This window comes from Salmonella sp. FC25216, assembly GCF_057751355.1.
The window spans coordinates 1-104959 of sequence record NZ_JBDGON010000015.1 but is presented as its reverse complement, the minus strand read 5'-3'; the positions used below and the strand labels follow the sequence as shown (position 1 = coordinate 104959).

The 104959-nt window shown below is 50.1% G+C and carries 100 protein-coding genes, 3 tRNA genes, 10 pseudogenes, 1 riboswitch and 1 other annotated feature; of the genes and pseudogenes, 63 read left to right on the top strand and 50 right to left on the bottom strand.

The annotated features are described in order from the left end of the window. From AC3G3F_RS22075 to wzzB, 11 genes and pseudogenes are all read left to right on the top strand, one after another. Positions 1–190, top strand: a pseudogene (locus AC3G3F_RS22075) (phosphomannomutase CpsG); the annotation flags it as partial. Beyond that, positions 187–1053 (top strand): alpha-1,2-fucosyltransferase, encoded by an 867-nt coding sequence (locus AC3G3F_RS22070; RefSeq protein WP_220545241.1) that lies wholly within the window; start codon positions 187–189, stop codon positions 1051–1053. The pseudogene AC3G3F_RS22075 and the gene AC3G3F_RS22070, both read left to right, overlap by 4 nt. 11 nt (positions 1054–1064) lie before the next feature. Continuing rightward, positions 1065–2042: an O55 family O-antigen polymerase gene (locus AC3G3F_RS22065; RefSeq protein WP_488395772.1), complete on the top strand. Its 978-nt coding sequence runs from the start codon at positions 1065–1067 to the stop codon at positions 2040–2042. Positions 2043–2062: 20 nt separating this feature from the next. After that, positions 2063–3334 carry an oligosaccharide flippase family protein gene (locus AC3G3F_RS22060; RefSeq protein ID WP_079796739.1) on the top strand — a complete coding sequence of 424 codons (1272 nt, stop codon included), beginning with the start codon at positions 2063–2065 and terminating at the stop codon, positions 3332–3334. Beyond that, entirely contained in the window at positions 3328–4122 is a 795-nt protein-coding gene (locus tag AC3G3F_RS22055; RefSeq protein ID WP_079796740.1) for a glycosyltransferase, read from the top strand. Before AC3G3F_RS22060 ends, AC3G3F_RS22055 begins: the two co-directional genes overlap by 7 nt. A gap of 10 nt (positions 4123–4132) precedes the next feature. Beyond that, positions 4133–4888 carry a glycosyltransferase family 2 protein gene (locus tag AC3G3F_RS22050; protein WP_079796741.1) on the top strand — a complete coding sequence of 252 codons (756 nt, stop codon included), beginning with the start codon at positions 4133–4135 and terminating at the stop codon, positions 4886–4888. Between the two features lie 72 nt (positions 4889–4960). Continuing rightward, the gene (gndA, locus tag AC3G3F_RS22045; protein WP_063390589.1) at positions 4961–6367 is read left to right on the top strand and encodes an NADP-dependent phosphogluconate dehydrogenase; all 1407 of its coding nucleotides are present in this window, start codon (positions 4961–4963) and stop codon (positions 6365–6367) included. Positions 6368–6483: 116 nt separating this feature from the next. Next, the gene (locus AC3G3F_RS22040) at positions 6484–7407 is read left to right on the top strand and encodes an NAD-dependent epimerase/dehydratase family protein (protein ID WP_079796742.1); all 924 of its coding nucleotides are present in this window, start codon (positions 6484–6486) and stop codon (positions 7405–7407) included. Beyond that, positions 7404–8570 carry a DegT/DnrJ/EryC1/StrS aminotransferase family protein gene (locus AC3G3F_RS22035; RefSeq protein ID WP_079796743.1) on the top strand — a complete coding sequence of 389 codons (1167 nt, stop codon included), beginning with the start codon at positions 7404–7406 and terminating at the stop codon, positions 8568–8570. Before AC3G3F_RS22040 ends, AC3G3F_RS22035 begins: the two co-directional genes overlap by 4 nt. 1078 nt (positions 8571–9648) lie before the next feature. Then, positions 9649–10815, top strand: coding sequence for a UDP-glucose 6-dehydrogenase (gene ugd, locus AC3G3F_RS22030; RefSeq protein WP_023245867.1), 1167 nt, complete (start codon positions 9649–9651; stop codon positions 10813–10815). Positions 10816–10960: 145 nt separating this feature from the next. Then, a complete protein-coding gene (gene wzzB / locus AC3G3F_RS22025; RefSeq protein WP_023245866.1) occupies positions 10961–11944 on the top strand; it encodes an LPS O-antigen chain length determinant protein WzzB in 984 nt (327 codons plus the stop codon). Positions 11945–12039: 95 nt separating this feature from the next. Here the strand turns inward: wzzB and hisIE are convergent, their stop codons facing one another. The 9 genes from hisIE to hisL all read right to left on the bottom strand — a co-directional run bounded on the left by hisIE (position 12040) and on the right by hisL (position 19372). Continuing rightward, on the bottom strand, positions 12040–12651 hold the full coding sequence (gene hisIE, locus AC3G3F_RS22020; RefSeq protein ID WP_023245865.1) for a bifunctional phosphoribosyl-AMP cyclohydrolase/phosphoribosyl-ATP diphosphatase HisIE: 612 nt from the start codon (positions 12649–12651) through the stop codon (positions 12040–12042). Continuing rightward, complete coding sequence (gene hisF / locus AC3G3F_RS22015; protein WP_023245864.1) at positions 12645–13421, bottom strand: imidazole glycerol phosphate synthase subunit HisF; 777 nt, start codon at positions 13419–13421, stop codon at positions 12645–12647. Before hisF ends, hisIE begins: the two co-directional genes overlap by 7 nt. Next, positions 13403–14140, bottom strand: a complete 738-nt coding sequence (gene hisA, locus AC3G3F_RS22010) for a 1-(5-phosphoribosyl)-5-[(5-phosphoribosylamino)methylideneamino]imidazole-4-carboxamide isomerase (protein WP_023245863.1) — start codon at positions 14138–14140, stop codon at positions 13403–13405. The genes hisF and hisA overlap by 19 nt, the downstream gene beginning before the upstream one ends. After that, a complete protein-coding gene (hisH, locus tag AC3G3F_RS22005) occupies positions 14140–14730 on the bottom strand; it encodes an imidazole glycerol phosphate synthase subunit HisH (protein WP_023245862.1) in 591 nt (196 codons plus the stop codon). Before hisH ends, hisA begins: the two co-directional genes overlap by 1 nt. Further along, positions 14730–15797 (bottom strand): bifunctional histidinol-phosphatase/imidazoleglycerol-phosphate dehydratase HisB, encoded by a 1068-nt coding sequence (hisB, locus tag AC3G3F_RS22000; protein WP_023245861.1) that lies wholly within the window; start codon positions 15795–15797, stop codon positions 14730–14732. Before hisB ends, hisH begins: the two co-directional genes overlap by 1 nt. Beyond that, positions 15794–16873 (bottom strand): histidinol-phosphate transaminase, encoded by a 1080-nt coding sequence (hisC, locus tag AC3G3F_RS21995; protein WP_053528885.1) that lies wholly within the window; start codon positions 16871–16873, stop codon positions 15794–15796. Before hisC ends, hisB begins: the two co-directional genes overlap by 4 nt. Further along, on the bottom strand, positions 16870–18174 hold the full coding sequence (gene hisD / locus AC3G3F_RS21990) for a histidinol dehydrogenase (RefSeq protein WP_053528886.1): 1305 nt from the start codon (positions 18172–18174) through the stop codon (positions 16870–16872). The genes hisC and hisD overlap by 4 nt, the downstream gene beginning before the upstream one ends. A 102-nt stretch (positions 18175–18276) precedes the next feature. Further along, on the bottom strand, positions 18277–19176 hold the full coding sequence (gene hisG, locus AC3G3F_RS21985) for an ATP phosphoribosyltransferase (RefSeq protein ID WP_000886600.1): 900 nt from the start codon (positions 19174–19176) through the stop codon (positions 18277–18279). A gap of 46 nt (positions 19177–19222) precedes the next feature. Then, positions 19223–19346, bottom strand: a sequence feature (His leader region). Continuing rightward, complete coding sequence (hisL, locus tag AC3G3F_RS21980) at positions 19322–19372, bottom strand: his operon leader peptide (RefSeq protein ID WP_001364200.1); 51 nt, start codon at positions 19370–19372, stop codon at positions 19322–19324. Its footprint overlaps the feature before it by 25 nt. Positions 19373–19534: 162 nt before the next feature. On the opposite strand from hisL, the gene AC3G3F_RS21975 reads away from it, so the two are divergent. The 4 genes from AC3G3F_RS21975 (at position 19535) to plaP (ending at position 22963) form a co-directional block, all read left to right on the top strand. Next, positions 19535–20359: an SDR family oxidoreductase gene (locus AC3G3F_RS21975; protein ID WP_053510325.1), complete on the top strand. Its 825-nt coding sequence runs from the start codon at positions 19535–19537 to the stop codon at positions 20357–20359. A 45-nt stretch (positions 20360–20404) separates the two neighbouring features. Then, positions 20405–21319: a LysR family transcriptional regulator gene (locus AC3G3F_RS21970; protein WP_023245857.1), complete on the top strand. Its 915-nt coding sequence runs from the start codon at positions 20405–20407 to the stop codon at positions 21317–21319. Positions 21320–21552: 233 nt separating this feature from the next. After that, positions 21553–21615 carry a membrane protein YoeI gene (gene yoeI, locus AC3G3F_RS21965; protein ID WP_096335044.1) on the top strand — a complete coding sequence of 21 codons (63 nt, stop codon included), beginning with the start codon at positions 21553–21555 and terminating at the stop codon, positions 21613–21615. After that, a complete protein-coding gene (plaP, locus tag AC3G3F_RS21960) occupies positions 21605–22963 on the top strand; it encodes a putrescine/proton symporter PlaP (protein ID WP_023245856.1) in 1359 nt (452 codons plus the stop codon). The genes yoeI and plaP overlap by 11 nt, the downstream gene beginning before the upstream one ends. A 139-nt stretch (positions 22964–23102) precedes the next feature. On the opposite strand, the gene sbcB is transcribed toward plaP, so the two are convergent. Beyond that, positions 23103–24527: an exodeoxyribonuclease I gene (gene sbcB, locus AC3G3F_RS21955; protein ID WP_023245855.1), complete on the bottom strand. Its 1425-nt coding sequence runs from the start codon at positions 24525–24527 to the stop codon at positions 23103–23105. Between the two features lie 401 nt (positions 24528–24928). On the opposite strand from sbcB, the gene phsA reads away from it, so the two are divergent. The 7 genes from phsA to AC3G3F_RS21920 all read left to right on the top strand — a co-directional run bounded on the left by phsA (position 24929) and on the right by AC3G3F_RS21920 (position 32224). After that, positions 24929–27205, top strand: a complete 2277-nt coding sequence (gene phsA / locus AC3G3F_RS21950; RefSeq protein WP_079836491.1) for a thiosulfate reductase PhsA — start codon at positions 24929–24931, stop codon at positions 27203–27205. Between the two features lie 14 nt (positions 27206–27219). After that, entirely contained in the window at positions 27220–27798 is a 579-nt protein-coding gene (gene phsB, locus AC3G3F_RS21945) for a thiosulfate reductase electron transport protein PhsB (protein WP_053528888.1), read from the top strand. Continuing rightward, positions 27795–28559 carry a thiosulfate reductase cytochrome B subunit gene (phsC, locus tag AC3G3F_RS21940; RefSeq protein ID WP_023245852.1) on the top strand — a complete coding sequence of 255 codons (765 nt, stop codon included), beginning with the start codon at positions 27795–27797 and terminating at the stop codon, positions 28557–28559. The genes phsB and phsC overlap by 4 nt, the downstream gene beginning before the upstream one ends. A gap of 123 nt (positions 28560–28682) precedes the next feature. Then, positions 28683–29855 carry a serine-type D-Ala-D-Ala carboxypeptidase DacD gene (dacD, locus tag AC3G3F_RS21935; RefSeq protein ID WP_053510317.1) on the top strand — a complete coding sequence of 391 codons (1173 nt, stop codon included), beginning with the start codon at positions 28683–28685 and terminating at the stop codon, positions 29853–29855. A 144-nt stretch (positions 29856–29999) separates the two neighbouring features. After that, complete coding sequence (gene sbmC, locus AC3G3F_RS21930; protein ID WP_044135986.1) at positions 30000–30467, top strand: DNA gyrase inhibitor SbmC; 468 nt, start codon at positions 30000–30002, stop codon at positions 30465–30467. A gap of 118 nt (positions 30468–30585) precedes the next feature. Further along, positions 30586–31644 carry an FUSC family protein gene (locus tag AC3G3F_RS21925; protein ID WP_023245849.1) on the top strand — a complete coding sequence of 353 codons (1059 nt, stop codon included), beginning with the start codon at positions 30586–30588 and terminating at the stop codon, positions 31642–31644. A 244-nt stretch (positions 31645–31888) separates the two neighbouring features. Next, positions 31889–32224 (top strand): DUF496 family protein, encoded by a 336-nt coding sequence (locus tag AC3G3F_RS21920; protein ID WP_000450405.1) that lies wholly within the window; start codon positions 31889–31891, stop codon positions 32222–32224. A 33-nt stretch (positions 32225–32257) separates the two neighbouring features. Here the strand turns inward: AC3G3F_RS21920 and pduX are convergent, their stop codons facing one another. The 21 genes from pduX to pduA form a co-directional block, all read right to left on the bottom strand. Continuing rightward, the gene (gene pduX, locus AC3G3F_RS21915) at positions 32258–33124 is read right to left on the bottom strand and encodes an L-threonine kinase PduX (protein WP_134949926.1); all 867 of its coding nucleotides are present in this window, start codon (positions 33122–33124) and stop codon (positions 32258–32260) included. 93 nt (positions 33125–33217) lie between these two features. Next, positions 33218–34432 carry a propanediol utilization propionate kinase PduW gene (gene pduW / locus AC3G3F_RS21910; RefSeq protein WP_088733865.1) on the bottom strand — a complete coding sequence of 405 codons (1215 nt, stop codon included), beginning with the start codon at positions 34430–34432 and terminating at the stop codon, positions 33218–33220. After that, positions 34429–34869 carry a EutP/PduV family microcompartment system protein gene (gene pduV, locus AC3G3F_RS21905; RefSeq protein WP_088733866.1) on the bottom strand — a complete coding sequence of 147 codons (441 nt, stop codon included), beginning with the start codon at positions 34867–34869 and terminating at the stop codon, positions 34429–34431. Before pduV ends, pduW begins: the two co-directional genes overlap by 4 nt. 4 nt (positions 34870–34873) lie before the next feature. Next, positions 34874–35224, bottom strand: coding sequence for a propanediol utilization microcompartment protein PduU (pduU, locus tag AC3G3F_RS21900; RefSeq protein ID WP_000402456.1), 351 nt, complete (start codon positions 35222–35224; stop codon positions 34874–34876). After that, entirely contained in the window at positions 35224–35778 is a 555-nt protein-coding gene (gene pduT / locus AC3G3F_RS21895; protein WP_088733867.1) for a propanediol utilization microcompartment protein PduT, read from the bottom strand. Before pduT ends, pduU begins: the two co-directional genes overlap by 1 nt. 2 nt (positions 35779–35780) lie before the next feature. Continuing rightward, a complete protein-coding gene (locus AC3G3F_RS21890; protein WP_053528892.1) occupies positions 35781–37136 on the bottom strand; it encodes a 4Fe-4S dicluster domain-containing protein in 1356 nt (451 codons plus the stop codon). Continuing rightward, complete coding sequence (locus AC3G3F_RS21885; protein WP_070803862.1) at positions 37133–38245, bottom strand: 1-propanol dehydrogenase PduQ; 1113 nt, start codon at positions 38243–38245, stop codon at positions 37133–37135. Before AC3G3F_RS21885 ends, AC3G3F_RS21890 begins: the two co-directional genes overlap by 4 nt. Before the next feature lie 10 nt (positions 38246–38255). Further along, the gene (gene pduP / locus AC3G3F_RS21880; RefSeq protein WP_023245841.1) at positions 38256–39641 is read right to left on the bottom strand and encodes a CoA-acylating propionaldehyde dehydrogenase PduP; all 1386 of its coding nucleotides are present in this window, start codon (positions 39639–39641) and stop codon (positions 38256–38258) included. Then, the gene (gene pduO / locus AC3G3F_RS21875; RefSeq protein WP_063390582.1) at positions 39638–40645 is read right to left on the bottom strand and encodes a two-domain cob(I)yrinic acid a,c-diamide adenosyltransferase PduO; all 1008 of its coding nucleotides are present in this window, start codon (positions 40643–40645) and stop codon (positions 39638–39640) included. The genes pduP and pduO overlap by 4 nt, the downstream gene beginning before the upstream one ends. Positions 40646–40653: 8 nt before the next feature. Next, entirely contained in the window at positions 40654–40929 is a 276-nt protein-coding gene (locus tag AC3G3F_RS21870) for a EutN/CcmL family microcompartment protein (protein WP_023179480.1), read from the bottom strand. Positions 40930–40932: 3 nt separating this feature from the next. Next, entirely contained in the window at positions 40933–41424 is a 492-nt protein-coding gene (gene pduM, locus AC3G3F_RS21865) for a microcompartment protein PduM (RefSeq protein WP_053528896.1), read from the bottom strand. Then, on the bottom strand, positions 41421–42053 hold the full coding sequence (locus tag AC3G3F_RS21860; protein ID WP_053528897.1) for a phosphate propanoyltransferase: 633 nt from the start codon (positions 42051–42053) through the stop codon (positions 41421–41423). The genes pduM and AC3G3F_RS21860 overlap by 4 nt, the downstream gene beginning before the upstream one ends. Further along, positions 42053–42520 (bottom strand): BMC domain-containing protein, encoded by a 468-nt coding sequence (locus AC3G3F_RS21855; protein ID WP_264165436.1) that lies wholly within the window; start codon positions 42518–42520, stop codon positions 42053–42055. The genes AC3G3F_RS21860 and AC3G3F_RS21855 overlap by 1 nt, the downstream gene beginning before the upstream one ends. After that, positions 42521–42796, bottom strand: a complete 276-nt coding sequence (pduJ, locus tag AC3G3F_RS21850; RefSeq protein ID WP_001057756.1) for a propanediol utilization microcompartment protein PduJ — start codon at positions 42794–42796, stop codon at positions 42521–42523. It lies immediately after the preceding gene. Continuing rightward, positions 42789–43166, bottom strand: a complete 378-nt coding sequence (locus tag AC3G3F_RS21845) for a glycerol dehydratase reactivase beta/small subunit family protein (RefSeq protein ID WP_023179472.1) — start codon at positions 43164–43166, stop codon at positions 42789–42791. Before AC3G3F_RS21845 ends, pduJ begins: the two co-directional genes overlap by 8 nt. Then, positions 43156–44988, bottom strand: coding sequence for a diol dehydratase reactivase subunit alpha (locus AC3G3F_RS21840; protein WP_053510295.1), 1833 nt, complete (start codon positions 44986–44988; stop codon positions 43156–43158). Before AC3G3F_RS21840 ends, AC3G3F_RS21845 begins: the two co-directional genes overlap by 11 nt. 14 nt (positions 44989–45002) lie before the next feature. After that, positions 45003–45521, bottom strand: a complete 519-nt coding sequence (gene pduE / locus AC3G3F_RS21835; protein WP_053510294.1) for a propanediol dehydratase small subunit PduE — start codon at positions 45519–45521, stop codon at positions 45003–45005. A gap of 14 nt (positions 45522–45535) precedes the next feature. Continuing rightward, a complete protein-coding gene (gene pduD / locus AC3G3F_RS21830) occupies positions 45536–46210 on the bottom strand; it encodes a propanediol dehydratase medium subunit PduD (RefSeq protein WP_000405056.1) in 675 nt (224 codons plus the stop codon). A 10-nt stretch (positions 46211–46220) separates the two neighbouring features. Beyond that, positions 46221–47885: a propanediol dehydratase large subunit PduC gene (gene pduC / locus AC3G3F_RS21825; RefSeq protein WP_488395761.1), complete on the bottom strand. Its 1665-nt coding sequence runs from the start codon at positions 47883–47885 to the stop codon at positions 46221–46223. 18 nt (positions 47886–47903) lie between these two features. After that, a complete protein-coding gene (pduB, locus tag AC3G3F_RS21820; protein ID WP_023245833.1) occupies positions 47904–48716 on the bottom strand; it encodes a propanediol utilization microcompartment protein PduB in 813 nt (270 codons plus the stop codon). Next, complete coding sequence (gene pduA / locus AC3G3F_RS21815; protein ID WP_001183617.1) at positions 48713–48997, bottom strand: propanediol utilization microcompartment protein PduA; 285 nt, start codon at positions 48995–48997, stop codon at positions 48713–48715. The genes pduB and pduA overlap by 4 nt, the downstream gene beginning before the upstream one ends. 524 nt (positions 48998–49521) lie before the next feature. Here pduA and pduF point away from each other — a divergent pair. The 25 genes and pseudogenes from pduF to AC3G3F_RS21690 form a co-directional block, all read left to right on the top strand. After that, positions 49522–50355, top strand: coding sequence for a propanediol diffusion facilitator PduF (pduF, locus tag AC3G3F_RS21810; protein WP_023245832.1), 834 nt, complete (start codon positions 49522–49524; stop codon positions 50353–50355). 177 nt (positions 50356–50532) lie between these two features. Continuing rightward, positions 50533–51444, top strand: a complete 912-nt coding sequence (pocR, locus tag AC3G3F_RS21805) for a transcriptional regulator PocR (protein ID WP_023245831.1) — start codon at positions 50533–50535, stop codon at positions 51442–51444. Positions 51445–51769: 325 nt separating this feature from the next. Beyond that, positions 51770–51944, top strand: a riboswitch (cobalamin riboswitch). Between the two features lie 97 nt (positions 51945–52041). Next, complete coding sequence (locus AC3G3F_RS21800) at positions 52042–53421, top strand: cobyrinic acid a,c-diamide synthase CobB (RefSeq protein ID WP_070803865.1); 1380 nt, start codon at positions 52042–52044, stop codon at positions 53419–53421. Further along, positions 53418–54377, top strand: a complete 960-nt coding sequence (gene cbiB, locus AC3G3F_RS21795; RefSeq protein WP_023245829.1) for an adenosylcobinamide-phosphate synthase CbiB — start codon at positions 53418–53420, stop codon at positions 54375–54377. Before AC3G3F_RS21800 ends, cbiB begins: the two co-directional genes overlap by 4 nt. A 10-nt stretch (positions 54378–54387) precedes the next feature. Further along, the gene (locus AC3G3F_RS21790) at positions 54388–55020 is read left to right on the top strand and encodes a cobalt-precorrin-8 methylmutase (protein ID WP_053510292.1); all 633 of its coding nucleotides are present in this window, start codon (positions 54388–54390) and stop codon (positions 55018–55020) included. Further along, positions 55020–56159 (top strand): cobalt-precorrin-5B (C(1))-methyltransferase CbiD, encoded by a 1140-nt coding sequence (gene cbiD / locus AC3G3F_RS21785; RefSeq protein ID WP_488395757.1) that lies wholly within the window; start codon positions 55020–55022, stop codon positions 56157–56159. The genes AC3G3F_RS21790 and cbiD overlap by 1 nt, the downstream gene beginning before the upstream one ends. Further along, positions 56153–56758 carry a cobalt-precorrin-7 (C(5))-methyltransferase gene (locus AC3G3F_RS21780; protein WP_053510288.1) on the top strand — a complete coding sequence of 202 codons (606 nt, stop codon included), beginning with the start codon at positions 56153–56155 and terminating at the stop codon, positions 56756–56758. The genes cbiD and AC3G3F_RS21780 overlap by 7 nt, the downstream gene beginning before the upstream one ends. Beyond that, complete coding sequence (locus AC3G3F_RS21775; protein ID WP_053510286.1) at positions 56748–57317, top strand: decarboxylating cobalt-precorrin-6B (C(15))-methyltransferase; 570 nt, start codon at positions 56748–56750, stop codon at positions 57315–57317. The genes AC3G3F_RS21780 and AC3G3F_RS21775 overlap by 11 nt, the downstream gene beginning before the upstream one ends. Next, positions 57310–58083, top strand: coding sequence for a cobalt-precorrin-4 methyltransferase (locus AC3G3F_RS21770; protein WP_070789790.1), 774 nt, complete (start codon positions 57310–57312; stop codon positions 58081–58083). The genes AC3G3F_RS21775 and AC3G3F_RS21770 overlap by 8 nt, the downstream gene beginning before the upstream one ends. Further along, positions 58064–59119, top strand: a complete 1056-nt coding sequence (gene cbiG / locus AC3G3F_RS21765; RefSeq protein WP_053528901.1) for a cobalt-precorrin 5A hydrolase — start codon at positions 58064–58066, stop codon at positions 59117–59119. Before AC3G3F_RS21770 ends, cbiG begins: the two co-directional genes overlap by 20 nt. After that, positions 59119–59844, top strand: a complete 726-nt coding sequence (locus tag AC3G3F_RS21760) for a precorrin-3B C(17)-methyltransferase (protein WP_023249083.1) — start codon at positions 59119–59121, stop codon at positions 59842–59844. The genes cbiG and AC3G3F_RS21760 overlap by 1 nt, the downstream gene beginning before the upstream one ends. After that, complete coding sequence (locus tag AC3G3F_RS21755; protein WP_023249082.1) at positions 59841–60632, top strand: cobalt-precorrin-6A reductase; 792 nt, start codon at positions 59841–59843, stop codon at positions 60630–60632. Before AC3G3F_RS21760 ends, AC3G3F_RS21755 begins: the two co-directional genes overlap by 4 nt. Before the next feature lie 2 nt (positions 60633–60634). Then, a complete protein-coding gene (cbiK, locus tag AC3G3F_RS21750) occupies positions 60635–61429 on the top strand; it encodes a sirohydrochlorin cobaltochelatase (RefSeq protein ID WP_023249081.1) in 795 nt (264 codons plus the stop codon). Next, positions 61426–62139: a cobalt-factor II C(20)-methyltransferase gene (locus AC3G3F_RS21745; protein ID WP_023249080.1), complete on the top strand. Its 714-nt coding sequence runs from the start codon at positions 61426–61428 to the stop codon at positions 62137–62139. Before cbiK ends, AC3G3F_RS21745 begins: the two co-directional genes overlap by 4 nt. Beyond that, positions 62136–62873, top strand: a complete 738-nt coding sequence (cbiM, locus tag AC3G3F_RS21740; protein ID WP_053510279.1) for a cobalt ECF transporter S component CbiM — start codon at positions 62136–62138, stop codon at positions 62871–62873. The genes AC3G3F_RS21745 and cbiM overlap by 4 nt, the downstream gene beginning before the upstream one ends. 1 nt (position 62874) lies before the next feature. Beyond that, the gene (locus tag AC3G3F_RS21735; protein ID WP_023249078.1) at positions 62875–63156 is read left to right on the top strand and encodes an energy-coupling factor ABC transporter substrate-binding protein; all 282 of its coding nucleotides are present in this window, start codon (positions 62875–62877) and stop codon (positions 63154–63156) included. Beyond that, positions 63143–63820, top strand: a complete 678-nt coding sequence (locus AC3G3F_RS21730) for an energy-coupling factor ABC transporter transmembrane protein (protein WP_220531547.1) — start codon at positions 63143–63145, stop codon at positions 63818–63820. The genes AC3G3F_RS21735 and AC3G3F_RS21730 overlap by 14 nt, the downstream gene beginning before the upstream one ends. A gap of 8 nt (positions 63821–63828) precedes the next feature. Then, positions 63829–64644, top strand: coding sequence for an energy-coupling factor ABC transporter ATP-binding protein (locus AC3G3F_RS21725; RefSeq protein ID WP_023249076.1), 816 nt, complete (start codon positions 63829–63831; stop codon positions 64642–64644). After that, entirely contained in the window at positions 64641–66161 is a 1521-nt protein-coding gene (locus AC3G3F_RS21720) for a cobyric acid synthase (protein WP_111764231.1), read from the top strand. Before AC3G3F_RS21725 ends, AC3G3F_RS21720 begins: the two co-directional genes overlap by 4 nt. Beyond that, positions 66158–66703 carry a bifunctional adenosylcobinamide kinase/adenosylcobinamide-phosphate guanylyltransferase gene (cobU, locus tag AC3G3F_RS21715; RefSeq protein WP_023249074.1) on the top strand — a complete coding sequence of 182 codons (546 nt, stop codon included), beginning with the start codon at positions 66158–66160 and terminating at the stop codon, positions 66701–66703. Before AC3G3F_RS21720 ends, cobU begins: the two co-directional genes overlap by 4 nt. After that, the gene (gene cobS, locus AC3G3F_RS21710) at positions 66700–67443 is read left to right on the top strand and encodes an adenosylcobinamide-GDP ribazoletransferase (protein WP_053510273.1); all 744 of its coding nucleotides are present in this window, start codon (positions 66700–66702) and stop codon (positions 67441–67443) included. The genes cobU and cobS overlap by 4 nt, the downstream gene beginning before the upstream one ends. Positions 67444–67469: 26 nt before the next feature. After that, positions 67470–68540 carry a nicotinate-nucleotide--dimethylbenzimidazole phosphoribosyltransferase gene (gene cobT / locus AC3G3F_RS21705; RefSeq protein WP_023249072.1) on the top strand — a complete coding sequence of 357 codons (1071 nt, stop codon included), beginning with the start codon at positions 67470–67472 and terminating at the stop codon, positions 68538–68540. 77 nt (positions 68541–68617) lie between these two features. Further along, positions 68618–69547, top strand: coding sequence for a L,D-transpeptidase (gene ldtA, locus AC3G3F_RS21700; RefSeq protein ID WP_079814078.1), 930 nt, complete (start codon positions 68618–68620; stop codon positions 69545–69547). Positions 69548–70175: 628 nt separating this feature from the next. Continuing rightward, positions 70176–71174, top strand: a pseudogene (locus tag AC3G3F_RS21695) (RHS repeat domain-containing protein); the annotation flags it as partial. A 1222-nt stretch (positions 71175–72396) separates the two neighbouring features. Further along, a pseudogene (locus AC3G3F_RS21690) lies at positions 72397–73308 on the top strand (IS630 family transposase); the annotation flags it as partial. Here the strand turns inward: AC3G3F_RS21690 and AC3G3F_RS21685 are convergent. Beyond that, a pseudogene (locus AC3G3F_RS21685) lies at positions 73307–73719 on the bottom strand (transposase); the annotation flags it as partial. The pseudogenes AC3G3F_RS21690 and AC3G3F_RS21685 overlap by 2 nt on opposite strands. A 161-nt stretch (positions 73720–73880) precedes the next feature. On the opposite strand from AC3G3F_RS21685, the pseudogene AC3G3F_RS21680 reads away from it, so the two are divergent. From AC3G3F_RS21680 to AC3G3F_RS21665, 4 genes and pseudogenes are all read left to right on the top strand, one after another. Then, a pseudogene (locus AC3G3F_RS21680) lies at positions 73881–73961 on the top strand (hypothetical protein); the annotation flags it as partial. Positions 73962–74575: 614 nt separating this feature from the next. Further along, the gene (locus tag AC3G3F_RS21675; RefSeq protein WP_079836989.1) at positions 74576–76573 is read left to right on the top strand and encodes a hypothetical protein; all 1998 of its coding nucleotides are present in this window, start codon (positions 74576–74578) and stop codon (positions 76571–76573) included. Positions 76574–76630: 57 nt separating this feature from the next. After that, positions 76631–77860, top strand: coding sequence for a hypothetical protein (locus AC3G3F_RS21670; protein WP_488395751.1), 1230 nt, complete (start codon positions 76631–76633; stop codon positions 77858–77860). A gap of 83 nt (positions 77861–77943) precedes the next feature. Then, positions 77944–78083, top strand: a pseudogene (locus tag AC3G3F_RS21665) (IS630 family transposase); the annotation flags it as partial. A 69-nt stretch (positions 78084–78152) separates the two neighbouring features. Here AC3G3F_RS21665 and AC3G3F_RS21660 read toward each other — a convergent pair. The 5 genes and pseudogenes from AC3G3F_RS21660 to AC3G3F_RS21640 form a co-directional block, all read right to left on the bottom strand. Further along, positions 78153–79289 (bottom strand): IS5 family transposase, encoded by a 1137-nt coding sequence (locus AC3G3F_RS21660; protein WP_488395749.1) that lies wholly within the window; start codon positions 79287–79289, stop codon positions 78153–78155. A gap of 63 nt (positions 79290–79352) precedes the next feature. After that, the gene (locus tag AC3G3F_RS21655; RefSeq protein WP_488395747.1) at positions 79353–79766 is read right to left on the bottom strand and encodes an IS3 family transposase; all 414 of its coding nucleotides are present in this window, start codon (positions 79764–79766) and stop codon (positions 79353–79355) included. Further along, positions 79727–79993 (bottom strand): transposase, encoded by a 267-nt coding sequence (locus AC3G3F_RS21650; protein ID WP_053508161.1) that lies wholly within the window; start codon positions 79991–79993, stop codon positions 79727–79729. Before AC3G3F_RS21650 ends, AC3G3F_RS21655 begins: the two co-directional genes overlap by 40 nt. Positions 79994–80062: 69 nt before the next feature. Beyond that, positions 80063–80164 (bottom strand): annotated as a pseudogene (locus AC3G3F_RS21645) (IS630 family transposase); the annotation flags it as partial. Positions 80165–80401: 237 nt separating this feature from the next. After that, a complete protein-coding gene (locus tag AC3G3F_RS21640) occupies positions 80402–81187 on the bottom strand; it encodes a hypothetical protein (RefSeq protein WP_488395745.1) in 786 nt (261 codons plus the stop codon). A gap of 469 nt (positions 81188–81656) precedes the next feature. Between AC3G3F_RS21640 and AC3G3F_RS21635 the strand changes: the two genes are divergently transcribed. Then, a complete protein-coding gene (locus tag AC3G3F_RS21635; RefSeq protein WP_488395743.1) occupies positions 81657–82523 on the top strand; it encodes a hypothetical protein in 867 nt (288 codons plus the stop codon). A gap of 546 nt (positions 82524–83069) precedes the next feature. On the opposite strand, the gene AC3G3F_RS21630 is transcribed toward AC3G3F_RS21635, so the two are convergent. The 3 genes from AC3G3F_RS21630 to AC3G3F_RS21620 all read right to left on the bottom strand — a co-directional run bounded on the left by AC3G3F_RS21630 (position 83070) and on the right by AC3G3F_RS21620 (position 84200). Further along, positions 83070–83143, bottom strand: a tRNA-OTHER gene (locus AC3G3F_RS21630). A gap of 189 nt (positions 83144–83332) precedes the next feature. Next, complete coding sequence (locus AC3G3F_RS21625) at positions 83333–83653, bottom strand: hypothetical protein (protein WP_024149594.1); 321 nt, start codon at positions 83651–83653, stop codon at positions 83333–83335. 301 nt (positions 83654–83954) lie between these two features. Beyond that, on the bottom strand, positions 83955–84200 hold the full coding sequence (locus AC3G3F_RS21620; RefSeq protein WP_488395741.1) for a hypothetical protein: 246 nt from the start codon (positions 84198–84200) through the stop codon (positions 83955–83957). 324 nt (positions 84201–84524) lie between these two features. On the opposite strand from AC3G3F_RS21620, the gene AC3G3F_RS21615 reads away from it, so the two are divergent. Both AC3G3F_RS21615 and AC3G3F_RS21610 read left to right on the top strand, forming a co-directional pair. Beyond that, positions 84525–84914 (top strand): fimbrial protein, encoded by a 390-nt coding sequence (locus tag AC3G3F_RS21615; protein ID WP_023247145.1) that lies wholly within the window; start codon positions 84525–84527, stop codon positions 84912–84914. Continuing rightward, the gene (locus tag AC3G3F_RS21610) at positions 84850–85299 is read left to right on the top strand and encodes a fimbrial protein (protein ID WP_071790756.1); all 450 of its coding nucleotides are present in this window, start codon (positions 84850–84852) and stop codon (positions 85297–85299) included. The genes AC3G3F_RS21615 and AC3G3F_RS21610 overlap by 65 nt, the downstream gene beginning before the upstream one ends. Here AC3G3F_RS21610 and AC3G3F_RS21605 read toward each other — a convergent pair. From AC3G3F_RS21605 to AC3G3F_RS21590, 4 genes and pseudogenes are all read right to left on the bottom strand, one after another. Continuing rightward, a pseudogene (locus tag AC3G3F_RS21605) lies at positions 85183–85797 on the bottom strand (phage integrase N-terminal domain-containing protein); the annotation flags it as partial. The gene AC3G3F_RS21610 and the pseudogene AC3G3F_RS21605 overlap by 117 nt on opposite strands. 733 nt (positions 85798–86530) lie before the next feature. After that, a pseudogene (locus AC3G3F_RS21600) lies at positions 86531–86733 on the bottom strand (hypothetical protein). Between the two features lie 12 nt (positions 86734–86745). Then, complete coding sequence (locus AC3G3F_RS21595; protein ID WP_488395739.1) at positions 86746–86874, bottom strand: hypothetical protein; 129 nt, start codon at positions 86872–86874, stop codon at positions 86746–86748. A gap of 181 nt (positions 86875–87055) precedes the next feature. Further along, positions 87056–87433: a hypothetical protein gene (locus AC3G3F_RS21590; RefSeq protein ID WP_488395737.1), complete on the bottom strand. Its 378-nt coding sequence runs from the start codon at positions 87431–87433 to the stop codon at positions 87056–87058. Between the two features lie 907 nt (positions 87434–88340). Between AC3G3F_RS21590 and AC3G3F_RS21585 the strand changes: the two genes are divergently transcribed. The 6 genes from AC3G3F_RS21585 to AC3G3F_RS21560 are packed head-to-tail and all read left to right on the top strand — an operon-like array spanning position 88341 to position 94936. After that, a complete protein-coding gene (locus AC3G3F_RS21585; protein ID WP_223232403.1) occupies positions 88341–89564 on the top strand; it encodes a multidrug effflux MFS transporter in 1224 nt (407 codons plus the stop codon). Beyond that, entirely contained in the window at positions 89557–90498 is a 942-nt protein-coding gene (locus AC3G3F_RS21580) for a beta/alpha barrel domain-containing protein (RefSeq protein ID WP_053528919.1), read from the top strand. The genes AC3G3F_RS21585 and AC3G3F_RS21580 overlap by 8 nt, the downstream gene beginning before the upstream one ends. Continuing rightward, a complete protein-coding gene (locus AC3G3F_RS21575; RefSeq protein WP_088733882.1) occupies positions 90495–91211 on the top strand; it encodes a hypothetical protein in 717 nt (238 codons plus the stop codon). Before AC3G3F_RS21580 ends, AC3G3F_RS21575 begins: the two co-directional genes overlap by 4 nt. Continuing rightward, positions 91208–93370, top strand: a complete 2163-nt coding sequence (locus AC3G3F_RS21570) for an isocitrate/isopropylmalate dehydrogenase family protein (RefSeq protein WP_023246899.1) — start codon at positions 91208–91210, stop codon at positions 93368–93370. Before AC3G3F_RS21575 ends, AC3G3F_RS21570 begins: the two co-directional genes overlap by 4 nt. A 7-nt stretch (positions 93371–93377) precedes the next feature. After that, a complete protein-coding gene (locus tag AC3G3F_RS21565) occupies positions 93378–94046 on the top strand; it encodes an RraA family protein (RefSeq protein ID WP_053510725.1) in 669 nt (222 codons plus the stop codon). After that, positions 94043–94936: a DUF6282 family protein gene (locus tag AC3G3F_RS21560; RefSeq protein ID WP_023246901.1), complete on the top strand. Its 894-nt coding sequence runs from the start codon at positions 94043–94045 to the stop codon at positions 94934–94936. Before AC3G3F_RS21565 ends, AC3G3F_RS21560 begins: the two co-directional genes overlap by 4 nt. Here the strand turns inward: AC3G3F_RS21560 and AC3G3F_RS21555 are convergent. From AC3G3F_RS21555 to AC3G3F_RS21540, 4 genes are all read right to left on the bottom strand, one after another. Further along, positions 94902–95795: a LysR family transcriptional regulator gene (locus AC3G3F_RS21555; protein WP_023246902.1), complete on the bottom strand. Its 894-nt coding sequence runs from the start codon at positions 95793–95795 to the stop codon at positions 94902–94904. The two genes, AC3G3F_RS21560 and AC3G3F_RS21555, sit on opposite strands and share 35 nt — an antisense overlap. A gap of 162 nt (positions 95796–95957) precedes the next feature. After that, the gene (locus AC3G3F_RS21550; protein WP_488395733.1) at positions 95958–97220 is read right to left on the bottom strand and encodes a tyrosine-type recombinase/integrase; all 1263 of its coding nucleotides are present in this window, start codon (positions 97218–97220) and stop codon (positions 95958–95960) included. Positions 97221–97386: 166 nt separating this feature from the next. Then, positions 97387–97462 (bottom strand) — tRNA-Asn (locus AC3G3F_RS21545). Positions 97463–97584: 122 nt separating this feature from the next. Further along, entirely contained in the window at positions 97585–99048 is a 1464-nt protein-coding gene (locus tag AC3G3F_RS21540; RefSeq protein WP_023247436.1) for an EmmdR/YeeO family multidrug/toxin efflux MATE transporter, read from the bottom strand. A 159-nt stretch (positions 99049–99207) separates the two neighbouring features. Between AC3G3F_RS21540 and AC3G3F_RS21535 the strand changes: the two genes are divergently transcribed. From AC3G3F_RS21535 to AC3G3F_RS21525, 3 genes are all read left to right on the top strand, one after another. Next, positions 99208–99283, top strand: a tRNA-Asn gene (locus AC3G3F_RS21535). Positions 99284–100010: 727 nt separating this feature from the next. Continuing rightward, entirely contained in the window at positions 100011–102608 is a 2598-nt protein-coding gene (locus tag AC3G3F_RS21530) for a hypothetical protein (RefSeq protein WP_488395731.1), read from the top strand. 177 nt (positions 102609–102785) lie between these two features. Then, the gene (locus AC3G3F_RS21525) at positions 102786–104240 is read left to right on the top strand and encodes an AMP nucleosidase (RefSeq protein ID WP_023247434.1); all 1455 of its coding nucleotides are present in this window, start codon (positions 102786–102788) and stop codon (positions 104238–104240) included. 111 nt (positions 104241–104351) lie between these two features. Here AC3G3F_RS21525 and AC3G3F_RS21520 read toward each other — a convergent pair whose 3' ends face one another. Beyond that, positions 104352–104636 carry an aldo/keto reductase gene (locus AC3G3F_RS21520; protein WP_157719778.1) on the bottom strand — a complete coding sequence of 95 codons (285 nt, stop codon included), beginning with the start codon at positions 104634–104636 and terminating at the stop codon, positions 104352–104354. Then, a pseudogene (locus AC3G3F_RS21515) lies at positions 104597–104788 on the bottom strand (integrase); the annotation flags it as partial. The gene AC3G3F_RS21520 and the pseudogene AC3G3F_RS21515, both read right to left, overlap by 40 nt. Positions 104789–104959 lie beyond the last annotated feature (171 nt).

Genomic DNA, 104959 nt, shown 5'->3' with positions numbered 1-104959 from the left:
GGATGAGGCGCAGGCGGTGGATCGTACTGACGGCATCAGTATGTCGTTTGCCGACTGGCGTTTCAACCTGCGCTCGTCGAACACCGAACCGGTGGTGCGCCTGAATGTGGAGTCTAAAGGTAAACAAGAAATTATGAAAAAAATGGCTTGTATAATTATAGATATAATGAAAAAGGAAAAGGAAGAATGAAAATAGTTGTGATAAGGTTGACTGGAGGGTTAGGCAATCAACTTTTCCAATACGCTATGGGTTATGCTGAAGCAAAAGAGCAAAATTGTCAGCTGAAAATAGATCTGCGTGGCTATAAAAAATATCACTTACATGGTGGCTATCGTTTAAATAATTTAAAAATTAAACCTGCAATGCTTACAAAAAGAGAGATGTTATATTTTCCGAATATACTAGTTCGCGCTATAAATAGATATCCTAGATTATCTTTATATCTAAAGAGGTTTGAGTCAGAATATTTTCCAGTAAAAAATAAAGAACATAGTAAGTCAATCGAATTTATTGGCTTTTGGCAAAATGAACAATATTTTAAAAGATATAAAAATGAGTTGCGTAAAATATTTACTCCTGTGAATCTAAGTTCAGATGTTTTGAAACTTAAAGAAAGAATACAAGGACAAAATTCTATTGCTCTCCATATTAGGCGAGGCGATTATATATCTAATCATGAGGCAATGAATACTCATGGGGTTTGCTCCTTGAATTATTATATTTCCAGTGTGTCTTATGTTAAGAGAATGGTTGCTAACATTTCTTTTTTTGTATTCAGTGACGATATACAATGGTGCAAGGAAAATGCAAGAGAAATATTTAATAGTGATGATGAAGTCAACTATGTTGAAGGCAATAGTCAAGAGGTAGATATGTGGCTAATGTCAGCAGCGAAGCACCATATCATAGCAAATAGCTCTTTTAGTTGGTGGGGAGCATGGCTTGCTAGGGATGCAAATAATATGACAATTGCACCAATTCCATGGTTTGATAAAAAAGAACTTTCAGGATTTGATCCGTGTCCAGAAAGTTGGATAAGAATTAAAAAATAAGAGTTCTTGTAATGTTCAAAAAGAAAAGTATATTTGTTTTTTTAGGGCTTCTTTGCTCTATACTTCTTGCGTTACCTTTAGCTATGCAAGGCGGTTTTGATGATTCCTTAGTTTACTATTCACAAGCTGATTATATATGGAGTTACGGTTTATATGATGGACTAAGAGCTATTTATATACAAACAAATAAATTTGAGCCCGCTATGGGGCTACTATTTTTTATAGAAGGGTTTATTGTTACCGAAAAATTCTATTTTTTATTACTTAATTTAACACTAGTAAATTTTATTACAGTTTTGATATATATAAAAATTAATGAACAATCAAATACAAGTATAAGTTTTATATATGCAATACTATTGCTCTCTACATATTATATTTTTTCTAATAATATTTACGTGTGGAGGACAATCATTTCTTTATACTTTTTTATTTTGTTTGTTTTTTCTAAATCAAAGAGTTGCAAGGTTATTTTTTTCTCATTGGGGTTTTTGTTTCATTACTCATTTTTACTATTTTATTTTTGTTATATAATATGTAAATTTAATAAGTCAAGTTTGAAATTTTTTTTGATATATGCATTTTTATTTTCTTTATTTATTTCTAATGTATTAAATTTTTTAAGTTATTTTTCTTTTTTTGTTTCAGGGGGGGAACTAACGATCTTCTTGGATAAAAGTAGTGATAGTATTAAGAGGATTATTATTGGAGTATCATTCCTTATTATATTGATCATGGTTAAGGTTGATAAGAAAAGTTATAGTTGGAGTCTTTATAAATTATCCTTGTTTTTCTGTATATTATCGATTGCGCTTTATCAAAACTGGCAGTTATCCTGGAGGGTATTTGTTCCCGCAGCTACTTTAGGGAGTGCTATAGTTTTAGCGAATATAAGAAAGGATAATATAATCCCTTTTTTGGGGGTGGTTTTATCAACTATCCCCACAATGAGAATAATTTACAATTTATTATATCTAGGACATCCATAATCTAATGAGATATTCATAATATGTTTAAGAACAAAAAAAAAGCAGAGATGATAAAAAATGGAATATCTAATTATGTTTGCGTAGCATGGATGGGTGGAATTAGTATTCTGATTTTACCCTATTATCTGCATATACTTGGTGCCACCCAGTGGGGAATAGTAGCTATTTGCATTACTATACAGGCGTTAATGTTATTAGCTGATATGGGCATGGCTCAAATAATGCCAAGAGATATAGCCAAGCATAGTTTTGATAAAAACAAATTATATGCTATATATAATGGCTTTTATAAGGTATATATATATCTTGCTTTTTTTATATCAACGACAATTATTATATTAAGTTATTATATTGTCTATCATTGGCTCAATGTAACAATTAAATATGACACTTTGGTTTGTATTATATTGTTAGCTATTCAATTTTTATTCCAATTCCCTAATAATGCAAATATAGGTTTCTGGAATGGAACATTGCAACAACATAAGTCGAATATCAGACAATGTTTTTTCTTTACGTTAAGACATATTATCGCTTTTACTCTTGTTTATAACTGGCCATCGGCGATATCATATCAAATCGGTTTTTGTTTAGTTGCTATATGCGAATCTTTAATAAACTCTTATAATATTTATTCTGAATTGAAAAGCTACAATTGTAAAAAAGAACATTTGTTTAGTATAAAAAAAATATTTTCCGAAAGCGGTGCTTTATCTGCTGCTGTACTTATTGGATTACTGGTAACCCAACTAGACAGAATAATCCTTAGCCGAACGCTTGATTTAACCATCTACGGGTATTATATATTAGGAGCAACGCTGGCTCAATATTTTCTTCAGCTACAGTACCCACTACTTAGAGTTTTTTTTCCGCGTTTAGCTATTAACTTAAATAAAAAGACAATTTTTGCATTGTTAAAATGCATGTGTCTTTTCTGCGTACTTCCATGTATTATTATGATAATAATAGCCCCATACTTTTTGAAGTATTGGTTGAATAATTATCAAGCAGCAATGGTAGCTTTATGGCCTCTTAGGTTAATTCTTGGTGCAATAGCAATTAATTCTCTTTATAATATTATTTATCAAGTTCTTTTAATCAAAGAAGAAACTAAATTGATACTTTCTATAAATATAATTTCGCTTGTGGCTGTATCGGTTGTTGTTTCCGCTTTGGCTGAAAGATTGAGTGTAATAGCTGGTGGTATTGGGTGGGTAGTTTGTGCTTTCATACAATTGATAATTTCAATAATTTGGTTTTTTAAAAAAAGGGATAGTATATTATCATGTTAACAGAAGTCAGACCTGTTTCTACTACTAAACCGCTAGTATCAGTTATTTTACCTGTAAATAAATTTAATCCTTATTTAGATAGGGCAATTCATAGTATTTTATCACAATCTTATCCTTCAATTGAATTGATTATAATAGCAAATAATTGCACAAATGATTTTTTTGATGCTTTAAAGAAAAGAGAATGTGAAACTATAAAGGTGCTTAGAACAAATATCGCATATTTACCATATTGTTTAAATAAGGGGCTTGATCTTTGTAATGGTGATTTTGTTGCCCGCATGGATTCTGATGATATATCACATCCTGAAAGGATTGATCGACAAGTTGACTTTTTAATAAATAATCCGGATATAGATGTCGTTGGCACCAATGCAGTATATATTGATGAGGACGATATTGAACTTGAGAAAAGTAATTTGCCTGAAAATAACAATGCCATAAGAAAAATGCTACCCTACAAATGCTGTTTAGTACATCCTTCAGTAATGTTTAGAAAAAATGTGGTAATAACCTCTGGTGGGTATATGTTTGCAAATTATTCTGAAGATTATGAGTTATGGAATAGATTGGCAGTGGAGGGAAGGAATTTTTATAATTTATCTGAATATTTGCTTTATTATCGACTTCATAATAATCAAAGTACATCAAAGAATAACTTATTTATGGTTATGGTCAATGATGTGGCAATTAAAGTCAAATATTTTTTGTTGACTAAAAAAGTAAGTTATCTTTTGGGAATTATTAGGACTGTTTTTTCTGTTTTTTATTGTAAATATATAAAGTGAGGCATTTTCTTTGAAAACAGTTAGCGTTGTTATTCCGTGTTTTAACAGTATTGGTACTATTGATCAAGCGCTAAATTCAGTTTATAAGCAAACCTATAATATTTTGGAAATTATATGTATAGATGATTGTTCAATTGATAACACATATGAATATATAAAAAACAATCATCCTACAGTGAAGCTTTTTAAGAATAAAAATAATATGGGGCCAGCTGCCAGCAGAAATATCGGTGCCTCATATTGCTCTGGAGAATTTATAGCATTTTTAGATGCTGATGATACTTGGTTTTCAGATAAAACAAAACTGCAAATGGCTTTAATTGAAAGGTATGGGCTTGATTTTATTGGATCATCATTTGTAGTAGATAAAAGTGAAACCGAAACGAATACATCAACATGTCGCATAATCACTACTAGAGAGTTAGCATTCAAAAATTATTTCCCAACACCGTCAGTTATCCTTCGAAAGGATTTAGTTCGTTTCGATGAATCGATGGGGTTCGCTGAAGACTATGATTTATGGTTGAGGCTATCAATAGCAAACTGTGTTATGGGATTTATAGATCAGCCACTGGTTTCTCTTGGGAAACCTAGTTTTGGTTACTCAGGATTAAGTTCAAATCTATTTAGAATGCAATGCGGTGAATTAAAATCTTTATCAAACTCTCTAAAAAAGGATTTAGTTTATTATTTTGCTATAATGTGGTCAATTCTAAAATTTTTACGTAGATTAGTTATTGTTTCATTTAGGCGCATCCTAAGTTAATATATGTATTGATATGACTGAACTCTACATACAATATCAAGCATATCGAATCACACCTGACAGGAGTATGTAATGTCCAAGCAACAGATCGGCGTCGTCGGTATGGCAGTGATGGGGCGCAACCTCGCACTCAACATCGAAAGCCGTGGTTATACCGTCTCCGTTTTCAACCGCTCCCGTGAAAAGACCGAAGAAGTGATTGCCGAGAATCCCGGCAAAAAGCTGGTGCCTTATTACACGGTGAAAGAGTTTGTTGAATCCCTTGAAACGCCTCGTCGTATCCTGTTAATGGTGAAAGCGGGCGCAGGTACTGACGCAGCCATCGATTCGCTGAAACCGTATCTGGAAAAAGGCGATATCATTATTGACGGCGGCAACACTTTCTTCCAGGACACGATCCGTCGCAATCGTGAGCTGTCTGCGGAAGGTTTTAACTTTATCGGTACCGGTGTTTCCGGTGGCGAAGAGGGCGCGCTGAAAGGGCCATCCATTATGCCTGGCGGTCAGAAAGACGCCTATGAACTGGTGGCGCCGATCCTGACGAAGATTGCTGCCGTGGCAGAAGATGGCGAACCGTGCGTGACCTATATCGGTGCCGATGGTGCAGGTCACTACGTCAAGATGGTCCACAATGGTATTGAATATGGCGATATGCAGCTTATTGCCGAAGCGTATTCGTTGCTGAAAGGAGGCCTGAACCTCAGCAATGAAGAGTTGGCGAGCACCTTTACTGAGTGGAATAACGGCGAGCTGAGCAGTTATCTGATCGACATCACCAAAGACATCTTCACTAAAAAAGATGAAGACGGAAATTACCTGGTGGATGTCATTCTGGATGAAGCTGCCAACAAAGGGACCGGTAAATGGACCAGCCAGAGCGCGCTGGATCTTGGCGAACCGCTGTCGCTGATTACCGAATCCGTCTTTGCGCGTTACATCTCTTCGCTGAAAGCGCAACGTGTTGCCGCATCTAAAGTGCTCTCTGGGCCGAAAGCGCAGCCGGCGGGTGACAAAGCGGAATTTATCGAGAAAGTGCGTCGCGCGCTGTATCTTGGCAAGATCGTCTCCTATGCGCAGGGCTTCTCGCAGCTACGCGCCGCGTCTGATGAATATCACTGGGACCTCAACTACGGCGAGATCGCTAAAATTTTCCGTGCGGGCTGTATCATTCGCGCTCAATTCCTGCAAAAGATCACCGATGCTTACGCAGAAAACGCCGGTATTGCCAATCTGCTGTTAGCGCCTTACTTCAAGAAAATTGCTGACGAGTACCAGCAGGCGCTGCGCGATGTCGTGGCTTACGCGGTGCAGAACGGCATTCCGGTGCCGACATTCTCTGCAGCGGTGGCCTACTATGACAGCTATCGCGCCGCAGTACTGCCAGCTAACCTGATTCAGGCGCAGCGTGACTACTTTGGTGCGCACACCTATAAACGTACTGATAAAGAAGGCATTTTCCATACCGAATGGTTGGAATAACGATGCTATAACATTAAAAATTGCGATCTGAGTGATAAAGTTGATATCACAGATCGCAATTTTGTTATTTTTTCTAAAAGTTAGATATATCTATTAGGTAATACGCTAGAGGTGATATGAAAATTCTGTTGACGGGTTCAACCGGAATGGTCGGACGTAACATTGTTGATAATAGTAATTCAAGTAATTATGAGTTACTATGCCCAACTAGCACTGAGTTAAATTTGCTTGATAATAAAGCTGTCTATAACTATATCTCATGCTATTCTCCTGATTTAATTATTCATGCTGCAGGTTTAGTTGGTGGAATACAAGCAAATATAAAACACCCAGTTGATTTTCTAGTGTCAAACCTAATGATGGGGATTAACATTGTAAATGAGGCTAAAAATTGTGGTGTTAAGCATTTTATAAATTTAGGAAGTTCTTGCATGTATCCTAAAGATATTGATACAGCAATTTCTGAAGATGCTTTGCTTACAGGTAAGTTAGAGGATACTAATGAAGGATATGCAATTGCCAAAATCACTGTAGCAAAACTGTGCGAATATATAACTAGAGAAAATAAAGAGTATCATTATAAAACCATCATACCATGTAATCTATATGGAAAATATGATAAATTTGATGAAAATTCCTCACATATGATTCCTGCTGTTATAAATAGAATACATAATGCAAAGATTAATAATATTAAAGTAATTGACATTTGGGGGGATGGTGAGTCCCGCCGTGAATTTATGTATGCAGAAGATTTGGCTAATTTTATTTACCAGGTAATTCCAAACATCCAACGACTGCCAAATATGCTGAATGTTGGATTAGGTCATGATTTTACGATTAATGATTATTACAGAATCATAGCTGAAGAAATAGGGTATACAGGTGGTTTTACTCATGATTTAACAAAGCCTGTCGGTATGAGAAGGAAGCTAGTTGATATCAGTTTGTTGAAAGAATTTGACTGGAAATATCAGTTTGAATTGAAAGATGGTATAAAAGAAACTTATAAATACTATTTGGAGAATATATATAAATGATTAACTATCCATTAGCAAGTAGCACTTGGGATGATTTAGAATATAAAGCAATTCAATCGGTTATAGACTCTAAAATGTTTACGATGGGGGAATGTGTAAAAAAATACGAAACTCAATTCGCAGAGACATTTGGAAGCAAATATGCCGTGATGGTTAGCTCAGGTTCTACAGCTAATTTATTAATGATTGCTGCCTTGTTCTTGACGAAAACTCCGAAATTAAAAAAAGGTGATGAAATAATAGTTCCGGCTGTTTCTTGGTCAACTACTTATTATCCGTTGCAGCAATATGGTCTGAAAGTAAAATTTGTTGATATCGATATAAATACTTTGAATATTGACATCGAGAGCTTAAATGAAGCTGTTACAGATAATACCAAAGCAATACTTACGGTAAACTTATTAGGTAATCCTAATAATTTCGATGAGATTAGGAAGATAATTGGTGGCAGAGATATTATCTTATTGGAAGACAACTGTGAGTCTATGGGGGCAATGTTTAATAGTAAATGTGCAGGTACCTTCGGTTTGATGGGGACATTTAGTTCATTTTATTCTCATCACATTGCTACGATGGAAGGTGGGTGTATTGTTACTGATGACGAAGAAATTTATCATATATTATTATGCATTAGAGCTCACGGCTGGACGCGAAACTTACCAAAAAATAATAGAGTTACTGGTATGAAGAGTGATGATCAATTTGAAGAGTCATTCAAATTTGTTTTGCCAGGTTATAATGTTAGACCACTAGAAATGAGCGGTGCAATAGGTATAGAACAATTAAAAAAATTGCCAGGATTTATTTCAGTGAGAAGGAAAAATGCTGAGTATTTTCTCGAAAAATTTAAAGACCATCCATATTTGGACGTGCAACAAGAAACTGGCGAGAGTAGTTGGTTCGGTTTCTCATTTATCATAAGGAAAGGTTCTGGTGTTATCAGGAAAGAGCTTGTTGAAAAATTGAATTCGGCAAGGATTGAGTGTAGACCTATCGTTACTGGTAATTTCCTGAAAAATAAAGATGTTCTTAAGTACTTCGACTATACCGTTCATAACAACGTAGTTAACGCTGAGTATTTAGACAAGAATGGTCTTTTTGTTGGTAACCATCAGATAGAATTATTTAATGAAATTGATTATCTCAGAAAAATATTGAAATAATTAAAAAGTGGATAAATTCTTGATTCGAATGCTCATAGGAAATTTTTTAATAAATGTTTCGAACAGGATGGGGCTACCTTGAGAGTCTTTCTCTATATGATAGTTGTTACAAGTAGTAATGTTCTAACTTACAGTTAAGTTACTAAGGTTTTTATATGAATTTTTATATTTATATATATCACCTATACAAAATTGCTGATACTTACGCCAATAAAAGTCAGTGCCAGTTTTCTCTAGCCGTTGCGTATAATATATCTGCCTTACAGGCAGCTTGTCCGATTACTTGATTTAGTAATGGCTTGATTATTCGCATTTATGTATTCCAATATGTCTGCGAAGATGTCGGGGTTGATACGGCATTGCCGGATTAAACTGATTTAGCCCAGCAGTAAATCTAGACCCGGAGCGCTCCTTGACTGCACCCCAAAAGTTGGCCCCCCAACTGAGTAAGGTGCAGTTTTTTATGGCAAAGCCCAGGTATTCACTCAAAACCAGACTGGCAGTAATCAGACACTACCTCTTCGGTAATAATGGGACACACCGAACCGCAGAACGATTTGGTGTCGAAAGAGCATCTGTTTGTCGCCGGGTCAGAGCATGGCAACTACACGATATTGATGGCATAAGCTGGAAAAATGACCGCCACTCCCCGGAGTTCATAGCTGCTGTTGTTCGGACGGTGCTCAATGGAGAACTTTCGAAGCGAGAAGCCGCTGCACGGTTTAATATCTCAAATGAAATCATTGTCCGACACTGGGTAAATGTCTACAAAGATGCTGGATCAAATCAAAGGGCCTGATTCTTGTAGAATACCGAATTCAGGCTCTGAAGGCAGCTTTACATGAACTGTCCAGGTTTATGGGACAGTTCAAATACCGGGCTTTTTTTATCTCTATTCTTATTGATTTATCGTGTTTGCTTAATATTAACTTAATAATCTGTGTTTATCGTAATGAAGATAATCTGAATTGTTTTCGTCTGCGTTGCAGTTTATTTACTCAGGCGTTAAAACTTTACTATCTTATCAGGATGCGAAATACATCATGATTCATAATTAAGTTAATTCTGAGAGTAAATAATGAAAATCACGATATCCGGGACGGGTTATGTTGGCTTGTCTAATGGTTTGCTTATTGCACAACACCATGATGTGGTGGCGTTAGACATTGTTCCTTCCCGTGTTGAACTATTAAATAATCGGATATCTCCGATAGTTGATAAAGAAATTCAGCAATTTTTAAAAGAAGATAACATCAGATTCAGGGCAACGCTGGATAAGTTTGATGCGTACCAGAATGCGGATTATGTCATTATTGCTACACCTACGGATTACGATCCAAAAACCAACTATTTTAATACGTCCAGTGTGGAATTGGTCATTCAGGATGTGATAAGCATCAACCCCGCAGCCGTTATGGTTATTAAGTCTACGGTGCCGGTAGGCTTCACTGCGGCAATGCGTCAGAAGTTTGCGACAGAAAATATCATTTTCTCCCCAGAGTTTTTACGTGAAGGCAAAGCGCTTTACGATAACCTTTATCCTTCGCGTATCGTTATTGGTGAACAGTCTGATCGCGCCAGAGAGTTTGCCGCGTTACTCCAGGAAGGCGCTATTAAGCAGGAGATTCCAACGCTGTTTACGGACTCCACTGAAGCGGAAGCCATTAAACTTTTTGCCAATACTTACCTCGCCATGCGAGTCGCTTATTTTAATGAATTAGACAGTTATGCTGAAACGTTAGGATTAAATACCCGACAAATTATTGAAGGGGTGTGCCTCGATCCGCGTATTGGCAACCATTATAATAATCCCTCTTTTGGTTATGGCGGATATTGTTTGCCAAAAGATACCAAACAGTTGCTGGCTAACTATAAGTCGGTGCCTAATAATATTATTTCCGCTATCGTTGAAGCAAATCGTACACGTAAAGATTTTATTGCCGACGCTATCCTCGCCCGAAAACCTAAGGTGGTGGGAATTTATCGCCTGATCATGAAGAGTGGCTCCGATAACTTCCGCGCCTCATCGATTCAGGGGATTATGAAGCGCATTAAAGCGAAAGGCGTAGAGGTCATTATCTATGAACCGGTAATGAAAGAAGACGCTTTTTTCAACTCTCGCCTTGAGCGTGATTTGCGCTGCTTTAAACAACAGGCGGACGTTATTATTTCTAACAGGATGGCTGCAGAGCTTTCGGATGTCGCTGAAAAAGTGTATACCCGCGATCTTTTCGGTAGCGACTAATAAAACTTCGGGGCTTGATGAATCCCGATGATTTATTGACCAAATAAATGGAAAAAAATGTCTGTTTTTATCATTAATCCTATAGCATATATTTGCTTTACGACTAAACTGTTCCCAGCTTCATCCTTTTTTAGTTAGGGTATCTATGACAGTGGATAGTAATACGTCTTCCGGGCGTGGGAACGATCCGGAACAGATTGATTTGATTGATTTATTGCTACAGTTATGGCGTGGGAAGATGACCATTATTGTAGCTGTTATTATCGCCATTTTACTGGCTGTAGGCTATCTGATGATAGCCAAAGAAAAATGGACATCTACGGCGATTATTACTCAACCCGATGCCGCGCAGGTTGCCACCTATACCAATGCGTTAAATGTCTTGTATGGTGGAAATGCGCCTAAAATTTCTGAAGTCCAGTCCGGTTTTATTAGCCGCTTTAGCGCTGCGTTTTCCGCATTGGCGGAAGCGCTGGATAATCAGAAAGAACCGGAAAAGCTCACCATTGAACAGTCGGTAAAAGGGCAAGCGCTGCCGCTCTCGGTTACTTATGTGAGTACTACCGCTGAAGGGGCGCAGCGTCGACTGGCGGAATATATCCAACAGGTGGATGAAGAGGTCGCTAAGGAACTGGAAGTTGACCTGGAAGATAACATTACGCTACAAACCAAAACGTTGCAGGAGTCCCTTGAGACACAGGAAGTTGTGGCGCAGGATCAAAAAGATCTGCGCATAAAGCAAATCGAAGAAGCGTTGCGCTATGCGGATGAGGCCAAAATCACGCAGCCGCAGATTCAACAAACCCAGGATGTCACCCAGGACACTATGTTCCTGCTGGGGAGCGATGCGCTAAAATCGATGATACAGAACGAAGCGACGCGTCCACTGGTCTTTTCTCCGGCCTATTACCAGACGAAGCAGACACTGCTGGATATTAAAAATCTAAAAGTGACTGCCGATACGGTGCACGTCTATCGTTATGTGATGAAGCCGACGTTACCGGTTCGTCGCGATAGCCCGAAAAAGGCCATTACCCTCGTGCTGGCTGTGCTGCTGGGCGGGATGATCGGCGCCGGGATTGTGCTGGGACGCAATGCGCTACGTAGCTATAAGCCAAAAGCCTTATAGGCGTCTTTGCCGGATGGCGGCATAAGTGCCTTATCCATTCTGCGGAACGCAATATTCTTCAGCAAAAAACCGGGCGTTGCCCGGTTTTTTTACGCTTATTGATGGCGCTTACGGAGGTTGTCAATCACGGTGGTGAGGTTGAGATCTTGATCCTGCAACAGCACCAGCAGATGGTACATCAAATCAGACGCTTCATTGGTCAGCTCAACGCGATCGTTAACGGTTGCTGCCAGCGCGGTTTCTACACCTTCTTCGCCAACCTTTTGCGCAATACGCTTGGTACCGCTGGCGTATAGTTTCGCCGTGTAAGAACTGGCTGGATCGGCGGTTTTGCGCTCTGCCAGCAGTTGTTCCAGTTGATACAGGAATAACCACTGATGGCTGGCGTCGCCAAAGCAGCTACTGGTACCTTTGTGGCAGGTCGGCCCGACAGGGTTTGCCAACACCAGCAGTGTGTCGTTGTCGCAATCCGGCGCAATGCTGACGACATTCAACACATGGCCCGAGGTTTCGCCTTTGGTCCATAAACGCTGTTTCGTGCGTGAGAAGAAAGTGACGTGGCCGGACTCAATGGTCTTGTCCAGCGCTTGTGGGTTCATATAACCCAGCATTAATACTTCGCCGGATACCGCATGTTGCACGATGGCTGGCATCAGGCCATTGGTTTTTCCCCAGTCCAGGTCGCGGCGTTGTTGCTCTGTTAACATATCCTGATCTCCACGCCCTGGCCTGCCAGGTACGCTTTTAATTCGCCAATATTGATGATTTGCTTGTGAAAAACGGAGGCGGCAAGCGCGCCGTCGACATCGGCATCACGGAACGCCTCAAGAAAGTGTTCCATCGTGCCCGCGCCGCCGGAGGCGATCAGCGGCACGCGGCAAACGCCACGGACTTTTTTCAACTGCGTCAGATCGTAACCGTTACGCACGCCATCCTGGTTCATCATATTCAGGACAATTTCTCCTGCGCCACGCTGTTGTACCTCTTGCACCCAGTCCAGCGTCTCCCACTGCGTCACGCGGGTACGGTTCTCATCGCCAGTATACTGGTTAACATGATATTTCCCCGTGGCGTCGTCAAACCAGGTATCAATTCCAACGACAATGCACTGTACGCCAAAGCGCTCAGCCAGACGGGTAATCAGCGTTGGGTCAGCCAACGCCGGGGAGTTGACAGAGATCTTATCCGCTCCGAAAGAGAGAATTTTAGCGGCGTCGTCAATTGACCGAATACCGCCCGCTACGCAAAACGGAATGTCGATCACCTCGGCGACACGCGCCACCCAGCTTTTATCCACTACGCGGCCATCGCTGGAGGCGGTAATATCATAGAACACCAGTTCGTCCGCGCCTTCGTCGGCATAGCGTTTGGCCAGCGGAACGATATCGCCAATGATCTCATGGTTGCGAAACTGTACACCTTTTACCACCTGACCATCACGAACGTCCAGACACGGAATTATACGTTTTGCCAGCATTGGATGGCCTCCTTAACGGTAAATTTCCCTTCCAGCAGCGCGCGTCCGACAATCACGCCGCGTACGCCGGTGCCGCGCAGGGCGGCAATATCATCGATATCGCCAATACCGCCGGAGGATTGAAAGGCGATCTGCGGATATCTGGCGCATACCTCTTCGTACAGCGAAACATTAGAGCCTGCCAGCGTGCCGTCGCGCGAAATATCGGTACACAGCACATGTTTCAGGCCGACGGGGAGATAAGTTTCCACCAGTTGCTCCAGCGAGACGCCGGAATTTTCCTGCCAGCCGCTAACCGCTACCTGCTTGTTGCCGTGTTCGTCTATGCGAACGTCCAGCGCCAGTACCAGCGCCTGCGCGCCGAAACGTTCAAACCAGCCTTTCACCACATCAGGGGATTTTACTGCCGTTGAACCCACGACCACACGGGCAACGCCAGCCTTCAGTAATGCCGCAACGTCTTCTTCGGTACGCACGCCGCCGCCGACCTGTACGGGAATATTTACACCCGTGACCAGCGTTTTGATCAGCGATATCTGTCGTTTAGCCGGATCTTTAGCACCGGTGAGATCGACCAGATGCAGCACCTCGGCGCCCTGGGCGGCGTAATCCTGCAAACGGGGCAGGGGATTGTTACCGTAATCCCGCTGCCGGGCATAGTCGCCCTGATGGAGACGCACCACGACGCCGTCGATTAAATCTAATGCCGGAATAATCATTACATCTCCAGGAAGTTTTTCAGCAACTGCGCGCCCGCCGCGCCCGAACGTTCCGGGTGGAACTGTACGCCGAAGAAATTGTCTTTCTGTACTGCGGCGGTGAACGGCTCGCCGTAATTACACTGGGCGATAGTCCACGGATTGACCGGCATCGCATAGCTGTGAACAAAGTAAAAATAGGTGCCATCTTCAATGCCCTGAAACAGCCGATTGCCCGCCTGCGGATACACGCGATTCCAGCCCATGTGCGGCAGCGGCAGGCCAAAATCGGTCATTTTCGGCACATCTTGTTCGATGATGTTCAGCAGATCCACGCCGCGCGTCTCTTCGCTGCGACGCCCCAGCAGTTGCATACCCAGGCAGATACCCAGTACCGGCTGAGTACACGCTTTAATTAAGTCGATGAGTTCACGTTCGCGTAGTTGATCCATAGCGGCTTGCGCCGTGCCGACGCCCGGTAGCAAGAGTTTGTCAGCACGTAGCACCACTTCCGGTTCGCGACTGACCACTGGGGGGTAACCGTGGCGTGCCACGGCGGATTTTACCGAGCTTAAATTGGCGCAGCCGGTGTCAAGGATGACGACGTTCATCACAGCACTCCTTTCGAGGACGGCAATGTATCGCCCTCCACGCGAATAGCCTGACGTAGTGTACGACCAAAGGCTTTAAACAAACTTTCAACGCGGTGGTGATCGTTCTTACCCTTAGTCTTGAGATGCAGAGTGATGCCCATCGTGTAAGAGAGCGAGCGGAAAAAGTGTTCAATCATCTCTGTACTCAAATCGCCCACACGCTGGTAGGTAAATTCAGCTTTATATTCCAGATGTGGACGACCGGAAATATCCAGCGCGCAGCGTGCCAGGCATTCATCCATCGGCAGTACAAAGCCAAAACGGCAGATACCACGTTTGTCGCCGAGCGCCAGTTTTAACGCCTCGCCGAGCGCCAGCCCGGTATCTTCTACCGTGTGATGATCGTCGATATAGAGATCGCCCTTAACGGTAATCTCCATGCGAAAGCCGCCGTGGGTGGCGATTTGATCGAGCATATGATCAAAGAAGCCGACGCCGGTATTAATCTTGCTGTTGCCTTCGCGATCCAGCCAGACGCTGACATCAATTTGTGTCTCTTTGGTGTTGCGGACCACATGCGCATAACGATCGCGTTTCGTTAGCTGTTCGCCAATCATCGTCCAGTTCAGAGTTTCACGGTGATAGCGTAAACCAGTAATGCCCATGTTCTCAGCGAGCTGGATATCGGTCGCACGATCGCCAATCACATAGCTGTTGGCGCTATCCATCGCTTGTTCCGCAAGATAGCGCTCCACCAGCTTCACTTTAGGCTTGCGGCAGTCGCAATCGTCTGCGGGCAGGTGAGGGCAGATAAGCACGTCATCAAAGCGTATGCCCTGAGAGGTGAAAATCTGCATCATCAGGTTGTGCGGTCCGTCGAAGTCCGCCTGCGGGAAGCTTTGCGTGCCAAGTCCATCCTGGTTAGTGATCATCACCAGCTTAAAACCGGCTTTTTGCAGCTTCAGCAATACGGGAATTACCTCTGGCTCAAAGGCCAGTTTATCAAAGTGGTCTACCTGAAAATCGCTCGGCGGTTCGGAAATCAAGGTTCCGTCCCGGTCGATGAAAAGATACTTCTGACTCATACTGGCTCCGCACGTAAGGCGTCAATGACGCGCTGGTTTTCCTGGCGGGTGCCGACCGTAATCCGCAGGCAGCCGCTTAAAGAAGGTTGTTTATTCTGATCGCGTAAGATAATGCCCTGATCCCATAATGATTTAAATACGCTGCTGGAGGCGGTAAACCGCGCCAGAATATAGTTGGTTTCTGAGTCAAAGACGTGTTCTACGCAGGCGGTCTGTTGCAGAGCATTCACCAGATACTGACGCTCCTGCACTGTCTGCGCCACGCGCTCGCGCATTGCGTTTATTCCCTGCGGACTCAGCGCCTGGGCGGCGATATCCGCCACTGGCGTAGAAAGCGGATAAGGGGCTATTACTTTTAACAGCAGGTTGATCACCTCTTCATTGGCCAGCGTAAAGCCGCAGCGTAGACCCGCCAGCGCAAAAGCTTTCGACAATGTGCGCAGGATAACCAGATGAGGATATTCAACCAGCCAGCTTGCCAGCGTGGCCTGCGGGCAAAACTCAATATAAGCTTCGTCGGCGACGACTATCGCTTTACCACGTGTCAACTCCAGCAGCGTGCGCAGATCCTGCGGGTTGATAAGTTGCCCGGTGGGGTTATTGGGGCTACAAACGAACACCACTTTTGCGCCGTCAAGGTTGTCAGAAATCCCCTGTAGATCCAACTGCCAGTTTTCAAGCGCGGAAACCGTCCGGCGCTCTACGCCAATGGTTTCCGCGCTGACGCTGTACATACCGTAAGTGGGCGGGCAGTAGAGAATGGCGTCTTTCCCTGGTTCGCAGAAGGCGCGGATCACCAGTTCGATCCCTTCATCCGCGCCGCGGCTGACCAGCACTTGCTCCGGCTTTACGCCAGCATATTGCGCGTAGTTTTCAATCACGGCCTTTGGCTGGCATTCCGGGTAGCGGTTAAGCGCTTGTTGGGTGAGCTGAAATTCCACCGCTGTCGGGAATTCATTCGCGTTCAGCCAGACATCGCCGTTACCGCCCAGACGGCGGGCGGACTGATACGGTACCAGGTTGCGGACATTTTCACGGGCTAAGTCAGCGACGCTGAGAGTGTTTTCAGTGCTCATGCTTGCTCCTTGAGGGCGTTTACGCGCAGGGTAACGGCATTCTTATGGGCGGTCAGGCGTTCTGCCGCCGCCAATGTTTCAATGGTTGATGCCAGAGCGGAAAAGCCCGCTTTCGACAGTTCCTGCACGGTCATTCGTTTCTGGAAGTCCGCTAACCCAAGACTGGAACAGGTAGCAGTATAGCCATAGGTTGGTAAAACATGGTTGGTTCCGGAAGCGTAATCACCGGCGGATTCCGGTGACCAGTCGCCGAGAAATACCGAGCCTGCGCTGGTTATCGCATCCACTAAATCGCGCGCATTGCGCGTCTGAATGATTAAGTGTTCCGGTCCATACTGATTAGAGATGGCGACGCACTGCGCTAAATCTTTGGTCACAATCAGACGACTGGCGCTCAGGGCCTGACGGGCGGTCTCTGCGCGCGGCAGTTCAGCCAGTTGACGTTCCACCGCCTCCGCTACCTTGCGGGCGATGTCAGCATCTGGCGTCAGCAGGATCACCTGGGAATCCGGGCCGTGTTCTGCCTGCGAGAGCAAGTCAGAAGCGACGAAGTCCGGCGTTGCGCCACTGTCGGCGATGACCAGCACTTCAGACGGCCCGGCTGGCATATCAATAGCCGCGCCGTCGAGACGCTGACTGACCTGACGCTTGGCTTCAGTTACAAAAGCATTGCCGGGGCCAAAAATTTTATCCACTTTCGGTACGGATTCGCTGCCGAAGGCCAGAGCGGCAATCGCCTGTGCGCCGCCGACGTTAAAGATTTCCTGCACGCCACATAGCTGTGCCGCATAGAGGATTTCATCAGCGATGGGCGGCGGCGAGCACAGAACCACGTTCTGACATCCCGCAATGCGCGCCGGCGTTGCCAGCATCAGCACCGTTGAGAAGAGCGGAGCCGAGCCGCCGGGAATATACAGACCAACAGACGCAACGGGACGGGTAACTTGCTGGCAACGCACGCCTGGCTGGGTTTCTACATCTACTGGCGGTAGCGTCTGCGCGGAATGGAACGTTTCAATATTTTTGACGGCGGCGGCCATCGCCTGTTTTAATTCGTCGCTCAGACGCGCGCCGGCGGCGGCGATCTCTTCAGTGGTGACGCGTAGCGCTGTCACTTCGGTTTTATCAAATTTAGCGCTGTATTCACGCAGGGCGTCGTCACCGCGCGTTTTTACATTATCCAGAATATCGCTGACCGTCCGGGTAATACTGTCAGAGGCGGAAATCGCCGGACGCGTCAGCAGCGCACGCTGCTGTTCAGGGCTACAACTATTCCAGTCAATCAGGGTATTGAAGCTCATGGTCTTAACTCCATCACAGGGTTCCGCCTTATCCGGTATACAGAACCCAAAATATCAACGCATTACGTAGGTCTGATAAGCGTAGCGCCATCAGGCTTTAGATCACTCCATCATCTTCTCGATCGGCAGTACCAGAATCGAGCTGGCGCCAAGCGCTTTCAGTTTCTCCATGGTTTCCCAGAACAGAGTTTCGCTGCTGACCATATGCATCGCCACGCGCTGTTGCTCGCCCGCCAGCGGCAGAATCGTTGGCCTTTCGGCGCCTGGCAGCAGGGCGATAACCTCTTCCAGGCGTTCGCTTGGCGCGTGCATCATGATGTATTTCGATTCGCGCGCCTGAATCACGCCCTGAATACGGGTCAGCAATTTATCGATCAGCTGTTGTTTGCTCTGTGCCATTTCACCGTCGCGCTGAATCAGACAGGCTTTAGAGCGGTAGATAACTTCGACTTCACGCAGGCCGTTAGCTTCAAGCGTCGCGCCGGTAGAGACCAAATCGCAGATAGCGTCGGCCAGCCCCGCGCGCGGCGCGACTTCGACAGAGCCATTTAACAGACACGATTTAAAAGAGACGCCTTTCTGGTCGAGGTAACGTTTGAGGAGGTGCGGATAAGAGGTAGCGATACGTTTACCGTCCAGCGCCGCCGGGCCGTCCCAGGCTTCGTCAACTGGCGTCGCCAGCGATAAACGGCAGCCGCCGAAGTCAAGACGGCGCAGGGTAAAATAGCGCGGATCTTCGCCCTGCGCGCGGCGGTTGAGTAGCTCTTCTTCCAGCACGTTTTCGCCGATAATGCCGAGATCGACCACGCCATCCATCACCAGACCCGGAATGTCATCATCACGCACGCGCAGGATATCAATCGGCATGTTTTCCGCCATCGCAATCAGACGCTGAGTGTGTAAATTAATTTTTATGCCGCAGCGGGCCAGCAATTCCCGTGAATCATCGCTTAAACGGCCTGATTTCTGAATAGCTATGCGTAAGCGGGTGTTGTCTAACATTCTGTGTTCCTCTTTATCCTGTCTGAACCGGTCTGTATCGCGCGCCAAAAAAAAGCCCCCGGAAGATGATCTTCCGGGGGCTTTCTCATGCGTTCATGCACCACTGGAAGATCTGAATGTCTTCCAGCACACATCGCCTGAAAGACTAGTCAGGATGATGGTGGTGATGGTGGTGTTTAAATTGAACGCGTGTCATAAAAATTCCGATGAATGCTTATTCATTTGATACCTTTTAACCTAAACCACTTTTACGCCTTAAAGCAAGCGCTTTTTTCATTTCGCATTTATAGTATGAATTGTCAGTCACGGCGGGCTGGCGTAGCCTTATGTATAAGGCGTTAAAGTCAGGAGAAAATGGATGAAAAAGGTCGCAATTGTCGGTTTAGGTTGGTTAGGCATGCCGCTGGCAATGTCGCTGGCAGCGAGAGGCTGGCAGGTTACCGGCAGCAAAACCACCCTTGACGGGGTGGAGGCGGCCCGTATGAGTGGAATTGAAAGCTATCCGCTGCGTCTGGAGCCGGAGCTGGTCTGTGAAGCAGACGATCTTGACGCTCTGTTGGACGTCGATGCGCTGGTGATAACACTGCCCGCGCGCCGTAGCGGTCCGGGAGATGAGTTTTATCTGCAGGCGATGCAGGAGCTGGTCGACAGCGCGCTGGCTTATCGTATCCCGCGTATTATTTTTACCAGTTCGACGTCTGTTTACGGCGATGCGCAAGGCGTAGTGAAAGAGACTACGCCGCGTAATCCGGTCACGGCCAGTGGGCGTACGCTGAAGGAACTGGAAGACTGGCTGCACAATCTGCCTGGCACGTCAGTGGATATTCTGCGGCTGGCGGGGTTGGTCGGCCCGGGACGCCATCCTGGACGTTTCTTTGCCGGAAAAACCGCGCCGGATGGTCAACACGGGGTCAATCTGGTGCATCTTGAAGACGTGGTTGGCGCCATTACCCTCTTGCTACAGGCGCCGAAAGGGGGGCACATCTATAATATATGTGCGCCGGCGCATCCGGCCCGCAACGTGTTCTATCCGCAAATGGCGCGCTTGCTGGGAATGGAACCGCCGCATTTTCGTGACGCGCCGGACAACGGCAAAGGGAAGATTATCGACGGTAGCCGGATTTGTAATGAGCTTGGATTTGAATATCAATATCCCGATCCGCTGGTGATGCCGATGGAATGAGTCGCTGTCCAGCAGGTGGCCGCCATATAGCGCAAGGGGACGAGTATGAAACCACTGCTGGACGTTCTGATTATTCTTGATGCGTTAGAAAAAGAGGGCAGCTTCGCGGCGGCGTCGGCAAAATTATTTAAAACGCCGTCCGCCCTCAGTTATACCGTTCATAAGCTGGAAAACGATCTTAATATCCAACTGCTCGACCGTAGCGGATATCGCGCGCGATTTACGCGAACCGGTAAAATGCTACTGGAAAAAGGCCGTGAAGTGCTGCATACCGTTCGCGAGCTGGAAAAGCAGGCGATTAAACTGCATGAAGGCTGGGAGAACGAACTGGTCATCGGTGTGGATGATACCTTTCCCTTTTCTCTTCTGGCCCCGCTTATCGAGGCTTTTTATCAACGCCACAGCGTGACGCGCCTTAAATTTGTTAATGGCGTTCTCGGCGGCTCATGGGAGACGCTGACGCAGGGAAGGGCGGATATCATCGTTGGCGCCATGCGCGCGCCGCCGCCTGACACCGGCTTTGGCTTTGCAAGACTGGGCGATCTTGAACTGGTGTTTGCTGTCGCCCCTCATCATCCTCTGGTTCATGAAGAGGAACCGCTTAGCCGCCAGACGATCAAACGCTTTCGTGCGATTGTGGTTGGCGATAGCGCCCATTCATCCCGATCAATAGGGTCTGAACTGCTCGACGCTCAGGAAGCGATTACAGTGTTTGATTTTAAAACCAAGCTGGAGCTGCAAATTAGCGGCCTGGGATGCGGCTATTTACCGCGTTATCTGGCGCAGCGATTTTTGGAAAGCGGCGCGCTTATAGAGAAGAAAGTTGTGGCGCAAATTGTCTATGAACCGGTGTGGATTGGCTGGAATGAACAGACCGCCGGGCTGGCCAGCGGCTGGTGGCGGGATGAGATTTTAGCAAATAATGCTATTGCTGGGGTGTATGCAAAATCGCCAGTTTAAAAATCAATCGCTTATGAAAAATAATTTTTTGAACGCGCTCTCATTCTCTTGTCATTTCACTTCAGTTTAGGGCAGAATACGCCGCTTGCAAAAAATGACACTAACCGACGTTTTAATACGCGTCGGTTATTTTTTTGCTTCAAACACATCATTCAATACCAAGAGGCCGGGCTTCGTACCGGATAGATACTTACTTAAAAATCGACAGTTGTTGTCGCTGAGGAATCCAGAAAATGGGGCAATTTTTTGCTTACGCGACGGCATTCGCCGTAAAGGAGAATGACCATGTCGCATAACGTTACTCCAAACACCTCTCGCGTGGAATTACGTAAAACGCTTACGTTAGTTCCGGTTGTAATGATGGGTCTTGCCTATATGCAGCCGATGACGCTGTTCGATACATTTGGTATCGTTTCAGGCCTCACTGACGGTCACGTACCGACGGCGTATGCATTCGCGTTAATCGCGATTCTGTTTACGGCGTTGAGCTACGGGAAACTGGTACGTCGCTACCCTTCCGCGGGTTCGGCGTACACCTATGCCCAGAAATCTATCAGCCCGACCGTTGGCTTTATGGTGGGGTGGTCTTCTCTGCTCGATTATCTGTTCGCGCCGATGATCAACATTCTGTTGGCGAAAATTTATTTTGAAGCTCTGGTGCCCTCCATTCCGTCATGGGTGTTTGTCGTGGCGCTGGTGGCCTTTATGACGGCCTTTAACCTGCGCAGCCTCAAATCGGTCGCTAACTTCAACACCGTGATTGTGGTGCTACAGGTGGTGCTGATTGCGGTCATTCTGGGCATGGTGGTTTATGGCGTATTTGAAGGCGAAGGCGCCGGTACGCTGACGAGCACCCGTCCGTTCTGGTCCGGCGATGCGCACGTTATTCCGATGATTACGGGAGCGACGATCCTGTGCTTCTCCTTTACCGGCTTTGACGGCATCAGTAACCTGTCGGAAGAGACCAAAGATGCTGAACGCGTGATCCCGCGTGCGATTTTCCTGACCGCACTGATTGGCGGCCTGATCTTCATTTTTGCGACCTATTTCCTGCAATTGTACTTCCCGGATATCTCTCGCTTTAAAGATCCGGATGCGTCTCAGCCGGAAATCATGCTGTACGTGGCGGGTAAAACCTTCCAGGTGGGGGCGCTGATCTTCTCTACTATCACCGTACTGGCTTCCGGTATGGCGGCGCACGCAGGCGTAGCGCGCCTGATGTACGTGATGGGACGTGACGGCGTATTCCCGAAAAGCTTCTTTGGTTATGTTCACCCGAAATGGCGTACGCCAGCGATGAACATCATTCTGGTCGGGGCGATCGCGCTGCTGGCGATTAATTTTGACCTGGTGATGGCGACAGCGCTGATTAACTTTGGCGCGTTGGTCGCGTTTACCTTCGTTAACCTGTCCGTAATTTCGCAGTTCTGGATCCGTGAGAAGCGTAATAAAACATTGAAAGATCACTTCCAGTATCTGTTCCTGCCGATGTGCGGCGCGCTGACGGTTGGCGCGTTGTGGGTTAACCTGGAAGAGAGCTCAATGGTACTGGGCCTGATCTGGGCGGGTATCGGGCTGATTTATCTGGCGTGCGTAACCAAAAGCTTCCGCAACCCGGTTCCACAGTACGAAGACGTCGCGTAATCGCGCGTATTATCGACAATAGCAAAACCGGAGGCACTGCCTCCGGTTTTTTCTCTGTCATCCAGCACGTTTGCCGGATGGTGGCGTAAACGCTGGCCCTGTAGGCCTGATAAGCGCAGCGCCATCAGGCATTGGTCAATTACACAATCTCAGTTGCATACTGCCACAGTGATTTCAGTAACCCCAGCTTCGTTTTATCTTCCGCATACTGCTGAGAAAGCATCTGCAATTCGTTGGCATACTGTTGTAAAAACTCCGGCGTCAGCACCTGACGGCGATGCGCCAGCCAGCGCTGCTGCTCTGCGTCATCCAGCGTACCGGGAAAATTGCGCGCGCGGTAATTAAACAGTAGCTTCTCAATGCGCTTATCGACAAAGGTAATATCCAGCGCGGGCAGGTTACGTGGTTCGGTTTCGAGTACGATTTTCATGGCTGCGCGATCGGCATCGCTGAAAAAACCATCATAGAGCTGGGCATCAACATTATCCGAGGCGGCAAAAGGTTCGGCTTCGGCGAAAATAGCCACCACTTTGTCGCGGACCTGCGGGTTTTCACGCAGCACTTTCAGGTTATCCAGGCAGTGCTGGCGATGAATTCCCAGCCGGTCGGCATCCTCCGGGCGCAAGGTATTCGCCGGTGCCAGTACCGGACATTTATTGATATGCACCAGCTTTACCGGCACTGCGGCGTGATCGCCAAGATCGGCTTTGGCCGTATAAAGCCGCTCGCGAAGGGTATCGCTGTCCAGCTCAAGAAGAGGGGAAATATCGCCTGCTAAATCGACCATGATCACCGCGTTACGGTTTTCAGGATGCCACGCCAGCGGCGCGACCCAGCTTGTATTACCGCGCCACGCGCCAAACATGCCGGAGACATGCACCAGCGGCTTCATTTGCGGAACGTCAATCAGCGCCGCCAGTTTATGTTTACTGCGGTGGCTATAAAGATAATCAAACAGCCGCGGCTGGCGTGTTTTCACCCGTTGCGCCATCGCAATAGTGGCGTAGACATCCGCCATCGCATCGTGAGCGTTGCTGTGTTCGATACCGTTCGCCTGGGTTAAATGTTCCAGACGAAAGCTGGGCAGGCCGTCGTCGTTTTCCGGCCAGTTAATTCCCTCCGGGCGCAGCGCATAACAGGCGCGCATGACATCCAATAGATCCCAACGTGAATTATCATGCTGCCAGCTCCAGGCGTAGGGATCGTAAAAGTTGCGATAAAAAATATTGCGTGTGACTTCATCGTCAAAACGCACATTGTTGTAGCCTACAACGCAGGTTTTAGGAACGGTAAACAGCGCATGAATGCGTCTGGCGAAAGCGGCTTCGTTCTCTCCTTTCTCACGCGCTTCCTGCGGTGTGATGCCGGTAATCAGCACCGCGCCGGGCTGCGGCAGATAATCATCGGCGGGTTTGCAGTAAAACACCTCCGGCTCGCCAATAACGTTGAAGTCATTATCCGTACGGAGCGCAGCGAATTGCGCAGGTCTGTCGAGGGCCGGATGCGTACCGAAGGTTTCGTAATCGTGAAATAAAAAGGTAGGTTGCTGCTTATCGTCAGTCATGGGGTGATGATATCCGGTATCAATTTTAGCGCTGTAGTAAGAGTACCAAAAATCGCCATGCTAATCAGCACGGCATGTGAAGATTGCGGGAGTGTATGAAGAATGTCGTCAGTAAAAACGCCACGGGAGAATTACTGGAATTAATCGTCTTTTTTAAAATGTTATTACGTGTTATTGGAGTTGTATCATTCTTATAATTAACAGTAGGTTGTTTGATAATTCTTGTGATTATTTAATTACATTCAATGTGCGTGTTCAGAAAATATAAAATCTTTATAAAACAAAAGGTTTTATGTATTCATATGTTCATTTTAACAACTGTTTCAAATTGTGAGTAAAGCCGAAATTTCATAATACAAATTAAATATAATCTTCAGTTATATCTAATAACAGGAGGTTATATGAGCATTAGTCGTCGTTCTTTTTTGCAGGGGGTAGGCATCGGCTGCTCTGCCTGCGCGCTGGGCGCTTTTCCGCCCGGGGCGCTGGCGCGCAATCCGATTGCCGGTATTAACGGTAAAACCACGCTAACGCCAAGTTTGTGCGAAATGTGTTCTTTTCGTTGCCCTATTCAGGCGCAGGTAGTCAATAACAAGACCGTTTTTATTCAGGGCAATCCTTCTGCGCCGCAGCAGGGGACGCGCGTATGCGCCAGGGGCGGAAGCGGCGTCAGCCTGGTCAATGACCCGCAACGGATTGTGAAACCCATGAAACGCACCGGACCGCGCGGCGGCGGTGAATGGCAGGTGATTAGCTGGCAACAGGCTTACCAGGAAATCGCGACGAAAATGAATGCCATCAAAGCGCAGCATGGCCCCGAGAGCGTGGTTTTCTCTTCCAAATCGGGCTCGCTCTCCAGCCATCTTTTCCATCTGGCTACTGCCTTTGGTTCGCCTAATACCTTTACTCATGCCTCAACATGCCCTGCCGGGAAAGCCATCGCAGCAAAAGTGATGATGGGCGGCGATCTGGCGATGGATATCGCTAACACGCGCTATCTGGTTTCGTTTGGTCACAATTTGTATGAAGGCATTGAAGTTGCGGATACCCATGAATTAATGACCGCGCAGGAGAAGGGGGCCAAAATGGTTAGCTTCGATCCGCGCCTGTCGATATTTTCCAGCAAGGCGGATGAGTGGCACGCTATTCGTCCCGGCGGTGATTTAGCGGTTCTGCTGGCGATGTGCCACGTCATGATTGACGAACAGCTCTACGATACGTCTTTTGTTGAGCGTTATACCAGCGGATTTGAACAGTTAGCACAGGCGGTAAAAGAGGCGACGCCGGAATGGGCTGCCGCACAGGCCGATGTCCCTGCCGACGTCATTGTCCGGGTGACGCGTGAACTGGCCGCCTGCGCGCCTCATGCTATTGTCAGCCCTGGCCATCGCGCGACGTTCTCGCAGGAAGAGATCGATATGCGGCGTATGATTTTTACGCTTAATGTACTGCTCGGTAATATTGAGCGCGAAGGCGGGCTATATCAGAAAAAAGGCGCGTCGGTTTACAACAAACTGGCGGGGGAAAAGGTCGCGCCGACGCTGGCGAAACCCGACGTTAACAATATGCCGAAACCGACGGCGCAACGAATCGATCTGGTCGCACCACAGTTTAAATATATCGTGGCCGGTGGCGGCGTGGTGCAAAGCATTATTGATGCGGCGCTAACCCGGAAGCCTTATCCGATAAAAGCGTGGATTATGTCGCGGCATAATCCCTTCCAGACCGTCACCTGCCGTCCGGACCTGGTAAAAACGGTTGAGCAATTGGATCTGGTGGTCAGTTGCGATGTCTATTTGAGCGAGAGTGCGGCGTATGCTGACTATCTGCTGCCGGAATGCACTTATCTCGAACGGGACGAAGAGATATCGGATATGTCGGGGCTGCACCCGGCTTACGCTCTGCGCCAACAGGTCGTAGATCCGATTGGCGAGGCGCGTCCGAGTTGGCAAATCTGGAAAGAACTTGGCGAGCAGTTAGGATTAGGGCAGTACTATCCCTGGCAGGATATGCAGACGCGCCAACTCTATCAGTTGAACGGCGACCATGCCTTAGCGAAGGAACTGCGACAGACAGGGTATCTCGAATGGGGCGTTCCGCTGCTATTACGCGAACCTGAATCCGTTCGCCAGTTTACGGCGCGTTACCCCGGCGCTATCGCGACGGACAGTGACAACACCTATGGCGAACAGCTTCGCTTCAAATCGCCCTCCGGCAAAATTGAACTTTATTCCGCAACCCTGGAGGAATTGCTCCCAGGCTACGGCGTTCCGCGCGTTCGTGACTTTGCGCTTAAAAAAGAGAATGAGCTTTACTTCATTCAGGGCAAGGTGGCCGTGCATACCAATGGCGCGACGCAGTACGTACCTTTACTCAGCGAGCTAATGTGGGATAACGCGGTCTGGGTCCATCCGCAAACGGCGCAAGAAAAAGGCATTAAGACCGGCGATGAGATCTGGCTGGAAAATGCCACGGGTAAAGAGAAAGGTAAGGCGCTGGTGACGCCCGGCATCCGTCCGGACACGCTATTCGTCTATATGGGATTTGGCGCGAAAGCCGGGGCCAAAACAGCGGCGACGACACACGGCATCCACTGCGGCAATTTACTGCCGCACGTGACGAGCCCGGTATCCGGTACGGTAGTGCATACCGCAGGCGTGACGCTGAGCCGGGCATGAGGGAGGAGGGAACCATGAATCATTTAACGAATCAGTACGTCATGCTGCATGATGAAAAACGTTGTATCGGCTGCCAGGCGTGTACCGTTGCCTGCAAAGTGCTTAATGACGTACCTGAGGGATTTAGCCGCGTACAGGTACAAATTCGCGCCCCTGAACAGGCATCCGACGCACTAACCCATTTTCAATTTGTCCGTGTCTCCTGCCAGCACTGTGACAATGCGCCGTGTGTCAGCGTTTGTCCTACCGGAGCGTCATATCGTGATGAAAACGGGATCGTGCAGGTTGATAAATCGCGCTGTATTGGCTGCGATTATTGTGTTGCCGCGTGTCCTTTCCATGTGCGCTATCTGAATCCGCAAACCGGCGTCGCCGACAAGTGTAACTTCTGTGCCGATACGCGGCTGGCGGCTGGCCAGTCTCCGGCGTGCGTATCCGTTTGCCCAACGGACGCGCTGAAATTCGGCAGACTGGATGAGAGCGAGATCCAGCGCTGGGTCGGTCAGAAAGAGGTCTACCGCCAGCAGGAGGCGCGTAGCGGCGCAGTCAGTCTGTACCGTCGTAAAGAAGTCCATCAGGAGGGTAAAGCATGAATACTATCTGGGGAGCGGAACTACACTATGCACCGGATTATTGGCCGCTGTGGTTAATTTACGCAGGCGTCGTGGTGCTGCTCATGCTTGTCGGGCTGATTATCCATGCGTTATTGCGCCGGATGCTGGCGCCAAAAACGGCGGGCGGCGAAGAGCATCGTGACTATCTCTACTCGCTGGCGATTCGCCGTTGGCATTGGGGAAATGCGTTACTGTTCGTTTTGTTACTGTTAAGCGGTTTATTTGGTCATTTTTCTCTCGGCCCTGTAGCGCTAATGGTACAGGTGCATACCTGGTGTGGTTTTGCCTTACTGGCCTTCTGGGTTGGCTTTGTGCTGATCAACCTCACCACAGGTAACGGGCGTCACTATCGGGTAAATTTTTCCGGACTGGTGACGCGCTGCATACGTCAGACGCGTTTTTACCTTTTTGGCATCATGAAAGGGGAGGCGCATCCGTTTGCCGCAACAGAGCAGAATAAGTTTAATCCACTGCAACAACTGGCATATCTGGCGATTATGTACGCGCTGGTGCCGCTATTAATCATCACAGGTCTATTGTGTCTCTATCCGCAGGTTGCGGGTCTGGGCCCAGTGATGCTGGTGCTGCATATGGCGCTTGCTATCATCGGCTTACTATTTATTTGCGCACATCTCTATCTGTGTACACTAGGCGACACGCCGGGACAAATCTTCCGTAGTATGGTTGACGGCTATCACCGTCATCGTACCGCGCCGCGTGGGGATAAGCCCGCCGTCTGACCGTATTCATAAAATAAATTAAGCAAGAAAATGTGCCTTGTGTCACATTTTCTTGCAATTTATCCATGTTTGTTTAACCGAACTTCCGTAAAAAGAACGGCAAATAGAGACAATCCTGAGGACATGCTGTTGAAACGCCGTTTGTTTATTGCCGCTTCTTTATTTGCGATGCACCTTTCTCCTGCGCTTGCGGCTGATACCGTAAGTTTTGCTCCCCAACCGCCAGCCATTGATGCAGGCGCCTGGGTGTTGATGGACTACACTACGGGACAGGTTCTTACCGCCGGTAATGAACACCAGCAACGCAATCCCGCCAGCCTCACCAAGCTAATGACGGGCTACGTCGTCGATCGCGCCATCGATAGTCATCGTATCAGTCCTGACGATATCGTCACCGTTGGGCGCGACGCCTGGGCGAAGGATAATCCGGTTTTTGTCGGCTCCTCGTTGATGTTTTTAAAAGAAGGGGATCGCGTGTCGGTACGTGATTTAAGCCGTGGCTTAATTGTGGATTCCGGTAACGATGCCTGTGTGGCGCTGGCGGATTATATCGCGGGCGGGCAGCCACAGTTTGTGGCGATGATGAACAGCTATGTGAAAAAACTTAACTTACAGGATACCCATTTTGAAACCGTCCACGGACTGGATGCGCCGGGGCAACATAGTTCCGCGTATGACCTGGCCGTACTCTCCCGGGCGATTATTCACGGCGAACCTGAATTTTATCACATGTACAGCGAGAAGAGCCTGACCTGGAACGGCATCACGCAGCAGAACCGCAACGGCTTGTTGTGGGATAAGACAATGCATATCGATGGGCTTAAAACCGGACACACATCGGGGGCGGGATTTAATCTTATCGCATCGGCGGTGGACGGACAGCGTCGACTCATCGCCGTCGTGATGGGGGCGAAAAGTTCGAAAGGCCGTGAGGAACAGGCGCGAAAACTGTTGCAGTGGGGCCAGCAAAACTTTGCAACGGTGCAGATTTTGCACAGCGGCAAAAAAGTGGGCAGCGAGCGGATCTGGTACGGAGACAAAGAAAAGATTGTGCTGGGTACGGAACAGGACTTCTGGATGGCACTGCCTAAAGCGGAAATTCCGCATATCAAAGCAAAATATGTGCTGGATAGAAAAGAGCTGGAGGCGCCAATCGCCGCTCATCAACAGGTAGGTGAAATAGAGCTCTACGATCGAGATAAACTGGTCGCCCAGTGGCCGCTGGTCACTCTGGAATCGGTGGGCAAAGGCGGTATGTTCTCTCGTCTGAGCGACTATTTTCAGCATAAAGCGTAAGCCGTTGTCACACGCCATGCGCCTCAAACTCCTGCTTGCAAAGGGAGGAGTGCGAGTCTGCTCACATAATAATCACGTTATCCTTGTGGCGTTGAAAGTTAAAAATTACACTGTATATAAATACAGTGTAATGGTGGAGGCAGCATGGATTACGAAATCAGGCAGGAACAAAAACGTAAGATAGCCGGTTTCCATATGGTCGGCCCATGGGAACAAACCATAAAGCAGGGTTTTGAACAACTGATGATGTGGGTAGACGGAAATCAAATCGTCCCGATCGAATGGATAGCCGTTTACTACGATAATCCGGATGAAGTGCCTGCGGAAAAACTCCGCTGCGATACCGTTGTTTCCGTAGCGGAAAATTTTGTCCTGCCGGACAATAGCGAAGGCGCGATCGTGACTGAAATCGAAGGCGGCGAATACGCAACGGCTGTCGCACGTGTCGAAAATGACGACTTTGCGACGCCGTGGTATCAGTTTTTTGACGCGTTGCTACAGGACAACGCTTATCAGATAGCCGCTGCGCCCTGTTTTGAAACCTATCTGAATAACGGCGCCGAAGACGGGTACTGGGATATTGAAATGTATATTCCGGTACGGCGGAAGTGATCGATTTGTTTTCAACCTGAAAATAGCGGACGGATAATTTGTTCCGTCCGCCTGTGCGCTATTTTTGCTATAAAGCAGATACAATGCATTTTTTGCCATTCCCGTAAGGAGTGTAAGAGTGCGTGCCGATAAATCATTAAGCCCCTTTGAAATACGGTTGTACCGTCATTATCGCATCGTGCATGGTATACGTATTGCTCTGGCGTTCATTCTTACCTTTCTGTTGGTTCGTCTGTTTTCTATTCCCGAAGGCACATGGCCGCTTATTACTTTAGTGGTGATTATGGGGCCCATCTCGTTCTGGGGAAATGTAGTGCCTCGCGCTTTTGAGCGCATAGGCGGTACGATTCTGGGCGCTGCGTTGGGGCTGGTGGCGCTACGCCTGGAACTCTTTTCCTTGCCGCTGATGCTGGTGTGGTGTGCGGTAGCGATGTTTTTATGCGGGTGGCTGGCCTTAGGGAAAAAACCGTATCAGGCGCTATTGATAGGTATAACGCTTGCGGTTGTTGTCGGCGCTCCCGCTGGCGATATGGATACGGCATTATGGCGTGGCGGGGATGTGATTTTGGGGTCGCTACTGGCGATGTTGTTTACCGGCATCTGGCCCCAGCGCGCCTTTTTGCACTGGCGCATCCAACTGGCGCATTGCGTCACGGCGTATAATCGGGTGTATCAGGCGGCGCTGTCGCCGAATTTGCTGGAGCGCCCCCGGTTGGATAAACATTTGCAACAGTTGCTGAACGATGTCGTCAAAATGCGTGGGCTGATAACGCCCGCCAGTAAAGAAACCCGGATACAAAAATCTATTTTCGAGGCTATTCAGACCATCAACCGTAATCTGGTTTGTATGCTGGAATTACAAATCAATGCCCACTGGGCGACGCGCGCCAGTCATTTTGTGATGCTTAACGCGCACACATTGCGTGAAACCCAGCAGATGACGCAGCAAACCTTGTTAACGATCGCCCACGCGTTGTATGAAGGCAACCCGCAACCGGTACTGGCAAACACTGGTAAACTGAATGATATTGCTGCCGAGTTGCGGCAGCTAATGAACGAGCAGCAGGGCGACGCGGTGGCTGAAACCCCCATCCACGGCTATGTTTGGCTAAGTATGGAAACGGCCCGACAGTTGGAACTGCTTTCGCATTTGATCTGCCGGGCTTTGCGCAAATAAAAAGCAGATGGGGCGAATGAATTCGTTGCTGCTTCGATTCAGCAAAGATTAAGAGTATGATACTAATATAAGGATAAAATGAGTGTTACTGGCAACGATTTTATCCCCGAACGTTCAGGTTTCCCCAGGCGGCGACGTAACGGTGTTTCCTCTGGCGGCTTGAAGTATGACGGGGATAAACGTAATGTTTATCCACTAGCAGTTGCTTAACGAATCCGAATCTCACATTATCAGGGGTGTAAAAATGGAAACAACCAAGCCTTCTTTCCAGGACGTGCTGGAGTTTGTTCGTCTGTTCCGTCGCAAAAATAAACTGCAGCGTGAAATTCAGGACATTGAGAAGAAGATCCGTGACAACCAGAAGCGTGTGCTGCTGCTGGACAACCTGAGCGACTACATCAAGCCAGGTATGAGCGTTGAGGCGATTCAGGGCATCATCGCCAGTATGAAAAGCGACTATGAAGATCGCGTTGATGACTACATCATTAAAAATGCCGAAATCTCCAAAGAGCGTCGCGACATTTCCAAGAAGCTGAAAGCGATGGGCGAAATGAAACACGCCGATGTAAAAGCCGAATAATGCGCTACGGCAGTGGGAGCGTATATCAGGTTCTCACTGCAGTTTGACCCCGCCAGTTACCATCTTGAGTAAATGTTGTTTTGGCCAGTGTCGGGTAAGTTTTTTCTCTGCCAGCTTACTTTTCAGGCGCGCAATATCATGACGTTTCCGGTCCAGCATCAGACCCACCACGCTACCGCTATGCGCCACATTCAATCCGTATAAATCGCACTCTTCGACCAGCGACAGCAGGGCGGTAAATCCCGGCTTAGGTAGCAGAGTCTGGCTGGCGATAGCGCTAAGCGTAGCCGCCTCACCCAGTCGGAGCGGATTTTGCGTTATACAGGCTTCCTGCACCAGACTCCAGGCCTGCTGCAAGGTTGCTGAACTTGCTAGTAATTTCTGCTGGCGAGGGAGACGGTGATAATCTTGCGTGCGCAGCGTGACCGGGCTTTCCAGCATCAGCAAATCAAGAGGCGGCGGTGGCTCGCAGGCGATTTGCGTGGCCGCATTATTATGATCAAACAGCGTTAACTGATGAAAAACGGTGCTATCGGTAGGTTCTATTGAGACACAAAGCCGTGCAAGGGTAGCTTCATCCAGCGAATGGCCAAGATGATGCGCCGTTGCCACCGCCGTAGCGGCGATATCTGCGGTGCTGCTGGCCATGCCTTTGGCAATGGGAATTGACGAACGCACGTCGACGCGAATCTCGTGACTCCAGTGCGCAGGATACTGCCAGTGCGCCAGAACGCGCTCCACCATCGCCCGCGACAATGGGCGCTCGTTTACCAACGGCGGCGCAGCCGTGACTGCTACGGTGCTGTACCAGTCAACCGGGCAGGAGACCAGTTTCTCACTGCCCAGAATCCATCCCTGGATAAGTTCCCCGCATGAGGCGGGGCATTGCGCAACAGCCACGTTATCACCTTTCAGGTACGAATAGGGTGCGCGCATAGTGTCATGGTAAAGGCGCTATTACCATGACTTGCCGCAATTCGTCGTATAACGCTCTCAGGCTGATACACAAAGCCCTTCCGTGGCCGGTAGCGCAATGCGCATAACGTCTTGTGCGATCATTAACTCTTCGTTGGTGTTGATGACGGCGACTTTCACCAGGGCGTTCTCCGTCTGGATAAATGTCGCATTACACTGATTTTTCTCTTCATCAACGGCTAAGCCTAAAAATTGCAAATTATGGCAAACCGCCGATCTGGCGCGCGCTGAGTTCTCACCAATGCCCCCAGTGAATACCAGCGCATCCAGTCCACCCATTTGCATGATATAACTGCCAATGGTGGCGCGAATGCGTTCGGCAAACAGGGTGAGAGCGAGTTTAGCCTGCCGGTTACCGGTATTGGCTGCCTGTTCGACATCGCGGTAATCAGACGACACGCCAGAAACGCCCAGCAAGCCTGACTCATTATTTAATAACTGATTCAACTGTTGCGGCGTTTTGCTTTCGCGCAGGGCTATCCACGGCAGAATAGAGGGATCAATATCTCCGCTACGGGTGCCCATCATCACGCCTGACTGCGGCGTAAAGCCCATCGACGTATTGACCGAACGCCCGTTTTTGATGGCGCAGACGCTACTACCGTTTCCAAGATGACAACAAATCACCCGTAATGCGCTGAGTGGTACGCCCAGCTTTTCAGCCAGAACGCCGCTGACATACTTATGGCTGGTGCCATGAAAGCCATAACGGCGAATCCCCAGTTCGGCGTAATAACGCCAGGGAAGCGGGTAAATATAGGCGGGTTCATCCAGCGTCTGGTGAAATGCCGTATCAAACACGGCTACGGAAGGGGCATCAGGCAACAGTTGACGAAAAACGTGAATACCCAATGCGTTTACCGGGTTGTGAAGCGGAGCCAGTTCAGCAAGACGTTCGATTTGCGCTAACGTTTCATCCGTGACCAGCGTCGAGTCTTTAAAAAACTCACCGCCGTGCGCCACACGATGGCCCACCCCGTCAATGTCCCGCAGACTGTTAATGATTTGATAACCCAGCAGCTTTTCCAGCAGCAGCGTTACCGCATCGCGATGATCGGCAACGGGGACGGTTTCCTGCCATTTTTGGCTGAGCGTCTTAATTGTCACCTGCGCATCCGCCATTCCAATACGCTCAATCAACCCCTGGCAGCGCATGTCGCCCTGCGGCATCGCCAGTAACTGAAATTTCAGCGATGAGCTGCCCGCGTTAATTGCCATTATGTTGTGCGTCATAAAGATTCCTTAGCATTCAAAAAAGCAGCCATTTCATCAAATCCGGATTTTGTTACCGAGCTGGTGATAAAAAACTGTTGCGCGCCAGCCTGTTCCAGCCAGGTGCGGACACAGGAAATCTGCGGTGGACTGGCTAAATCAGATTTGGTGACGATCCCGATAGTGGGGCGATTCATCGGTGCGGTAAACCCCGGTGAAAAAGGCGACCACGCGGCGTCAGCGTTAAGTACCAGTGCGATAACCTCCGCGTCGCAGGCGCTGGTCAGCAGGGCGCTGTAGAGACAACGGTTTTCCAGATATTCCCCTGGCGTGTCGATGGCGGCGGGGGACCAGATAATCGTCTGCGTTTTTTGATAATGGAGCGTCTCTCCACGCCAGCACTGCGTTAATGAGGTTTTACCGCACTGCGAAGGGCCAATGAGCATGATGCGTTTCATGGCATTACGTCCGCGTAACGGGGCATGAGGTGAAACGCATCATTTCGCTCAGAGTGCGCGTGACTTGTTTAAGCGCATACTCAACGGCTGAAACATCGCCGGTCAGCACCACTGCGCCCGTGAAACGATCCAGAAAACCGATCTCGACGGCGCCTGATTTTGTGGCGATATCGCAGGCAATGATAGACGCTTCGCTGGGCGTAATCGTTAAAATGCCGATGGCGGCAACCGCATCCGGCAGGCCCAGTTTTTTAAATAAATCCTTACCGGGATTGGCGATCAGATGCGCCAGCGTCACTTGTTTACCGGGGACGTATTCCTGAATCATACGTTCGGTCGTGGTGTGTATTTCCATTATCCCTCCACCATCTGTCGCCACATAGCCTCATGCGGACGTGGGATCACAGAACGGTAAACCAATAGCCCTTTCTCCCCGGCGCTTTCGCTGGCTACCGTCACGGCGTTATTAACATCAGAGATATCACCCGCCACGACCATATAGCACTTCCCGCCAATGCCGAAGGCCATGTGGACGCGTACCAATGTCACACTGGAGGCTTTTACCGCCCGATCGGCGGCGCTGATACAGGCAGCCACGCTCCAGGTTTCAACAATACCAATCGCCTGACGCTGCTCCACGGCGTTTAACCCGCTAATGGCGGGTAAGACGCTGGCATGGATGTTCGCCAGCACCAGGCTGTCGAGGAGCATCTCACCTGCCAGAGAGACGCCCGCGGCTATTGCCTGTTGCACTGCGCCGACATCGCCGCCCAGCATCAATAAAAACTTACCCGGACAGATTGTTTTGCTCACCAGGAGCGACACATTGGCGCTTTTTAGCATCGCATCGCCAGCTTCCATTCCTTTGGCGATGCTGGTGAGTTCTAAAATACCTATTGCCTGAGACATAATTAACCTCTTACGACCGTGATGGCCTCATCGGTGATTTCGTGAACGATGCCATCAATACTGGCGTGAATGGGCGCGCCTAATGCGTCTTGCGGGATGTCAGCGATACATTGTCCTCTCACTACGCGATCGCCTTTTTGTACGCAGGGGATCGCGCTGGCGCCGATATGCTGGCGCAGCAGTAATATGACCCTGTCAGGCTGCGGTTCGAACGGGTTGAATGGCGCGTCGTGATACCAGTCGTTTAAACCCAGTTTGGCGATCAGCCGTTTGATGGGAATCAGACGGTACTTCGCCATCTCATCCGCCGGGTGGAGCGGTCCTTCGTAGCGCTGATGCTGCGCCCTGAGTTCGCGCTTAAGCATCCGATTGATGCGAACCGGGGAGATGCCCACCGGGCAGGCGACGCTTTCACAAACGTTACATTCCGAGCAGGTCAGTGCGCTGAGTAAGAGCTGGGGCGTCGCGGCCTGGTGATAATTAACGGCGCGCACCAGCAGATGCGGCGATAGCTCATGACCGATTAAGTGTCTTGGGCAGAGCTCCGTACATAACCGACATTGCTCGCAAACCGTCCTGGCGATCGCGAGAATTGTGCGATCGTCTTGCATCCGACGCGCGATCAAAGGATGCGTTTTTGGCAAGACCAGCAGGCCGCCGGTCGTCCTGGTGACGGGCGCATCCAGAGAAGGGAGCAGATTTCCCATCATCGGACCGCCATTAATAAACCCGGGATTGTCCACCGTTGCGCCACCCGCAAGCGCCAGCACGTCGCGTAACTGCATTCCCAGCGGAACCGTTAATGTCAGCGGCCTTGCGACTGCGCCATTGACCGTTAGCGTTCGGCGAGTAACCGGATACTGCTGTTCAACTGCTCTGGCGATATTCAGTACCGTCTGCACATTGTTCACCACCACGCCAACGCTGACAGGCAGCGCGGCTGGCGGGACGCGACGACCTGTTGCCAGCCATATCGTTAATACTTCATCACCGGCAGGGTAGACATCCGGCAGCATATGCAATCGGATGGCTGGCGTCAGTAACGGCGTCAACGCTTTGATTGCCGTCTGATATTTTTCTTTAAGCGCAATGATGCCCTCACGCGCGCCGGTTGCTCTCATGGCGTACTGTACGCCACGAATCAGCCGTGAAGCTTGTAAGGCCATCAGTTGCTGATCGACTTTGAGCATAGGTTCGCATTCGGCGGCGTTAACCAAAAATGTGTCGACCTGCGCCTGTAATTTTACGTGAGTAGGAAATCCTGCGCCGCCAGCGCCCGTCACGCCAGCGGCGCGCACGCGATCGCGGATAGTTTGCGCGTCGCAATCGGCGAGGTTGACGGTTGAAGCAGTATTCATAACAGCGCCTCCAGTAGCTCGCTAATAGCGATGGCATCGGCAGTACGCGGATTGGTTTGCAGCGTGATATCCGCCAGCGCCGCTTCCGCCATAGCAGGGATACGCGGCGTATAAGCTTGTTTTTTATCTTTCAGCGCTTCAGCAAGCGTTGGGATGGCGCACTGCTTTTTGAGCTGTTCAACGCGCTGTGTTAACGCATTGAGGCAAGTCGTTTCGTTAGCGCTTTCCGGGCATAAACGGCAGGCTTTGGCGAGCCTGGCGTATCGCTTCGCCGCGCGTGAGTCGTGTGCATTAAAGCGGATAACGGAGGTAAGCAATAGAGCGTTGGCAAGCCCGTGCGGCAGATGAAACTGTCCGCCTAACTGGTGGGCGATGGCATGGTTTAAACCAAGTCCGGCCTGGCTGAACGCCATACCGGCCAACGTTGACGCATTGTGCATTTTGCCGCGCGTCGCCAGACAGTCGCCTTTATTGACCGCTACGGGAAGATACTGAAAGACGATTTGCGTCGCTTTTTCCGCCAGGGCATCAGTGAAGTCGTTGGCGCGTAGCGAAACATAGACCTCCAGCGCGTGGGTCAACACATCCATACCCGTATTCGCCGTAATAGTGGCGGGTACGCTGACTACCAGCATCGGATCGAGAATAGCCATATCAGGATAAAGCGAGTTATTAAATAATGGATATTTAATTCCTTTATCAGGATCGCTAATAACACAGGCGCACGTGACTTCAGATCCCGTTCCGCTGGTAGTAGGGATAGCCACGCAGGTTTCAATTTCGATGCCAAATTCTCGGCTGAACCAGACGATAGCTTTTGCAGCATCCAGCGCGGAACCGCCGCCAAAACCAATCACAACATCAGGATTCAGGGACTGCATTTGCGTAATACCCTGTACGACCGTACCGATAGTAGGATCCGGCGTAATGTCGCTAAAAATGCTGAGACGATTATTTGCTGGCAAGGCATTACGCAGCGTATCAAGCAGCGGCGATCGCGCCAGAAAAGCATCACAGATAATCCAGATATGTTTATTCGTAAAACGCTTAAGCGCCTTCAGACTGCCCTGACCGCTATACAGCCTGGTTTGTAGTGAAAAGGTATTCATTACAACCTCGTTAGCGGATAGAAAAGCCGTTAGTGAGTACGCAACGCCGCGAACGGGCGAATGTGCGTGCTGACGTCGTACCTTCTCCGGTCGGCGTGGCGATAGTGAAGGTGGTAAAACCTTCTCCGCCGACGCCGATACCCGCATAAGACGGGCCATTTTTAACGAATATGGAGGTCTGTAAGGTACGCGCCGCCAGATTCAGACGTGACACGTTTTCTGAGTGCATAATCGCGGTATGGTGAAGGCCCGCTTCGACTTTTAGCGCCAACGCCAGCGCGCTATCAAAATCGCTGACTTTCACAATGGGCAGCATGGGCATCAGTTGTTCACACGTGACCCACGGATCTTCGGCATTCACCACCGCGATGAGCAGGCGAGGCGTTTTTGCCGGTGTTGCGATGCCTGATGCTTCCAGTAGCGTCGCCGGGCTCTTACCCACCAGTTTTTTATTCGCATGACCATCCTGTAGACAGACGGTACGTAATTTATCGGTGTCCGACGGGCTGAGAAGCAGCGCGCCAAACGCTTGCATCTGCTGAATCAGGCGTTCTGCAACGCTCTCGACAACAATCAGGCTTTTCTCGGCAATACAGGGCAGATTGTAATCAAAGGCAGCGCCGTTAATGATATCCTCCGCCGCTTTAACCAGATCGGCGGTTTCATCGACGATGCAGGGCGGATTCCCTGCACCAGCGCCAATCACTTTTTTGCCGCTTTTCATGCCCATCGCGACAATACCCGGGCCGCCCGTAATCGCCAGCACGGCGATATCAGGATGCGACATCATCTGCTGTGTCGCTTCAAAGGTAGGTTCTGCCACGGTGACGAGCAGATTACGTATGCCGCAGCAGCGAAAAGCGATCTCTTCGATCATCCCGATCAGCTTGAGCGACACCGATTTTGCGCCGGGATGAGGGCTAAAATAAACGCTGTTTCCCGCCGCCAGCATACTGATACTGTTATTAATAATCGTTTCTGTCGGGTTAGTGCTGGGCGCAACGGAGCCGATAACGCCAAACGGCGAATATTCAAACAGCACCATCCCGCCGTCGCCGGTGAGCGCCGTTGTGGTGAGATCTTCAATACCCGGTGTGTTATCCAGCGCGGCTTTGTTTTTGAGGAGTTTATCTTCTTTATTGCCCATTCCCGTTTCGGCTGCGCTTTCTTCCGCCAGCGAAGCCAGATGCGGCGCCAACTCCGCGCGAATAGCGTGAATAATGGCGCTACGCGTTTTTAGCGGGCATTGTTGGTAGCGTAAGAAAGCCTGATGCGCAGCGCGAATCGCCTCATCAACAGTCTGAAAAATACCGTTTCCTTTAGTTTGCGTTTTTTCCGGCGTTAGCTGTTCGCTTAAAATATTGCGGATCAGCATCTCAAGTTCAGATGTATTCATTGATATGTTCTCACGTCAATCGCCGCAATGGCGGCTTGTGCAATATCCATGTCCTGTTCAACGCTTCCGCCGCTGATACCAAGACCGCCAATCAGTGCGCCGTTACGCCACAATGCAAATCCGCCGCCAAAGGTGACGATTTTCCCCTGCATATGGGTGTCCAGACCATAAAGCGCAGCGCCAGGCTGGACGGCGGAGGCGAGTTCATGGGTGGCGGATTTCATGGCCACGGCGGTCCAGGCTTTTTTGGGTGCCAGTTCGCTGCTGACCAGCAACGCGTCGGGCATCCGCCAGGTCACGGTTGGCGTGCCGTTACCATCGACAATGCTGATAACAACCGGAACATGAAGCTCTTCTGCCCGCGCCACGGCGGAGCGAATTAGCTGATGGAGCTCCTGAAACGAAAGGGACATAGAAGATTCCTTAATGGCTGAGGGATAAGTTGAGGCGAGATAACGCCTGGTCACTTCGTTAATAATGTGGCGCTGGTGAGCGTCATGATCTTCTGCGCGCGCCAGTGCGTACAGACAGTCGGACAGACGGTTGATGTAACGCATGAGTACCTGTCTGACGGCGATATCCGCGCTCAACTCCACCAGGCGTCTTTCGGCTCGACGCGTAAGCGTTCGTGCGAAGTGCAGGCGGCTCGCCGCTTCGCAGCGACCCGGTAAAATAAAACTGTGTACAACGGCAACGCGTGACATTGCCGCGTCTATCGTCGCTTCCAGTACGGCAATTTCTTCGGTGCTGATATAACGCTGGCCTGGGTTAGGTTGCTCACTTTCACTGGCCAGTTCGGCGCTAAACCAGAATATTTGCTGCTGGACGGATTCGAGAAAGCGACGATGCTGTGGATGGTGTGTGGCGCACACGCATAAGCTTAACGCGGCATTGAGCTCATCCAGCGTGCCATACGCTTCGACGCGTGGATGCGTTTTACTGACGCGTTGTCCGCTAAATAAAGCCGTAGTACCTGCATCGCCAGTTCGGGTGTAAATCGTCATAGTTCACCTCAACGTGAAAGCGTGTCGACAATACCGACAACTGCGAGATCGATGGCTTCGTTAGGACCGGAAAAAACATGCCTGGCGCTGGAGCCGCTACTGAGCAGAACCAGTTCGCCAACGCCAGCGCCTACGGAGTCAACGGCAACTTCGTCGCCATTCGCTGGCTGTTGCGGAAGGTGTCCGTCAGCACTGACTCTGCGTACCAGTAAGAGCTTTTTCCCGACCAGAGAGGGGGATTTTTGCGTGGAGACCACTGCGCCTGTGACGCGAGCCAGATGCATGATTTACTCCTGCCTAATCAGTTGAATGTTTCGGACGCTGGCCGCTTCGTGGGCCAGTGCGGTAACGATGCATCGGCGACGAAGTACCAGAATCTGGCGCCTTAGTCGGGCAACATCGGCATAACTCAGGAGCTGACCTGAGTGCAGAATGATGGACTGACCATTTTCATCACAGAAGCTCAACGGCAGACGCGCCAGCTTTTTCACCGGTAAGGACGTCAACAAAGAACGGCATAGCGATATTTGTACATTGATCCCCAGCGCAAGTGCGTAGTGGAGCTTTATGGCAGCAATATCGTTGTCGTTTTGTTCGGCAATTCCCCTGAGCAAAGGCAGATCCGCCAGCAAAATGCGCAGATTGCCATACCGGGAAAACAGCGTGCGTGAATCGGCGTCCCGGAGCTGGGCTGTGCTAAGCGCAATATTGCTTTGCGCCCGTCGCTGCAGACGAAAGACGACCTCTTCAGCAATGCGTTGTACTTTGTCTTCGTTCATCGTCGGGCTACCAAAGAAGCGAAAGTATGAGGATCGTCGGCGCCGGCGGCATTAGCTTCATCCGTGTCGATATGCATCTCCAGACGCATATCCGGCGAGACGCGAATTGCGACATTGTCGAAAATAAGCCTGCGTTCGCTGCCTTCAATGGCGATAGAAACGGTATCGCCATGCGCCACGCGGAAGATCAGCGCATCAAGCGGGGACATATGAATGTGGCGTTGAGCGACGATGACCCCGGACGCTAACTCCAGTTCAGCGAACGGGCTTATCAGACGAATGCCCGGGGTTCCTTGCAAATCACCAGACATACGTAGCGGCGCGGTGATACCTAATGTCCTGGCGTCGGTCCGGGATATTTCAACCTGGCTTATGCTTCGCAGCGGGCCCAGCAGTCGAACCTTTTTTAACTGACCTTTAGGGCCAGCCAGCGTGACGGTCTGTTCCGCCGCGTATTGTCCCGGTTGCAGTAGCGCTTTTTTTTCGCGGATGGCCTGTTCGGGGAAAAGTCGCGCGTAATCTGCGGCGCAGAGATGGATATGCCGATTTGAAACGCCGAGCGGAATGGGGCGATTGCGCAGCTCATCCAGCACTTTATGAACCGTGGATTCAAGAAGCGTTTTATCCATTACGCGTCGCCTCGTTTTCCTGAATGCAGACATTGCGTGCGGGGTTCGCCCTTTTGGCGCTTGCAGGCAGGGTCCAGGCATAAATTGCAGCTAATAAGAGGCGATAAATCTTGCTGTACTTCCGGCAGTTGAGGTTCCTTAATCGGCGTTGCCTGCGCAATGGCGGGAGCGGATTCGGGGATAACGGCTAAAATACCGTCTCCTGGCCTGGCGATCACTTTATGAGCAATCAGACCATGCCGTTGGTCGGCAAAACTTGCGCCGGTGATGATGGCCGCCTGAACGGAGGCCACATCACCGGTGATTTTGATCACCGTCCAGCCTGAGCCGTGAGTTTTTTCGAGGCCCACCAGCGTGATGGAAGCGGCTTTCGCCATGACATCCGCGCAACTGATGGCTAATGCCAGACCACTAACTTCAAGTAATCCCAGTGATTGCTTCACGCTGTGCTCCTTATTTGCTGCCAGTCAGGCGGATTTAGGTAAAATAGCCTCAACGTCGCTATGCGGACGCGGAATAACATGGCAGGATTTCACTTCGCCTACCGCACTTGCCGCGACGCTGCCCGCATCAACGGCTGCTTTCACCGCGCCGACATCGCCGCGAACCATAACGGTGACGAGACCGGAGCCAATTTTTTCATAGCCAACCAGTTGCACATTGGCAGATTTCACCATGGCATCAGCGGCTTCAATGGCGCCGACCAGCCCCTTTGTTTCAACCAGTCCTAGTGCGTTATTCATACTGCTTTTCTCCTGTCGATGATGAGTCACATTCCCTGAAAGGAATGCCTTTAACCAGTCGCGCAGCGTTATTGCCGGTGCATCGCTGAGCGCGGTTGTTTTGGTGATACGTCAGCGTAAAAAGCGGCGCTGATGGGGGAAGATTTTTGTAATGCACTATCAGTTTTTCCCGATCGCAAGCGATGCCGACGAGCAAGGGGGAGCGGCTGGCGGCAAGCCATGCCTGATAGATCACCTCGCCAGCCTCTTGTTCCTGCACAACCCAGGGTATGCCTTCTTCCTCAATACCCAGCAATACGTGTTGCCAGTCGGATATATGGCATCCCAGAGTGGTGATAACGATAGCGGGTAAATTGTGATTACTTTCCATGAGCAAATGCCTTATGCCAGGAGAGAATCAGCCCTGTGGCGACAGCGTTTCTTGGGCCTTCTGTCCCACGAATATTGCCGCGTCCGGCCACCAGACGATAATGCGCCAGCGCGTCGGTAACGAGCTGCGGTACTTCGAAATCAAGCGCCGAACCACCGACCAGGACAACAAACGGAATGTCGCGGATATTGCCCGTTGGGCTGACCTGGCGTAGCGCCCGCAATGCGTTGGTGACAAATACGCGTTCTTTTGCGCTGCGGCGAATAGCGCGCACTTTTTCCAGCGCTATATCTCCCGGAAGCGGCACCAGTTCACCTGGTTTGACGACGCAGACACGAGCGAATACTTCAGGAGGAAGCGGAGCGGGGAAGAACTGAACGCTGCCATCCTCATGGCGAAGGTGAAAAAGACTTTCCACTTTTGCTAACGGGTATTTTTTGATCTCTTCCGCAAGGTAGCGATCGTTAAGTCCCAGCTCACGCGCAATAATCATCGTGACCATATCGCCCGCACCAGCGAGATGCGTGGCGATAATTTCACCTTTGGGATTAATGATGGAAGCATCTGTTGAGCCTGCGCCTAAATCCAGAATAGCCAGTGGGCGCGTTGTGCCGGGCGTGGTTAGTGCGCCCAAAATAGCGGCTTCCGCTTCTGCGCCGCCGACCTGGACGTTAATGCTGAGTTTTTGCTCAATCTCACGTGCAATCATGGCCATCTGGAGACGGTCCGATTTCACCATTGAGGCTATGCCTACTGCCTGCTCCAGGGAAAACTCTCCGGCCAGTCCGCCCGTCACGTTCACCGGAACGGAGGTATCAACAGCCAATAAATCCTGGATAAAGATTTCAGCGCTGGGTTTATTGGTCAGTTCCGCCATGGTTTGACGGACATGTTCCAGCATTCCGCCGATGTTGGTGCCAGTTTCACCCGTGACGTTATCAAGACGAGGGCAGTTGCTCACAGCTTTCATAATGGCATCGGCACCGGCGGCGATGTCAACGCGCTGAGTGCGTCCCTGTGAAAGCAGCTCAATATTGCCAGCGGGGATCGCGCGGGCTTTTACATCCCCTGAGGGTGTTTTCACCACCACCGCCGAGCGGTTGCCAATTAGCGCGCGTGCCATCGGCACAATATTTTTGGTCTCTTCCGAATTAAGATTAAAGACGGTAGCAATGCCGTAAGGATTGGACAGCGTTTCGATCACTTTTCCTGGAACGGCAACTTCTATTGCCGCCAGCATTCCCAGTGGAATTCGGTCGATATAACGAACTTCGTCCACGATAGGCAGCGGTTTTTCCAGCCGGTTGCTGACCAGCACGCCATCATCCTGCTGTAAGATAACGCCGGTTAGCTGATAACCGGCGCGCGCAGCGGCATTGATCATGGTCGCGACGTCAGCAAAGTCAAAGGCGGAAGAGACTACCAGAATGTAAGGTTTATCTGCCGGGCAGGTGAGCAGTTCTTGCGGCGTAATCGTTACGCCAACGCCCAAACCCACGCCGCCGGGGGTCTTGGGGTTATGACCGATCATCGTTGATTCGGTGATGATGGTTTCCGTTATGGTCTCCATCGCCACATCGCCGATAACTGGGGTAGCTTCATTGATGCGAATAAGCGAAATATCGCTGATATTGATGCCTGCGTTTTTTGCGGCAAGCGCAAGCGCCTCCTGAATGCCGAACACATTCCGCAATGTGCCTTTGATTCCGGTGGTTTCGGCCAGCGAGCTGCTTTTTATTATCAGCTCGCCTGAATCACTCAACGCTGCCAGTGCGACTTCCGTTGAGGAGTTACCGATATCTATGCCAGCTATATATTGCATATCCGCTCCCGCGCTTAATCGTCGCCTTTGAGTTTTTTGCGTTCGACATACAGCGTGGCGGCTTCACGAACGAAAGTAGCGCATATCTTTGCCTGATAGCGTGATTCCAGATCGTCCGCGATGGCCATCAGCTCTTCTTTTGTGGAGCGATAGGGACGCAGGGCGTTGTAGATTTCCAGAATGCGATCGTCGGGTACGGCGGTTAACTCTGCCGCGCGTTCGAAGTTCATCGCGAGGCGATCGCGTCCGGCATCTTTAGCGATAGCCGCCTGAATACGCAGTGTTTCTGGCGTAATTCGCATATCCTGGGCGGTGACGTTGTCGCTCAGTACGTTTTCCAGCGTGAAATCATCCAGCGTTTTATTGGTGGCGGTTTTTACCCATTCTGGATGTTTATTTGCCAGCGGATAATCGCTGACTTTCGCCGTGTGCGTTGACGTTCCCGCGGCGGCCGACACAGAGGTTTGCCCCTGCAGGCTATTCATGCGGCTTAACACGTCCCGAACCATAGATTCAATTGCTTCGGTATTCATGGAGGTATCCTTTTTTAAAGCGCCACGCGCAGTTCTTGCGGGTTTTTACCCGTCACAACGTATTTCGTTTCTTTAATGTGCAAAATGGCCGATTTTGCCTGGTACTTCGGACGAGCCATTTGATCGTTCAGCGTTGGGACTGGCTGTGGTGATTCGCGTTTTGCGTAGCGCGCGGCGTTCTTACCAATCTGGCGATAGGTCTCCAGCGTCAGAAGCGGTGCCTGTGGAAACAGCTCCAGGTTAGAAAGCGGCGGCAGGCCTTGCTGATGAATAACGGTTGTACCCTTTGACTGAATGCCGATAGAAATACCAGACCCGCTCAGTCGGTTGCCTTCAACGGCTACAAAGGCGACATCGGAAGATTTAAAACAGCGAATGACACGCGCTTTGATACCTTCTTCTTCAATCCCGGCAATGACTTCACGCAGAATGCTTTTATGCGGTAATCCGACAATATTGACGGTCTGTGACAGGCCAAACGCTGGTCCAACGGCAATGACGACTTCATCCTGCTGCGTTCCCTGTTTCGCTTCGCCAATTTCCGTCAAAAAACATTCTCCGCCAGGTGCAGTGGTTTGTGCAGCGGCGGTTGCTGAAGGGGCGTGAAACGAAACCGGCGTGTCGCTGGTTTGCATTTCTGACAGTACGTCTTCGATTATCTGACGCAGCAGTTTTTCATTAATTTCCATTTTTCACCCCTTAGCCAAGTTCGTTGTGATCGAGTGCGCCAGGGATATTTTTAATCTCTTCCCAGCGTTCGCCTTGCAGGCGATAACCTGTTGCCGGTCCGGCATAATCATTAACGTCGTTCACCGCCGAGAGCACTTGTCCACTGCCGACGATAATGGCGGAAGTATGCAGGTAGTCTCCGGTCAGCTTGGCTTTCTGAATGTTGAGCATGTCCTGAGCGACATCCGGGAAGCCGCCTTTGGCAAGCGCTTTCACCACTTCCAGACCGTTACGGTTTTTGTTGATGATGTCCTGCGCGAACTTAATATCTTCAACGATGTTGCGTTCAGGCATATCTTTCGAACCGTGAGCGTAAGTTGCGGCCTCAATCTCTTCATCGGTGATCGGCGGCAACCCCATACCGGCAAAGACGGCCTGTAGCGCGCGGGCAGCTTTATTGCGGATAGCGATAACGTCTTCTTCGCGAACCGGGCGCAGACCGCCGTCGACTTTCAGGTCGCGTTGAATGACGTTGTAATCGTCAAAGTCTTCGGCATCTTCATTAGAGCCGGCGAACATGTTGTCGTAGTTCGGTACCGCGGAATAGCCGGAGGAAATAAAGTCGGTCCCCGGCAGAAACTGCATCAGCAGGCGCGCAGTACGGCGCATATCCGAGTGCGTGAAGGTCTGATCGTTGCTGGAGGCGCATTCCAGATCTAACGACGAGCAGATTAAGTTTTCCGCCAATACGGCGCGGATGCCTGACGGTACCGCGGACGGTACGCCAATACAGCTGACCGATCCGTTTTGCAGCCCCTGAACGCCAGCCGCTTTGGTGATGTAAATGCAGCGCGCTTCCAGATAAAGCATGGATTTGCCTTCGGCATAGCCCATCTGCACTTCTGAGCCGGAGCCGGAGGTAAAGCGCATTTTCAGGCCACGAGAGGCGTAAGAAGAGGCCAAAAAGCCTTTCGACCACGGCGTATCATCGCCATCGGTAAAGACCGGTTCCGTACCGTAAACGGAAATTGTTTCGGCGTAGCAGGTATGGCCCAGCATCCCGAGTTTGAGTTCGGTAGCTTCTTCCAGCGAACACTGGGTCAGTACGCCGGGGCGGCCCACCTGTGAGCCAACAAGAAGGGCAATAGCGTTGAACGGCGCATAACGCGCTACTGCTACCGTTGTCTCCTGTTCATCAAATCCACGCCATGCGCCTTCGGCGGCATCCGCAGCTATCTGTACCGGATTATCTTTGACGTTGGTGACGTGCGCCTGCTGAGAAGGTGTACGACGAGCGCGCATTTTTTGCATCGCCATCATCATCTCAACCACATTCATCTGCGAGACGACTTCGACAATTTTTGCCGGCGTCATGGCGGTAGTGAGTGGAACAATGTCGCTGCGTTTCACATTAGGGTCACACAGCATATTGGCGAGTTTTACGGAGTCCATCGCCATAACTTCTTCCGCTCGCGCCAGATTGATGCCGTAACGGGCAATAAAGTGGTCAATCAGGTCAAAATCACTCACCGGTTTACCGTCTAACTCCGTGACGGCGCCGTTAACGATTTTGATAGACGGTTTTGGGTCGTTCGGGCTTTCCATTGCAATGAAGCCTTCTTCGATCCACTCCTTAACGAAACCGTCCTGGTTTACAGGGCGTTTCGCCAGCGCTTCAAATCTTTTCGATCTCATGAATCAGCCTCACGGATATCAGATATAGGACGGGCGATCGTTTTTCGGTTCGTCACCGAGGGTCGCAAGGACGGTTTTGCCAATTTCACGAGCGGAGATCACGGCCTGACGTACTGCGCCGGAATCGCCGGAAATGACCAGAATCGCTTCGTTGCTAAAGCTGGTGCCGTGTGCCGGAGAGCTATACGCTACGACGTCAACGTTGGCGGATTTCAACGCGGTATCAGCCATCAGTACGCCGACGGAAGCAGGGGCGCCGACAATTACGCCGCAGGCGCGTCCAACTGGCGCACCAAAGGCTTTTTCAAGCGCATAGCTGGCGCGTGCGGTATATTGCAGCTCGATGTGTCCAGCTTCATTGGCGTAAACATCGCCGAAGGTACGGTCGAGCTCTTTCAGTGCGACTTCGATCCCGCGTTTTACGTCGGAAACGTCGTTTCCGCCTAAAATGATCAGCGATCCGTGACCCGCGCCGCCTTTGGTATCGCGGGGTAGCTCAATACTGACCACCTCAGTGTTAGTCGCTTTGACCGCTTCATCCGCGGCCATAATATGGGGGCCTGCGCCAGTACGGGCGCCAAGAATACCGATGGAGCGGTAGCGTTTTTCGAGTTTCATCGCCTCTAACAAGGCGCTGTCTACATTGGCGATCACCAGACCGATGGTGTCGCCAATCGCGGTACCGACGAATTCCGTTAAACTGCAGCTTTTTTCTGCCATAGCCGTCTCTCGTTTGGGATGGGGGGTATCAGAACTAACCGTTTTTTCCGGCGTCGCCACACGGGCAATCACTTGCGCCATGATCTGTTCCACCAGTTCATTGCTACTCATGGGTTAATTCCTTTTGGTAAGATTTTTTCTACATCGGTATGTGGGCGTGGGATAACGTGTACGGCTTTTACGTCTCCTACATTTCGCGCGGCTGCCGCGCCAGCGTCGGTAGCCGCTTTTACCGCGCCGACGTCGCCGCGAACGATAACCGTTACCAGCCCTGAGCCAATTTTTTCGTAGCCGACCAACATCACATTGGCTGATTTCACCATTGCGTCTGCGGCCTCTATGGCGGCAGTTAAGCCTTTGGTTTCTACCATTCCTAACGCTTCTTGTTGCATAAAGACCTCGCCTGGGTTTTCCCGATAGTGATGACTATAAGAAGATGCGAGGAAAAAGAATGGCTGACTTGCTGTTGAGTATCATAAAATAATGGGGGAGTAATATGATTAAATTGCGTTTTGTTTTTATAACTCATTGATAATTAATGTTTAATATATTATTATTTATATGATTATTTTGCTTTTATTATTTCATTTTTACATTTTTGTTAGTGACGGAAGTATTTTTATTTGATACGGCGAAAGACGCAAAATGTGATGCTTATTCGAACTTGATAAGTTGGCTTGCGCAATATTTTATTATTCTCACAGGCGTATTTTATAGCTCATATTTCCCGTATGACGGGCTGATAAAAATATAGGGAAAGCAATATTTTGCTATCGCAACACGATTTTTCCGGGAGACAGGTCCGCAGGTTGCCAACAATTTACAGGCGGCACTTTTTATAGTGAGGTTAGCTGTACTCTACCGCCAGCCGAAACTTGCGCTGGTCAGGACACGAACTTTGCTCAGAAGGTGTCACATGAATGATTCTCTAAAAGCGCAATGTGGTGCGGAATTTTTAGGCACCGGACTCTTTTTGTTTTTTGGTATCGGTTGTTTGAGCGCGCTCAAAGTCGCAGGCGCCAGCCTCGGATTATGGGAGATTTGCATTATTTGGGGGCTTGGGATTTCACTGGCCGTTTACCTTACGGCCGGGATCTCCGGCGGACATCTTAATCCTGCGGTGACAATCGCGCTGTGGCTGTTTGCCTGCTTTCCCAGGCAGAAAGTATTGCCTTATATTATTGCCCAGGTTGCCGGCGCTTTTGGTGGCGCTCTGCTGGCGTATGCGCTTTATAGTAGCCTTTTTATTGAATTTGAGACTGCGCATCATATGGTGCGCGGTAGCGTCGAAAGTTTGCAATTAGCCAGCATTTTCAGTACCTATCCGGCCGCAGCGCTAAATGTATGGCAGGCGGCGTTAGTGGAAGTGGTAATTACGTCGATTCTGATGGGCATGATCATGGCATTGACGGATGATGGCAATGGCGTTCCTAAAGGGCCGCTTGCGCCTTTGCTTATTGGGATACTGGTTGCCGTTATCGGCGCGTCTACCGGGCCTCTTACCGGTTTTGCAATGAATCCGGCGCGTGATTTCGGCCCCAAACTGTTCACATGGTTAGCGGGGTGGGGGAACATGGCGATGAGCGGTGGGCGAGAGATCCCTTACTTTATCGTGCCGATTGTCGCGCCTGTTATCGGCGCCTGTGCCGGAGCGGCCATATATCGCTATTTTATTGGTAAGAATTTACCTTGTAATCGCTGTAAACCGGAAGAAAATGCGAACCAGATTCACAGCAATGATGTATCGTAAAAACAGGTGAGATAATTTCGTGATCTGCTTTCACGAACTGATCAAAACGTCTCCCTGCAATGGGAGACTTTTGGTATTGTCATTGTACTTTTTATCAGGGCCAGGATAATGGTAATAAAAAGTGAATGTAAATAATGTGTTTTGTTTATAACAATAAATTAACTGAGGGGTTTTATCATGATTTCTGCGAGCGCTCTGAACTCAGAACTCATTAATAAAATCGCACAGGATTTTGCACAAGCCACCGGTCTGGCGGTTGTGGTTGTCAATATTCATGGTGATGAAATATCTGAGCTATTCAATTTCACGCCGTTTTGTCAGTTGATGCGGCAACATCCCCAGCATAGTACACGTTGTCGTATGAGCGATCGCTGCGGGGGACTGGAGGCATCGAAGTCCGATCAACCCTGTATTTATCGTTGTCATGCCGGGCTAACGGATTTTTCTATTCCGCTGGTAATTGCAGGGCATTTAGTTGGCTTTGTTTTATGCGGACAGGTTCGATTAAGTAATGACGTGGAACTGGTAGACATTCTTAATGTCGACGATCGCTGGCAGGCTGACCCTGAGCTGTTGAATGAATTTCGGAATGTGCCAGAGATGGACTATTCACGAGTTATCGCTTCCGCCGATCTGCTTAAACTGATCGTTGAGAATTGCCTGAAAAAACAACTCAATTTTGTGGTTATCAAAGACAATCCGCAGAAATCGGAAACAAACAAAACCGCTCGTGGCCCCAGCCCGCATGACAGTAAAATGAAAAAAGCGCTTCGCTATATTGATGCGCATTTGTCCGACGATCTTCGTCTGGAGGATGTCGCTTCACATGTCTATCTTAGCCCCTATTATTTCAGTAAGCTATTCAAGAAATATCAGGGGATCGGATTTAATGCGTGGGTGAATCGCCAAAGGATGGTTAGCGCCAGAGAATTGCTTTGCCATAGTGACTGGAGTATTGCCAGTATTGCACGTAATTTAGGCTTTTCGCAAACCAGCTATTTTTGCAAAGTCTTCCGCCAGACCTATCAGGTTACACCGCAGGTTTACCGCCAGCAGATAAATGAGAGTTCTCACCCTCCATCGATATAAGTAGCAATATTTTGCTATTGCCGATTTTTGATAGTGTTTTGTATCTTAATCATTTCAGAAAGAAAATTTATCTGGTGTAACAATAAATTGTCATAGCGCAACAAAATAATAAAATTTAGGGCATAAACTGCACCAGTTTTTATTTTTGTGATGAAGTACAGTGTTAGGAAAGATAAGTTTTATTACGCTTTGTCGACACGTTCTATCGTCAATATACCGGTAAGGATGAGTAGATTAACGTCAGATGAGCAACCGCTCAGGCTATTGCTCACAGAAATGTAAAATGTAGCACATTATTAATTGCCGTTATGGGTGTGCCGTACAGCCATAACGTAAACCAACAGGTTTGCCACATTTGTGGTAGGGAAGGGGGTGAAAATCCCCCGCAGCCCCCGCTGCTGTGATGCTGACGACCCCGTAAAGACCACTGATCGCAAGATTGGGAAGGACGGGCGAGGAGGACGCTAAGCCAGAAGACCTGCCTGTCGGTGATAACCAACAACTTCGGTGGGAAGTGGGTTGCGAAGACGCGTACAGTCGAAAGACTGAACATGCGCGTACCTGTATACCCCTACCACCCTGAACAGGATCAGGGTAATGGCGGCAAGGCATCACGCATTTATTCTTGCAGGCACAGGAAGCGGTTGTGGCAAAACCACGGTGACGCTTGGTTTGCTGAGGCTGCTGCAAAAACGCGCGCTGCGCGTACAGCCGTTTAAAGTTGGGCCAGATTACCTTGATACCGGCTGGCATACCGCTATCTGTGGCGTGGTGTCCCGTAATCTTGACAGTTTCATGCTTCCTCCTCCTGTTCTCAACGCCTTATTTTGCGAACAAATGCAGCGGGCGGATGTCGCTGTCATTGAGGGGGTCATGGGGCTGTATGACGGCTATGGCGTCGACCCCAATTATTGCAGTACAGCCGCAATGGCAAAACAGCTTGGCTGCCCGGTCATACTACTGGTGGACGGCAAGGCTGTTTCAACGTCGCTTGCGGCTACCGTTATGGGATTTCAGCACTTCGACCCGACCCTCAACCTCGCGGGCGTGATTGTGAATCGCGTCACTAGCGACGCCCACTATCAGCTCCTCAAAAATGCCATTGAACATTATTGCTCACTGCCGGTACTGGGGTATGTCCCTCCTTGCGACGGCGTCGCATTACCTGAACGCCACCTGGGGTTGATTACCGCCAGAGAATCCCGCGTCAATCAGCAATCATGGCATGATTTTGTCGCTACGCTGGAACAAACAGTGGATGTGGATGCGCTACTCTCGCTGAGTCTGTTATCAGCGCTTCCGGCGGGAACGTGGCCTGAACGCCCAGGTAAAACGGCGGGGGCAGGGCTGACGCTTGCGCTGGCGGATGATGAAGCCTTTAACTTTTATTACCCCGACAACATCGATTTGCTGGAACGTGCCGGCGTTAACATTGTGCGTTTTAGCCCACTGCATGACCGCATATTGCCTGACTGTCAGATGATCTGGCTGGGCGGTGGATATCCTGAATTATACGCCGCGGATCTGGCGGCAAATACGATGATGTTAAAACATTTGCGGGCTGCGCATCAGCGCGGTGCGGCGATTTATGCGGAGTGTGGCGGTCTGATGTATCTGGGGAGCACTCTGGAGGATAGCGGCGGAGAAATTCATCAGATGGCGGATATTATCCCCGGCCACAGCAAAATGGGTAAGCGACTTACCCGCTTTGGTTACTGTGAAGCGCGGGCTATGCAGCCAACGCTATTGGCGGCGCCTGGCGAGATAGTGCGCGGCCATGAATTTCACTACTCAGATTTTATCCCCGAAACACCCGCCGTTATGGCCTGTCGTAAGGTTCGCGATGACCGCGTGTTACAGGAATGGACTGGCGGCTGGCAGACAGGCAACACGTTTGCCAGCTACCTGCATGTCCATTTCGCCCAGCGTCCGGAAATGTTGCAGCACTGGCTGGCGGCGGCGAGGCGCGTATCATGACGATCCTTGCCTGGTGTATCGCCTGGGTGCTGGATTTTATCATCGGCGACCCTCAACACTGGCCTCATCCGGTACGCTGGATAGGTCGTTTAATCACGTTTGTGCAGCGAATTGTGCGTCGCTATTGTCACAGCGACAAAGCGCTGCGGATTGGCGGTGGCGTAATGTGGATTGTGGTTGTCGGGGCGACCTGGGGCATGGCGTGGGGCGTACTGGCGCTGGCGCAGCGGATTCATCCCTGGTTTGGCTGGAGCGTCGAAGTCTGGATGATCTTTACCACGCTGGCCGGACGCTCTCTGGCCCGCGCCGCGCAGGAGGTTGAACGACCGTTACGGGAGGACGACCTTGCGGAAAGCCGAATAAAACTCTCCTGGATCGTCGGGCGCGATACGTCGCAACTTCAGCCAGAGCAGATCAATCGCGCCGTGGTGGAAACGGTTGCAGAGAACACCGTTGACGGCATTATCGCGCCGCTCTTTTTCCTCTTTCTCGGCGGCGTGCCGCTGGCTATGGCCTACAAAGCCGTCAATACCCTGGATTCAATGGTGGGCTACAAACATGAAAAGTATCGGGCGATTGGTATGGTTAGCGCCCGTATGGACGACGTAGCGAACTATCTTCCCGCCCGACTGAGCTGGCTGTTGCTGGGCATTGCGGCAGGACTTTGTCGCCTGAGTGGTTGGCATGCGCTGCGTATTGGCTGGCGTGACCGTTATAACCACAGTAGCCCAAATTGCGCCTGGTCGGAAGCCTGTGTGGCCGGCGCCTTAGGTATCCAGCTAGGTGGCCCAAATAGCTACTTTGGCGAGCGAGTGGACAAACCCTGGATCGGCGACGCGCAGCGCGATATTTCCGTAGACGATATTTCCCGAACGATTCGATTGATGTGGGTCGCTTCAACCCTGGCGCTGGCGCTGTTTATTGCGGCACGGTGCTGGTTATCTGGCGTGGCCTGAGGACGACAGTATGCATTATATCCAGCAGCCCCAAACCATTGAGGCCAATAGTTTCACCATTATTAGCGACATTATTCGCGAAGCGCATCCCGATTACCGTTTCGCCAGTCCGCTCCATGAGGCCATTATCAAGCGGGTTATCCATACCACCGCCGATTTCGACTGGCTGGACATTTTGTGGTTCTCTGCTGATGCGCTGGAGCAGCTTTGTGATGCGCTACGCCATCCGTGCATTATTTATACCGATACCACGATGGCGCTGTCCGGCATTAATAAAAGATTGCTGGCGACGTTTGGCGGCGAGTGTCGTTGTTATATCAGCGATCCGCGCGTGATACGCGCCGCAAAAACGCAGGGGATTACCCGTTCAATGGCTGCTGTTGATATTGCTATCGACGAGGAGGAGAAAAACAAAATCTTTGTTTTCGGCAATGCGCCGACGGCCCTGTTCCGTTTGCTTGAGCATAACGTGACGGTGAGCGGCGTGGTGGGTGTACCGGTAGGCTTTGTTGGCGCTGCGGAGTCCAAAGAGGCGCTCACCCATAGCCATTTCCCGGCGATTGCCGCGTTAGGGCGTAAAGGCGGCAGTAACGTAGCCGCCGCTATCGTCAATGCGCTGCTTTATCACCTCCGGGAGGCTTGATGAGCGAGCTTTCTTTTGACGCGCCGGTCTGGCATCACGGTAAAGCGTTACGTAAAGGATATACCACCGGTTCCTGCGCGACGGCGGCGGCAAAAGTCGCCGCGCTGATGGTATTGCGTCAACATCTAATTCATCAGGTTTCCATCGTCACGCCGTCGGGCGTCACGCTATGCCTGAACGTGGAGTCGCCGCACATTGAAGGCCAGCAGGCGATAGCCGCAATTCGTAAAGATGGCGGCGATGACGTGGATGCCACGCACGGGATGTTGATTTTTGCCCGCGTTACGCTCAACGACAGCGGTGAGATTACGCTCACTGGCGGCGAAGGTATTGGTACGGTAACGCGTAAAGGGGTCGGACTGCCGCTCGGGAGCGCCGCTATCAATCGTACGCCGCGCCATACCATTGAGTCTGCGGTGCGCGAAGCGATAGGCCCGGCGCGTGGGGCCGATGTGGAGATTTTTGCCCCGGAAGGCGAAGCGCGGGCGCAAAAAACGTATAACTCGCGGCTTGGCATTCTTGGCGGCATTTCCATTATTGGCACTACCGGCATTGTGACGCCGATGTCGGAAGAAAGCTGGAAACGCTCGCTATCGCTGGAGCTGGAGATCAAACGGGCGTCAGGATTAACGCGGGTGATACTCGTGCCGGGCAATCACGGCGAACGGTTTGTTCGCGAACAAATGGGCGTCGACACACAGGCGGTCGTCACCATGAGCAATTTTGTCGGCTACATGATTGAAGAGGCGGTACGGCTGGGGTTTCGCCAGATAGTGCTGGTGGGTCATCCTGGAAAATTGATCAAAATCGCTGCCGGGATCTTCCATACCCATAGCCATATTGCCGATGCGCGGATGGAAACGCTGGTCGCGCATTTAGCTCTACTGGGCGCGCCGCTGGAGTTACTCACTCTGGTCGGCGATTGCGATACCACCGAAGCGGCAATGGAGCACATTGAAGCATATGGCTTCGGGCATATCTACAACCATCTTGCCAGGCGTATTTGTTTGCGAGTCATAGAGATGCTGCGTTTTACCAAAACGCTGCCTGTCTGCGACGCCATCCTGTTTTCTTTTGATAACCATATTCTCGGTAGTAATCGTCCCGTCGACGAGATTGCTAAGGAGCTGCAATGCTAACGGTCGTGGGAATGGGGCCCGCCGGACGGCATTTGATGACGCCTGCGGCGCTGGAAGCGATAGACCATGCCGATGCGCTGGCAGGCGGTAAACGCCATTTGGCGCAGTTTCCGACGTTTGGCGGCGAACGATTTACGCTGGGCGCGGATATTGGCGCGTTGTTGTCCTGGATTGCCGCCCGTCGGGATAAACGGATCGTGGTGCTGGCCTCCGGCGATCCGCTGTTTTATGGCATCGGTACGCGCATGGTGGCCCATTTTGGTATTGAGCATGTTCGCATTATCCCAGGGATCAGCGCCGTACAGTATCTGTGCGCGCAGGCTGGAATTGATATGAATGACATGTGGTTGACCAGTAGTCACGGTCGTTGCGTCAGCTTCGAGCAACTGGCGAGCCATCGCAAAGTGGCGATGGTCACGGACGCCCGCTGCGGCCCGCGGGAAATCGCGCGGGAACTGGTCGCGCGCGGTAAAGGGCATCGCTTAATGGTGATTGGTGAAAATCTGGCGATGGAAAATGAGCGAATCCACTGGCTACCTGTCAGTGCGGTCAACGCCGACTATGAAATGAGTACAGTGGTGATCCTTGATGAAAGATGAGCTTTTTCTGCGCGGCGAGAACGTGCCGATGACCAAAGAGGCAGTACGGGCGCTGGCACTGTCGAAACTTGAGCTCCACCGCGCCAGTCACCTGCTTGACGTCGGGGCGGGAACGGGAAGCGTCTCAATTGAAGCGGCGCTGCAATTTCCTTCGTTGCAGGTGACGGCTATTGAGCGCAATCCCGCCGCGTTACGGTTGCTTGATGAGAATCGTCAGCGCTTTGCCTGTGGCAATATCGATATTCTCCCCGGCGAAGCGCCAATGACCATAACCAGGAAAGCCGATGCGGTGTTTATGGGCGGCAGCGGCGGGCATCTGACGGCGCTGATTGACTGGGCGATGCGCCATCTGCATCCCGGTGGCCGTCTGGTAATGACCTTTATCTTGCAGGAAAACCTCCATGGCGCTCTGGCGCATCTTGCGCGCATCGGTGCATGCCGAATGGACTGTGTACAGCTTCAGCTCTCATCGTTAACGCCGCTGGGGGCGGGACACTATTTCAAACCGAACAATCCTGTTTTTGTTATCGCCTGTCAGAAGGAAGAAAACCATGTCTGAGACATTTGATCCACGCTGTGTGTGGTTCGTCGGCGCCGGGCCGGGCGATCGCGAGCTGATCACGCTTAAAGGATACCGTCTGCTGCAACAGGCGCAGGTAGTTATCTATGCTGGTTCGCTGATCAATACCGAACTGCTGGATTACTGCCCCGCGCAGGCAGAACGCTACGACAGCGCCGAACTGCATCTTGAGCAGATTATCGAGCTGATGGCGGCGGGCGTGAAAGCGGGAAAAACGGTGGTGCGTTTGCAAACGGGCGATGTCTCGCTGTATGGCTCCGTACGTGAGCAAGGCGAAGCGTTAACCCGCCGCGGTATTGACTGGCAGGTAGTGCCTGGCGTCAGCGCGTTTCTCGGCGCTGCGGCGGAGCTGGGCGTGGAATATACCGTACCGGAGGTATCGCAGAGTCTCATTATTACCCGTCTGGAAGGGCGTACGCCAGTACCGGCGCGCGAACAACTGGAGGCTTTCGCCAGTCACCAGACGTCGATGGCGATTTATCTCTCCGTTCAGCGTATTCACCGGGTGGCGGAACGTCTCATTGTCGGCGGTTATCCGGCAACTACGCCTGTCGCGGTCATCTATAAGGCTACCTGGCCGGAAAGCCAGACCGTTCGCGGCACGTTAGCGGATATTAGCGACAAAGTACGTGATGCTGGCATCCGTAAGACGGCGCTGATCCTGGTCGGGAATTTTCTGGGTAAGGAGTATCACTACTCAAGACTCTATGCAGCGGACTTTAGCCATGAATACCGTAAAGCCTGAATCCATTGCGTTGTTTTGCCTGACGCCCGGCGGTGTGGCGCTGGCAAAGAGACTTGCCGCGATGCTGCCGTTAACCTGCTTTACCAGTGAAAAACTGCGGGAAGAGGGATTTATTCCCTTCGACGGCGGATTCGCTAATACCGCGCGGCAGGCTTTTACCACCTATACCGCGCTCATTTTTATCGGCGCGACCGGCATTGCCGTTCGTGTCCTGGCGCCGTTAGTGAACGACAAGTTCAGCGATCCGGCGGTGGTCGTCATTGATGAACGTGGTCAGCATGTCATTAGCCTGCTTTCCGGTCATGCGGGCGGGGCCAATGCCTTGACGCGCTACCTGGCAGGAATGTTAGGCGCCGATCCGGTGATTACCACGGCAACGGATGTCAATGAGATGTCCGCGTTGGACACCTTAGCTTTCCAGCTTAACGCCCGCATGACCGATCTTCGAACGGCGGTAAAAACCGTTAACCAGATGTTGGTTAGTCATCAACGTGTGGGGTTATGGTGGGATGCCGAACTGACGGAAGACATCGGCCAGTGCGATATTCGCGGTTTTATCCCTGTTGATGATTTGCAGCGGTTGCCTGAACTGGATGCGCTGATCTGCGTCTCTTTGCGTAATGACCTCCCTGAGCTTTCCGTACTGCACTGGAAACTGGTGCCCCAGCGCGTGGTGGCGGGAATTGGCTGTCGCCGCGATACGCCATTTCCCCTGTTAGCGACATTACTGGCGCGCCAGCTTGAAGCGCAAAAACTCGATCCGCTGGCGTTAAAAGCGATTGGCAGCGTCACGCTCAAAAAAGGGGAGCCGGGGCTTATTCAGCTCGCCTCCTGCTGCCGCGTGCCTTTTAAAACCTTTACCGCCGAAGCGTTGCGCGAATTCGAACACCATTTTCCTGGTTCTGGCTTCGTCAGAAAAACGGTGGGCGTTAGCAGCGTATCCGGCCCGGCAGCGTGGTTATTAAGCCAGGGACAATTGTTAGGCGAGACCCTGCGAGAACAGGGCGTCACTATTACTTTAGGAGTTGCACACTGATGTTGAGCGTAATTGGTATTGGCCCCGGTTCGCAGGCAATGATGACGATGGAGGCTATCGACGCGCTTCAGGCGGCGGAAATCGTCGTGGGCTACAAAACCTATACCCATCTGGTTAAAGCATTCACCGGCGACAAACAGGTGATCAAGACCGGCATGTGTAAGGAGATTGAACGCTGCCAGGCGGCTATTGAACTGGCGCAGGCCGGGCATAACGTAGCGCTAATCAGCAGCGGCGATGCGGGGATTTACGGCATGGCGGGTCTGGTGTTGGAACTGGTCGGCAAGCAGAAACTGGACGTTGAGGTGCGGCTCATTCCTGGCATGACCGCCAGCATCGCCGCCGCCTCTTTACTGGGCGCGCCGCTGATGCATGACTTCTGCCATATCAGCCTGAGTGATTTGCTCACGCCGTGGCCGGTTATTGAAAAACGTATTGTCGCTGCCGGAGAAGCAGACTTTGTTATCTGTTTTTACAACCCGCGCAGCCGCGGGCGCGAAGGGCATCTGGCGCGCGCGTTTGAACTGCTTGCCGCCAGTAAAAGTGCGCAAACGCCGGTTGGTGTGGTGAAATCCGCTGGACGTAAGAAAGAGGAAAAATGGCTGACTACGCTTGGCGATATGGATTTTGAACCGGTAGATATGACCAGTCTGGTCATTGTCGGTAATAAAACGACCTATGTTCAGGATGGGCTGATGATCACGCCGCGAGGTTACACGCTGTGAAAGAGGGGGAGGTGCTGGTGGTGGGCGGTACCAGCGATGCGCGCGCGTTATGCCGACAACTGGATGCGGCGAAAGTCGCATACACCTTATCCGTGGCGACGCCAGCCGGAAAAGCGCTGGCTGGCGATATTAAAGGACAGGTGCGCTGCGGTCGTCTGGAGTACGGGCAGATGGTCGCCTGGCTAAAAGAAAACCGCACTCGCTGGGTAATAGACGCATCGCATCCCTATGCGGAAATGGTCAGCCATAACCTCCTTCGCGCCTGTGAAACGGCGGGCGTGTTGTTAAGTCGTTATCAGCGTCCGGATCAGCTTAGCAATCTGACGCATCCGCTTCTCTATACGGCGCGCAGTATTGCCGATGCCTGCGAGATAGCGAGGCGTTTTGGTCCGCGCGTTTTACTGACGACCGGCAGTAAAGATTTGGCCGTCTGGCGTGCCGGACTGGCGGAAAAAACGTTGCTGGCGCGCGTACTGCCCGTGGCGGAGGTGATTCAACGCTGCAGCGAACTGGGGTTCGGCGTTGGAGAGATTTTCGCACTGTGCGGGCCGTTCAGCGCTGATTTCAACGCCGCGTTTTACCACCAATGCCGGGCCGACGTGGTCATTACCAAAGCGTCCGGCGCGGAGGGGGGATATCAGGAAAAAGTCCGGCCCTGTCTGGATGCGGGCATTCCCTGCATCGTTATTGCGCGCCCGACGCCGCTCGTGACGGGTGATGAATTACTGGAAAGCCAGGCCGCCTTTGCGCAGCGTTTATCGCGCTGGCTGGCCGCAGCTAAGGAGTAAAAATGAAAAAAGCGCTTCTGGTGGTCAGTTTTGGCACCAGCTATCACGACACCTGTGAAAAAAACATTGTGGCGTGCGAGCGTGATCTGGCGGCGTCCTGTCCCGATCGCGACCTGTTTCGCGCCTTCACTTCCGGAATGATCATTCGCAAGCTTCGCCAGCGTGACGGTATCGACATCGATACGCCATTCCAGGCTTTGCAAAAGCTTGCTGCACAGGGATATCAGGACGTGGCGATTCAGTCGTTGCACATTATTAACGGCGACGAATATGAAAAAATTGCCCGTGAAGTACAAACCTTGCGTCCGTTATTTACTCGCCTGACTCTGGGCGTGCCGCTGCTGAGCAGCCATAACGATTATGTGCAGCTAATGCAGGCGTTGCGACAACAGATGCCATCGCTCAGACACACGGAGAAAGTCGTTTTTATGGGCCACGGCGCCAGCCATCATGCATTCGCAGCTTATGCCTGCCTCGATCATATGATGACCGCGCAGCGCTTCCCGGCGCGCGTCGGCGCCGTAGAAAGTTATCCAGAGGTCGATATCCTGATCGACAGCCTGCGTGACGAAGGTGTCACCGGCGTACATTTGATGCCACTAATGCTGGTGGCGGGCGATCACGCCATTAATGATATGGCTTCAGACGACGGCGACTCATGGAAAATGCGCTTTAACGCGGCGGGCATTCCGGCGACGCCGTGGCTGAGCGGGCTGGGAGAAAACCCGGCTATCCGGGCGATGTTTGTCGCGCATTTGCGTCAGGCGCTGAACATGGCGGTAGAGGAGGCGGCATGAACGGTAAATTATACGCATTAAGTACCGGGCCTGGCGCGCCTGATCTGATTACCGTTCGCGCAGCGCGGATTCTTGGCGCGCTGGACATTCTGTATGCGCCCGCTGGTCGTAAGGGCGGCGATAGTCTGGCGCTGTCGATTGTGCGCGACTATCTCGGCGAGCAGACGGAAGTACGTTGTTGCCATTTCCCTATGAGTACTGACAGCGCCGAGAAAGAAGCGGTCTGGAACGAGGTTGCCGCCGCGCTTACCGCAGAGGTAGGGGCTGGTAAACAGGTCGGTTTTATTACCCTTGGCGATGCGATGCTATTCAGTACCTGGATTTTTTTACTCCAGCGTATCGGTTGCCCGGCGTGGCTGGAGATTGTCCCCGGCGTCACCTCCTTCGCCGCGATAGCCGCCCGGGCGAAAATGCCGCTCGCCATAGAGCAGCAATCGCTGGCGGTTATTTCTTGTACCGCGCCGGAAGCGGAAATAGCCCAGGCGCTACAACAGCATGATAGCCTGGTGTTGATGAAAGTGTATGGCCGGTTCGCCCGTATTAAAGCGTTGCTGGCGCAGGCTGGCCTGCTGGAGTGCGCCTTAATGATGTCCGAGGCCACGCTGCCCGGCGAGCAGTGCTGGCGTCATCTCCACGAGGTCAACGATGATCGACCGTTGCCCTATTTTTCGACCATTCTGGTCAACAAACAGTGGGAGTATGCAGAATGAAACTTGAACAGCAGCTTAGACAGTTGTCTTTCAGTGGACTGGCTGCAGCGCTATTGCTGATGGTTGTCCCGCAACAGGCGTTTGCGATGCATATCATGGAGGGCTTTTTACCGCCAGTGTGGGCGCTGGCCTGGTGGTTACTGTTTTTACCCTGCTTGTGGTATGGGCTGGTGCGCTTACGGCGTATTGTGCAGGAGGATAATCATCAGAAGGTACTGTTGGCGCTGTGCGGCGCGTTTATTTTTGTCCTGTCCGCGCTCAAAATTCCGTCGGTAACGGGGAGTTGTTCACATCCGACCGGCGTTGGTCTGGCGGTTATCTTGTTCGGGCCCGGGGTGGTGGCGATTCTCGGCGCGGTTGTGCTGCTGTTTCAGGCGCTGTTGCTGGCGCACGGCGGTCTGACGACGCTTGGCGCAAACGGAATGTCGATGGCGGTGATTGGTCCGGTTGTCGGTTATCTGGTGTGGAAGATGGCCTGCCGCGCCGGACTGCGCCGCGATGTCGCCGTTTTTCTGTGCGCGATGCTGGCGGATTTGGCAACCTATTTTGTGACTTCAGTCCAGCTTGGCGTTGCGTTTCCCGATCCCCATGCCGGAGCGACAGGGTCTGTTGTGAAGTTTATGGGGATTTTCTGCCTCACACAGATTCCTGTCGCCATTGCCGAAGGTTTATTAACCGTCATGATTTATGACCAGTTAACCAAACGGCAATTGATTACCGTACAAGGACATTAAAATGAAAAAAACGTTGATGTTGTTAGCGATGGTGGTGGCGCTGGTGATTCTGCCGTTTTTTATTAACCATGGCGGTGAATATGGCGGTTCAGACGGCGAAGCGGAAAGCCAGATTCAGACTATTGCGCCGCAGTATAAACCCTGGTTTCAGCCGCTGTATGAGCCTGCCAGCGGTGAAATTGAAAGCCTGCTGTTTACCCTTCAGGGCTCTCTCGGCGCTGCGGTGATTTTCTATATTCTGGGTTACTGCAAAGGTAAACAACGCCGTGATGACCGGGCTTGACCGACTCAGCTATCAAAGCCGCTGGGTACACGTTGCGCCGCAGCGCAAGTTTTTGCTGTGGCTGGCGATGATGATACTGGCGTTTGTTCTGCCGCCTGTGGGGCAGGGCATTGAGCTGCTGATCATTGCCGGATTGAGCTGTTGGCTATTGCGGATATCCCTCTGGCGCTGGTGTCAATGGATGGCGATACCTTTGGGATTTTTGTTGGTCGGCGTGATAACGATTATCTTCAGCATCAGCCGCGAGCCGCAAATGCTGCTGGCTGGCGTATCTGTCGGGCCGTACTGGATCGGGATTACCCGTGCGGGCGTGGTCACGGCGAATGCAACGTTCTGGCGTAGCCTGACTGCGCTGGCCGCGACTCTGTGGCTGGTGATGAATCTACCGTTTCCGCAGTTAATTAGTCTGCTTAAACGCGCGCATGTTCCACGCCTGCTTACCGAGCAAATCCTGTTAATGTGGCGCTTTATCTTTATTCTTCTGGATGAGGCGGTGGCAATCCGTCGCGCGCAAACGCTGCGTTTTGGTTATTGCAGTCTGCCTAACGGCTATCGATCTCTGGCGATGCTGGCTGGACTCCTGTTTACGCGGGTGTTAATGCGTTATCAGCAAATGACCACCACGCTGGATATCAAACTGTATCAGGGTGATTTTCACCTGTAAGGACTATTATGCTTGCCACTTCAGACCTGTGGTTCCGTTATCAGGATGAGCCGGTACTTAAAGGGTTAAATCTGGATTTTTCGCTCTCGCCTGTTACCGGTTTGGTGGGCGCGAACGGTTGTGGGAAGTCTACGCTTTTTATGAACCTGAACGGCCTGTTGCGCCCGCAAAAGGGCGCCGTGTTGTGGCAGGGAAAACCGCTGGATTACAGTAAACGCGGACTACTGGCGCTGCGCCAGCACGTTGCGACGGTTTTTCAGGACCCCGAACAGCAGATTTTTTATACTGATATCGATAGCGACATTGCGTTTAGTTTACGTAATTTGGGCGTGCCGGAGGCGGAAATCACGCGCCGCGTCGACGAGGCGCTAACGCTGGTTGATGCTCAACATTTTCGTCATCAGCCCATTCAGTGTTTGAGTCATGGGCAAAAAAAACGTGTGGCTATCGCCGGAGCGCTGGTGCTACAGGCACGCTATCTATTGCTGGATGAACCCACTGCCGGTCTCGATCCCGCGGGGCGCGCCCAGATGATCGCTATCATCAGGCGGATTGTGGCGCAGGGAAATCATGTCATTATCTCCAGCCATGATATCGATCTTATTTATGAAATTAGCGATGCCGTATACGTGCTACGCCAGGGCCAGGTCCTGACGTATGGCACGCCTGACGAGGTTTTCGCGTGTACGGAAGCGATGGAACAAGCGGGGCTAACCCAGCCCTGGTTGGTCAAACTTCATACTCAACTGGGACTGCCGCTGTGTAAAACAGAAACGGAGTTTTTTCATCGAATGCAAAAGTGCGCATTCAGGGAGGCGTCATGACGCAGGCAGTTATGTTGCAGGGGACGGCATCCGATGTTGGCAAAAGTGTGCTGGCGGCGGGTTTATGCCGCATTTTTTATCAGGATGGTCTGCGTACCGCGCCGTTTAAATCGCAAAATATGGCGCTTAATTCTGGTATTACGCCGGATGGTAAAGAGATGGGGCGGGCGCAGATTTTTCAGGCGGAAGCCGCGGGGATCACGCCAGATGTGCGTATGAATCCGGTGCTGCTCAAACCGACCAGCGATCGCCAGGCGCAGGTCGTGCTGATGGGGAAAGTGGCGACCAATATGGATGCGGTTAGTTACCATGACTATAAACCGCATTTGCGTGAGCAAATCCTTGCGGTCTATAACAGCCTGGCGCAGGAATATGACGTTATTGTGCTGGAAGGCGCCGGAAGCCCGGCGGAAATCAATCTGCGCGATCGTGATATCGTCAATATGGGAATGGCGGAAATGGCCCAGTGTCCGGTTATTCTGGTGGCGGATATCGACCGGGGCGGCGTATTCGCCGCTATTTATGGCACGCTGGCGCTGCTGCATAAACAGGAGCGTGACAGAGTAAAGGGCGTCATTATCAACAAATTCCGCGGCGACGTGGCGCTGCTCTATTCCGGTATCGAACAAATCGAATCGCTTACCGGCGTCCCGGTCCTGGGAGTGATGCCGTGGCTGGATGTGGATCTGGAAGATGAAGATGGCGTCGCGCTGCAAAACGATAAATATCGCGGTAACGCCCCCCGTGATATCACTATTGCCATTGTGCAACTGCCACATATTTCTAACTTTACGGATTTTAACGCTCTGGCGGCGCAGCCGGATGTGCGCATACGCTATATTCGCCGCCCGGAAGCGTTGACTGACGTTGATCTGGTGATCCTGCCGGGCAGTAAGAATACGCTGAGCGACCTCGCCTGGCTGCGCGAAAGCGGGATGGCGGATGCGGTATTGCAGACACATCGACAGGGCGTGCCGGTGATGGGAATTTGCGGCGGCTACCAGATGCTGGGCGACACCATTGTGGATGAGGTGGAGTCGGGGCTGGGTACGCAGCCGGGCCTGGGGCTGCTTAATACGATCACTCGCTTTGCACAGGATAAAACCACGACGCAGGTTAACGCGACAATGTCAGGCGAACTGCCCGGCTGGCTGGCTGCCGCGGCGGGGCTACCGGTACGCGGTTATGAAATCCACATGGGGGAAACGGTGCTGCAGGAAGGATGCTGTACGGCCATGACGTTACAGAAAAATGGATGCCCTATGGCGGATGGCGCGGTTACTGCTGACGGACTGGCGTTCGGCACTTACCTTCACGGCCTGTTTGACAGCGATGCGTTTACCCGTGCGGTGGTCAATGGCTTACGGGCGCGAAAAGGACTTGCGCCGCGGGAAACGGCTTTTTGTTATGCGGAGCATAAAGCGCGGCAATTTGATCTGCTGGCGGAGGCGATGCGGCAACATATTGATATTGATAAAATTTATACCATCATGCAACAGCACCAGGAGCCAGTATGATGATTCTGGTGACGGGCGGGGCGCGTAGCGGAAAAAGCCGCCATGCTGAAACCTTAATTGGCGATGCGCCGCAGGTACTGTATATCGCCACCTCGCACATTCTTGATGACGAGATGGCGGCGAGAATTCAGCATCATAAAGATGGCAGGCCGGCACACTGGCGGACCGCAGAATGCTGGCGGCATCTTGATACGTTGATTACCGCGGATCTTGCCCCTGACGACGCGATTTTGCTGGAGTGTATGACCACGATGGTGACGAATCTGCTGTTTGCGCTGGGAGGAGAAAACGATCCCGAACAGTGGGATTACGCGGCGATGGAGCGTGCCATTGAAGATGAAATTCGGATTTTAATTGCAGCCTGCCAGCGCTGCCCGGCGAAAGTGGTACTGGTTACAAATGAGGTGGGAATGGGGATCGTCCCGGAAAACCGTCTGGCGCGCCATTTTCGTGATATTGCCGGTCGGGTAAACCAACGACTGGCGGCAGCGGCGGATGAGGTCTGGCTGGTAGTCTCAGGTATTGGAGTCAAAATTAAATGAGTAAGCTGTTTTGGGCCATGCTCGCTTTTATTAGCCGCTTGCCCGTGCCGTCGCGTTGGTCGCAGGGACTGGACTTCGAGCAGTATTCGCGCGGGATTGTGATGTTTCCCTTTGTCGGGTTGATTCTGGGGGGGCTCAGCGGCCTGGTTTTTATCCTCCTGCAACCCTGGTGCGGTATTCCGTTGGCGGCGTTGTTCTGTATTCTGGCGTTGGCGCTGCTGACCGGCGGTTTTCATCTGGATGGTCTGGCCGATACCTGCGATGGCATTTTTTCCGCGCGCCGTCGTGAGCGGATGCTGGAGATTATGCGCGATAGCCGTCTGGGAACCCACGGAGGGCTGGCGCTTATTTTTGTGCTACTGGCAAAAATTCTGGTCATCAGCGAACTGGCGTTACGCGGAGCGCCAATGTTGGCGGCGCTGGCAGCGGCTTGTACGGCTGGACGCGGCAGCGCCGTTTTATTGATGTACCATCATCGTTACGCCCGTGAAGAGGGGCTTGGCAACGTATTTATCGGTAAAGTCAGCGGACGGCAAACCTGCGTTACGCTGGGATTGGCGGTAATCGTCGCCACGGTATTGCTGCCCGGTATGCAGGGACTGGCCGCAATGGTGGTCACACTCACGGCGATTTTCATCCTCGGCCAGTTGCTTAAACGTACGCTTGGCGGGCAAACCGGCGATACGCTGGGCGCGGCGATCGAACTTGGCGAACTGATCTTTCTGCTGGCTCTGTTATGAGCCGATTATTACGGACGAGACATCTTATGCAGACACTACACGCTTTACTCCGTGACATTCCCGCGCCGGATGCCGACGCGATGACGCGGGCGCAGCAACATATTGACGGCCTGCTCAAACCGCCGGGCAGCCTGGGGAGACTGGAAGCCTTAGCTGTTCAGCTCGCAGGAATGCCGGGTCTTCACGGTGCGCCGCAGGTAGGCGAAAAGGCGATGCTGGTGATGTGCGCCGACCATGGCGTCTGGGATGAAGGCGTGGCGGTTTCGCCCAAAATCGTGACGGCGATTCAGGCGGCGAATATGACGCGGGGAACAACCGGCGTATGCGTGCTTGCCGCTCAGGCCGGTGCGAAGGTGCATGTCATTGATGTCGGTATTGATGCCGAACCTATTCCTGGCGTAGTTAATATGCGCGTCGCGCGCGGCTGCGGAAATATCGCCGTTGGCCCGGCGATGAGTCGCTCTCAGGCTGAGGAGCTTTTGCTGGCGGTTTCCCGCTACACTTGCGACCTGGCGCAACGCGGCGTGACCTTATTTGGTGTGGGGGAGCTGGGAATGGCGAACACTACGCCAGCCGCCGCGATGGTCAGCGTTTTTACAGGAAATGATGCAAAAGAGGTGGTGGGGATTGGCGCGAATCTTCCGCCTTCCCGTATAGATCATAAAGTGGAGGTCGTGCGGCGGGCGATTGCGATTAATCAGCCCGATCCGCGTGATGGCATTGATGTATTGTCGAAGGTAGGTGGTTTTGATCTGGTCGGGATGACCGGCGTGATGCTTGGCGCGGCAAGGTGTGGCTTACCCGTATTGCTGGACGGTTTTCTTTCCTACTCGGCAGCGCTGGCGGCCTGTCAGATTGCGCCTGCGGTCAGACCTTACCTGATCCCGTCGCACTTTTCGGCGGAAAAGGGCGCCCGCATCGCGCTCGCGCATCTGGCGATGGAGCCCTATTTACATATGGCAATGCGGTTAGGTGAAGGGAGCGGCGCAGCGCTGGCGATGCCTATCGTGGAGGCCGCGTGCGCGATGTTCCACAACATGGGAGAGTTGGCGGCCAGTAATATTGTCCTGCCGGAGGAAAACGCAAACGCAACATAACCCCGGAGCACAACATCAGCAATGTGAGAAAAAAGCTATACTTAACGCACGCCTGCCGCGACAGAGGAAGGGATATAATGCGTCGTATCACACCTTTTTTTCCGCTTTTCGTTTTGTTGGTAAGCCATTTCGCGCTAGCTATAAGCTATCCATTGCCGCCCGAAGGCAGTCGTCTGGTAGGACGTCCTGTCACGATCGCCGTACCGCAGAACAATACTCAGCCCTTAGAGGCATTTTCCGCCCGCTACGGTCAGGGGCTGAGTAATATGCTTGAAGCTAATCCCGGCGTGGATGTGTTTTTACCTCAGTCTGGTTCCACACTGGTAGTGCCGCAGCAGTTGATTCTGCCTGACACCGTTCGTGAAGGTATTGTGGTAAACGTCGCCGAGATGCGCCTTTATTATTATCCCGAAGGTACGAATACGGTAGACGTATTGCCCATTGGTATTGGTCAGGCTGGCCGTGAAACGCCGCGCAACTGGATAACTGCGGTTGAACGCAAACAAGATGGTCCGGTTTGGGTGCCAACGGCTAATACGCGTCGGGAATATGCTAAAGAGGGAAAAACGCTGCCCGCGATGGTGCCAGCGGGGCCGGATAACCCTATGGGTCTGTACGCGATATACATCGGTAGGTTATACGCCATTCATGGCACCAACGCTAACTTTGGTATTGGCCTTCGTGTCAGTCAGGGCTGTATCCGTTTACGCAATGACGACATTAAATATTTATTCGACAATGTTCCTGTCGGAACCCGCGTTCAGATTATCGATAGGCCTGTTAAATTCTCGGTAGAGCCGGATGGCAGTCGTTGGCTGGAGGTACACGAACCGCTTTCGCGCAACCGTGCTGAATTTGAATCAGACAAAAAAGTTCCATTGCCCGTTACGCCAGTGCTGAGCACGTTTATCAAAGGGGATGACGTTGATACTTCGCGGGTTAATGAGGTGCTGGAACGCCGTTCCGGAATGCCGGTTAACATCAGCGCGGGCATGTCAGGCCTTTAAATATCCGACCACATTGCTGGCTGTTCTGGGCTGGAGTATCTGTATTGCTTGTTGTAGGCCGGATAAGGCATTTTATTCCGCCATCCGGCAAAATGACTTTGGGCTTGTCAGCAATTTAAAGTCTTCTTAAACACAGGCTTGTTGGACCACACTCCTTGGGGGATCTGTAAATCTCTTCGATTATTGGATAAGACGATAATATCGTCATAAAAATGAAAAAAAACATTAAAAAGTTATCGTTAAAAATGACAGGGATATCTAATGCGATTTTTTTGAACAAAATCGTGCGACTAAAAATAAAATTAGCCGATATTATGGCGTAGATTAATTAAATGTTAGTAGATCCAATGATGGGTAAGCAGGTGATTCTGCGATAATTAAGTTGGATGTCACCAAGACTGATATTATAAAAATAACCTTTGCAAAAACTTTTCTTTGCATCCGTGGTTAAAATAAGTGAGTGAGATGTAGATATGAATTGATCAACATTATAGATGAAAGATTTTGTTTTGCCGAGTAGATGAATTATTTCAAGGAAATGTCATAGCTGCGAATGATGTCGTAATTCATTTTCACGCTTTAATATCACTAATAGAATGAAAAGGAACTGTCCAAAGATAGATGTATTGGCAGATGCCAGGTCATTGTCAGGTCGACTACCCGAAGCGCCGCTGGACAGGTATTGCAGGAGGAGCACGGTAATGGGGGGGTAAGCCGGGAATATGAGCCACAGACGCAGCGGCTGAAAAGGATAAAAACAGAACGTCCGGCAGGGCATCCGCAGGGGACAGGAGTGCTTCAGGACCTGCGTTATGAATATGTCCCGGTAGGCAACGTGAAATGTGTTCGCAATGACGCAGAAGAAACCCGGTTCTGGCGCAACCAGCAAGTGGAGCCGGAGAACCAATACGGTTATGACAGCCTCTACCAGTTGATTAGCGCCAGCGGGCGGGAAAAGGTTAATATAGGCCAACAGAACCTTTCCTTCTTCCCCGCCGACAGTATCTCCTGTACCCGTTATCTACGCACCTATACCGACGACAGCGACAACAACCTGAGTCGGATACGACACAGCGCGCCGGGGAGTAGCAACGGTTACACGACATATATCACCGTCAGCGACTGCAGTAACCGGGCCGTATTGCGTTCTCTGGCGGCGACGCCAGCAGAGGTGGAAATGCAGTTTGGCCCGGGTGGGGAGCAACTTCAGCTTCAGCCAGGCCAGACACTGGCATGGACAGCGCGTGGGGAGTTGTTGCAGGTGACGCCAGTGGAACGTGAGGGAACGCAGGACGATTGGGAATACTATCGTTACGATGCGAGAAGCCAGCGAGTGGTGAAGGGAAGTCGGCGGCGGACAGGGAGCGGGACACAGACGCAACGGGTGGTATACCTGCCGGGGCTGGAGCTGCGAACGAAAAGCAGTGGAGAAAGCCTGCAGACAGTGGTAGCGGGTAACGTGCGGTTATTGCACTGGGAGAGTGGAAAACCGGAGGGGCTTAATAATGATGGGCTGCGTTACAGCTACGATAACCTGACGGGAAACTGTGGGCTGAAGGTGGATGAGGATGGCTGCATCATTAGTGTGGAGGAATACAACCCCTACGGGGGAACGTCTGTCTGGAGCGGGAGTAGCGAAACTTTAAATACCAACCCATGGATGGGGGAACTTTACCTTATTTTGCCAGTCACATAGCACAATATCAGTATTTACTGGCAGCAGTCTCAGGGGGATGGGTAGGACAGATGCATCAACTTTGATCAGAGAAAATGTCATTAATGAGGATACATTAGCGAACACTGCCTGGTTAAAGGGCTAGAAGTTAATGTCGGCTTTTTTTAATAATACGCCAAATGGAAAATCTACCGCTAAGATTTTGCAGGCTTTTAATCTTAATGCTATATCAGTTAAAAAGGAGAATTTTTCTGTAGAATTAATGCGTAAATAATATGTCTATTTATCCGGCTGTTAATTATAAATATAGACTGCAATAATATGATTTTTTCTGACGGCTCATGTTCATTTTTAATGGGCTCTTCGCGTCAGCATCCTGACTTACTCAGAGTGCTGGATGCCATCGCCAGAAAAGCATTTAACCTGCTTTAAAGTCGTAATAGCCTGAGCGGATAGCAGTGTCAGTGAGTGCCATAGTGAAAGACTATTTATTTAACGAACCGTGAAGCGCTCGGACGCCAAAACTACAGATATGAAAAAACACGACAATCCTTTTCATGACAGCCGGGTTAATCTAACTGCTTGTTTTTATAAGGCATTAAGACTCACTGAGATGTCTTAATACTAAAATCTGGCTCTCTGACTGGGATCGCTTTTGTTAGTAACTGGCTAAACTTGAATTTGCTGTTTGTCAAGACCACCAGAATGACCACCAAATAAAAACTATGGTGGCACAGCAGTGGTAAGGGGAAGTTTATGAAAAGGCTAATTCTTTTGCAGAGTTGAAAAGCAATAAATATATGGTCTTTTAGAACAGTCATTTTGACGGTAATAGAATCGAAATCATCATCGAACAGATAGTTCTCGTTATGTGGGATGACTATGCTCATAATTGAGTCCATTATGGAGGCAGATGTGTTTGGTAAAGGCGTGGCGATTTAGTTCTGCAGACGTATGTGACGTATGTGACGTATGTAATGTTGATGCAATGATCATCTCGAAGGGCTTAAAGTTTGGCCGCTGGCTGGCATAAAGCTGGTGAGTGAGTTCAACCTCATTAGTCGTCAGCGACTAAATAACTTCGCAAAATAGTAGATCACTTAAAAAGAACTCAGCCCGGATTGTGCGATCTGATCAATCGCCAAATATCCCAAACCACCAACCGGACTGAGCGATGCCGATCATAGCACCAATTCCTGAGGAAGAACGACGACTGATGCGCAAAGAAGCACAGCAGACCCGCGATAAAAATCATGCCAGACGACTCATTGCTATGCTGATGCAGCATCAGGGAATGACCGTTACCGATGTCGCCAGAATACTCTGTGCTGCCCGCTCATCTGTCGGCAGATGGATAAACTGGTTTACTTTACATGGCGCTGAAGGCTTAAAAAGCCTCAGGCCGGGACGTGCTCCACAATGGCCGGTTACCGATATTCTTCAGGTGCTTCCGCTGCTGGTTCAGCGCTCCCCAAAGGATTTTGGCTGGTTGCGCTCACGCTGGAGTACAGAGTTGTTGTCCCGCATCATCAACCAGATTTTTAACCTGACACTGCATAGCCCCACTCTGCACCGATACCTGAAACGTGCGGGCATTGTCTGGCGCAGAGCCTCGCCAACGCTGAAAATCCGGGACCCGCTGTATGAAGAAAAACAGCTTGCCATCGGACAGGCGCTGAATGAGGCTCCGGCAGAACATCCCGTGTTTTATCAGGATGAAGTCGATATCGACCTGAACCCTAAAATTGGCGCGGACTGGATACCCAAAGAGCAACAGAAACGTATCGCCACGCCGGGGCAGAACCAGAAGCATTATCTGGCAGGCGCACTACATTCGGGTACCGGGAAAATCCACTATGCCAGTGGCAGCGGTAAGAGTTCTGATTTATTTATCAGCCTGTTAGAAGCATTACGGCGCACATACCGATGAGCGAAAACCATTACGCTGGTACTTGATAACTACGTCATTCATAAAAGCCGCAAAGTGGAACGCTGGTTGGAAAAGAACACGAAGTTCCGGTTGCTGTTCCTGCCAGTGTCTTCCCCGTGGCTGAATCCGATAGAGCTGTTGTGGTTATCGTTACACTGCGGTGTATTCCCAGAGCAGGACACAGGCTGACAACCGTGTGGCTGTCACTCAGTCTGGCAACTATCGTGAACCGTTCAGTGAGTCGGACATCAAGAGCGCGGTAGCCTTTTTTAATATCGTATTCTGTTCCTCCAGGCGGCGAACCTGCTTTTCCAGCTCGCGGATACGTTTCTGGTCTGGAGTAATAGGTGTGGCAGAGGGCGTAATCCCCTGGCGCTCTCGCCTGAGCTGGCGTACCCAGCTCTCAAGCGTGGTAGAACCGACATTCATCGCTTCACTGGCTTGTCTATATGAGTAGCCCTTATCAACAATCAGCTGTGCACATTCCAGCCTGAACTCGGGGGTGAAAGTACGCTTAGTTTTCTTGTTCATTAAGTCACCTGTTTTGTGTTGAGGTGAGAATATCACCTTTAATCAGGTGGCCAAATTTACTGTGCCACTACAGGGGCCAGATCCCGGGTTTTATATATGCGTTTCCTGATGCGCTCTTTTTTCAGCGAACTGGAGAACGATTCGGCCACCGCATTGACGCTCCTGTCGTGTGTCCACTATCGCTGGGTAAGATCAGGCAGTTGCTGAAAAAAGTCCGGCATTTTATGGAAACCCTCAGCCCATTCCCAGGAGGTAAGCATGTGCTGGCAAAAATGTAACAATATTCGAATCACTTATTTAAATGAAAAAGCACATAAATTTTATGAGAAACACCATAGCCATATCGTTTTCTGGGACTTAACCTCATCTATGCACTGAAAACATTCAAGGATATGCATTATATACATTGGTATATTTATTAAGCACAAATGCTATTTTTGGCATGATATTTATCATATTGCATTTATTATATTTATTGTATTTATTGTATTTATTGTATTTATGATCTAATGGAATATGATTTTATTGATCTGCCGTAGTCTATTATTGCCTCGACCTACATATTGAAATTGATGCAGGATATTGCATACTACATTGCTCCTTTTGAAATATCTGTTCTTGTAACAAGCAGACGGACACATAGTAAATAAAAATCTCATCTGGATTATTATATTATGAGAATTTCGCATGCGATCACAACACTGTTGACGCAGCCCTAACTATGCCATTGATGTTCCTTAAGGAAAAAACGAACCTGGTGTAGTTCTTTTGACATTGTCGCAGTTAGCTATTTATTTTGAAGGGAGACTGAATAATGTGATGACGCTGTAAAATTTTTAACATGACACGGAATTATGAACACTCTCACCACTAAATCATCAAGGGAATATGCATGCCTAATATTAGTAATACCCATCTGACACAAACTCATTATCCCCTCGCTGTTGTCGAGGCAAAGACTGACCATGGCGATGAGCGTTTTGTGATTGATAAAAACAAAGGGATCGTTTACCAGTTTTCGATCGTTACAAACAATACTATGAAACTAAATCAGGTGGATTTATCTACACTAAAAAAGGCAATGGGGATCAAATCTATAGATAAGGTTACACACTGCGATGCCATTGAGATAATGAAAAACCCTAGTATGATCAATACTATTCTTAGCCCGTATAGCTCTAGTTCTTCATCGCCTGGCCGATTCAAGGCCATCACCGATTTAGGTGAGGTTGAAAAGAGCCAATACAAACAGTTATCAGAATCCGACAAAACGGCACAACTGCGCCAGGCTCTCCTCTCGCTCGTTGACGACGATCTGAAAGAACCGTTCAGTAGTCTGTTAAATGAGTGGGGAACCTATGGTGTTTCCGCCTGCGAGGTCGATAAGGGAGCCTATTCCAATTTCAAACAATTCTATGATGAAGAAATGGCAAGCCATGCCGTAAAAAAAGATGATTATGCCAAACTTGATTTTTCCACCCAAAATATTAAATCACACATTACCGACCCACGTTGTATAAACGCCAAATTGACGCCATTACAACTGTTCAAAGCGGCTTTTCAGCTAGGCGATACCCCTGCAGTTTCCAACTTTCGTTTTATGAACAACCCAGCCACTAAAGACGACGGTAAATACCGGGAGTGGATGTATCACTTTGACAACAGTAATTATGCTGCCGAGTTTAAACTGATTACCACACGTACCGCAGGTACCGAGCAGGCCAACAACGAACAGTGCCTGGCTGCGTTCCCCTATGATACCGAAAAAACCATCCGTTTTACGCAAAGCGAAGCGGCAACAAAATTCCCGACGATGGACGACCTGCAAAAAGAATTCAGTCATATACCGGGAGCCAGCTATGTGGTTATTCGTAACCCCGACAACACAACGCCGATTGAAACAGGTATTCGCACCGAGATGATTGTACATCACCGTTCTGCAAGCGGCAAAAACGAAACGGAATCACGCGATGCCGAATTGATGACCTTCCATGGTGTTGACCGGTGCCAACCTTTCCTTACTCCACAGGAACTTGAACAAGCCCTGCATCTCACGTCATTACAACGTTTCGTATTGGGTGAATTCCGTGATGCCGAGCCTCAACAATTTCTCGAAGCATTAAAAGAACAAAAAGAAACTCTTAACGCGCAAATAAGGCAAAGCCTGACGGGCAACGCACTTAAACCACTAGAAAAAATAACTGTGGCAAAATTCAGTGAACAGGGGCTACAAATCACCGACGAGGAATTATTCAATAAACAGATAAGCACTTACGATAACCTACCCGAAGTTCTGGATAAGCTCCCGAAACTGGAGCTTTCCTCTGCAGATTTAACTGAGGACGTGCTCACTATCGTTCCCATGCTAATGAACTACGATCAGAATGCCGAATTGAAGCCCGATTGCTCCGAAAATAAGGCATTTCCTGCCAGAACCCAATTGCGGGAACGCACTAACGAACAATTCAGGGAACCGCTGGAACGAGATTTACAACACGTCAAAATGAGTCACAGCCCCAACAACCTTCTCTCCATGGATAAATTGATTGATATCACTCATGATATTCAGGACTTTTACCAGAAGGGAGTCCATTCTCTCAAAGCGTTAAAGGCAGACCCTAAACTGATAGCGTTATATGAAAGCCGGGCAGAATTGGCCAGAGAGTATGCCAGTCAGTTCCCGACACGCGCAACCCACCCAGAAACCCATCAGGTACTCTCACTGTTCACCTACTACATGGTAGACGATCTGGACCAGGCAGCCGCCACTTTGCATAACCTGGGGGCCAACGTCGATAGCACTCATCTTGCCCGTATGAAAGATCAACAGCAACCACTACTACAGCACTTTATTACCCATCGTCTGTTAAACGATCAACTGGCAGACTGAACCTGTTTCCCCGGGGCCATGATGGCCCCTTTCTCTACAAACGAGTAAATAACCAATATGATTATTCATAATTATCGAAGCATGATTGGCCAATTTTTTCCGCTCCAGCAGGAAAATAATGAAGTCCGTACAGCAAATCTAACCCAGGACAGACCTGTCGGGGAATTTATCAAAATGGATGCCCTGCCGGGTGATAGTAAAAGTAGCATTGAGAAAATGACGTACCCTCTGGGAGGGTACGATGAAACAGGGAGCATGTCACCTTATATGATAGTGCTGCTTGGCGATCAAAGAGCGCTGGATTTTGCCGAGAAAGTGCTTCAGGCACCGAGACAGCGCTTGTTGGACACACTGGGTATCGATGATAATAATAAAGCAGATCGCCACACCCGGCTACATAGCGAACTGGAATCCCTTACTCGCTTCTACCCAAATAATCCTGAGTTTGAACCCAAAAAGATCACATTAAATGACCAGCCTTTTATAGAGCAGGAGCCTACCAAACCTTACTTTGCTGGACAAAGAGTTATCACTCCTGATTTCACCACGTACCGTGCAGAGCAAGAAAAACAAAGAAATAATCTTTTATTATGTAAAACGCGAGATGATAGCGCACTGTATTTCAATCAAACCCCGATCATTGAGCTAAAAAGGTACAACGATGATGTATTTGCCAAAGAAACAGCACTGCGTGCTGGCGACAACTTTTTGAATAAAACGCAATATTTCACCCCAATGGTTGAGTATTTAACCCAGTTCAGCAAAGAAGGGGATATTTTGGTACAAAACCCCTTTGAAACCAGCAGCGATAAAAATACGCCGCACTTACAATTTATTCCTGGCGATGTCCCTTTGCCCCTGTTCTATCAAAACTCGCAGGTGTTGATTGATGACAAATACCAACAGGTTGACTGGCATTTACCTACCCTGGCTGTGACTGTGGATAGCCGACAACATGACTGGCGAGAACAGACAGAACGGGTACAGACGGTGTGCCAGGAGTTGCTGGCTAATCAACACATCAGTACTACACCAGTGCTCAGGAATCTGGGGAATGGCCTGATAAAAATGTATTTGATCTTCAAACAGGACGGTAGTGATCTGGCAGCAGAAACTATGCAACGTGCCCCAGGTTGGCTGGAGTCCTGCGGCATTTTCATTTCCAATACGCCAAAAGCAGTTACGTTCACCACCCTGGGGGCAGTTCAATATTATGCCCCCTATGGGGTCACGGATAAGGAACAACTGCTGACAAGTCTGGTACACCATCTCATCAACAGAGCATAAATGCTTGTACAGTGATAGCCTGGAAACACATTTTGTTGATCGGATATTACACATCCAGAGCCGCACTGAGATTATGGACCTGAACCGTGTGGCGCTGGTTTCCGTCTGCGGGGCTTGTATGGCGCAGGGCTGCGCCACCCTGCGTATCCGTGACTCGCATAAAGATGAAAAGATGGCAGCAATCCATAAAGCACTGGGCGAATGCAGCGCAGAGCATCCGGTTTTGTGACATCCTTCGGCTTTGTTGAATAAATAAGATTCTGTGCGAACGTCCCTGTAGCTGGCTGGATTTTCAGGCAATACGCACGCTTTCTGGCATACCTGCCTTCGTCATTTTGTTCAGCGCGCGTACCATGGCCAGAGCTTCTGCAACCTGACCATCGTAGTCACGCAGTGTCAGTGAACCTCCGAACAGCTGTTTTACCCGATACATGGCTGTTTCCGCTATAGAGCGACGGTTATATTCCGTTGTCCATTTCCACCTTGCATTGCTTCCGCTCAGCCGCTGATTAGCAACGCCGCGATTGCGGTCCTCATACTCACCAGGCCAGTAACCCGCTCCCTTACGGGGAGGAATGAGGGTGCGGATTTTCTTACGGCGCAGTTCATCGTGACATAACCAGGTATCGTAAGCGCCATCGGCAGCGACCGACCTGATTTTCCGGTGGGTCTGCCGGATTAACCCGGGGAAACCCTCTAAGTCTGTAACGTTGTTAAGTGACAGGTCTGCGCAGATGATTTCATGTGTTTTGCTGTCAACGGCCAGATGCAACTTTCGCCAGATACGGCGGCGTTCTTTGCCATGTTTTTTGACTTTCCATTCGCCTTCACCGAAGAGCTTCAGCCCGGTGGAATCAATCACCAGATGCGTGATTTCACCCCGGGTGACCGTTTTAAAACTGACATTGACCGACTTTGCCCGCCTGCTGACACAGGTGTAATCCAGACAGCGTAGCGGAACGCCCATCAAGGTGAAAATGGAATCAATGAAGCCCTGTGCGGCCCGCAGGGGCAGCCGGAATACGCGTTTAATCACCAGAACGGTAGTGATGGCAAGGTCAGAATAGCGCTGAGGTCTTCCGCGTGCTGAAGGCGGGGATGTGTCATACCACGACTTAATCGCCTCGTCATCCAGCCAGAAAGTCATGGAACCACGGTTGATTAGAGCGTTGTTATAGGTGTGCCAGTTGGTGATTCTGAGCTTCTGTGTAAATAGACCCGTTTTAGTTCCATGCATTTTTTGAGATCCCGGCCGGATAAACTCCACTTTTACTGCATGTTTCTCTGCCCATTCAGCCAGTGCCAGCGAGATAAATTCCGGTCCATTATCCATGCGAAGCATGGCCGGATAGCCGCGGTTTGCCGCGATCCTGTCGAGCACCCGGACCACTCGTGGGGCTGGCAGATTCAGATCGATTTCAATCGACAACGCCTCGCGGTTAAAGTCATCAACAACATTGAACGTGCGAAACGACGGCCACAGACCAAATCATCATTCATAAAATCGACAGACCAGTTCTGGTTCAGCACTTCCGGTGTGGCCAGTGGCGGGGGGATTACGCACCGGCAGTCGTTGTTTACCCTTACGGCGAAAATTCAGCTTCAGCAGACAGTAAATACGGTGGTTCCTTTTGTCATTCCACTGGTATCCCTGTCGCCGCAGAACCTGGAAAAGCTTCGGAAAACCGTATCGCGGGTATCGTTCAGCCGCTGCCTGCAATGCGGCAATAACGGGTTCGTCACGCGTAGAATCCGGGCGGTAATGATAAACCGTTCTGCTCAGGTTCAGACTCCGGCAGGCCTGACGGATACTGAGTCCGAATGTCGTTATCAGATGAGTGACCAGCTCACGCTTAGAGGCTGGTTTTAAAGCTTTTTTTCGATAACGTCTTTCAGCGCCCGACATTCCAGGCTGAGGTCGGCAAACATCTGTTTGAGACGTCTGTTCTCGTCCTCAGGCTCTTTTATCTTTTTAATATCAGAGGCCTCCATTCCGCCATATTTAGACTTCCAGTTGTAATAGGTGGCTTCAGAGATACCGACCTCCCGACAGACATCTTTAACCGTTCGTCCGGCTTCGACCGACTTAATCACGGCGATGATCTGATGCTCAGTAAAACGGGCTTTACGCATAGCGAGCTCCTTTGTTGGCAGATTGATTATGCCGGAGGATCTCTAAATGTGAATGGCACGATTATGCGGGATACTTACAAGTCGTCTGGCATGATTTTTATCGCGGGTCTGCTGTGCTTCTTTGCGCATCAGTCGTCGTTCTTCCTCAGGAATTGGTGCTATGATCGGCATCGCTCAGTCCGGTTGGTGGTTTGGGATATTTGGCGATTGATCAGATCGCACAATCCGGGCTGAGTTCCCTTTAAGTGATCTACTATTCCGCGCAGCTATTTAGAAATATCTGCAAAGAATAATGATATGGTCAAGTAGGGAGCCTATATAAACAGGCCAGTTTCAGTTTCATGCACTTTTAGATATTCCTGTGAGATAAGTTGGGGAAGTTGCCAGGTGCATGAAACTTAAATCGATCTATCCAGCCGTTGACTTTAGGTATTCTAAGTACTCTGCATTATTTAAAACAACCAAAGTGCCTGCAATTTCCTTTATTTTATTCTGTAACTGATCAATATTCTGTTTATAATTATACAGTTCTAAATCCAACATGAAGATTTCATCAATTTTATTGCTGATTTCAGCCCAGTTCAATGAAATTGATGGAGGTGCGGTAAGAGCCTGCTGTCTATTTTTGATTCCAGGTATGCTGCAATTAATGGGTATTGTAACATTATGTATTTGTGTGAAATGTTGGAATTCTGCAAGCATTCGCATTCCATTTTTAGCTGCTATTAATCTTTTAAATAGCATTCTTACAGCGGGCGGAACATTATAATCATAATCAGCCATAGCATTGAAATATGAATACAAACGCTGGAAACTATCATTGCGTTGTTTCTTTAGATCCATCCTTTTTGCGTTGATGTTTTGATATTCAGTAATTAACTCCCATATCTTGCATGATTCGGATTTTATTGCTGGCAGATTTTTTAATATTTCATCAAATTTTGCTAATTTTTTCTGAGTGCAGTGACTCTTCTGTTTCACGATAATATCTCTCAGTTGCAGTAACTGTAACTGATCAGTAGCTGAAATATATATTCCATGTTTGATGCATTCGGCGATTTTCTTATCGATGGCTTTTATATGGGAAAAACTAACGCGCCCGGAACATAAAGAATGGGTAAGTGGTTGTTTTGCGTACACTGACTTGTTCAGATGACCTATAAAGCTTGAAAATGGTTGATGCGAGGTTTTCATTGTAAATCCTTAAAATTACGCCATAGGAACATAGTGCATATTACATGCGCTAATTTTTTATTGAAGTCTATTCTTGTTGTGATGAGGGGTGTGCGTGGATTTTAAATGGTCTGTTTTTGGATTTTTAGCGGGCTAATTTGGTAGTGTGGGAACCATGATTATGGATAAGATACTAACTTTCTTTCAATGTCACAGTAAATAACTTAGCCCTGATCTCATGCATTTTGAGACTCTAATTTAGGGTGAAGTTGAGGAATACAGTAATTTATACACTAATAGATGTTATTTGTATGACAATCATTTATCTGTATAGTATCGATTATCTAAATTTACCCTTAGGATATTTATTTTATGACCGTCAAGCTGCTTGATGAAAAATACTTCCTTTATCATTATACACATTGTAACTAACCAGTAAAAACTCAAAAAACTATACCGTTGTATATTAAAGCATAGAGGAGAATAAAAAATGAAGAACACATATCCATATTACCAGGAAATTAGAGCAAAAATAGAGGATGCTGCAAAAGAAGACGTCGATAAAAGCGAGATCTTCTGGGCTATCGCGGATAGTGGCACGGCACCGATCGATACCCTGACAGACATACCTATATTTAATGTAACCACTACTATAGTCCAGGAACTCTACAGCTTAATTAATGATCATCCGGTAATGCCCGTACCGAATCCATGGTTCGTATGGAATCAGCATGATGACAATACTAGTCCAGAAACAATTAAGTATCTCCAAAAACGAGGCTATGTTTCGGCAGCATCATCAGCCATTGCTATCGCAGGTGCTGGAGGGGCGCTGGTAACATGTATTGATCTTGGAGTCGTCGGACAGGGGGGAGCTGCCTGTGCATCCACAATGAAGCATTTGGCTGGATTTCGCGACATTGCGGCAAAATATAAAGAGAGCGCTACCATCCAGTCCTGGCTTGATGTTCTTATCACCATGAAGAATTTGAAACTGGCAGTCCGTGGAGGGCAAGTTAGCGTTGCAGTGCTGTCTGCTGTGCCGGTATTGTCTACAGCCCTATCCATTATTGGCAGCTCTTTGAGCTCAGCGGCAAAATTGGGAATAAATCTCAAGTATTCTAATGTATGCCGCTACACCGCAATGGACTTACACTGGCGAGCTATGCAAGAAACAATTCTTCTTGAAACCTTCAGCCGGGGTAAGGACGATTCTGGCCCGGCAAGAACAATTCTCTTTGAATTATTCGAGCGCAAAGGCCTTACAGGGTTTGTATGGGGTAAACATCATGTTGATCAATTAATTAAGGAACCCGCGGGTTGGATGGCGATTGCGGATAAATTACTGATCATTTAACTGCTATTTTCAGGTAACAGTCAATCGATGTTTAAACTCCAGTCGTGTCTAAAACACTCCTTATCATTCTGTCCCTAAATCAGTGCGCTACAAGGCCCAAAATCTTTGCCTTTTTGCAGGCTCCGGATGAGTCCAGCCGGAGTCATGCTATTTAATGATGGCTATATCCTTTCACAGCGAGACTACTGGACACCGGTAACCTCACTTCAATTTCTGATTGCCACCCGGCAGCTATCAGGCAACCTGACCAGGGGCTGGATAATTTTAGGGGAGCACAAACGTTTATGCCAGATGATGACTTTGCCTTATCCAACATAAACATTCGGGAGGTTTAGCTCTATGTCCGGCCCGAGGTTGATTTAGTCGCCAGTCTACTTCGTCCTTACCCCGGCTGAAGGTTTCAAGAAGAATTGTTTCTTGCATAGCTCGCCAGCGTAAGTCCATTGCGGTGTAGTTTAGAATACTTGAAAGCTGTTCTGACTTCTTCCGCTGAGCTTAGAGTACTATTATAAATATAACGGAATATATGCTGCTGGAATGATAAAATGGACCGCCATCGAGGACTCGAACCCCGTACTACAACATCCCGGTCGTCGCTCTTCCCGATGAGCTAATGGCGGTTTGGTGATTTCTACTGGAATTAATCCAACACCCTTAGATTTATGGGATACATCTTCCACCCACTAAGCTAAGTAACCAAAAAATAGAAAAGTACACCTTCCTGAATGAGACATATACTAATAATATCATTCTAATAATACCAGCAAATAAATGATGTAAAAATGGATTCATATGGTCTCGTAAAAAAATTAATTCCGACTTGTTTCTATCTTACTATATTTACTTAATATTAATTCACTTTTTGTTAACATCAGATCTTCAGATATAGAGTTATTTAATTCTTCATAAGCCGCTCTATGAGTTATGGAGCGTTCACCAGTAAACAACGTCTTATAAGTCTCATCCCATCCCAGATCATTTCTTCGCAGATCGTTTATTTCTGCTCTTATCTTAATACAGTGATGAGTATCATCAATAAGAAAAGCTTGTTGATTCATATATTCAGTATAAAGTTCTACTGTTTTTGGCGACAAAATAGCTTGGTCCGAATATATAATTTCATTTAACATATTATGCATTCTAATGATTAATTCGAGTTGCTTGGGGGTTCATCCTAATCACTTACTTGAGTAACCTCCAGAGGCTTCGTTCAGTTGCCGCCTACAAGCAACTTGGCATATATAGAAAATATTTGGCCATAATTAGTATGAGTGCCATATAAATTTAAAATTGCAATTAATATAACCATCATCAGACAGAGCCAAAGGATAACATGTTAAGTTTTCATATAAAGTAAACAGACTACTTTTTTAGTAAAAATAGTCTGCTTATCTGTATCTAGCGAGGAAGATATATATAGAAGATACACTATCAAGCCATCGTTTTTAATTGATTCAGACCTGATATATCTTTCTCACTAAATTTAGACCATGCAATATTAATCGTAGGTAAAGAATTGTTTTGCGATTCAGTTAATTGCGCTATCCTTTTTTCGAGAACCATTGCGTGTTGTGCCATACGCTTACAACTGACCCACTCATTATGACCTTTATAATATTTATAGTTATCAACCTTTTTCATTGTCACATTTCCCCAGCGCCCCTCTTCTTTAACCATGTATGAGTTTTCTTTCGGCAACTGAATGTTTTTTTGATGGTGCAAGGACCGACACCTTAACCTTCGGGTCACAATCAGTTGATATCACTGGTCCCGTTTCTGATACAACGATTTTAAAAGATAATATCAAAGGTTCTGTAACAGTTAATACTTCATGTAATGCCGGTCAGGGGGCAAAACTTAAACTCAAAACAGTCAGGGGTTGCGGTTACAAGTACCACTATTAATGGTGTTAAGATAGCATTATTTCCAACGAATGTGCAGGGGATTGTATATGGAATAAAATTCGTCTCGGATTCAGAGCCACCAACGGGTTACATTGCAATGAGTACGGATTACACAACGGTTTTTTCTGTTGATGATAATCATGATAAAGAGTACTGGAAAGGTAAGTCAGGTCATTTCGATTTGACCCTTTTCCAGACCAGTGATTATATACCGGGGCAGGGGCATACAATAACGCCTAACGCAAATATGGTTGGTGATTTCCGAATTGGTTCCCAAACTGATGCGCAGGACATCCAGATCAATAATAACGCCTTTACGCTCACCATCCCACAACCGACATGTGATGCTGCCACGCTTGAAAACTCAGATAATGCATCAGGTACTCAGGTTAATCTTGGGGATTACTATACGAGTGAACTGATTGGTAATAAAGATCCGAAAAAAAATTCCTTTTACTATAAAATTAACTGGATGCGGTGGTGTTAATCATCTGATCACCAAACTAACGTCTCAATATGTATCACCTTATAGTAATAGTATGTTGGCTGATATCAATAATGCGCAGCGCGGTTTCGGTGTACAGATATACTCAACAAATGATATCGCACTGATTCCAAATGATGCTAATAGTTATTATTCTGTCCAGGATTCAAGCACACCTGATACGCGTGAGGCTAATTTTTATGCGGTACTAAGTGACGATGGAAAAGGGGTAATCACTACCGGAGCATTTAAAGCGATAGGAACGTTCATTTTTGATTGCGCCAGCATCCAGAATCACCGTCTCGCGGGGTCGTCCGCCTTTGGTGCCAAAAACTACTGTCAGACGCGTATCGCCACGTTCAACAGCCTGTTTCCACGTTTTCAGTGATTGTGCGCTTTGCACCGCCTCCTGTGAACGCAATCCCATCAGCCGCGACAGTTCCAGTGCTGCCGCCAGCCCCGGATCTTTCGTGCGCGCCATTTCCAGCACATGCCGGTAATGGTCCGGTGTGATGGCCTGCCGCGTTCCAGAGCGGGATTCGCCAGAAAGCCCCAGGGATTTATTTGTCAGTCGCTCATGCACTGCCACCTGCTTACGCCCGGCCTGTTGCAGTACAGCACGCAGCGAAGCCATTTCATTCTGTAGCGTGCGTTTGCCGATCCCCTGCGCCAGTCTTTCATGAATGTAGCTTTCAATGTGGCGAACCTTGATCTGCGCCACCCGCTGGATCTGGATGTTCAGTTCCCGTAAATGCTGATCAAAACATTGCACGATATGGATGCGATCGTACACTGTTTTATGGCTACCGCCGCAATGTTTTGCCAGCGCCTTCATTTCACTGCCTAACCTGCCCGTACCCTTTCCCCCATGATTTTGAAAACACAAACAGTCTCCGGCGTATGCTTTTTGGCTGCGCCAGAACGATACCTTCACGCCGGAGTGGCAGCTTATTAAGGTACAGGGAGTTTCAGCCAGTACTCGGTATGGACTGCCTGCCAGAGCAGGAATTCTCCGGGGCATCATGCCCCCCTCGGTATCGATCTTTTTCTCCTCTTTTTTGCTGACAGCGGCCCCAAAAAGGCGTGTCAGATTCGGGAATGAGCGCCGGGCTCCTGAAATCAGGGGTATAGCGCGGTGTGGTGGTTGTGCGTCACTTTGTCACTTTGCGCGACGCAAAGTGACGCACCGGTTGAGGGCCGGGCGCGAAAGATCGCGGATTCTGGCGCAGTTTTACGGTCAAGCGGCAGCAAAGCCTGGCGGCAATGCAGGCCGCAGCCCGTAGGGTAAAGGAGGCAGATCCTCAGCCGGACAGGGATTTACCCGGAAATTTCAGATGTCGTGGAATTCTGACCAGTGAGCTGGCGCAGCGAAAGGACGTATTGTCGGTAAAGTATGACCTCTGTCGCAGTGACCTGCGAGCCGGTGTTTGCGGAGGTATTCACCGGTAGGGGCTGCCATCCTGAGTTCCTCAGGCGCTTCTTTCAGGCCGTGAAGCATGGGCGCTGCCAACGACAGCATTGTGCAATCCGGAGCTTACATCCGGTCGATGGACGTGAAAAGGTGATTGTTTTTTGTGATTTCAGAGGGGTCTCTCAGAGCTCAGGAGGCCACAGTGAAATTACAGAGAGAGCTTGTCTTCCCGCATCCGGCGGTATTCAGCCGCTTCGAAGATACCGTGCAGACGATGGAGTTGTTCGGCCAGAATGAGCAACAGAACATAGTTTGGCCCGGCCTCATCAGGATTTTCCAGCATCACCCCGTCAGAATACGGGCACGGTCCACCAGTTCACGGGCATCGGGTTCAACAGGTTTCAGGTTCATGATTTCCTCCTTTCACTGTACCCATTCACCGCCCCGGATACGGGCGATATCCAGCAGCAGTGACTTCATCGCCCGACTCACCGCACACAGCGTATTGATCAGCGGCTCATCAGCATTCTGGGTATTGGGTCTGCGCACCATTCATCAAACCGGATGTGTATCCGGGCGAATATTGTCGCCAGCCTGTCCATCTCCACACGCTCTACGGGCCGTTTTTGGTTATGATCGCTAAAGATGTCATCCGCAAGCTGACGCAGATCGTTGATAACCGGAAACAGTCCGCCGGGAAGCTGTGGGTTGGCACTGTCAAAGCGGAACGTCGTCAGGCGCAGGGCAAAACCGTAAAGTACTGATGCCAGCAACTGGCGCAGATGGTGAAGTTTTCCGGAGGTGTAATGGTTGCAGTCGCCAGGGCAGTGACAGTGCGGGACTCTGCAAGGGCCAGGGTGCTGTGGATTTCCATGGCAAGACGGAGTGGATATTGATCGGCGCGGGACAGAGGGCGAGAGGGAAAACGTTCGTTCCAGAGATCGGATTCGCTGAGCCAGTGAAGGATGTTGTCGTGGTGCAGGACGCCTGCCGGAGTGGGGCCCCGGATATCCAGAAGCTGGATCAGTTCGTCGTTATCTTCACGGGACTGGGGAATATAACCGTGGCGATCGAGCTTTTTTCTGAGTTCAGAGAGCGGAATAACCATCATGATGGTGCTCTCCTGTCAGGGGTAACAGGCCATCATCGGAGTTCTCACGCTCATGGTGATGGCCCAGAACAGGGGTGAGAAACCGGCCTAACAGGACACCGGCCAGCCCGAAGGCTGCCCTGCCTGAGCCACCATTGAACGTCGTGCACAGATATATACTGCGCACATCAACGGCAGTTCAGGGCGATAACGGTAAACCATTATCGCCTGTTAGTTTCGACGGGTTCCTACACCCGGCAGCCCCTTCGGGACTGCGCGGGTGTTGTAGTCCATTGCGGCGCGACAGAAAAGCGGCGCCAGGCACAGGGCAGAGAATTTGTGGTGCGATCGTTTATCCGGACTATTTTACCTTTTGGTTTTCAGGCCTTTTCGGGCAGGTCAGTTACCCTTATGAACCCTTACCTTTGGCCTTTTTAGGTCCCTTTGTTTCACACTACATTATGATGGCCAGGTTCCTGGGTCGGGTCATTAAATCTATTGCTATCAACATGAATGTACCTTTTACGATAAATATTATGAATGGAAGTGTTGACCATGATAGTTTACGCCAAGGCGATACCATCCAGACTATATTTATTAATCTATTCTGCCTGCCCATAAACAGGACATTTTACGTCACCTTAGCTATCAGAACTCCTCCTATAAAACGTTTAACCAGCCTGATAACCTTCTAATTGAAAACTTGCCCTAAACAATGAAACTGCATGACAAAGTTACGGGGCAATATCTGGCTAAACATAATTATCAATGAGTTGGAACTATCATCATAAAAATTTATATATTTACTTAGTAAGGATACAACTGAAGATTGTTTGTTTACTTATATGCAACAGTCTGTTTGATTATTTTTCATATTCATTTCGATAGCTTTTCGCTAGATTTAAGTTACTCAAGAATTATTGTTGAAATGATGATGAATAAAAAAATTCCGATATCTCTCATGGTGTTAGTTATATGCCTCTCTGTTGGCGGGTTGATTTCCACCGACATATTTTTACCCGCGCTTGGTGAAATGCGATTGTTTTATAAAGTGACTGAAGCGCAAATACAGGACGCAATTGCGTTATTTTTATTTGGTGTGGCATTTTCGCAACTTATCTATGGCCCATTGAGTGATAGCCTTGGGAGGAAAAAAACATTAATCGGAGGGTTACTGATATGGCTGATTTCCACTGCCAGTGTGATTTATACGACGCACATTAATGAATTGCTGGGTTTAAGATTATTGCAGGGGATCGGCTCATGCGCTGGTATTACCATCAGTCGGGCGATCATTAACGATATGATGGATAAAAAATCATCTGCGCAGCTCTACCTGGTCATCTTTCCTTTTGTGGGGATGTCACCTGCGATTGCGCCGATGATCGGCGGGATTTTGACTCAGCATTTCGGCTGGCGGGCATGTTTTATCTTTTTAACCCTCTTTATCCTGGCCACGCTGGTTCTCTGCTTTACGGCACTCCGTGAGACATTGCCGGTAGAAAAAAGACAAAAACTAAGTGTACTGACAGCAACAAAAAATACCGTTGATGTTGTGCGAAACCCAACCTTTCTCTTTTATGCTGCCATTCCCTGTTTTGCCTATGCGGCTTATTTTGCCTATATCGTCGAGTCGCCGTTTATGCTTGCGAAACTGGGGCTTTCCCCAGCCTATGTGGGTTATACATATATTCTGCTCTCCGCCAGTTATGTCGCCGGAAATTTGACGGCCAAAAGGCGTTCAAGGCGCGAGGGTATTGAAGATACGATCCGTCAGGGATACCGCATTTTTGTGCTGGGGGGGATTATTTTTGCCTTGCAGATGTATGTGAGTCCATTTCCCCTGCCGACGACGATTATCGCTATTTCCATTCTGACCTTTGGCAACGGCTTTTTGCTGCCGTTGGGGACGGCATCAGCCATTGCCGCCCATCCGCAGGCCTCCGGGACGGCATCTGGTGTGATGGGAGCACTGCAACTCGGGAGTGCTGCCATCGCCACTTTTTTAATTGGCAAACTGTCCGCCCATGCACCAGGAATGACCGCCCTGATCATCGCATGTGTGTGTGTATTCGGTTTTCTCATTTATGTGTTGGGTCAATCTTCATTTATGCAATTTGTCTCTAACAAAGAGAGTAAGATCAATGATTAATAATATCGATGTCACATTACGGGATGGTGGTTATCAGAATGGTTTTCACTTTCCGACAGACTACGCGATTAAACATGTTCAGGCGCTAGTGGAAAGCGGTGTTGAGTGGATTGAAATAGGTTATCGGAACGGGTCTTTTAAGCCGATTCCTGATATTGGTATTACGGGGGTGTCACCCGATGAATATATTCAGCAGATCCACAATGCTGTGCCGGATGCTAAATTAGTGGTGATTGCCCATCCGCATAATATTAATCACGATGATGTGATTCGTATGAAAATGCACGGTGTGAGTCTGCTCAGGATCTGTATTAAAACAGATAATCCACAACCAGCATTGGCATTATGCGAATTTGCCAAAATGAGTGGGTTACGTGTGAGTATGAATTTTACCCGTGCCAGCCAAATTAATATCAATACGCTTATTGATGTGGCTGCACAATGCGAAAAAGCCGGGGCCGATATTATCTGTATCGCCGATTCAAATGGTAGCTTACGCCCGGAACAGACATCGCGGCTGGTCAACGTCCTTAAATGCACCACGCGTGTGGACGTGGGTTTTCACGCGCATGACAACCTGGGGCTGGCGATGGCAAATGCAATTGAGGCTGTCAAAGCCGGGGCAACGTTTATCGACAGCTCATTAACCGGAATGGGAAAAGGCGCGGGCAATCTCGCCATGGAGACTTGGCTTGCCCTGTGCAATTTCAATAGCGACGCTGACATTTATCAGACGGAAGTGATCTTCAGGCAGGTTCAACAGCTTCAGTCTCAGGCCTGTTTTAATGCTTCGCACCGCAGCGTGGTGGACATGATCCTCGGGGTGAAAAACCTGAGCGTGGACTACCGCAAAATGATTGAGGAGAAACTTTCCGAAAATCTCAGCAACACCTTTACGGCCATTGATCACGTTATTACCGGGACGGCAGCATGAAAAAGAGGGAGGCCGTTATCCTCGCCCCGGTGATGCCCGTCTGGGATGAAGGTCAGTTTTGCACGCCACTGGTTATGTTGCTGGTGGCAAAGGGGTATCACGTCACCGTTATTGATACGTTGACCCTGATTCAGGATGCCTCGCCAGAGAGGGCGGTTGAGGCACTCTGCCAGGCACTGAATGCCCGGTTCCAGTCTCCCTATCTGCTGGTGGGGTTCGCCATGGCGGGCACGTTAGTCCAGCTGTTGGCTCCGCACCTGCACGGCCTCAGTGGTGTGATGTCTGTCAGTGCACCGGGTTTTGCGGATGAACAACTCAACAGGCGTTTGGGCGAGCTTGTCTCGCTGCTGGAGAAGGGCGAGGTTGAGCATGCGGTGGACGTTCTGCATCAATTCGTTGTCCCTGAAGGGCAAGCCGCCCAGGAGGGGCGTTTCACGTTGCCTGACGCGGCGAAAGCATCTGCCATTCAGCGGATGTTGACCGGATTTGCCTTGCTACTGAACATGGACGCTCGCGCTGCCATTGCTCGCTATAACGGGAAATACCTTGCCATCGTGGGGGATAAATCACAGCTGGCGTCCTGGGAAAACCAAACCCATAGCACTCAACCGACACACCTCTACAGGCGCATCCCGAAAGCGGGTATGCGCCCATGGAATGACAATCCCGCAGCGATGAATGCCTTACTTAATGAATGGGTCGACACACTATGAAAAAAAATGTGCTGGTTTTACCGGGTGATGGAATTGGTCAGGAGGTTTGCGAGGCTGCGCTACCTGTTATCAGTGCTATGGATCTTCCCATTACGCTCACTTTTGGCGAGATTGGCTGGGCATGCTGGACGCGGGAGGGAAACCCCGTACCAGATCAAACCTGGGAAAAAATCGCCGGGGCAGACGCGGTGCTGCTTGGCGCAATAACCAGTAAAGGTAAAGCGCAGGCGCAGCAGGCTTTACCTCTGCCTCTCCAGCAGAAAGGTATCGAGTATGTTTCGCCGGTGATCCAACTCCGCCAGAAACTGGGGTTGTTCGCCAATATCCGCCCGGTGAAATATGTCGCAGGCGATCGACGTCCTTTTCGCTGCTGCGTGATTCGGGAAAATACCGAAGGTTTGTACGCCGGGATGGATTTTAAAGGGGTTAGACCGGCGGTTTCCGACTGGCTGAAGCATCCTAATCTGAACAAGTATGGCCCGGAAGAGGCTGCCTGGACGGTTCGGCTGCAAACCCGGTATGGGCTGGAGCGCTTGTTTCAGACGGCCTTTGAGTATGCCCGCAAGCACCACTTTACCCGCGTCACATTTGCCGATAAACCCAATGTGATGCGCGAGAGTGGTCACTTTGCGGGGAGCATATTCCATGAGGTGGCTGCGCGTTTTCCTGAGATCACGGCAGATATCCATAATGTCGATGCTATTGCCCTCTGGCTGGTGCGTAAGCCCCATGAGTTCGGCGTGATTGTCGCAGAAAATATGTTTGGGGATATTTTGTCCGACTTAGCCGCAGGGGTGATGGGCGGTTTAGGCCTTGCACCAAGCGCCAATATTGGCAGCCATGTTGCCTACTTTGAGCCGGTACATGGCAGCGCGCCAGGGATGGCAGGACAGGGGAAAGCCAACCCGTGTGCCATGTTTTACACCATTGCACTGATGCTGGAGTATCTGGGCTTTGAGTCACAAGCCGAAAAACTTCAACACGCGGTTGACCGGGTGGTCCGGGACGGGAAAGTGGCTACCTATGATTTGGGAGGGACGGCATCCACACGGGAAATGGCGCAGGCCATCATCCGGGAGCTGCTTCACCCGACGCTCGGGAAAACGGCCAGCGTGATCACCATCGGTGATGAACTGTTGTCCGGGCAATACCCGAACAGCAATCAGTTGCACATCAGCCAGCGGCTTGAGGCGGCGCAGCATCAGGTGAGATTTCAGGCGTCCTGCGCGGACAATATTGCCCAGATCAGCGCCCTGATCACCTCGCGTATAGGGCAGGACGATCTCATTGTCATTTGCGGCGGACTTGGCCCCACCTCCGACGATAAAACCCGCGAGGCGGTGGCACAGTCTCTCGGCAGGCCCTTGATTTATGATGAGGATGTCTGGGCCACTATTCAGGCGCAGCTCAGGGCGTTTGGGGTGAAAAACGATCCGTCTAACCGTCAACAGGCCAGATTTCCAGACGGCGCTAGCGTTCTCGATAACCCGTTCGGTACTGCCCCCGGTTTTTACACCAGCATAGCCAGTAGCCTGGTAGTTGTTCTGCCTGGCCCTCCTTCTCAAGCGTTGCCCATGCTTGATGACTTGTTATCAGGCCGCGAGCATAGCGAACCGGCAAAGACTACATCCTCCTGGACGCTTATTGGTATAAGCGAAAGCGAAGTAGGTTCAATTGTGAGCGCCTTAGTCTCTTCGACGGCGTGGGATGTGCATTTTTTATGGAAAAGTCCCTATGTCATTGTGCAAATAGAAACGCCGGAGCACAGCCCGTTACCACTTCCGGTGTGGCAAAGTCTGGATCGGGCATTACGTCCGTATCTGGTGAGTAAACGTAACAAAAAGGCGAGTGAGATATTGCAGGACACCTGCAACGTCCGCTGGCAGACGGCCGATGTGGAGCTGTCATCTTATTTGCCAGTGGCCAGAAAAAAGACGGGAGGTGAGCCAGTGCTTTGCATCGACGTCGCGGTTAACCCCTCTCTGGTCGACGTGCTGGAGAGTGAAACATGGATGGGGCAAATGACGATGTCGGTTCGCCATCAGGATGGCAAGAAACACCAGATGACCTTTCCCCTTAATAAAGCCCTTCTGGCGCAAACCCTGCCTGAGTATGCGGCCTGGTGCGTACTGAAAACCCTGACAATACAAAATGGATGAGACGATCATGACAACCCAAAAAACGATTAAAGAGCGCCTGTTGGCCCTGGACACGGCAGCAGTCTCTGATGCGCTGGACAGCCTGTACATTTCGGGGGGGCTGTTGGGGATTAAGCCGCAGGTCAGCGGAAAGAAAATCGCGGGGCCGGCTTTTACCGTTCAATATGAAGCTTGTACACCGGAAAAAAATCGCTTCATGAATGCCGGTAACTATATTGATCAGGTTCCGGCCAGAGCCGTTATTGTGGTGGACAACGGCGGGCGTCTGGACTGCACGAGCTGGGGGAATATTCTCACCACTAAAGCGGTGCAAAAGAAGATCGCCGGGTCTGTCATCTATGGTTCAGCCCGTGATATTACCGATATTCGCCAGATGGATTACCCCCTGTTCTCCTGCAATATCTATATGGTTTCTGGGAAAAACCGGGCGCGGGTAAAAGCGGTGCAGTGCACGCTTGATATCCACGGTGTGACAGTCTGCCCTGGCGACTGGGTGTTTGGCGACGACAATGGTGTGCTGGTGATACCCGGCGAACACCTGGAAGAGGTGATCCGGCGTGCGGAAAATGTCGAAAATACCGAGCGGCAGATCCTCAGTACCATTGATGCCGGCACACCGCTGGACGTTGCCCGTCAGCAACTGGGCTATGATGTTCCCTGGGAAAATAACGTATGACCCGTCAATTTTTCGCGTACTGGGCATCCCGGCTGCAGTTTCTGGACGTGCATTATCACGCGCGTCCGGATAGCTACCATCGGCGCTACTCGGCATTTGAAGCCGGGCAGCAGTATGCCCGGTATCAGGGCGGGGTCGTGTTGAAGAACCACCTGGGGAGCGTGAGTGCGCTGGCGGCAGCCATGCAGGAGATATCTCTGCCTGTGTTTGGCTCGGTGGTGCTCAATGCGGCTGCGGGAGGAGTGAACCTTAATACGGTACGCCAGGCGCTGAGCCAGTATCAGTTTGAGGGCGCTCCCCGGTTGCTGGTGCATTTGCCCACGGTGGTTTCCACCGTACACAAGAGCACACTTTCAAGAACCTTCAGTAACAAATATGCCCGCTATTTTGCCGGACAACCGCTCTCTGTGACCGATGAATACGGTAAGTTACACCCTGATGTTGAGGCACTAATCCATTTCGCACGACATCATGACATTGTGCTTTCTTCTGGGCATACCTCGAAAGATCAAACGCTGCGTCTGATTGAAGCCGTGGAGCGTGTTGGCGGCGTCCGGTTGATGTTGAACCAACCGGCAAATCCGATCACGGGGTTTTCGGCGGCAGAACTCTGCGCGCTGGGAGAATACGACTGGCTCTATGTCGAGCAGTGTGCGCTGACGCTGTATCTGGGCTACCAGACCCCGCAGGACATGTATGATGTTCTGACGCAGGTGAACAATGTGGTTTATAGCTCTGATCTGGGCCAACCCGCTCAGCCGGACATCGGCGAATGGCTGGAAGGCAGCCGACGCTGGTTCCAGACCGGCGGACTCAGTGCAGAGCGAATTGATGCTGTGACCCGGTTAAATCCGCTCAGGATGCTGGATCCAGAGCGGTCGCCAGATTGAGGGGACGAATAAAATCAATGAATGCCTGCTCTTTGGGGGATGGGCGCGGATTGATATGCACCACATACATTGGCAATGGCGGAGGCATAAATTCTTCCAGCACGGTAATAATTTCGCCTGACTCAATACCGGCTTTGATGGTGAAATCAGGGAGGTAACAAATCCCAAGCCCTTGATGGACCATGTTACAGAGGTCAAGGCTGTTGCTGACCCTGGAGATGTAATGAGGCCGAATTTCTGTACATTCGTTATCAATCATAAATTTCCAGGAGCGTCGGTGATTATCAAAGTGCAGCAGACAGGTATGCTTGTGCAGCTCGTCGGGATGTGACGGCATACCGTGCTGCTGCGCATAGCCGCGCGAGAGGCAGGTATGTTTACGCCAGTAACCAATGAGCGAGTAGTACAGGTTGCTGTCCGGGAGGGGGCCACACTGTAGCGCTAGATCAAAACCGTGGCTGAACAGTTCCATGCAGTGGTTTCCGGTGACAATATCCAGCTTAAGGTCAGGGTAGCGTTCAAGGAATGTTTTCAGACACGGGATTACATGCAGATGACTTATGGAATGGGGGAGCCCAACCTTGAGGTTGCCGCTAACCACATTACTGAGACTTTTCACGTCCCTGAGGCAGGATTCATACTCATCAATAATCAGCAGACAGCGCTGATAAAACTGTTCACCGGCGGCCGTAAGGGATATGCGACGCGAATTACGCTTGATAAGCTGTGTATTGACTTCAAACTCCAGCTTCTCAATTCTGCGACTTACCATTGCCGGTGAGAGTTTCATGGCAATCGCGGCGGCCCGGAATCCCTGACATTCCACCACCATCCTGAATGCTTTCATATTTTCCAGCATCGTGTCCTCCTGACATACTCAACATATCTATTCTTGCACTATTCCTTTCATCGGGGGAGTTTAGATATTGTAAGCAAGTCTAAACCTCTCGCTCACCACTATGTTATAAAATGTAGTTTTAGTAGCCATCAGGGATAGGTAGTGCGAGTGGGAATTTTCCCGCTACGATATTTTCTTCAGATTCCCGGCAATCTGATAAGGTGACACATACAGCTCAGTATTTGTATCAAGATAATCCGCCCACCACTGCATCATAGCGATCCGCTCCTCCAGATATTTTGCCTTATGAATATAGGCGGCACGCACGCTGTTCCTTTCCTGATGGCTCATTTGCTTTTCAATCGCTTCTTTGCTCCACCGTCCCGACTCACTCAGCGCACTGCACGCCATCGCCCGGAAGCCGTGACCGCAGATCTCTTTTCGGGTGTCGTAGCCCATCACGCGCAATGCCTTGTTGATGGTGTTGTCGCTCATGCACTTGTCCTGGTCGTATTCGCCGGGGAAAATAAACGCCAGATGCCCGGAGAGCGCTTCAGTTTGTTTCAGGATCGCCATTGCCTGATCAGACAGCGGGACGATGTGCTGTGTTTTCATCTTTGTGCCACGGTGAGAGAAGCGAACGTTTTCGATCTGCTCCCGTTCTACCGGGATTATCCAGAGCTTCTGCTGCCAGTCGATCTCACTCCAGCGGGCAAAGCGCAGTTCGCTGGAGCGCACAAAGAACAGCAGCGACAGCTTAAGCGCATACCGTGTCAGCAGCCTGCCGGAGTAGTTATCCGTCCGGGATAATAATTCTGGTAGTTTCTCAAGCGGCAGGGCCGGGTAATGCTGTGTTTCCGGCGGCGTAAATTCACCGTCCAGATCCAGCGCCGGGTTTGACCTGATTAACTGCTTTTTCACCGCATAACGCATGATCCCGGTGACGTAATTTTTCAGCCGTGCAGTGATCTCCAGAAAGCCTTTGTTCTCCACCTTACGCAGGGTAAACAGCAGATCTTCCGTGACGATTTGAACGATGTATCTGTCCCCGATATCCGGGGAAATATACATTTCCAGCCTGCGCCGGATGGTTGTCGCATAGTGTTCAGACCAGCGGCGGTGATCGGCATGCCAGTTCATGGCGATCTGGCGGAATGTCTGTCCGTTTTTCTTTTTCTGTTGCGCGATTTTTTTGTCAACGGAGGGATCGACCCCCGCACGCATTTTACTGCGTGCCGCATTGCGGAACTGGCGTGCCGTAAGCAGGGAAACATCCGGGTAAGGACCAAAGGCCAGCTTCTTCTCTTTCCCGTCAATGCGGTACTTCATATACCAGAGTTTTGAGCCGTTGGGTTTGATCAGCAGGTACAGTCCGGCACTGCCGCCGAGTTTGAAGGGGGTGTCTGTGGGTCTGGGCTTGCGGATAGCGGTATCAGTGAGTGCCATAGCGGGGGGCTCCATTCGTTCAACGAACCGAGAGGCCCCCGATGAATCCCCCCGAAAACTACAGATATCAAAAAACCCGGCAATCCTTTTCAGGACAACCGGGTCAATCTAACTGCTTGTTTTTATAACGCATTAAGACTCACTGAGGCGTCTTAATACTAAAATCTGGCTCCTCTGACTGGACTCGAACCAGTGACATACGGATTAACAGTCCGCCGTTCTACCGACTGAACTACAGAGGAATCGTGTGAACGAGGCGCATAGTAACGATGCGACTGCGGGTTGTCAAAGCCTGAATGCATAAAAAATTCTGTTTGCTGAAATATTCTTCATTTCGCTGAATATTCAGGCGTAGCAGCACTTTTCACCTTGTTTTTCGTTCAGGGCGTGGATATTTCCATAGCCAGCGTCCGCTGACCATTCTCCAGTAAAAGAGAACGGCGCGTACGGTCCAGTCGAAAAACATCCCCAGCCAGACACCAACCACGCCCCAGCCAAGTAATATTCCCAGTACATAGCCTGCGATAACGCGGCAACCCCACATTCCAAGCATCGAGACCCACATGGCGAAACGCGCGTCGCGTGCGCCTTTAAAACCGGCAGGCAGTACCCATGAGGCGGCCCAGATAGGCATAAATGCCGCATTCAGCCAGATAAGGATCACCACGACATCTTTGACGTCCGGGTCGTGGGTATAAAATGACGCCATAATACCGGCGAAAGGCGCGCTAAGCCACGCGATGGCCGTGAGGCCTATGGTAGAAAGCCAGAACACGTGGCGAAGCTGGATCTCGGCCTGGGCTATCTGCCCATTTCCCAACCGACGCCCCGTAATGATGGTGGATGCCGAACCTAAGGCATTGCCCGGAAGGTTAATTAACGCCGCAATGGAGAATGCAATAAAATTACCGGCGATGACGCTGGTGCCCATACCAGCAACAAACATCTGTGTAAGTAATTTCCCGCTATTAAATAAAACCGACTCAACGCTGGCAGGCACCCCTATGCCCATCACTTCCCAAATAATGGCAAAGTTTAAGGGTTTAAAATAACTTTTAAGGGGGATACGTAGCGCGGGGTTAAACCCAATCATTAAAACCCAGATAATTGCGATAGCGCCAATGTAACGCGAGATAGTCAACCCCAACCCTGCGCCAATAAAGCCGAGCCCCTGCCAGGAGAAAATCCCGTAGATAAGAATGCTGCTGATAATAATGTTCAGAATATTCATGCCGCCATTAATCAGCAGGGGGATTTTCGTATTTCCAGCGCCACGCAAGGCACCGCTGCCAATCAGAGCAATAGCGGCCGCCGGATAACTGAGCACCGTTAATTCCAGATAGATTAACGCCAGATCTTTTACATCTGCAGTAGCTTCTCCGGCGACGACATCAATAATCTGTTTGCCAAAATAGTGTATGAGAGCCGCCAGCAATACGGCAAACAGCGTCATGATCACCAGCGACTGCCTGGCGGCCGCCCTGGCGCGTCGACGGTCACGTTTACCCAGACTAAAGGCGACAACAACCGTCGTCCCCAGATCGATAGCGGCAAAAAAAGCCATAATCACCATGTTAAAACTGTCGGCAAGCCCCACTCCCGCCATTGCTTCCTTGCCCAGCCAGCTGACAAGAAAAGTGCTGAGCACGCCCATCAGCAGAACACAGGTATTCTCCAGAAAAATGGGGATAGCAAGTGGGGTGATTTCACGCCAGAACAACACCTTGTAACTCTTGCGTTTGGCATACCAGGGCGTACGGACGACAGCCTGGCGTAAGGCAGCGGAGACGTTCAAAATGGACCTTAAAGAAGAGAGTTGAAACCACATTTCAATAATGAGCGAGAAATCGTAAGGCTGCAAAGCTTTTCGCAGAAAAAATGTCTGCAAATGCAACAAAGTGATGAGAGAATCCGCAATCGAACCTGTAAGGGGTTAAATGGGGTTTGACAAAATTTTTTTCGCCGCTAACATACGACTCCACGCGATTCCTCTGTAGTTCAGTCGGTAGAACGGCGGACTGTTAATCCGTATGTCACTGGTTCGAGTCCAGTCAGAGGAGCCAGATTTTAGTATTAAGACATCTCAGTGAGTCTTAATGCGTTATAAAAACAAGCAGTTAGATTGACCCGGTTGTCCTGAAAAGGATTGCCGGGTTTTTTGATATCTGTAGTTTTCGGGGGGATTCATCGGGGGCCTCTCGGTTCATTAAACAAATAGCCTTTCACTATGGCACTCACTGATAGCGCTATCCGCAGGATCAAACCCACCGATAAACATCTCTACATCAGACAATAACAGATTGCATCCTGCGTCCGGAAACTATGCAGGGAATGCGAAACTGCTGCCCGATACATGGCGCCTGACCGTTCTCTTATTTATAATTACTTTAAGCTGGTTTACGGTAACGTTTTTCAGGTGCAACTCTAATGCTTCGGCAATTAACGTCTCTTCTTTGGGTGTGTTTCATACCGCCAATAGATGTAGGACAATATCATGTAAATAATAATAGAGAGATTATGTTTCCCGTCACTGGCTAATTTATTATCACTTGTTTTCTCTTTGATTCCACCATTATATTAATATCCATCAAAAAATTAAACTCAGCGGTATATATGTTATGATATTAAATCACCGCTTCTCATTTTATCGGCGATAGGCATGCGTTTTCATTTTTACTGGGTTATAACTAAAAATGCTTGAGCACTGAATTAATCTCATTGCAGAGAAGTTCAGCCGGGATGGCACTTAATATAAAAACGTTTGATTATGCATATTTCATGGAGAAAACAATGCAATTAGATTTTACCCTTAATTTCCATAACGACACCTGGTACCCCACTGTCGATATCAGTGGTTTTAAATCCACCACTGGCGCCAGCGCCGATATTCAGGAGAAAATGATCCTGACGTTTAGCGCGCCGGGTAAAATTACCGCCGGAGATATCACCATATCGACGAACCCGTGGTGTGAATTAAAAACCCATATTGAAACCAGTGAAATTTCCAGCGGCGTTTTTGATAGTAAACTGACGATTACCGCCGCCGATGGTTCCGCCCTGGGTAATGCCATTTCAACTATTCATATGGGCGTTAATGCCTCCTCCGATACCGCGCCAAAATGGGAAACCTTCAGCGACGCTTTCACCGCCGCCGCTGACGAAGAGGCGGACGTGGCAGGTGAGCTGGCGGTCACCTGCGCCGCCTTCCCGGCTGGACTGGAAAACACCGTTCTGGAACTGGTTTTAGTTCGCGGTGAAAAAAGCGAAACGCTCCAGCCAAAAGCGGGCATCACCTGGTTCGATATTGACGCTGGCGCGTACGCGGTTACCGCTGCGGAGCTGCGTACCGCTGAAGGTACTATTCGCGCAGCGGTGCAATTAAGCGCATCGGAGCTGATCATCACTAAAGGCCAGCGCACTCAGCTTGATATCACCTTTGCCCAGGCGGAGCGCAGTACTACTCTGGACCTGGCAGTGAATTTACCAGCCACTCACGCGCTGTATAATGAAGATCTCAGCGTAGTTTATATGGAAAATGGCGTTGCTAAACAGCGTCATACCATGCGCGTAGGTCAAAAGCAGCGCCTGGAACTTTTGCCGGTTACCGGAACCTATTCGGCGCGCATCGATGATGTCAAACTGAACAATATCCACTACACCTTTGATGTGGCGAGCGGCGCACTGGATAATCAGCTCCACGATATCGCCTTCACCAGCACTCACCAGAACGATGAATCTCAGTCAGCCTCAACGAAGCTGACCATCAGCATCGACGCGGAAAAAACGGTTGCTTCTACCTTCTCTCTACGTCTTGTGGATGGCAGCACAACTCCGCGCCAGTATCTCTTCACCGATCTGGCAATGAAAGCGGGCAGTCTCACGCCGTCGGTTGAACTGGCGCCGGGCCTTTATCAGGTTGAATCCGCGACCGTGATCCATAACGGCATCGTTTACTACATTGATGTCGCTCCACAGACACTGAGCGTTGAGAAAAATACCGCGCTGACCTTAGCGGTAACCCTTGCTGAAGGGGCGAATCTGCGTGTCAAAGGTTTTCCTGATTTCCTGAGCTTCGGCGGTTGCGCCAATATGTCGCCCAGCAACGTGGACGACCTGGCCGAAGCTCGTGTCTCCTCCCTGTTCAAATACTCCGGCGATGACGGTATGGGAGACGCTTCCGCTTATCTGGACCCGACGAAAGAACCGACGACAAAAATCATTCAGATGGCGCGCGATGTTGCTGCCAAAACCGGCGATAGCGTGCTGCCGGTAATGGTCTCTTACACCTGCAACCTGTCGCTGGGTGATGTAGAAAACATCATTGACGATCCGGAACGTCATCAGTTCAGCTTTGCTAATTTCATCCAGGCGCTGCAAATGGCGCAAGCCATGAAAGATGATGAACATCCGGTACCGGCTGGTTTTATCGTCAACCCGGATTACCTGGGCGAATGCCAGAAATACGGTTTCTCTCCAGACTATGCTATTCCGGTACGTCAACCGCTGGCGAAAGCGCTGGCGCATCACGGTGTGGATATCGCCGTTCCGGCCTCAATTACCGATACGCTGAAAGGCTATATAAAAGGCGTTAACTGGTTGGTGCGCGTTATTGCCCCTGACGTGGTGCTAGGCTGGCAGGTTAACTTGTGGAGCGTCGGCGGTTCACAGTGGGTTTATAACGATTTCACCTACGACGATGTGTTTGATGCCGTAGATGGAACCAAAAAGAAAATGACCATCAACCCGACGCTGGCGGGCAAGCTTACCGCCGAGTACGCGCTGCTGGTCGGCGTATTCGAGAATATCGAATACACCGACGCCAAAGGAGCCGTGATTATGGCTAAGGGCGCGGACTTTATGGCCGCAGACCGCTATGAAGCGGACGACTTCACCGCTCGCGCCTATAAAAACGGTTACTGCTATTCGCCGTTTGAGTGGGACCGTACCTTTGATTTCTGCGCCGCGCTGAGCCGCTATTTGCGCCAGCCGGTGCTGCCGTGGCAGGTTCCGGCCAGCCGTCTGGCTACCGTTTCCGAGTCGGTTGGCGCGTTAGAAGAGAAATTCTGGGGGACCGGCGGCAGCTATCTGATGGGCCACGCTGAAATTGGTAGCGCAGTGGAAGCAATTAATGCTGATCTGCTGAACATTGAGTTCCTTGATGTTCACGCCAGCATGATGGGCAAAACTCCACGCGAGCTATTCCAGCGTCACAAGTGGGATTTCACTGAGCCTAAGTACATCGATTTCCCGTCACGCGGAATATTCCACGTACAGGTTGGCGGCGGGGCAACCACAGGCGTAGTGAGCGCGGTCAATAACAACAGCAGCCGTTGGATGCGCGCGAAGCTGGCGGCCTATCGTGATAATCCGCTAAAATTTGAAGTGTGATCTATTAAGATAGTCCTCTTTTTGTGAAACAGGAAAGCCAACGCATAATGCGCCGGCTTTTCTTTTTAAATTGCTCATATTTACTGCCGACGCTCTTACGCTAATCCCTTTAGTTTCCCCCTTTGCTGTCATACTATCGAATGACGTGCCTCACCTGTGAACGCTAAGGAGAATAATATGGAAAATAAAGGCACAAACCTGACGCCCGAGCAGGCGCTGGATCGCCTGGAGGCGCTGTACGAGCAGTCGGTTAACGCGCTCCGTGAAGCCATCGCTGACTATATTGATAACGGTACGCTGCCCGATCCCCATGCAAGATTTAACGGACTGTTTGTTTATCCTTCGCTGTCTGTAAGCTGGGATGGCGCGACATCGAACCCACCTAAAACACGCGCTTTTGGACGCTTTACTCATCCCGGCTGTTATACCACTACCGTTACGCGGCCTGCGCTATTTCGCGCTTATCTCCTGGAGCAACTTAACCTCGTTTACCATGATTATGGCGCGCATATTGCGGTGGAAGCCTCGCACCATGAGATCCCGTATCCTTACGTGATCGACGGCTCAGCTCTGACGCTGGATCGTTCAATGAGCGCCGGGCTAACGCGCCATTTTCCCACCACAGAACTGGCGCAGATTGGCGATGAGACGGCAGACGGTCTTTTCCACCCCGGCGAGTTCTATCCGTTATCGCACTTCGACGCGCGTCGCGTTGACTTCTCGTTGGCCAGGTTACGACACTATACCGGTACGCCGGTCGAACACTTTCAGCCCTTCGTTCTGTTTACCAACTATACCCGCTATGTCGATGAGTTTGTGCGCTGGGGATGTAGCCAAATTCTTGATCCTGACAGTCCCTATATCGCGCTTTCCTGTGCCGGTGGAATTTGGATCACGGCGGAAACGGAAGCGCCGGAAGAGGCTATTTCCGATCTGGCCTGGAAGAAACATCAGATGCCCGCCTGGCACCTGGTAACGGCAGATGGACAGGGGATTACGCTGGTAAATATCGGTGTCGGCCCTTCAAATGCTAAAACGATTTGCGACCATTTGGCCGTGTTGCGGCCTGACGTCTGGCTTATGATTGGACACTGTGGAGGGTTACGAGAAAGTCAGGCGATTGGTGATTATGTGCTGGCCCATGCCTACTTACGTGATGATCACGTGCTGGATGCCGTTCTGCCGCCTGATATTCCTATTCCAAGCATTGCGGAAGTACAGCGGGCGCTGTATGACGCTACCAAAGTGGTTAGCGGAATGCCCGGCGAAGAGGTCAAACAGCGACTACGCACGGGAACGGTCGTCACCACGGATGATCGTAACTGGGAGCTCCGCTATTCCGCTTCTGCGCTGCGGTTCAACCTCAGCCGTGCTGTCGCGATTGATATGGAAAGCGCGACGATAGCAGCGCAGGGCTATCGCTTCCGCGTACCTTACGGCACGTTGCTTTGTGTCTCTGATAAACCTTTACACGGTGAAATTAAATTGCCCGGGCAGGCAAACCGGTTTTATGAGGGGGCTATTTCAGAACATTTGCAAATTGGTATTCGTGCTATTGATTTGCTACGCGCAGAAGGCGATCGTCTGCATTCACGTAAATTACGCACATTTAATGAACCACCGTTTCGCTAACAGAATGAGCCGTCGCCTGCCATTGGATAAGGGCAGAAGGCGCATTTATTTAATGTGGAAAGTGGCTGAATGAAGTCTTAGCGGGATGCGATTCTGCATCCCGCGGAGTCTTTATCGTGCTGCAAACTTCATCACTATCGCCGGATACCTGTAGCTAATAATAGCGTCAGGTGAGAAGGCGCTATCCAGCGTAAACTGTTCCTCATCCGTCAATGTGATATCAAACGCCTGAAGGTTTTCCGCCACGCGATCTGGCCGACTCATACCGACAACCGGCACGATATCATCCCCGCGAGACAGCAGCCAGGCGACGGCTAGCTGCGCGGGAGAGCATCTGCGGGCTGCGGCCAGAGCTTTTAGTACCCCTCGCGGCTCACGTCCAGATAGTCCGACCACCACTGCATCATGTCTTTACGGGCGTCAAGATGCTCGGCGCGATGGATATACGCCGCCCGCACGCTGTTGCGTTCCTGATGATTCATCTGCCGCTCCACGGCATCCCGCAACCAGAGTTCAGACTCCACCAGTGTGCTACAGGCCATTGCCTGGAAGCGCAAAAAATTATAGCGCAGGGCAGTACAGCATTGCGACGAAAGTATCCTGAGTAAGTCAGTCCGGCGTATCAGATATGCCGGTAACATCCTGAAATGAAAAATTGTACTGAATACAGGCTATTGCGCGGAAAATAAACGCACTTTTATCATGGTGTCAGGGAACAG

Excerpts from the sequence above, each read along its gene's own strand:
- ldtA (WP_079814078.1), top strand. The coding sequence starts at position 68,618 with ATGCGTCGTATCACACCTTTTTTTCCGCTTTTCGTTTTGTTGGTAAGC.
- sbmC (WP_044135986.1), top strand. The coding sequence starts at position 30,000 with ATGGATTACGAAATCAGGCAGGAACAAAAACGTAAGATAGCCGGTTTC.
- AC3G3F_RS21675 (WP_079836989.1), top strand. The coding sequence starts at position 74,576 with ATGCCTAATATTAGTAATACCCATCTGACACAAACTCATTATCCCCTC.
- phsA (WP_079836491.1), top strand. The coding sequence starts at position 24,929 with ATGAGCATTAGTCGTCGTTCTTTTTTGCAGGGGGTAGGCATCGGCTGC.
- AC3G3F_RS21870 (WP_023179480.1), bottom strand. The coding sequence starts at position 40,929 with ATGCATCTGGCTCGCGTCACAGGCGCAGTGGTCTCCACGCAAAAATCC.
- pduU (WP_000402456.1), bottom strand. The coding sequence starts at position 35,224 with ATGGAAATACACACCACGACCGAACGTATGATTCAGGAATACGTCCCC.
- AC3G3F_RS21595 (WP_488395739.1), bottom strand. The coding sequence starts at position 86,874 with ATGGTGCGCAGACCCAATACCCAGAATGCTGATGAGCCGCTGATCAAT.
- AC3G3F_RS21570 (WP_023246899.1), top strand. The coding sequence starts at position 91,208 with ATGAAAAAAAATGTGCTGGTTTTACCGGGTGATGGAATTGGTCAGGAG.
- AC3G3F_RS21725 (WP_023249076.1), top strand. The coding sequence starts at position 63,829 with ATGCTTGCCACTTCAGACCTGTGGTTCCGTTATCAGGATGAGCCGGTA.
- AC3G3F_RS21575 (WP_088733882.1), top strand. The coding sequence starts at position 90,495 with ATGAAAAAGAGGGAGGCCGTTATCCTCGCCCCGGTGATGCCCGTCTGG.
- AC3G3F_RS21920 (WP_000450405.1), top strand. The coding sequence starts at position 31,889 with ATGGAAACAACCAAGCCTTCTTTCCAGGACGTGCTGGAGTTTGTTCGT.
- pduB (WP_023245833.1), bottom strand. The coding sequence starts at position 48,716 with ATGAGTAGCAATGAACTGGTGGAACAGATCATGGCGCAAGTGATTGCC.
- pduE (WP_053510294.1), bottom strand. The coding sequence starts at position 45,521 with ATGAATACCGAAGCAATTGAATCTATGGTTCGGGACGTGTTAAGCCGC.
- cobT (WP_023249072.1), top strand. The coding sequence starts at position 67,470 with ATGCAGACACTACACGCTTTACTCCGTGACATTCCCGCGCCGGATGCC.
- AC3G3F_RS21760 (WP_023249083.1), top strand. The coding sequence starts at position 59,119 with ATGTTGAGCGTAATTGGTATTGGCCCCGGTTCGCAGGCAATGATGACG.
- pocR (WP_023245831.1), top strand. The coding sequence starts at position 50,533 with ATGATTTCTGCGAGCGCTCTGAACTCAGAACTCATTAATAAAATCGCA.
- AC3G3F_RS21655 (WP_488395747.1), bottom strand. The coding sequence starts at position 79,766 with ATGTCGGGCGCTGAAAGACGTTATCGAAAAAAAGCTTTAAAACCAGCC.
- AC3G3F_RS21635 (WP_488395743.1), top strand. The coding sequence starts at position 81,657 with ATGAAGAACACATATCCATATTACCAGGAAATTAGAGCAAAAATAGAG.
- hisB (WP_023245861.1), bottom strand. The coding sequence starts at position 15,797 with ATGAGTCAGAAGTATCTTTTCATCGACCGGGACGGAACCTTGATTTCC.
- cbiK (WP_023249081.1), top strand. The coding sequence starts at position 60,635 with ATGAAAAAAGCGCTTCTGGTGGTCAGTTTTGGCACCAGCTATCACGAC.
- AC3G3F_RS21780 (WP_053510288.1), top strand. The coding sequence starts at position 56,153 with ATGCTAACGGTCGTGGGAATGGGGCCCGCCGGACGGCATTTGATGACG.
- wzzB (WP_023245866.1), top strand. The coding sequence starts at position 10,961 with ATGACAGTGGATAGTAATACGTCTTCCGGGCGTGGGAACGATCCGGAA.
- plaP (WP_023245856.1), top strand. The coding sequence starts at position 21,605 with ATGTCGCATAACGTTACTCCAAACACCTCTCGCGTGGAATTACGTAAA.
- AC3G3F_RS22040 (WP_079796742.1), top strand. The coding sequence starts at position 6,484 with ATGAAAATTCTGTTGACGGGTTCAACCGGAATGGTCGGACGTAACATT.
- hisIE (WP_023245865.1), bottom strand. The coding sequence starts at position 12,651 with ATGTTAACAGAGCAACAACGCCGCGACCTGGACTGGGGAAAAACCAAT.
- pduP (WP_023245841.1), bottom strand. The coding sequence starts at position 39,641 with ATGAATACATCTGAACTTGAGATGCTGATCCGCAATATTTTAAGCGAA.
- AC3G3F_RS21530 (WP_488395731.1), top strand. The coding sequence starts at position 100,011 with ATGCAATTAGATTTTACCCTTAATTTCCATAACGACACCTGGTACCCC.
- AC3G3F_RS21560 (WP_023246901.1), top strand. The coding sequence starts at position 94,043 with ATGACCCGTCAATTTTTCGCGTACTGGGCATCCCGGCTGCAGTTTCTG.
- AC3G3F_RS21540 (WP_023247436.1), bottom strand. The coding sequence starts at position 99,048 with ATGTGGTTTCAACTCTCTTCTTTAAGGTCCATTTTGAACGTCTCCGCT.
- dacD (WP_053510317.1), top strand. The coding sequence starts at position 28,683 with ATGCTGTTGAAACGCCGTTTGTTTATTGCCGCTTCTTTATTTGCGATG.
- AC3G3F_RS21550 (WP_488395733.1), bottom strand. The coding sequence starts at position 97,220 with ATGGCACTCACTGATACCGCTATCCGCAAGCCCAGACCCACAGACACC.
- hisH (WP_023245862.1), bottom strand. The coding sequence starts at position 14,730 with ATGAACGTCGTCATCCTTGACACCGGCTGCGCCAATTTAAGCTCGGTA.
- AC3G3F_RS21620 (WP_488395741.1), bottom strand. The coding sequence starts at position 84,200 with ATGGTTAAAGAAGAGGGGCGCTGGGGAAATGTGACAATGAAAAAGGTT.
- cbiD (WP_488395757.1), top strand. The coding sequence starts at position 55,020 with ATGAGCGAGCTTTCTTTTGACGCGCCGGTCTGGCATCACGGTAAAGCG.
- pduC (WP_488395761.1), bottom strand. The coding sequence starts at position 47,885 with ATGAGATCGAAAAGATTTGAAGCGCTGGCGAAACGCCCTGTAAACCAG.
- AC3G3F_RS21735 (WP_023249078.1), top strand. The coding sequence starts at position 62,875 with ATGAAAAAAACGTTGATGTTGTTAGCGATGGTGGTGGCGCTGGTGATT.
- AC3G3F_RS21860 (WP_053528897.1), bottom strand. The coding sequence starts at position 42,053 with ATGGATAAAACGCTTCTTGAATCCACGGTTCATAAAGTGCTGGATGAG.
- AC3G3F_RS21775 (WP_053510286.1), top strand. The coding sequence starts at position 56,748 with ATGAAAGATGAGCTTTTTCTGCGCGGCGAGAACGTGCCGATGACCAAA.
- AC3G3F_RS21720 (WP_111764231.1), top strand. The coding sequence starts at position 64,641 with ATGACGCAGGCAGTTATGTTGCAGGGGACGGCATCCGATGTTGGCAAA.
- AC3G3F_RS21970 (WP_023245857.1), top strand. The coding sequence starts at position 20,405 with ATGAAACCACTGCTGGACGTTCTGATTATTCTTGATGCGTTAGAAAAA.
- phsC (WP_023245852.1), top strand. The coding sequence starts at position 27,795 with ATGAATACTATCTGGGGAGCGGAACTACACTATGCACCGGATTATTGG.
- AC3G3F_RS21845 (WP_023179472.1), bottom strand. The coding sequence starts at position 43,166 with ATGGAAAGTAATCACAATTTACCCGCTATCGTTATCACCACTCTGGGA.
- AC3G3F_RS22055 (WP_079796740.1), top strand. The coding sequence starts at position 3,328 with ATGTTAACAGAAGTCAGACCTGTTTCTACTACTAAACCGCTAGTATCA.
- AC3G3F_RS21565 (WP_053510725.1), top strand. The coding sequence starts at position 93,378 with ATGACAACCCAAAAAACGATTAAAGAGCGCCTGTTGGCCCTGGACACG.
- AC3G3F_RS21585 (WP_223232403.1), top strand. The coding sequence starts at position 88,341 with ATGATGATGAATAAAAAAATTCCGATATCTCTCATGGTGTTAGTTATA.
- cbiB (WP_023245829.1), top strand. The coding sequence starts at position 53,418 with ATGACGATCCTTGCCTGGTGTATCGCCTGGGTGCTGGATTTTATCATC.
- AC3G3F_RS22070 (WP_220545241.1), top strand. The coding sequence starts at position 187 with ATGAAAATAGTTGTGATAAGGTTGACTGGAGGGTTAGGCAATCAACTT.
- AC3G3F_RS21890 (WP_053528892.1), bottom strand. The coding sequence starts at position 37,136 with ATGAATACTGCTTCAACCGTCAACCTCGCCGATTGCGACGCGCAAACT.
- AC3G3F_RS21615 (WP_023247145.1), top strand. The coding sequence starts at position 84,525 with ATGAGTACGGATTACACAACGGTTTTTTCTGTTGATGATAATCATGAT.
- AC3G3F_RS21670 (WP_488395751.1), top strand. The coding sequence starts at position 76,631 with ATGATTATTCATAATTATCGAAGCATGATTGGCCAATTTTTTCCGCTC.
- AC3G3F_RS21590 (WP_488395737.1), bottom strand. The coding sequence starts at position 87,433 with ATGATGGTTATTCCGCTCTCTGAACTCAGAAAAAAGCTCGATCGCCAC.
- cbiM (WP_053510279.1), top strand. The coding sequence starts at position 62,136 with ATGAAACTTGAACAGCAGCTTAGACAGTTGTCTTTCAGTGGACTGGCT.
- AC3G3F_RS21555 (WP_023246902.1), bottom strand. The coding sequence starts at position 95,795 with ATGCTGGAAAATATGAAAGCATTCAGGATGGTGGTGGAATGTCAGGGA.
- pduT (WP_088733867.1), bottom strand. The coding sequence starts at position 35,778 with ATGTCTCAGGCAATAGGTATTTTAGAACTCACCAGCATCGCCAAAGGA.
- AC3G3F_RS21885 (WP_070803862.1), bottom strand. The coding sequence starts at position 38,245 with ATGAATACCTTTTCACTACAAACCAGGCTGTATAGCGGTCAGGGCAGT.
- hisA (WP_023245863.1), bottom strand. The coding sequence starts at position 14,140 with ATGATTATTCCGGCATTAGATTTAATCGACGGCGTCGTGGTGCGTCTC.
- AC3G3F_RS21745 (WP_023249080.1), top strand. The coding sequence starts at position 61,426 with ATGAACGGTAAATTATACGCATTAAGTACCGGGCCTGGCGCGCCTGAT.
- sbcB (WP_023245855.1), bottom strand. The coding sequence starts at position 24,527 with ATGACTGACGATAAGCAGCAACCTACCTTTTTATTTCACGATTACGAA.
- AC3G3F_RS21640 (WP_488395745.1), bottom strand. The coding sequence starts at position 81,187 with ATGAAAACCTCGCATCAACCATTTTCAAGCTTTATAGGTCATCTGAAC.
- ugd (WP_023245867.1), top strand. The coding sequence starts at position 9,649 with ATGAAAATCACGATATCCGGGACGGGTTATGTTGGCTTGTCTAATGGT.
- pduD (WP_000405056.1), bottom strand. The coding sequence starts at position 46,210 with ATGGAAATTAATGAAAAACTGCTGCGTCAGATAATCGAAGACGTACTG.
- AC3G3F_RS21770 (WP_070789790.1), top strand. The coding sequence starts at position 57,310 with ATGTCTGAGACATTTGATCCACGCTGTGTGTGGTTCGTCGGCGCCGGG.
- AC3G3F_RS21730 (WP_220531547.1), top strand. The coding sequence starts at position 63,143 with ATGACCGGGCTTGACCGACTCAGCTATCAAAGCCGCTGGGTACACGTT.
- pduA (WP_001183617.1), bottom strand. The coding sequence starts at position 48,997 with ATGCAACAAGAAGCGTTAGGAATGGTAGAAACCAAAGGCTTAACTGCC.
- AC3G3F_RS21580 (WP_053528919.1), top strand. The coding sequence starts at position 89,557 with ATGATTAATAATATCGATGTCACATTACGGGATGGTGGTTATCAGAAT.
- AC3G3F_RS22035 (WP_079796743.1), top strand. The coding sequence starts at position 7,404 with ATGATTAACTATCCATTAGCAAGTAGCACTTGGGATGATTTAGAATAT.
- AC3G3F_RS21840 (WP_053510295.1), bottom strand. The coding sequence starts at position 44,988 with ATGCAATATATAGCTGGCATAGATATCGGTAACTCCTCAACGGAAGTC.
- cbiG (WP_053528901.1), top strand. The coding sequence starts at position 58,064 with ATGAATACCGTAAAGCCTGAATCCATTGCGTTGTTTTGCCTGACGCCC.
- cobU (WP_023249074.1), top strand. The coding sequence starts at position 66,158 with ATGATGATTCTGGTGACGGGCGGGGCGCGTAGCGGAAAAAGCCGCCAT.
- cobS (WP_053510273.1), top strand. The coding sequence starts at position 66,700 with ATGAGTAAGCTGTTTTGGGCCATGCTCGCTTTTATTAGCCGCTTGCCC.
- pduM (WP_053528896.1), bottom strand. The coding sequence starts at position 41,424 with ATGAACGAAGACAAAGTACAACGCATTGCTGAAGAGGTCGTCTTTCGT.
- pduV (WP_088733866.1), bottom strand. The coding sequence starts at position 34,869 with ATGAAACGCATCATGCTCATTGGCCCTTCGCAGTGCGGTAAAACCTCA.
- hisC (WP_053528885.1), bottom strand. The coding sequence starts at position 16,873 with ATGAGCACTGAAAACACTCTCAGCGTCGCTGACTTAGCCCGTGAAAAT.
- pduF (WP_023245832.1), top strand. The coding sequence starts at position 49,522 with ATGAATGATTCTCTAAAAGCGCAATGTGGTGCGGAATTTTTAGGCACC.
- hisD (WP_053528886.1), bottom strand. The coding sequence starts at position 18,174 with ATGAGCTTCAATACCCTGATTGACTGGAATAGTTGTAGCCCTGAACAG.
- AC3G3F_RS22060 (WP_079796739.1), top strand. The coding sequence starts at position 2,063 with ATGTTTAAGAACAAAAAAAAAGCAGAGATGATAAAAAATGGAATATCT.
- pduO (WP_063390582.1), bottom strand. The coding sequence starts at position 40,645 with ATGACGATTTACACCCGAACTGGCGATGCAGGTACTACGGCTTTATTT.
- pduJ (WP_001057756.1), bottom strand. The coding sequence starts at position 42,796 with ATGAATAACGCACTAGGACTGGTTGAAACAAAGGGGCTGGTCGGCGCC.
- hisF (WP_023245864.1), bottom strand. The coding sequence starts at position 13,421 with ATGCTGGCAAAACGTATAATTCCGTGTCTGGACGTTCGTGATGGTCAG.
- phsB (WP_053528888.1), top strand. The coding sequence starts at position 27,220 with ATGAATCATTTAACGAATCAGTACGTCATGCTGCATGATGAAAAACGT.
- AC3G3F_RS21800 (WP_070803865.1), top strand. The coding sequence starts at position 52,042 with ATGGCGGCAAGGCATCACGCATTTATTCTTGCAGGCACAGGAAGCGGT.
- AC3G3F_RS21790 (WP_053510292.1), top strand. The coding sequence starts at position 54,388 with ATGCATTATATCCAGCAGCCCCAAACCATTGAGGCCAATAGTTTCACC.
- AC3G3F_RS21975 (WP_053510325.1), top strand. The coding sequence starts at position 19,535 with ATGAAAAAGGTCGCAATTGTCGGTTTAGGTTGGTTAGGCATGCCGCTG.
- AC3G3F_RS21625 (WP_024149594.1), bottom strand. The coding sequence starts at position 83,653 with ATGTTAAATGAAATTATATATTCGGACCAAGCTATTTTGTCGCCAAAA.
- AC3G3F_RS21525 (WP_023247434.1), top strand. The coding sequence starts at position 102,786 with ATGGAAAATAAAGGCACAAACCTGACGCCCGAGCAGGCGCTGGATCGC.
- gndA (WP_063390589.1), top strand. The coding sequence starts at position 4,961 with ATGTCCAAGCAACAGATCGGCGTCGTCGGTATGGCAGTGATGGGGCGC.
- AC3G3F_RS22065 (WP_488395772.1), top strand. The coding sequence starts at position 1,065 with ATGTTCAAAAAGAAAAGTATATTTGTTTTTTTAGGGCTTCTTTGCTCT.
- pduW (WP_088733865.1), bottom strand. The coding sequence starts at position 34,432 with ATGACGCACAACATAATGGCAATTAACGCGGGCAGCTCATCGCTGAAA.
- hisG (WP_000886600.1), bottom strand. The coding sequence starts at position 19,176 with ATGTTAGACAACACCCGCTTACGCATAGCTATTCAGAAATCAGGCCGT.
- AC3G3F_RS21650 (WP_053508161.1), bottom strand. The coding sequence starts at position 79,993 with ATGCGTAAAGCCCGTTTTACTGAGCATCAGATCATCGCCGTGATTAAG.